At 45.3% G+C, this 115,343-nt stretch carries 108 protein-coding genes (1 of these 108 running past the window's edge); 47 read left to right on the forward strand and 61 right to left on the reverse strand.

The features are described from left to right. The 4 genes from K339_RS0103940 to fusA form a co-directional block, all read right to left on the reverse strand. Window positions 1-260 (reverse strand): transposase (locus K339_RS0103940; RefSeq protein WP_028522454.1); only part of this gene is annotated, 260 nt, incomplete at its 3' end. A 363-nt stretch (window positions 261-623) separates the two neighbouring features. Further along, entirely contained in the window at window positions 624-872 is a 249-nt protein-coding gene (locus K339_RS0103945) for a LuxR C-terminal-related transcriptional regulator (protein WP_028522455.1), read from the reverse strand. 298 nt (window positions 873-1,170) lie between these two features. Next, window positions 1,171-1,476 carry a 30S ribosomal protein S10 gene (gene rpsJ / locus K339_RS0103950; RefSeq protein WP_028522456.1) on the reverse strand — a complete coding sequence of 102 codons (306 nt, stop codon included), beginning with the start codon at window positions 1,474-1,476 and terminating at the stop codon, window positions 1,171-1,173. Between the two features lie 155 nt (window positions 1,477-1,631). After that, complete coding sequence (gene fusA, locus K339_RS0103955; RefSeq protein WP_028522457.1) at window positions 1,632-3,740, reverse strand: elongation factor G; 2,109 nt, start codon at window positions 3,738-3,740, stop codon at window positions 1,632-1,634. Between the two features lie 277 nt (window positions 3,741-4,017). Between fusA and K339_RS0103960 the strand changes: the two genes are divergently transcribed. Beyond that, window positions 4,018-4,758, forward strand: coding sequence for a DUF6089 family protein (locus tag K339_RS0103960; protein WP_157607467.1), 741 nt, complete (start codon window positions 4,018-4,020; stop codon window positions 4,756-4,758). A 56-nt stretch (window positions 4,759-4,814) separates the two neighbouring features. Then, window positions 4,815-5,204: an HIT family protein gene (locus K339_RS0103965; protein ID WP_028522459.1), complete on the forward strand. Its 390-nt coding sequence runs from the start codon at window positions 4,815-4,817 to the stop codon at window positions 5,202-5,204. A 43-nt stretch (window positions 5,205-5,247) separates the two neighbouring features. Here the strand turns inward: K339_RS0103965 and K339_RS0103970 are convergent, their stop codons facing one another. The 5 genes from K339_RS0103970 to K339_RS0103995 all read right to left on the reverse strand — a co-directional run bounded on the left by K339_RS0103970 (window position 5,248) and on the right by K339_RS0103995 (window position 9,936). Continuing rightward, window positions 5,248-5,625, reverse strand: coding sequence for a nuclear transport factor 2 family protein (locus tag K339_RS0103970; RefSeq protein WP_028522460.1), 378 nt, complete (start codon window positions 5,623-5,625; stop codon window positions 5,248-5,250). Between the two features lie 389 nt (window positions 5,626-6,014). Next, on the reverse strand, window positions 6,015-6,821 hold the full coding sequence (locus K339_RS0103975; protein ID WP_037299193.1) for a hypothetical protein: 807 nt from the start codon (window positions 6,819-6,821) through the stop codon (window positions 6,015-6,017). 129 nt (window positions 6,822-6,950) lie between these two features. Continuing rightward, on the reverse strand, window positions 6,951-8,048 hold the full coding sequence (locus K339_RS0103980; protein WP_028522462.1) for a carboxylate-amine ligase: 1,098 nt from the start codon (window positions 8,046-8,048) through the stop codon (window positions 6,951-6,953). 33 nt (window positions 8,049-8,081) lie between these two features. Next, window positions 8,082-9,149 (reverse strand): ATP-grasp domain-containing protein, encoded by a 1,068-nt coding sequence (locus tag K339_RS0103985; RefSeq protein ID WP_028522463.1) that lies wholly within the window; start codon window positions 9,147-9,149, stop codon window positions 8,082-8,084. A gap of 76 nt (window positions 9,150-9,225) precedes the next feature. Beyond that, a complete protein-coding gene (locus K339_RS0103995; protein WP_028522464.1) occupies window positions 9,226-9,936 on the reverse strand; it encodes an esterase family protein in 711 nt (236 codons plus the stop codon). A gap of 146 nt (window positions 9,937-10,082) precedes the next feature. Between K339_RS0103995 and K339_RS0104000 the strand changes: the two genes are divergently transcribed. Both K339_RS0104000 and K339_RS0104005 read left to right on the forward strand, forming a co-directional pair. After that, on the forward strand, window positions 10,083-10,799 hold the full coding sequence (locus K339_RS0104000; protein ID WP_028522465.1) for a pyridoxine 5'-phosphate synthase: 717 nt from the start codon (window positions 10,083-10,085) through the stop codon (window positions 10,797-10,799). Window positions 10,800-10,889: 90 nt separating this feature from the next. Then, entirely contained in the window at window positions 10,890-11,273 is a 384-nt protein-coding gene (locus K339_RS0104005) for a RidA family protein (RefSeq protein WP_028522466.1), read from the forward strand. An 83-nt stretch (window positions 11,274-11,356) separates the two neighbouring features. On the opposite strand, the gene K339_RS0104010 is transcribed toward K339_RS0104005, so the two are convergent. Then, entirely contained in the window at window positions 11,357-12,535 is a 1,179-nt protein-coding gene (locus tag K339_RS0104010; RefSeq protein WP_028522467.1) for an acetyl-CoA C-acyltransferase, read from the reverse strand. A gap of 164 nt (window positions 12,536-12,699) precedes the next feature. On the opposite strand from K339_RS0104010, the gene porU2 reads away from it, so the two are divergent. Next, entirely contained in the window at window positions 12,700-17,664 is a 4,965-nt protein-coding gene (porU2, locus tag K339_RS0104015) for a putative type IX secretion system sortase PorU2 (RefSeq protein ID WP_028522468.1), read from the forward strand. A gap of 3 nt (window positions 17,665-17,667) precedes the next feature. On the opposite strand, the gene K339_RS0104020 is transcribed toward porU2, so the two are convergent. Then, window positions 17,668-18,399 (reverse strand): esterase family protein, encoded by a 732-nt coding sequence (locus K339_RS0104020; protein ID WP_028522469.1) that lies wholly within the window; start codon window positions 18,397-18,399, stop codon window positions 17,668-17,670. Window positions 18,400-18,696: 297 nt separating this feature from the next. On the opposite strand from K339_RS0104020, the gene K339_RS32485 reads away from it, so the two are divergent. Further along, a complete protein-coding gene (locus K339_RS32485; protein ID WP_051397793.1) occupies window positions 18,697-20,112 on the forward strand; it encodes a high affinity choline transporter 1 in 1,416 nt (471 codons plus the stop codon). Here the strand turns inward: K339_RS32485 and K339_RS0104030 are convergent. From K339_RS0104030 to K339_RS0104060, 6 genes are all read right to left on the reverse strand, one after another. Then, a complete protein-coding gene (locus K339_RS0104030) occupies window positions 20,056-20,496 on the reverse strand; it encodes an NUDIX domain-containing protein (RefSeq protein WP_028522470.1) in 441 nt (146 codons plus the stop codon). The two genes, K339_RS32485 and K339_RS0104030, sit on opposite strands and share 57 nt — an antisense overlap. A gap of 106 nt (window positions 20,497-20,602) precedes the next feature. After that, window positions 20,603-21,373 carry a TPM domain-containing protein gene (locus K339_RS0104035; protein WP_028522471.1) on the reverse strand — a complete coding sequence of 257 codons (771 nt, stop codon included), beginning with the start codon at window positions 21,371-21,373 and terminating at the stop codon, window positions 20,603-20,605. Between the two features lie 10 nt (window positions 21,374-21,383). After that, window positions 21,384-21,815, reverse strand: a complete 432-nt coding sequence (locus tag K339_RS0104040) for a TPM domain-containing protein (protein WP_028522472.1) — start codon at window positions 21,813-21,815, stop codon at window positions 21,384-21,386. Between the two features lie 106 nt (window positions 21,816-21,921). Next, the gene (locus K339_RS0104045; RefSeq protein WP_028522473.1) at window positions 21,922-22,503 is read right to left on the reverse strand and encodes a LemA family protein; all 582 of its coding nucleotides are present in this window, start codon (window positions 22,501-22,503) and stop codon (window positions 21,922-21,924) included. Window positions 22,504-22,658: 155 nt separating this feature from the next. Further along, complete coding sequence (locus K339_RS0104055) at window positions 22,659-24,188, reverse strand: GH3 auxin-responsive promoter family protein (RefSeq protein WP_037299196.1); 1,530 nt, start codon at window positions 24,186-24,188, stop codon at window positions 22,659-22,661. Window positions 24,189-24,268: 80 nt separating this feature from the next. Beyond that, window positions 24,269-25,159: a glycerophosphodiester phosphodiesterase family protein gene (locus tag K339_RS0104060; protein WP_374754607.1), complete on the reverse strand. Its 891-nt coding sequence runs from the start codon at window positions 25,157-25,159 to the stop codon at window positions 24,269-24,271. A gap of 357 nt (window positions 25,160-25,516) precedes the next feature. Between K339_RS0104060 and K339_RS32490 the strand changes: the two genes are divergently transcribed. Next, window positions 25,517-26,671, forward strand: coding sequence for a 2-isopropylmalate synthase (locus K339_RS32490; RefSeq protein ID WP_084332104.1), 1,155 nt, complete (start codon window positions 25,517-25,519; stop codon window positions 26,669-26,671). A 131-nt stretch (window positions 26,672-26,802) separates the two neighbouring features. Here K339_RS32490 and K339_RS0104070 read toward each other — a convergent pair whose 3' ends face one another. The 12 genes from K339_RS0104070 to bshA form a co-directional block, all read right to left on the reverse strand. After that, the gene (locus K339_RS0104070) at window positions 26,803-28,425 is read right to left on the reverse strand and encodes a GMC family oxidoreductase (protein ID WP_028522476.1); all 1,623 of its coding nucleotides are present in this window, start codon (window positions 28,423-28,425) and stop codon (window positions 26,803-26,805) included. Between the two features lie 252 nt (window positions 28,426-28,677). Beyond that, complete coding sequence (locus K339_RS0104075) at window positions 28,678-29,340, reverse strand: hypothetical protein (protein WP_028522477.1); 663 nt, start codon at window positions 29,338-29,340, stop codon at window positions 28,678-28,680. Next, on the reverse strand, window positions 29,327-29,689 hold the full coding sequence (locus K339_RS0104080) for a GntR family transcriptional regulator (protein WP_028522478.1): 363 nt from the start codon (window positions 29,687-29,689) through the stop codon (window positions 29,327-29,329). The genes K339_RS0104075 and K339_RS0104080 overlap by 14 nt, the downstream gene beginning before the upstream one ends. A 5-nt stretch (window positions 29,690-29,694) precedes the next feature. Continuing rightward, a complete protein-coding gene (locus K339_RS0104085; RefSeq protein ID WP_028522479.1) occupies window positions 29,695-30,504 on the reverse strand; it encodes a hypothetical protein in 810 nt (269 codons plus the stop codon). A gap of 32 nt (window positions 30,505-30,536) precedes the next feature. Then, window positions 30,537-31,334 (reverse strand): hypothetical protein, encoded by a 798-nt coding sequence (locus K339_RS0104090; RefSeq protein ID WP_028522480.1) that lies wholly within the window; start codon window positions 31,332-31,334, stop codon window positions 30,537-30,539. Between the two features lie 2 nt (window positions 31,335-31,336). Beyond that, the gene (locus K339_RS0104095; protein ID WP_028522481.1) at window positions 31,337-32,041 is read right to left on the reverse strand and encodes an ABC transporter ATP-binding protein; all 705 of its coding nucleotides are present in this window, start codon (window positions 32,039-32,041) and stop codon (window positions 31,337-31,339) included. Window positions 32,042-32,327: 286 nt separating this feature from the next. Further along, the gene (locus K339_RS0104105; RefSeq protein ID WP_028522482.1) at window positions 32,328-33,662 is read right to left on the reverse strand and encodes a DEAD/DEAH box helicase; all 1,335 of its coding nucleotides are present in this window, start codon (window positions 33,660-33,662) and stop codon (window positions 32,328-32,330) included. 37 nt (window positions 33,663-33,699) lie between these two features. Then, entirely contained in the window at window positions 33,700-34,629 is a 930-nt protein-coding gene (gene ctlX, locus K339_RS0104110) for a citrulline utilization hydrolase CtlX (protein WP_028522483.1), read from the reverse strand. A gap of 116 nt (window positions 34,630-34,745) precedes the next feature. Then, window positions 34,746-36,191: an arginine deiminase family protein gene (locus K339_RS0104115; protein ID WP_028522484.1), complete on the reverse strand. Its 1,446-nt coding sequence runs from the start codon at window positions 36,189-36,191 to the stop codon at window positions 34,746-34,748. A 297-nt stretch (window positions 36,192-36,488) separates the two neighbouring features. Then, window positions 36,489-37,409, reverse strand: a complete 921-nt coding sequence (locus tag K339_RS0104120; protein ID WP_028522485.1) for a bifunctional metallophosphatase/5'-nucleotidase — start codon at window positions 37,407-37,409, stop codon at window positions 36,489-36,491. Window positions 37,410-37,448: 39 nt separating this feature from the next. Further along, window positions 37,449-38,210 carry a 5'-nucleotidase C-terminal domain-containing protein gene (locus K339_RS32495; protein WP_051397794.1) on the reverse strand — a complete coding sequence of 254 codons (762 nt, stop codon included), beginning with the start codon at window positions 38,208-38,210 and terminating at the stop codon, window positions 37,449-37,451. Between the two features lie 20 nt (window positions 38,211-38,230). Continuing rightward, window positions 38,231-39,427 (reverse strand): N-acetyl-alpha-D-glucosaminyl L-malate synthase BshA, encoded by a 1,197-nt coding sequence (gene bshA, locus K339_RS32500; protein WP_051397804.1) that lies wholly within the window; start codon window positions 39,425-39,427, stop codon window positions 38,231-38,233. A 167-nt stretch (window positions 39,428-39,594) separates the two neighbouring features. Here bshA and K339_RS0104135 point away from each other — a divergent pair, with 167 nt between their 5' ends. Together K339_RS0104135 and K339_RS0104140 are read left to right on the forward strand one after the other, a co-directional pair. Then, window positions 39,595-40,470 (forward strand): geranylgeranylglycerol-phosphate geranylgeranyltransferase, encoded by an 876-nt coding sequence (locus tag K339_RS0104135; RefSeq protein ID WP_037299199.1) that lies wholly within the window; start codon window positions 39,595-39,597, stop codon window positions 40,468-40,470. Between the two features lie 32 nt (window positions 40,471-40,502). Further along, window positions 40,503-41,198, forward strand: a complete 696-nt coding sequence (locus K339_RS0104140) for a TapB family protein (RefSeq protein WP_028522487.1) — start codon at window positions 40,503-40,505, stop codon at window positions 41,196-41,198. Here K339_RS0104140 and gldD read toward each other — a convergent pair. Further along, a complete protein-coding gene (gene gldD / locus K339_RS0104145; RefSeq protein ID WP_037299220.1) occupies window positions 41,195-41,782 on the reverse strand; it encodes a gliding motility lipoprotein GldD in 588 nt (195 codons plus the stop codon). The two genes, K339_RS0104140 and gldD, sit on opposite strands and share 4 nt — an antisense overlap. A 238-nt stretch (window positions 41,783-42,020) precedes the next feature. Next, entirely contained in the window at window positions 42,021-42,743 is a 723-nt protein-coding gene (locus K339_RS0104155; RefSeq protein ID WP_229598691.1) for a biotin--[acetyl-CoA-carboxylase] ligase, read from the reverse strand. A gap of 80 nt (window positions 42,744-42,823) precedes the next feature. On the opposite strand from K339_RS0104155, the gene rsfS reads away from it, so the two are divergent. The 3 genes from rsfS to K339_RS0104170 all read left to right on the forward strand — a co-directional run bounded on the left by rsfS (window position 42,824) and on the right by K339_RS0104170 (window position 45,709). After that, on the forward strand, window positions 42,824-43,207 hold the full coding sequence (rsfS, locus tag K339_RS0104160) for a ribosome silencing factor (protein WP_028522491.1): 384 nt from the start codon (window positions 42,824-42,826) through the stop codon (window positions 43,205-43,207). A gap of 118 nt (window positions 43,208-43,325) precedes the next feature. Further along, entirely contained in the window at window positions 43,326-45,302 is a 1,977-nt protein-coding gene (ftsH, locus tag K339_RS0104165; protein ID WP_028522492.1) for an ATP-dependent zinc metalloprotease FtsH, read from the forward strand. Between the two features lie 119 nt (window positions 45,303-45,421). Next, entirely contained in the window at window positions 45,422-45,709 is a 288-nt protein-coding gene (locus tag K339_RS0104170) for a YciI family protein (RefSeq protein ID WP_028522493.1), read from the forward strand. 67 nt (window positions 45,710-45,776) lie between these two features. Here the strand turns inward: K339_RS0104170 and rpsU are convergent, their stop codons facing one another. Next, window positions 45,777-45,971: a 30S ribosomal protein S21 gene (gene rpsU / locus K339_RS0104175; protein ID WP_028522494.1), complete on the reverse strand. Its 195-nt coding sequence runs from the start codon at window positions 45,969-45,971 to the stop codon at window positions 45,777-45,779. A gap of 132 nt (window positions 45,972-46,103) precedes the next feature. Here rpsU and K339_RS0104180 point away from each other — a divergent pair, with 132 nt between their 5' ends. Further along, the gene (locus K339_RS0104180; RefSeq protein WP_028522495.1) at window positions 46,104-47,030 is read left to right on the forward strand and encodes a Ppx/GppA phosphatase family protein; all 927 of its coding nucleotides are present in this window, start codon (window positions 46,104-46,106) and stop codon (window positions 47,028-47,030) included. Between the two features lie 124 nt (window positions 47,031-47,154). Here K339_RS0104180 and K339_RS0104185 read toward each other — a convergent pair whose 3' ends face one another. Next, a complete protein-coding gene (locus tag K339_RS0104185) occupies window positions 47,155-48,870 on the reverse strand; it encodes an IlvD/Edd family dehydratase (protein WP_028522496.1) in 1,716 nt (571 codons plus the stop codon). A 158-nt stretch (window positions 48,871-49,028) separates the two neighbouring features. Between K339_RS0104185 and K339_RS36945 the strand changes: the two genes are divergently transcribed. After that, window positions 49,029-49,169 carry a Uma2 family endonuclease gene (locus K339_RS36945; protein WP_229598692.1) on the forward strand — a complete coding sequence of 47 codons (141 nt, stop codon included), beginning with the start codon at window positions 49,029-49,031 and terminating at the stop codon, window positions 49,167-49,169. On the opposite strand, the gene K339_RS0104195 is transcribed toward K339_RS36945, so the two are convergent. Beyond that, window positions 49,166-49,591 carry an ABA4-like family protein gene (locus K339_RS0104195; RefSeq protein WP_028522497.1) on the reverse strand — a complete coding sequence of 142 codons (426 nt, stop codon included), beginning with the start codon at window positions 49,589-49,591 and terminating at the stop codon, window positions 49,166-49,168. The genes K339_RS36945 and K339_RS0104195 overlap by 4 nt on opposite strands. 129 nt (window positions 49,592-49,720) lie before the next feature. Here K339_RS0104195 and K339_RS0104200 point away from each other — a divergent pair, with 129 nt between their 5' ends. The 4 genes from K339_RS0104200 (at window position 49,721) to K339_RS0104215 (ending at window position 52,207) form a co-directional block, all read left to right on the forward strand. Next, window positions 49,721-50,272 carry a cob(I)yrinic acid a,c-diamide adenosyltransferase gene (locus tag K339_RS0104200; RefSeq protein WP_028522498.1) on the forward strand — a complete coding sequence of 184 codons (552 nt, stop codon included), beginning with the start codon at window positions 49,721-49,723 and terminating at the stop codon, window positions 50,270-50,272. 113 nt (window positions 50,273-50,385) lie between these two features. Beyond that, window positions 50,386-51,453 carry a branched-chain amino acid aminotransferase gene (locus tag K339_RS0104205; RefSeq protein ID WP_028522499.1) on the forward strand — a complete coding sequence of 356 codons (1,068 nt, stop codon included), beginning with the start codon at window positions 50,386-50,388 and terminating at the stop codon, window positions 51,451-51,453. Window positions 51,454-51,572: 119 nt separating this feature from the next. After that, window positions 51,573-51,806, forward strand: a complete 234-nt coding sequence (locus K339_RS0104210; RefSeq protein WP_028522500.1) for a hypothetical protein — start codon at window positions 51,573-51,575, stop codon at window positions 51,804-51,806. Next, a complete protein-coding gene (locus tag K339_RS0104215) occupies window positions 51,806-52,207 on the forward strand; it encodes a type II toxin-antitoxin system VapC family toxin (RefSeq protein ID WP_028522501.1) in 402 nt (133 codons plus the stop codon). The genes K339_RS0104210 and K339_RS0104215 overlap by 1 nt, the downstream gene beginning before the upstream one ends. Window positions 52,208-52,217: 10 nt before the next feature. On the opposite strand, the gene K339_RS0104220 is transcribed toward K339_RS0104215, so the two are convergent. From K339_RS0104220 to K339_RS0104240, 5 genes are all read right to left on the reverse strand, one after another. Then, window positions 52,218-52,967, reverse strand: a complete 750-nt coding sequence (locus K339_RS0104220) for a glycosyltransferase family 2 protein (protein ID WP_051397795.1) — start codon at window positions 52,965-52,967, stop codon at window positions 52,218-52,220. A 34-nt stretch (window positions 52,968-53,001) separates the two neighbouring features. After that, entirely contained in the window at window positions 53,002-54,837 is a 1,836-nt protein-coding gene (locus tag K339_RS0104225) for a tetratricopeptide repeat-containing sensor histidine kinase (protein WP_084332105.1), read from the reverse strand. 161 nt (window positions 54,838-54,998) lie between these two features. Next, a complete protein-coding gene (locus K339_RS0104230) occupies window positions 54,999-56,816 on the reverse strand; it encodes a M14 family metallopeptidase (RefSeq protein ID WP_157607468.1) in 1,818 nt (605 codons plus the stop codon). A 33-nt stretch (window positions 56,817-56,849) separates the two neighbouring features. Next, complete coding sequence (locus tag K339_RS0104235) at window positions 56,850-58,649, reverse strand: M14 family metallopeptidase (protein ID WP_028522505.1); 1,800 nt, start codon at window positions 58,647-58,649, stop codon at window positions 56,850-56,852. Window positions 58,650-58,775: 126 nt separating this feature from the next. Then, on the reverse strand, window positions 58,776-59,708 hold the full coding sequence (locus K339_RS0104240) for an SGNH/GDSL hydrolase family protein (protein ID WP_028522506.1): 933 nt from the start codon (window positions 59,706-59,708) through the stop codon (window positions 58,776-58,778). 48 nt (window positions 59,709-59,756) lie between these two features. On the opposite strand from K339_RS0104240, the gene K339_RS32505 reads away from it, so the two are divergent. Both K339_RS32505 and K339_RS0104250 read left to right on the forward strand, forming a co-directional pair. Next, complete coding sequence (locus K339_RS32505) at window positions 59,757-60,746, forward strand: ABC transporter ATP-binding protein (protein ID WP_037299201.1); 990 nt, start codon at window positions 59,757-59,759, stop codon at window positions 60,744-60,746. A gap of 9 nt (window positions 60,747-60,755) precedes the next feature. Then, the gene (locus K339_RS0104250; protein WP_028522507.1) at window positions 60,756-64,058 is read left to right on the forward strand and encodes a S41 family peptidase; all 3,303 of its coding nucleotides are present in this window, start codon (window positions 60,756-60,758) and stop codon (window positions 64,056-64,058) included. 47 nt (window positions 64,059-64,105) lie between these two features. Here the strand turns inward: K339_RS0104250 and K339_RS0104255 are convergent, their stop codons facing one another. The 8 genes from K339_RS0104255 to K339_RS0104290 all read right to left on the reverse strand — a co-directional run bounded on the left by K339_RS0104255 (window position 64,106) and on the right by K339_RS0104290 (window position 71,477). After that, complete coding sequence (locus K339_RS0104255; RefSeq protein WP_028522508.1) at window positions 64,106-64,486, reverse strand: type II toxin-antitoxin system VapC family toxin; 381 nt, start codon at window positions 64,484-64,486, stop codon at window positions 64,106-64,108. Next, window positions 64,468-64,686: a hypothetical protein gene (locus K339_RS0104260; RefSeq protein ID WP_028522509.1), complete on the reverse strand. Its 219-nt coding sequence runs from the start codon at window positions 64,684-64,686 to the stop codon at window positions 64,468-64,470. The genes K339_RS0104255 and K339_RS0104260 overlap by 19 nt, the downstream gene beginning before the upstream one ends. A 153-nt stretch (window positions 64,687-64,839) precedes the next feature. Then, window positions 64,840-65,850, reverse strand: coding sequence for a PDDEXK nuclease domain-containing protein (locus K339_RS0104265; RefSeq protein ID WP_028522510.1), 1,011 nt, complete (start codon window positions 65,848-65,850; stop codon window positions 64,840-64,842). A gap of 16 nt (window positions 65,851-65,866) precedes the next feature. Then, on the reverse strand, window positions 65,867-67,240 hold the full coding sequence (locus K339_RS0104270) for a neutral/alkaline non-lysosomal ceramidase N-terminal domain-containing protein (RefSeq protein WP_028522511.1): 1,374 nt from the start codon (window positions 67,238-67,240) through the stop codon (window positions 65,867-65,869). Window positions 67,241-67,326: 86 nt separating this feature from the next. Then, window positions 67,327-67,905, reverse strand: a complete 579-nt coding sequence (locus K339_RS0104275; RefSeq protein ID WP_028522512.1) for a LutC/YkgG family protein — start codon at window positions 67,903-67,905, stop codon at window positions 67,327-67,329. Between the two features lie 187 nt (window positions 67,906-68,092). Further along, window positions 68,093-69,451 (reverse strand): lactate utilization protein B, encoded by a 1,359-nt coding sequence (locus K339_RS0104280; protein WP_028522513.1) that lies wholly within the window; start codon window positions 69,449-69,451, stop codon window positions 68,093-68,095. Window positions 69,452-69,516: 65 nt separating this feature from the next. Continuing rightward, window positions 69,517-70,254 (reverse strand): (Fe-S)-binding protein, encoded by a 738-nt coding sequence (locus K339_RS0104285; protein ID WP_028522514.1) that lies wholly within the window; start codon window positions 70,252-70,254, stop codon window positions 69,517-69,519. A gap of 56 nt (window positions 70,255-70,310) precedes the next feature. Further along, window positions 70,311-71,477 carry an FG-GAP repeat domain-containing protein gene (locus K339_RS0104290; RefSeq protein ID WP_028522515.1) on the reverse strand — a complete coding sequence of 389 codons (1,167 nt, stop codon included), beginning with the start codon at window positions 71,475-71,477 and terminating at the stop codon, window positions 70,311-70,313. Between the two features lie 214 nt (window positions 71,478-71,691). Here K339_RS0104290 and K339_RS0104295 point away from each other — a divergent pair, with 214 nt between their 5' ends. Beyond that, window positions 71,692-72,762, forward strand: a complete 1,071-nt coding sequence (locus tag K339_RS0104295; protein WP_028522516.1) for a PDDEXK nuclease domain-containing protein — start codon at window positions 71,692-71,694, stop codon at window positions 72,760-72,762. Between the two features lie 228 nt (window positions 72,763-72,990). Further along, a complete protein-coding gene (locus tag K339_RS0104300) occupies window positions 72,991-73,485 on the forward strand; it encodes an SRPBCC family protein (RefSeq protein ID WP_037299203.1) in 495 nt (164 codons plus the stop codon). A 31-nt stretch (window positions 73,486-73,516) separates the two neighbouring features. Here the strand turns inward: K339_RS0104300 and K339_RS0104305 are convergent, their stop codons facing one another. Continuing rightward, on the reverse strand, window positions 73,517-76,582 hold the full coding sequence (locus K339_RS0104305) for a PVC-type heme-binding CxxCH protein (protein WP_051397796.1): 3,066 nt from the start codon (window positions 76,580-76,582) through the stop codon (window positions 73,517-73,519). Window positions 76,583-76,858: 276 nt separating this feature from the next. Here K339_RS0104305 and K339_RS0104310 point away from each other — a divergent pair, with 276 nt between their 5' ends. The 4 genes from K339_RS0104310 (at window position 76,859) to K339_RS0104325 (ending at window position 79,235) form a co-directional block, all read left to right on the forward strand. Beyond that, the gene (locus K339_RS0104310) at window positions 76,859-77,509 is read left to right on the forward strand and encodes a phosphoribosylanthranilate isomerase (protein ID WP_028522519.1); all 651 of its coding nucleotides are present in this window, start codon (window positions 76,859-76,861) and stop codon (window positions 77,507-77,509) included. A gap of 186 nt (window positions 77,510-77,695) precedes the next feature. After that, window positions 77,696-78,538, forward strand: coding sequence for a hypothetical protein (locus K339_RS0104315; RefSeq protein ID WP_028522520.1), 843 nt, complete (start codon window positions 77,696-77,698; stop codon window positions 78,536-78,538). 10 nt (window positions 78,539-78,548) lie between these two features. Further along, window positions 78,549-78,914: a VOC family protein gene (locus tag K339_RS0104320; RefSeq protein ID WP_028522521.1), complete on the forward strand. Its 366-nt coding sequence runs from the start codon at window positions 78,549-78,551 to the stop codon at window positions 78,912-78,914. Between the two features lie 18 nt (window positions 78,915-78,932). Then, complete coding sequence (locus K339_RS0104325; RefSeq protein WP_028522522.1) at window positions 78,933-79,235, forward strand: hypothetical protein; 303 nt, start codon at window positions 78,933-78,935, stop codon at window positions 79,233-79,235. Window positions 79,236-79,237: 2 nt separating this feature from the next. On the opposite strand, the gene K339_RS0104330 is transcribed toward K339_RS0104325, so the two are convergent. Beyond that, window positions 79,238-80,101, reverse strand: coding sequence for an SDR family oxidoreductase (locus K339_RS0104330; protein ID WP_028522523.1), 864 nt, complete (start codon window positions 80,099-80,101; stop codon window positions 79,238-79,240). Window positions 80,102-80,198: 97 nt separating this feature from the next. Between K339_RS0104330 and K339_RS0104335 the strand changes: the two genes are divergently transcribed. From K339_RS0104335 to K339_RS0104380, 10 genes are all read left to right on the forward strand, one after another. Beyond that, window positions 80,199-80,576, forward strand: a complete 378-nt coding sequence (locus K339_RS0104335) for a winged helix-turn-helix transcriptional regulator (RefSeq protein ID WP_211243776.1) — start codon at window positions 80,199-80,201, stop codon at window positions 80,574-80,576. Window positions 80,577-80,697: 121 nt separating this feature from the next. Continuing rightward, the gene (locus tag K339_RS0104340; RefSeq protein ID WP_028522525.1) at window positions 80,698-81,174 is read left to right on the forward strand and encodes a (2Fe-2S)-binding protein; all 477 of its coding nucleotides are present in this window, start codon (window positions 80,698-80,700) and stop codon (window positions 81,172-81,174) included. Beyond that, entirely contained in the window at window positions 81,158-83,329 is a 2,172-nt protein-coding gene (locus tag K339_RS0104345; RefSeq protein WP_028522526.1) for a xanthine dehydrogenase family protein molybdopterin-binding subunit, read from the forward strand. Before K339_RS0104340 ends, K339_RS0104345 begins: the two co-directional genes overlap by 17 nt. A gap of 155 nt (window positions 83,330-83,484) precedes the next feature. Continuing rightward, entirely contained in the window at window positions 83,485-83,976 is a 492-nt protein-coding gene (locus tag K339_RS32510) for an SDR family NAD(P)-dependent oxidoreductase (RefSeq protein WP_084332106.1), read from the forward strand. A gap of 352 nt (window positions 83,977-84,328) precedes the next feature. Further along, window positions 84,329-85,162, forward strand: a complete 834-nt coding sequence (locus K339_RS0104355) for an alpha/beta hydrolase family protein (RefSeq protein ID WP_028522527.1) — start codon at window positions 84,329-84,331, stop codon at window positions 85,160-85,162. Between the two features lie 122 nt (window positions 85,163-85,284). Continuing rightward, window positions 85,285-85,677: a DUF1398 domain-containing protein gene (locus tag K339_RS0104360; protein WP_028522528.1), complete on the forward strand. Its 393-nt coding sequence runs from the start codon at window positions 85,285-85,287 to the stop codon at window positions 85,675-85,677. A gap of 163 nt (window positions 85,678-85,840) precedes the next feature. Beyond that, complete coding sequence (locus K339_RS0104365; protein WP_028522529.1) at window positions 85,841-86,239, forward strand: hypothetical protein; 399 nt, start codon at window positions 85,841-85,843, stop codon at window positions 86,237-86,239. Window positions 86,240-86,321: 82 nt separating this feature from the next. Continuing rightward, window positions 86,322-87,026: an EF-Tu C-terminal domain-related protein gene (locus K339_RS35720; RefSeq protein WP_051397798.1), complete on the forward strand. Its 705-nt coding sequence runs from the start codon at window positions 86,322-86,324 to the stop codon at window positions 87,024-87,026. Between the two features lie 131 nt (window positions 87,027-87,157). After that, entirely contained in the window at window positions 87,158-87,454 is a 297-nt protein-coding gene (locus tag K339_RS0104375; protein WP_028522530.1) for a type II toxin-antitoxin system TacA family antitoxin, read from the forward strand. Further along, entirely contained in the window at window positions 87,447-87,941 is a 495-nt protein-coding gene (locus K339_RS0104380; protein WP_028522531.1) for a GNAT family N-acetyltransferase, read from the forward strand. The genes K339_RS0104375 and K339_RS0104380 overlap by 8 nt, the downstream gene beginning before the upstream one ends. 25 nt (window positions 87,942-87,966) lie before the next feature. Here the strand turns inward: K339_RS0104380 and K339_RS0104385 are convergent, their stop codons facing one another. Beyond that, complete coding sequence (locus K339_RS0104385; protein ID WP_037299206.1) at window positions 87,967-88,665, reverse strand: LytR/AlgR family response regulator transcription factor; 699 nt, start codon at window positions 88,663-88,665, stop codon at window positions 87,967-87,969. Beyond that, entirely contained in the window at window positions 88,662-89,723 is a 1,062-nt protein-coding gene (locus tag K339_RS35725) for a sensor histidine kinase (RefSeq protein WP_051397799.1), read from the reverse strand. Before K339_RS35725 ends, K339_RS0104385 begins: the two co-directional genes overlap by 4 nt. A gap of 231 nt (window positions 89,724-89,954) precedes the next feature. On the opposite strand from K339_RS35725, the gene K339_RS0104400 reads away from it, so the two are divergent. From K339_RS0104400 to K339_RS0104425, 6 genes are all read left to right on the forward strand, one after another. Further along, window positions 89,955-92,339 (forward strand): TonB-dependent receptor, encoded by a 2,385-nt coding sequence (locus K339_RS0104400; RefSeq protein WP_028522533.1) that lies wholly within the window; start codon window positions 89,955-89,957, stop codon window positions 92,337-92,339. A 97-nt stretch (window positions 92,340-92,436) separates the two neighbouring features. After that, complete coding sequence (locus K339_RS0104405) at window positions 92,437-93,582, forward strand: hypothetical protein (protein WP_028522534.1); 1,146 nt, start codon at window positions 92,437-92,439, stop codon at window positions 93,580-93,582. Window positions 93,583-93,797: 215 nt separating this feature from the next. Further along, the gene (gene tyrS, locus K339_RS0104410; protein WP_028522535.1) at window positions 93,798-95,003 is read left to right on the forward strand and encodes a tyrosine--tRNA ligase; all 1,206 of its coding nucleotides are present in this window, start codon (window positions 93,798-93,800) and stop codon (window positions 95,001-95,003) included. 89 nt (window positions 95,004-95,092) lie between these two features. Then, complete coding sequence (locus tag K339_RS0104415) at window positions 95,093-95,803, forward strand: class I SAM-dependent methyltransferase (RefSeq protein WP_028522536.1); 711 nt, start codon at window positions 95,093-95,095, stop codon at window positions 95,801-95,803. Window positions 95,804-95,902: 99 nt separating this feature from the next. Next, window positions 95,903-96,526, forward strand: coding sequence for an HPP family protein (locus K339_RS32525; RefSeq protein ID WP_037299209.1), 624 nt, complete (start codon window positions 95,903-95,905; stop codon window positions 96,524-96,526). Between the two features lie 270 nt (window positions 96,527-96,796). After that, complete coding sequence (locus K339_RS0104425) at window positions 96,797-97,390, forward strand: hypothetical protein (protein WP_157607469.1); 594 nt, start codon at window positions 96,797-96,799, stop codon at window positions 97,388-97,390. A 230-nt stretch (window positions 97,391-97,620) separates the two neighbouring features. Here the strand turns inward: K339_RS0104425 and thrA are convergent, their stop codons facing one another. Further along, a complete protein-coding gene (gene thrA / locus K339_RS0104430; RefSeq protein ID WP_028522538.1) occupies window positions 97,621-100,083 on the reverse strand; it encodes a bifunctional aspartate kinase/homoserine dehydrogenase I in 2,463 nt (820 codons plus the stop codon). Window positions 100,084-100,236: 153 nt separating this feature from the next. Between thrA and K339_RS0104435 the strand changes: the two genes are divergently transcribed. Together K339_RS0104435 and K339_RS0104440 are read left to right on the forward strand one after the other, a co-directional pair. After that, a complete protein-coding gene (locus K339_RS0104435; protein WP_028522539.1) occupies window positions 100,237-100,827 on the forward strand; it encodes a Uma2 family endonuclease in 591 nt (196 codons plus the stop codon). Between the two features lie 122 nt (window positions 100,828-100,949). Next, window positions 100,950-101,183 carry a PspC domain-containing protein gene (locus K339_RS0104440; protein WP_028522540.1) on the forward strand — a complete coding sequence of 78 codons (234 nt, stop codon included), beginning with the start codon at window positions 100,950-100,952 and terminating at the stop codon, window positions 101,181-101,183. Window positions 101,184-101,230: 47 nt separating this feature from the next. On the opposite strand, the gene K339_RS32530 is transcribed toward K339_RS0104440, so the two are convergent. After that, window positions 101,231-102,457 carry an MDR family MFS transporter gene (locus K339_RS32530; protein WP_037299210.1) on the reverse strand — a complete coding sequence of 409 codons (1,227 nt, stop codon included), beginning with the start codon at window positions 102,455-102,457 and terminating at the stop codon, window positions 101,231-101,233. 187 nt (window positions 102,458-102,644) lie between these two features. Then, on the reverse strand, window positions 102,645-104,306 hold the full coding sequence (locus K339_RS0104450) for a UxaA family hydrolase (protein ID WP_028522541.1): 1,662 nt from the start codon (window positions 104,304-104,306) through the stop codon (window positions 102,645-102,647). A 305-nt stretch (window positions 104,307-104,611) separates the two neighbouring features. Between K339_RS0104450 and fumC the strand changes: the two genes are divergently transcribed. Further along, a complete protein-coding gene (gene fumC, locus K339_RS0104455) occupies window positions 104,612-106,033 on the forward strand; it encodes a class II fumarate hydratase (protein WP_028522542.1) in 1,422 nt (473 codons plus the stop codon). A 162-nt stretch (window positions 106,034-106,195) separates the two neighbouring features. On the opposite strand, the gene K339_RS0104460 is transcribed toward fumC, so the two are convergent. The 4 genes from K339_RS0104460 to K339_RS0104475 form a co-directional block, all read right to left on the reverse strand. After that, window positions 106,196-106,615, reverse strand: coding sequence for an Hsp20/alpha crystallin family protein (locus K339_RS0104460; protein WP_037299211.1), 420 nt, complete (start codon window positions 106,613-106,615; stop codon window positions 106,196-106,198). A 15-nt stretch (window positions 106,616-106,630) separates the two neighbouring features. After that, window positions 106,631-106,882, reverse strand: a complete 252-nt coding sequence (locus K339_RS0104465) for a hypothetical protein (protein WP_028522544.1) — start codon at window positions 106,880-106,882, stop codon at window positions 106,631-106,633. Between the two features lie 98 nt (window positions 106,883-106,980). Beyond that, a complete protein-coding gene (locus tag K339_RS0104470; protein ID WP_028522545.1) occupies window positions 106,981-107,310 on the reverse strand; it encodes a hypothetical protein in 330 nt (109 codons plus the stop codon). Between the two features lie 23 nt (window positions 107,311-107,333). Next, complete coding sequence (locus tag K339_RS0104475) at window positions 107,334-107,882, reverse strand: RNA polymerase sigma factor (RefSeq protein ID WP_028522546.1); 549 nt, start codon at window positions 107,880-107,882, stop codon at window positions 107,334-107,336. A 231-nt stretch (window positions 107,883-108,113) separates the two neighbouring features. Here K339_RS0104475 and K339_RS0104480 point away from each other — a divergent pair, with 231 nt between their 5' ends. Together K339_RS0104480 and K339_RS0104485 are read left to right on the forward strand one after the other, a co-directional pair. Next, entirely contained in the window at window positions 108,114-109,826 is a 1,713-nt protein-coding gene (locus K339_RS0104480) for an AMP-binding protein (RefSeq protein WP_028522547.1), read from the forward strand. A gap of 4 nt (window positions 109,827-109,830) precedes the next feature. Then, complete coding sequence (locus K339_RS0104485) at window positions 109,831-111,627, forward strand: acyl-CoA dehydrogenase (RefSeq protein WP_028522548.1); 1,797 nt, start codon at window positions 109,831-109,833, stop codon at window positions 111,625-111,627. 364 nt (window positions 111,628-111,991) lie between these two features. Here the strand turns inward: K339_RS0104485 and K339_RS0104490 are convergent, their stop codons facing one another. From K339_RS0104490 to K339_RS0104500, 3 genes are all read right to left on the reverse strand, one after another. Continuing rightward, window positions 111,992-112,873 carry a serine hydrolase gene (locus K339_RS0104490; protein WP_028522549.1) on the reverse strand — a complete coding sequence of 294 codons (882 nt, stop codon included), beginning with the start codon at window positions 112,871-112,873 and terminating at the stop codon, window positions 111,992-111,994. 111 nt (window positions 112,874-112,984) lie between these two features. Then, on the reverse strand, window positions 112,985-114,484 hold the full coding sequence (locus K339_RS0104495) for a choice-of-anchor I family protein (protein ID WP_028522550.1): 1,500 nt from the start codon (window positions 114,482-114,484) through the stop codon (window positions 112,985-112,987). A gap of 308 nt (window positions 114,485-114,792) precedes the next feature. After that, window positions 114,793-115,343, reverse strand: the final stretch of a protein-coding gene (locus tag K339_RS0104500; protein ID WP_028522551.1) for a Gfo/Idh/MocA family protein. It continues 556 nt past the right edge of the window; the window shows 551 of its 1,107 coding nt (coding positions 557-1,107); its start codon lies beyond the right edge, outside the window — the gene reads right to left on this strand; it ends in the stop codon at window positions 114,793-114,795.

Genomic DNA, 115,343 nt, shown 5'->3' on the forward strand with positions numbered 1-115,343 from the left:
AGTGACAATTCTTTTTCAGCGATTATCTCTTTATAAGCTTGAATCTCTCGCTGAAGGCGAAGAATCTCTTTGTCTTTATCAGAGTTACTAACGCTGGATGGGCTTGAAAAACCTCCTTTTTCGTACTGGGAAACCCAGTTATAAATGTTTGCACTCGAGACGTTAAACTCCTTAGATGTCTTAGCAGCTCCGTGTTCTTTGTAGTAATTCACTATGGTCAGTTTTTCCTCCTGGCTCCATGATTTTTGATGCTTTCCCATTGAATCACAAATTTAAAAGTTATACCCTAATTTGTGTCCAACTTTTTAGCGGGCTAGATTCGTACCTTCAAAAGTATGAGTTTGCCCAAAGAGAGATTGAAGCGAAAATAACGATATTATCATATATTTTATCATTTTTCTGTTATTTTTTTGCAAAATTAAAAGTACAACTTAATTTTATAGTACAATCAAATACTATTTTTTTCTCTGCTATGACTTCTTCGTCGCATGACTCATCTGCTTCTAAATCTGCTCCACGTTATTGATACTAGAGACCTCTAGTTGGATTAGAGTCACCCCATTTATTCTCTAATCTTTCTTCAAGCTCTTCTACTTGAAAAAACGGAAAAAGCGTTTCTGTAGTTACCATTGAACTGTCTTAATTGTACCTAGGCATACATGCATAAGTTGGGCTATTTCGGCATTGCCTTTCCCCTCTATAGCCTCATACAGCACTCTCAATTCTTGGCGGGTAAGTAGTACGTTCTCCTTCAGGAGCAATAATTCTAAGGCATTTAATTTTTCGAGCTGCTCTGGGTGTTGCTTGGCTGTCATATCATTTAGGTTATTGTTTACCGAACATTCTATTCTTACAGCCACCAAATCAAGCATTTATCAGTCCATTTTATCCTTTTCCTAATGGATAGGATATAGTTCTAACAAACAGCTGCTTTTTGGCAAAAGGCTGTCACTATTGTGTATCAGAAAGTAGGGTAAATCGCCGAAGCGGTAGAAAATGATATGCTTACGCATACACTGCGCCAAATATACAGTAAGTCTATGGAGAATTGCAAACAATAACCTAAAAACTTATCAATAGGTTTTAGGGATAAAATACCCTGATTTTATCCCTAAAACAACAAAAGCCGACCCTTTTCAAGGTCGGCTTTTTATTTGAAACCAAATGTCATTAAACTTTAATTTCGACATCAACACCACTTGGCAATTCAAGTTTCATCAACGCATCTACTGTTTTAGCGCTTGACGAGTGAATGTCGATAAGGCGCTTGTAAGTGCAAAGTTGGAACTGCTCGCGTGATTTTTTGTTTACGTGAGGTGAACGCAATACTGTGTAGATTTGCTTCTCTGTAGGCAATGGAATAGGTCCGCTTACCACAGCTCCCGTTGATTTTACCGCTTTCACGATACGATCGGCCGATTTGTCCACCAAGTTGTGGTCAAATGACTTCAATTTGATACGAATCTTCTGGTTCATTATAATTGGTTGGCTCTGATTGATTATTAATTCTCCCATCGAAAGAGCCATTAACTCCGATAGGAAATATCTTTAATGTTTACAGTTTTTAAGTTTCGGGTTTACGGTTTGTATTTGAACTCTAAACCTATAAACCCAAAACAGTAAACTTAAAATTATCCTTTTGACTTAGCAATTACGGTTTCCGCCAAGTTGTTTGGCAAGAATTCGTAGTGCGAGAACGTCAAGTTGGCAGTTGCACGACCTGATGAAATCGTACGAAGGTCAGTTACGTAACCAAACAATTCAGACAATGGCACATTCGCTTTGATAACTTGCGCACCTGCTTTTGAGTCCATCCCTTTCATCATACCACGGCGACGGTTCAAGTCACCTGTGATAGGACCAGTATATTCGTCTGGAGTTACTACATCTACTGACATGATTGGTTCCAACAATTTTGGACCTGCCTGACGAGCCGCTTCTTTGAAGCCCATACGAGCTGCCAATTCAAACGACAATGAGTCAGAGTCAACATCGTGGTATGAACCGTGGAATAGACGAACTTTCATTGAATCGATTGGGTAACCTGCCAATGCACCGTTCTTCATCGAGTCATTGAAACCTTTCTGTACGGCAGGGATAAATTCACGAGGAATAGAACCACCCACGATTTCGTTGACGAACAACAAACCAGTTGGGGCTTCTTCTCCTTCTTTCTGATCATCACGTGGCCCGATTTCGAACACGATGTCAGCAAATTTACCACGACCACCCGACTGCTTCTTATATACTTCGCGGTGTTCAAAGTTTTTAGTAAGTGCTTCTTTGTAAGCTACTTGAGGCGCACCTTGGTTTACTTCTACTTTGAACTCACGACGCATACGGTCGATGATGATTTCTAAGTGAAGCTCACCCATCCCTTTGATGATGGTTTGGCCTGTTTCTTCGTTTGATTCTACTTGAAGCGTTGGATCCTCTTCAATCAACTTACCGATAGCTTTCGAGAAGTTATCTTGGTCAGCTGTTTTCTTAGGCTCGATGGCATACCCGATAACTGGATCAGGGAATACCATTGATTCAAGAACGATTGGGTTTTTCTCATCCGAAAGGGTATCTCCCGTTTTGATGTCTTTAAAACCTACAACCGCACCAATGTCACCTGCCTCTAAGCGCTCGATTGAGTTTTGCTTGTTGGCGTGCATTTGGAAGATACGAGAAATACGCTCTTTGTTACCTGAACGGTTGTTCAAAACGTAAGAACCTGCTTCTAATACTCCTGAATAAGCACGGATAAAACACAAACGACCTACGTAAGGGTCAGTCGCAATTTTAAATCCTAACGCTGCGAAAGGCTCGTCAACACTTGGCTTGCGAGAAATCTCAGCGCCTGTGTCAGGGTTTGTACCTTTGATGCTTTCTTTGTCAAGTGGTGAAGGTAACAATGCCATCACGTAGTCAAGCATTGTTTGTACTCCTTTGTTTTTGAATGAAGAACCGCAAAGCATTGGAACGATTTTCATGTCGATTACCGCTGCACGCAAGGCTGTCAAGATTTCATCTTCAGTGATTGACTCTGGGTCTTCGAAGAATTTCTCCATCAACGTCTCATCATACTCAGCTACTGCTTCGAGGAGTTTCTCACGCCACTCAGCTGCTTCTTCCTTCATATCGTCAGGAATAGGCACAACTTCGTAAGTCATTCCTTTGTCATGCTCGTTCCAAATCATACCACGGTTGTTGATCAAATCAACTACCCCTTTGAATTGGTCTTCTGCACCGATAGGCAACTGCAAAGGTACTGCGTAGCTACCCAACATTTCTTTTACTTGCTTGCACACGTTCAAGAAATCAGCACCCGAACGGTCCATCTTGTTTACGAAGCCCAAACGAGCCACGTTATAGTTGTTGGCCAAACGCCAGTTAGTTTCAGATTGAGGCTCAACACCATCTACTGCACTAAACAAAAACACAAGACCATCTAATACGCGGAGTGAACGGTTTACCTCTACCGTAAAGTCAACGTGACCTGGAGTGTCAATGATGTTGATGTGGTAATTGTTGTCTCTCCATTTCCAATCTACTGTTGTAGCTGCAGACGTAATGGTGATACCGCGCTCTTGCTCTTGCGCCATCCAGTCCATCGTCGCTGCACCGTCGTGTACTTCACCGATTTTGTGGCTTACCCCTGCATAATAAAGAATACGCTCCGTTGTGGTGGTTTTACCCGCGTCAATGTGAGCCGCAATCCCAATGTTTCTTGTGAATTTTAAATCACGTGCCATGGTTTTTGTGATTGTTATTGAATCTGTTAAGTCTGTTTCTTGACCAAAAAAATGTGTCAATTCTGACACACCCCTGAAAATCAGAGCGCAAAATTAGAAGTTTTGTCCTGAAAAACCAAAAGTCGTTTTTTACAAATTTAAAAACTACCCCTTCAAAGCACCCTCTTTTTTATTTTCTCTACTTAATTACTAGACGTTGGTACTATTTTTGCTTACTATTTACCGTTCTCAGAACTTACCCTATTCAATCAATCACATAACCCTCAAAATCCCCATAATGACGCGATTATTGGGTTCATTCGTTATTTCGGCACTATTATTGTTACTGGCCCGTGCAGCATTTTGCCAGTCGATGCACCGCTGGGAAGTAGGTATTGGCACAGGAGCCGTAGGTTATTTAGGCGACCTCAATCGGCACGATTTATGGCCCAGAGAATTTCGTCCCTCCGTCAATCTTTATGCAAGAAAGTACATTGGAGACGTAGTGGCGCTTCGCTACAACGTTCAAGGAGGGCAATTTTGGGGGCGCGATAAGCACTACCCCACTCGGCTTTCTCGCAATTTGACCCTCGAAACTAATTTTGTTGAAAATTCACTTTTGCTCGAATGGGATTTCTACAACATGAACCCGATTTTTTATCGTCAACAAAATGGATTTCAATCATTCTTTTCGCCTTATTTCTTCTCGGGCGTGTCGGTAGTTTATGCCAAACCTCAAATCAACTTCGACGAAAGCCAAACTCCCTACACTTGGATACGTGAAGGCATTGCCATCGACCGAGCGGCTCAGTACAATGCGTTTCATTTGTCTTTTCCCATTGGACTAGGTATTAAATACGATGTGTCTCCCGAGTGGATTGTGGGGCTTGAAGCGTCTTTTAGGCTTTCAACTTCTGATTATTTAGATGGCGTTAGTCATGCAGGCAATGCTAAGAAAAACGACGCGTATCAAGTCGCTACCTTCAACGTCACTCGCCGATTAGGGCTATACAAAATGCGAATTCGCCGCCGATGGTAGGCCCAAAGAAGCCATTTTTGTTTGTATATTGCTCGCCAAATTTAACAGTTACCGCTATGCCTTCTATTTTCACTCGTATCGTTAATGGAGAAATTCCTTGCCACAAAATCGCCGAAACTGACGATTTTTTAGCCTTTCTCGATGTTTTTCCTTGTGCACCTGGACATACGCTCATCATTCCAAAACAAGAAGTCGATTATATTTTTGATTTAGATGACGCTCTTTACGCTGGATTGATGCAATTTTCAAAAACCGTGGCGGCCGCCGTAGAAAAAGCGGTTCCGTGCAAGCGAATTGGCGTTGCAGTAGTTGGACTCGAAGTGCCCCACGCCCACGTACACCTCATCCCGCTCAACAGCATGGCAGACATGAATTTCAATAACAAGCTCAAAATGAGCCAAGAAGAACTAGCAGAGATTGCAAAGAAGATAAGGGAGAAATTGTGATAAGCGAAAAAGCACGAGGAAACCTATCATGTAGCAGCATCAATCACCCTTTTACATAAGCTAGTTTTTCTGCTACTTTTCCGTCTCGGACTTTAAAAACATCTACTCCCCGCAAATGCCAAGGTTTTCCATCTTTTGTTTTGCGATAAATCCACCTGACCACACAACGGTCGCTAGAGGCAAATATGTCCTCTGCCTCAAAAACAGCGTCTGGGTTATTCGTAAAGAATTTTGTCCAATACGCTCTGACCTGCTCCGCCCCTACTAAACGAGCACCATCTGGTGCGGGATTGGTATTCTCAAAGATACAATCCTCGGTCATGGCATTCATCACAGCATCCACATCATGACGATTGAACGCCGCATTAAACCTTTCCACGGCAGCAAGGGTAAGGCTTGTCGTGCTGTTTTCTGTCTTCATACCTAATTGTGTTTTTTTGTTGCTAATACTTGTTTTACAGGAAGTAAAAAAGAAAGCCAATAGAAGAAGAGTTAATAGCTTATTCATTTTGATGGATAGTTAAAGGGTAAATAACTTAACACCGTCCATGGAAACATGGTACAATATCCTGAAAAAAGCATCTACTCAAAAGTAAAAACAATAAGGGAGACTTCCAAACAAAACCCAATATAACTACCTGAAAATCAATACACCACAAAAGATATATAGCGACTACAGAATTTAGTAGCAGGAACGTTTATATACCTACTACTATTTTGTCTTTTTACTTAAATACTTATCGCAGAATTAGACGAAACTTTGCGGTCCGCCGCGGCGGCGGACCGCAAAGTCTATTTCCGCACAAATGTTTATTTACAATCGGTATAAGTAAACGTTTTGCTATACGTCGAAATCCCAGAACCGTCCAAAAATCGCGTAAGGGTTTGTTCTGTCAACGGAAATCCGTCAGTGGTGTAAGTAAAGGTATAAGTGGTTTCTCTCACAGCTTTTCCTGATTCGTATTCAGTCCGTTTGGTGGCATTCCCGCCCGCTTTTGTGGTAAAAAGTGGAAATTTGATATAATCGGCATAATACCCCAAAACGCTAAACTGCCAGCCCTTAAAAGCATCAAACATCGTCTTTTTGCTATCATAACCCGTCAATACAACCCGAAACACCTCCTGATTGGTGCGGGTGTCTTTGGTGATTGTTTCCAGAATATTGCCTTGTGCATCACGCGTGATTGTCGCTTCCATACCCTTTGAGTCCGTCACTTTCGTGATGCGCTGATTGGCATCGGTGGTGAAGTTCAGTACGTAATTGACATAATTCGCTTCGGGGGTTTTTACTACGGTTAATCGAGCAATGGAACCATTGGCGTTGTATTCGAGAGTTTCTTCTACGTCTCCATCCACTACTTTCACCAATCGGTTGTCTGCATAAGTATATACTGCTTTACCAGTAGCTTTCAATTGCCCCGTCGCATTGTCTTTTACCGAAATATTTACTCCTTCAGGCACGCCATTGGGAGCATACACATAGTCGAGTCGGTAGGCATTGTCTCTACCAGTTTCGCTACTAATGTTGCAAGTCGGGGTTGTAACGGGTGTGGGGGTAACTTTCTCGTCACAAGAAATGAAAACGAGCACAGAGAGAAAGAGAATAATTTTCTTCATGAAACGGTTGAATTGTTGTATCGTTTATTGTTAACGATACATACGAGCAAATTCGCTCCTTTTTGTTGCATTTTTTTAATGAATGGAGAATTGCCAATAAGGCAATTCTCTCATTTTTTTAATAAATTATTAGAGACCATACTCAGTCTCTTCCACAATATAATCTACCACTCGGCTCAAATCGTGGGTGGCTTCCCAGACGGCCAATTGTCGGTCGGCGCCTGTGCCCATTTCTAAGATTTTGTGGATGTACTCTACTTCTTTACGACTGCCTAGTTCGTCCAAGACATCATCGACAAACTCAAGGAGTTCTTCCGCCAATTTGAAATAAGGCACTTCTTCTTTGCGTCCAAAATCAATAAGTTTTCCGTGAATACCGTACCGAGCCGCCCGCCATTTGTTTTCGTTGACGAGGATTTTGCGGTAGTGTTGAAAATTGAGATTTTTGCTCATCAATTTATAAATCTTCACCACCAATGCCTGCATCAACGCCGCCAAACAGATAGTTTCGTCGGCGCGCATCGGAATGTCACACACGCGGTATTCAATCGTGTTATAGAAAGGATGCAAACGCAAATCCCACCAAATTTTCTTACCGTTGTCGATACAACCCGTCTTAACGAGCAGGTTCACGTAGTCGTCGTAATCGTGGGCAGTTTCAAAATACTCGGGAATACCCGTGCGCGGAAACTTATCAAACACCTTCGACCGATACGACTTAAAGCCTGTATTGCGCCCGCACCAAAAAGGAGAATTGGTAGAAAGCGCATAAATATGCGGCAAAAAATACGTCAGTGAGTTGAGCAACTTCACTCCTGTATCGCGGTCTGGAATCCCGATATGAACGTGCAAACCGAAAATCAAATTCCCCCGTGCCACGTCGCGCATTTCTTCGATGAGCTTGTCATAGCGTTCGTTGGGCGTAATTAATTCGTCTTGCCAATCCGAAAACGGGTGCGTTCCTGCGGCAGCAATTCGTAAATTTTGCTGCTTTGCGAGGTCAATAATCATCTTGCGCAGGTAAGTTACTTCTTTCCGCGCTTCCTCAATATTGGTACAAATATTGGTCCCCACCTCCACTACTGACTGGTGCATTTCGGCCGTCACACGCTCTTTGAGAATGATTTTTCCGTTCTCAACAATCTTCGACATGTGCGAACGCAACGCGCGGGTTTCGGGGTCGATGGTCTGGAATTCTTCTTCAATACCGATTGTAAACTGGTGCATAGGTCTTGGGTAGTGAATCGTCCGCTGAAAAACTTATTTCTTTTTAGGCGCTTTTTTGGCAGGCTCCTCGGCTTTGGCCTTTGACGCTGCTTTTTTAGGCTTTTCTTCGGTAGGCTCTACATCTCCTTTGGCCAAATGGCTAATCGGTAGGTTCATCGCCGAAGTGCGCACAAACGAGCCCCACGTTAAGTTAGTTTGACCGTCTTTGTGGGCTTGGGCTTTTTCAATCGCCATTTTAGCCGCGTTATCGACAATCCAATCGAAATTTTCTTGTCCCACCGAATGAATATCGGCATCAGGAGCGGGGTTACAAAAGTCAATCGCGTACGGAATGCCGTTGTGTACCGCAAACTCTACCGTATTAAAATCGTACCCTAAAGCTTTGTTCAAACGGAGTACGTAATCGGTAATCGTCGCAATTAGTTTTTTGTGCGCTTCGCCCGTTGTTTTAGGCTGCGTCGCATACCGCAAATGGTGCGGATTACGCGGTTCGTAAGGCATGATGTGGACGTATTTTCCACCAAGGCAGTAGCAACGATAATAATCCTCAAACGTCACTTCGCTCTGGAGAAGCATCACCAATTGCTCCGTTTCGGCGTGTTTGTGCCAAAGGTCGTCCATGTCGTTGATTTTATAAACGCTCTTCCAACCACCACCTGCGTGCGGCTTCATGTAGGCAGGAAAACCGACGTAGTCAAACATTTCGCCCCATGCCATCGGCATTTTAAGGTTGCGGAAAGAAGTCTCGCTGGTGTCGTCTGGACGCTCTTTGGATGGCATTAACACCGTATTTGGTACAGGGACGCCCAATTTTACGGCCAACGCATTGTTAAAAAACTTCTCATCAGCACTCCACCAGAAGGGGTTATTGATAACGGCCGTTCCACAGAGGGCAGCGTTTTTCAAGTAGGCCCGATAAAACGGTACATCTTGAGAAATACGGTCGATGATTACGGCATAGTCAGTAGCTTCGCCCTGCACAACACGGTCGATAAGTACGGGTTCGGCTACGATGTTTTTTCCGTCCAATTGATTGACACGCTCCACAAATGCCTGCGGAAACGTATTTTCCATTCCGTGTAAAATTCCTATTTTTTTCATGATGTTTGAGCCCCCCCACCCCCAATGGGAGAGTTTTATTGTTATTGTTAAGCTACTATTGGGGATAAGCAGCTTTTTATAAACCCATTAATGAGAGATAATGCGGAAACATTTTGTTCCAAAGTGGCCAATCGTGACTCTCCCACCCACGAATGTCAAGCCAATGATTGATGCCTTTTGAGTTCAAGATTTGCGACATCCGCACGTTATCGTTGAGACAGATATCCCATTCGGACGTCCCAAGCACAATTTTCATGTGGTTGTATTTCCAGCCTTCTTCATTTTGCATAAAATCCACGGGATTGTTGTAATAGACCGTTTCGTCGCTGTAGCCTTCCAAGAAACTACGAATATCAAACGCGCCACTCATGCTAAACAGATACGCGACTTTGTCGGGGTGTTTCATCGCAAAATTGAGGGCATGATAGCCACCAAAGCTACAGCCCGCGACCCCGATTTTGTCAACATTACTTTCGTGACGAATCGTAGGCACAAGTTCGTTGGTCAAAAAACTATCGTAAATACTGTGATTGTGTACGCGCACCGAAGGATGAAGGTGTTTGGCATACCAACTGTCACGGTCGATGCTATCAACCGAGTAGAGCTTTACTTTGCCTGATTCAACCAACCATCGCGCCGATTCAATCAGTCCGAAGTCTTTGTTTTGGTGATAACGCCCCATCGACGTCGGAAAGAGCAAAATGGGATACCCCCAATGCCCAAATACCTGCATCTCAATGTCGCGCCCCAAGGTGGGGGAATACCATTTGTGATAGGTTTCTTTCAAGGTTGATAAAGTGTTTGATGAATAAATATTTTGACGAAATATAGATAAAAACTCAGAATATCAAGTTTCTGAACTAAAAATTGTCAAAAAGTCGTTTTCCGAATACCTTTGGGTGTGTCTATTCGACCATTAATTAACTACCGCTTATGACTCGTCTTAGTGTAAACATCAACAAAATTGCTACCCTCCGCAACTCGCGGGGCGGCGATAATCCAAATGTCGTAAGAACTGCGCTTGATTGCGAGCGATTTGGAGCGCAAGGCATCACGGTTCATCCCCGTCCCGACGAGCGTCATATTCGTTATCAAGACGTACTTGACCTCAAAGAAGTCGTCACCACAGAATTTAACATTGAGGGAAATCCTACCGAAAAGAAGTTTGTTGAATTGGTACTTCAAACCCAACCCGCCCAAGTAACGTTGGTTCCTGACGCACTGGGAGCAATTACCTCAAACGCAGGCTGGGACACCATTACTCATCGCGACCGACTGACTGATTTAGTACAGACCTTCAAATCGGCAGGAATTCGAGTTTCGGTGTTCGTTGACCCCATCGAAGCCATGGTTGAAGGTGCCAAAATTTGCGGAGCCGACCGCGTAGAACTTTATACCGAACCTTACGCCGCTGAGTATTTTGACAACCGTGAAGAAGCGGTGGCATCCTACGTACGCGCGGCGAACGTTGCCAAAGAAGTAGGCTTGGGACTGAATGCGGGGCACGATTTGAGTTTGGATAACCTGCGATTTTTAAAGCAACAAATACCGCACTTGGACGAAGTATCCATCGGCCACGCACTCATCTGCGACGCCCTTTACTATGGCCTGGAAAACACCATCCAGATGTATTTACGCGAATTAGAATGAGTTCATAGTTGACCACCCACCGTCAATTGTATTAGTGAGAATTGCAAATCGTAGCCGAAGTGACTAAATTAACCTTATAATTTTATAGTTATGTCGAAGAAAATCATTTTCACCACTGCGGCTCCCTCGCCCATTGGACCTTATTCGCAAGCTGTGATGGTTGGCGATACGTTGTATGTCTCAGGTCAGATTCCCATTGACCCTGACAATGGCGACCTCGTTACGGGAAATATCGAACACGAAGCGCGTCAGGTGATGTTAAACATTGGAGCTATCCTAAAAGAAGCAGGGCTTCACTACCATAACATCATCAAAACGTCTATTTTTTTGAAGGACATGAATAACTTTGGGAAGGTAAATGAAGTGTATGGGCACTTTTTTTCGGGTCACTACCCTGCCCGTGAAACCGTAGAAGTCTCACGCCTCCCGAAAGATGTTAACGTTGAAATTTCGGTCATTGCGGTAAAAGATTAGGTGGCAAAGAGGGGCTGGCAGAGGGCTTTGGGTACGAAAAAACTCCCTTTTCAAACCCTCTGCCCCACTCCCTCTACACAGTATTAGTTCAAAAACTCGTAAATACCTGCTACGCCTTGGCCACCACCGACGCAGGCAGTCACCATTCCGTATTTCTGGTCGCGGCGACGCATTTCATTGAACAATTGCACCGATAAACGCGCGCCCGTTGAGCCAAGGGCGTGTCCAAGTGCAATGGCTCCCCCGTTAGGGTTAAGTTTAGTCGGGTCAATTCCTAATTCTTTTATTACTGCCAATGACTGAGCCGCAAACGCTTCATTCAGTTCGATTTGGTCAATGTCGTTGAGGGTAAGACCCGCTTGTTTTAGCGCAATCGGAATCGCCGCCACGGGGCCGATACCCATAATGCGCGGTTCTACTCCTGCCGATGCGTACGACATCATACGTGCGATTGGCTTGAGGTTTAGTTCATTTACCATTTTTTCAGACATCACCACCACAAAAGCCGCTCCGTCTGACGTCTGAGACGAATTACCTGCTGTCACACTTCCGCCTGCTGCAAATACGGGCTTCAAACGCCCTAATGCTTCGAGGGTAGTGTCAGCGCGTGGGCCTTCGTCTTTGCTTACTACATATTCTTTGGTTTTTTTCTTTCCTGAGTTAGCGTCAAAAAACGTTTCTTTTACCGTAATAGGCACAATTTCTCCGTCAAATTTACCCGCAGCTTGTGCTGCCAATGCCTTTTGGTGCGAAGCCAACGAAAACGCATCTTGCTCGTCGCGGCTGATTTTAAACTGATTGGCTACTTGCTCGGCCGTTAGCCCCATTCCAATGTAATAATCGGCGTGGTCTTTCGCAATTTCGTAGTTGAGGGCCGTTTTCCAGCCCGTTGTAGGCACCATCGACATCGACTCTACTCCTCCTGCCACGATGCAATCCGCAATACCAGCATTGATTTTAGCCGCTGCAATCGCAATCGCCTCCACCCCTGACCCACAGTAACGGTTAATGGTAAAACCAGGGACGCTTTTAGGCAAAGCAAGCAGCGAAATAAAACGCGCAATTTGCATTCCTTGTTCAGCTTCGGGCACGGCATTTCCTACGATGAGGTCATCCACTCGAGCGGGGTCAAGTTGTGGCAATTGCGCCATCATGTGTTTGATTACTTCTGCACCAAGGTCGTCGGGGCGTGTAAAACGAAAAACACCTTTCGGGGCTTTTCCCACGGCGGTGCGGTATCCTGCTACAATGTATGCGTTCATGTTTTAAGGTTGTTTCGTCTTATTGTTTAACGTTTTAGATTCCTTACCACAAAACAACCATTTTTTTTGCAAAAATTACTCTGCAAGCATAACATTTTTTTAAATACTTGGCATTTCTTCGCTCAGTCGTTAACTTGCATCTTCAATATCAGTGAGTAAAAACCATGAAACTTAGATTTGAGGTAGAGGCGATAATTGCTACGTTTTTCTTTTTTATTCTTGCACTCTCAACCAACGCCCAACGTTACGGCAACGAGTGGATTAATTTTCAGCAAACATATTTTAAAATTCCTGTTGCTCAAAAAGGGCTTTATCGTATTTCCGCCAACGAACTTCGCCAAGCGGGGGTTCCTGTTTCGACCCTCAACCCTACCTCCATTCAGTTGTTTTTTCGGGGAAAAGAACAGGCCATTTTTATTCAAGGCGAAACCGACAACCGCTTGGACGAGAGCGACTACCTTGAGTTTTACGGGGAAGGCAACGACGGTACGCAAGATTCTCTCCTGTATCTTCCACACAGTGCGCAACCTCACAAGCTATACAATCTTTATTCCGACACCACTGCTTACTTTTTGACGTGGCGACTCGACGGACAAGCAGGCAAACGCATGGGTTTTTATCAGGAAAATCCGACCCCAACGCTCACTCCTGAGCCTTATCACCGCGAAGATTTATTGGTTTCCAACATTGCAAGTTACAACTACACGGGCATGTCGGAAGGGTTGATGTATCCATTGGGTTCGCCGAGTGGGGCGCAAAACTCTTTTTATGATTATGGCGAAGGATGGACGGGGCCTGAAATTTCCATCAACAAAAGAAACCAACGAAGATTTACCCTCGAAAATCCCGTCCGAACGGGTTTTCAACCTCAGCTTGAGCTGCATTTGATGGGCCGCGACCACCGTGCCCACTTTATCGAAATCAGCGTTGGAAGTGCGGTCAATGCCAATCGGTTAGTGGATACGGTTCGGTTTAGTTACCAAAATGCGTTGTTGGTTCAGTACCCTATTTCATTTTCGGACGTGTCGCTCGACAGCAATCGTATTTCAATTGCCACGATTTCAAGAGGTGGTTTTCCCAACCAAGCCGAAGATGTTTATAGCGTGACTTATTATCGCCTCCGCTATCCCCAACGTTTCGATGTGCTCAATAATCCTCAGAAATACTTTTACCTTTTACCCAATTCTCAAAACAAATCGTACCTCGAAATTGCCAATGCTACCGCTGCCACACGCTTGTTTGACATCAGTGACAAAAACAACGTAGGTCGCGTTGGTTCAACCCTCGAAAACAGCACCTTAAAAGCCGTAGTGCGGGAAACCGCTTCGGGAAAAACGCTTTTTGCCACGCGCCTCCCATTGGCCGTTCCGAGCATACAGCGCGTTTCGTTCCGCAACATCGACCCAACCAAAGCCAATTATCTGGTCGTGACACACCGTAATCTTATCAACGTCGCCAAACAGTTTGGTGGCTACCGAGCGTCTGTCGCAGGAGGGAAATACGACACCCTCACTGTGCAGATGGACTTGCTCGTTAATCAGTTCAACTACGGTGAGTTTAGCCCGTTGGCCGTGCGTCGTTTTGTACAATTTATGGTCGAAAAAGGGAGCCCCAAGTTTTTATTCATTGTAGGACGTACCCAACAAATTGACTTTAACCGTACCAATTCCAACCTTGCGAATGTGGACATGGTGCCAACGTTTGGATGGCCTGGCTCCGACAACCTTTTTTCGCACGGCTTGAAAGGGCAACCCTCGCTCGTACCCGCCCTTCCTACGGGGCGAATTTGGACCGATAATCCACAAGAAGTACTTAACTATTTGGAAAAAGTAAAAGAGCACGAAGCCACGCCCATGAATGCGCTTTGGCGAAAAAACATCCTGCATTTGAGTGGCGGTACCAATTCTTTTGAGCAAGGACAATTTTTGGGTATCATGGAGTCTTTCAGGAAAAAAGCTCAAAAAGAGTTTTTGGGCGCCAAAGTAACGACCATCACAAAAAAAACCGACGAAGCCATTGAATACGTGGGCATTACCAACGAGGTCAATGAAGGCGCAGGGATTATGACGCTGTTTGGGCATTCAGCCCTCAACGTCACCGATATTGACTTGGGTATGGTTTCCAATGATGTGTTTGGTTACCGCAATAAAGGCCGTTATCCGTTGGTATTTGCCAATGGCTGCGTGGTTGGGAACTTTACGTTTGGGTACAGCCGAACCTACGCCCAAGACTGGATTACGACCAAAGACCGCGGCGCTATTTTGTTTTTGGCACACTCCAACGTGGCTTATGTGTATTCGTTGAATGATTATGCCAACACCTTTTATAACGTCATGCTGGGTGATAGCACCAACTTCAATCGACCGTTTGGGGAGATTTACCAGCAAATTATCCGTAAAACGTTGGCGCTTTACCCCGAAGACCCTACTTACCAAGCAGATGCCCAACAGATGACGCTTCAAGGCGACCCTGCCGTGGTTATTTTCCCCACCCAAAAACCTGATTATAGTGTTAATAGCCAAAGTATTTTGGTTCAAAGTAAAAACGGAGCTGCTGTTTCTGCGTTTAGTGACTCGCTCAAAATCAAGGTGGTAGTAGCTAATCTGGGGCTTTATCGCAACGAAAAACTCCCCATTCGCCTTACCCGTACTACCCGCGACGGAGCCGTTTCGGTCTATGACGCTACCTTTTCAGCTGTTGCTTACCTTGATACACTTACCTTCAGCCTTTCCCACGACCGTAGTCAAAGCGGCTTGAATCGTTTTGAGGTTCAAATTGACCCCAATGGCGTTTTGGCCGAAAACAGTCGTACGAATAATTTAGCTTCTGTTGAATTAAGTTTACCCGTAGCGGGGGCTTATCCTTTGTTACCTGCTGAGTATTCCGTGGTTTCTACGACCGAAAATGGCACGCCAACCACGCTGCTGGTGGCCCAACAAATAGACAATAGCAACCGAAATTATACCGTTGAGATTGATACGACTACCCGTTTTGACAGTCCTTTCAAACGTACCCAAGCCATTGCCGCAACGGTGCTACCAACGTGGAAAGTGACGCTTCTCAACCGCGATTCAACCACTTATTATTGGCGCATTCGCTACGCCGACCGCCCCGCAAGCAGCGACAATGTCTGGACTGAAAGTTCGTTTACTTTTGTCAAAAATGGCGGAGAAGGTTGGGCACAGCGTCAGCCTTCTCAGTTTACCAAAGCCACTCCATTAGAGGTAAATTTGTCCGTCAACACCCAACCTACTTGGTCGTATAAGACCGTTTCCACCAACGTCAAAGCCGTAGTCGCAGGAAGTTCCGTCGGGGCTTTCAATGAGGGTTACAAAGTATCACAATTATCCATCAACGACATTTTGCTGGTGGTAGAAGGGAATTGCACGACTTTCGACCAAATCGACAATTGGCGACCTGGTGCCAATCTTGCCGTCACGGCGCTTCACCGCGACAACCTGCAGGCATACTCAGTGATGCCCAGCCGCAATTGCGGAAATCCACCTTACGTTATGAATACCCTCCGCCAACGTGAAATTGTGAACGATAAGCTTTTTAGCAAATGGGTGGACGCAGTTCCTGACGGTGATTGGATTGTGTTGATGACGCTCAACGGTATTCAATTTGATTTGTGGCCTGCCTCAGAGCTTAATAAACTGACTGAACTAGGACTGACGCAAGCGAGTATGGCACGTCTTCAAAGCCCTTATTTGTTGATTGTTCAGAAAGGAGCCAAACAACCTGCCGTTGAGGTTGTCGCAGACCCCAATGACCTTGCCCCGAGCCTTCGGACACTTACATTGGATAATTTTACGGTGAAAAGTAACAGCGGGAAAGGGCAAATTACCTCTTCTTTGGTGGGGCCAGCTAGTCAATGGAAAACGCTGAACTACAAAACAGAGCCCCTCACTTCCAACCAAACACAAGCGACCCTAGAAGTGATTGGGATTTCCCTCAACGGTACTGAAAAGGTGTTAAAAACGGGCCTAGCCATGGGGACAGTTTCTCTTCAAGACGTTGACGTCAATACATATCCTTACCTTCGTTTAAGGCTTCAACTGGCCAATAAAGATGCGCGAGTGAGTACACCTTTGCAATTACGAAATTGGTGGATCAACTACACCCCCGTTCCCGAAGGAAGTGCCACGGCAAGCCTTAATGGCGCTCTTGAACGTCAAGAAGGAGAAGTGGTTTCAGTCAATGTTTCGTTCAAAAACATCTCTCCCGTCGCGTTTCGCGATTCGCTTGTTGTTCAGCAAACAATTTTTAGCCCCACTGGTGCTCCCCAAATGAGTGAGCGAAAATTAGGTCGCCTGCAACCCAATGAAGAAGCCACTTTTACCATTTCAATGCCTACCTTGGGCAAAGGGGGAGATAACCGTTTGCTAGTCAACATTAATCCGCGCCAACAACCCGAGCAGAACTACGACAACAACACCATCAATCTACCGTTTACGGTTATACCCGACCGCTTTGCTCCCACGCTTGATGTGTTTTTTGACGGACAGCGCATCCGCGACGGAGAAGTAGTTTCGGCTACACCAACGATTTTGTTTCAGCTCAAAGACGAGAATCGTTTTCTTTTCAAAAGAGATACCTTGGGCATGGATTTGTTTTTGCAACGCCCCTCGCAAACGACCTTCCAACGGATTGCTTTTTCCAACTCAGTCATTCGATTTGTACCAGCCGATAACCAAAATGTAGCTCGAATCGAATTTCGTCCCGCAACCCTTCCCGACGGGATGTACACCCTTCGTTTTCAGGGTGCCGATGCTACTTTAAACCGAACGGGCGTTTATCAAATCAGTTTCCGAGTGATAAATGAACAAAAACTGGTTTCGGTAGAAGCTACTCCCAACCCAGCTAGTGATCTTATTAGAGTTTCTTTTACGGTTTCGGGCAAAGAAAACCCCAACGAAGCAACAATTACGCTGGTAGATATGACAGGACGAACCTTCAAAACCGCTTCGTTTGTTCCTCGGGTTGGTTTTAACGAATGGATTTGGACAAACACTACCGACCTACCCGCAGGAACGTACGTGTATCGGGTGACTGTCAAGAAGAACGGAGAAGATATTCCTGTTGCCGACGGAGTCAAGACAACAGGAAAAATCGTTGTAATTCGCTAAAAGTTAGAAGCGAGTTTCGAGGTAATAGGGTAACATTTTTCGCCATGAAGGCCAATCGTGCGGAATGTCTTGCCCCCAAACGTCTAACTCATGCGGGATATTTTTGGAGTTCAACACGCTCGAAAGGTAACGTGATGAATCAGGGTCTTCGTAACTGCCCGAGCCTGTGACGATGTGGATGTGGTTACTCGCGCGGTATTTTGCCAAATAAGCTTCGTCCGAAAGGTTGCGAAGGTAATGAACAGGTGAGTTGAAATAGACATTATCGTCGTAATGACCTTTGGTATAAGCCGTTAGATCATAGCACCCACTCATGGCAATCACCCCATTGATTAAATCAGGACGACGAAAGAACATATTGGCCGAGTGCAATGCCCCAAACGATGCCCCTGCTGCAATAATGGGAGTATCGGGACTTGTTTGGCTCTTGATGTAAGGGATTACTTCGTTGAAAATATAGTCGTTGAACTGTTGATGACGCACGGCTTTGTCGCGTCCGCTCATGTGATTGTTTAACCAACTTTCAGTATTGATACTATTGACCGAAAAAACTTTCACTTTCCCTTCGTTGATTGGTTTTGCAATCGTATCAATGAGTTGAAAACGTTCGTATTCGAGGTAATCAGCGGCGGCTGTTGGAATCATCAATAGCGCGAACCCGTAATGACCATACACCGCGATTTCCATGTGCTTATTGAGCGATGGGCTATGCCATCTATCTAAAAAACGTTGCATATTCAGACCTTAGTCGTTTGTTTTAATTTCTGACTTGATTTTGTTCCCTTTTAAGGTTGTCTCATCTAAATTACGTATTCCTGACAAAATTACCAACTGGTATTCATTCTAAAACACATAGAGCACAATAGAATAAGCACCACATAGAAAATAGAGGAATATACCTCTGTGTTCTATGTGAAACAAAACTATGTGAGCTATGTGGTTACCTGCGTTGCATTTTTTGAAAGAAAAATGTTTTGCAAAAACCAGTTTATGTTCCCAAATTGGTACTCTCTTCACTCCATTGCTTAATTTATGCTTATTTTTTCCATTGGTATATATCTTCTCATCAACGTCGCCGTCGGTTTTTGGGCCTCTCGGCGCGTACATAGCACCCAAGATTTTGTATTGGCAGGACGCCGTTTACCAATGGGATTGGCGACTATGGTTACCTTTGCGACCTGGTTTGGCTCAGAAACCATGATGGGTGCCCCCAAAGAATTTATCGAAGGCGGTTTCTTAAATGTCATTGAAGAGCCTTTCGGTGCAGCATTATGTTTGATACTTGTCGGTATATTTTTTGCTCGAACTTTTTATCGTTGGAACATCATTACTTTTTGTGATTTTTTCTTGATGCGTTTTGGCAGGACGTCAGAGTTTGTTTCTGCCGTGATGATTATCCCTTCTTATTTTGGTTGGATTGCTGCTCAGTTTGTCGCCATGGGCATCGTTGGGCAAGTGGTGTTTGGGCTGCCGTTGAGCACTGGCATCTGGGTTGGCGCCATCCTCGTTATGTTCTACACGTTCATGGGCGGGATGTGGTCAGTGTCTATTACCGACTTTTTACACAATATCATCTTGATTTTTGGGCTCATCATTTTGGCCATTATTCTCTTTTCCAAAACTGGAGGAATCACGCCCGTCACCAACCAACAGCCTGCCGATTTTTTCCGCATTACCCCCAAAGAAATGAGTTTGCAAAGCTACGCCGAATACGTTGCGGCTTGGATTACGGTAGGCCTAGGCTCCATTCCCCAACAAGATATTTTTCAGCGCGTTATGGCTTCCAAAGATGCCGATACCGCCGTAAAGTCTTCGATTTTTGCAGGAGGACTTTATTTGACGGTGGCACTTTTACCTTTGTTTATTGCCTTGGCGGCCAAAACGCTTTATCCTGAATTGATGAACGGAGACACTTCCCTCATCATCCCCAATATGGTGCTTCAACACGCGCCGTTGTGGATTCAAATTCTGTTTTTTGGCGCGTTGATTTCGGCTTTATTGAGTACGAGTAGTGGGGCTATTTTGGCTCCTGCGGCAGTATTGGGCGAAAACCTTGTCAAGCCCTATCTTCCTAACCTATCTGACACCCGCCTTTTGCTTGTCATTCGCTTAGGCGTTGTTTTCGTGACGTTTGCTTCTATTTGGATGGCACAAACACGGCAGGATATTTTTGAATTAGTGGGAGAATCGTCGGCCTTTAGTTTGGTCTCTCTTTTTGTACCGCTCACTTTTGGGCTTTATTGGAAACGCGCTAATGCTGTAGGATGTATGGCCTCAATGATACTCGGGTTAGTCGTTTGGGTGGTGTGCGCATTTGTGTGGCATACGACGTTTCCTGCCATTCTCTACGGAACAGCCGCAAGCTTGTTAGGAATGCTTGTTGGGTCCTTGTTAACTAAAAAAAGGCTGGTTGATTTGCCCGATGTAGGGATGCGGGGGACTGCCTAGTAATCCATCTTGAATGTATTGCCCAACGTTGGGGTACAAATTTAATTGGTGTAAAACCTTGAGAGGTTTCCAACAAATTTCCAAGGCCGTCGTCTCGTTGGGGTTGAGTCGCGGGATTCCTCCGATGATTTGAGCCCCAAAAATCACATGAAGCACATCATCTTTTTGGTGTGGTAACAGTACCTCTCCCGAAAAAAGCATTCCCTGAACTTCTACCTCAATGCCCAATTCTTCGCTTAATTCACGTTCAATCGTCTGCGGGAGGGTTTCGCCACGGTCGGGGTTACCACCAGGCAAAGCAAATACGTCGTTGCCGCTGTAGTTATAGCGCAGCAAAAGCAAATGGTTATTTTCAATAATAAGCGCCGCAGGCCGTACTTTCATAAGGACTTTTTTTGGGTATTCTTTCGGTTTTGAGCAACCGAAAACACAGTTATTTTTTTCGATAGACGGTTTTATTCGACATTCTGCACTTCCTCACTCGTCATTCCTAATAATCTCCTCCAGCGCCCCCACCGCCAAAATCTCCCCCGCCAAAACCACCAAAGCTTGAACCTCCGCCACCACCGCCGCTGTTGCCCCAGTTGCCCGACGAGCTCCCCCAGCCCGTGTAGGTTGTGTAGGGATACCAACCGCCGCCGCGTCGGCTCAAACCACCGCCACCGCCACCTTTATTGGCTTTGGAAATGATGATGATAATAATGATAACAATGATGATTAGGAAAATAATAACACCCAAGGGAAACTCTCCATCGCCGCCCTCGGTGCCGTCCGATTTATATTCTCCCACTGTGTATTTGATGATTTCATCCGTTCCTCGGTCAAGGCCACGGTAATACATCTTTTGTTTAAATTCAGGGGATATAACCGTCGAAATAATCCGTTTGGCAATTGCATCGGGTAAAGCACCTTCAATGCCTCGGCCCGTAGCAATAAAAATCTTGCGGTCGTCAGACGCCCACAACAACACTACCCCATTGTCTTTGTCTTTTTGTCCAACTCCCCAGCGTCGTCCCAGCTCAAACGCATAATCGCCTGGCGGATACGGCGACGTTGATTTCACAATCACCACCGTAATTTGGGTCGAAGTGGAATCATTAAAAACCCGCAGTTTTTGTTCGAGGGTTTCACGTTCTGTACCGTTTAACATACCAGCGTAGTCGTTAACCAAACGCCGTGGGTTCATCGGTTCGGGAATATCTTGTGCCCAAACACGAATGGTACACAAGGTTATCAGCAAAAGAGAAAAGAAATGACGCATTGGAAAAAAGTTACCCGAACGAAATATCGTCGGAGAGTTCGTTGATGTCGTTTGCTTGGCGAGGGAAAAACGTTTTCAGTTGCTCACCTGCCAACTGAATCCCTTGACTGAGACCTTCGGCAAATTCATTTTTTTTGAAATGAGCTCGCATTGTATCGCGCACATTGTTCCAGAAGTTATCAGGAACGCGTTCGTTGATGCCTTTGTCACCCAGCACGGCAAACTTTCGGTCGTCTGTTGCCAAATAGAACAGCACCCCGTTTTTCAAATCGGTACGGTGCATTCCAAGATCCGCAAAGACTTGCTTGGCACGTTCGATGACATCACTTTCGAGGCAATTGGTCTCAATATGAACACGTACTTCGCCCGAAGTTACCAGTTCCGCCGAACGAATCGCCGCTACTACTTGCTCTTGTTGGGAAGGAGTCAAAAGAAGAGACATGAACAATGTACGGTTTAGAGTTTACAAGTTTACGGTTGGGAAACATACCTTCCCGAAAGTTTCGGAACTTTCGGGAAGATTGTTAAATCTTTCGGAAGAAACGAAATTAGAACTTCACCGTAGGTGCCGTTTGAGCTGCTTGAGAGGCTTCAAAATAGCCCTTTTGCGCAAAGCCAAACATACCAGCAAAAATGTTGGCAGGGAACGTACGTACCGATTGGTTATAGCCTTTTACAACTTCATTGAAACGGTCACGCTCTACCTTGATACGGTTTTCGGTGCCTTCCAACTGCGCCTGCAATTCCAAGAAGTTTTGGTTGGCTTTTAGTTGTGGATACTGCTCTACCGATACCAAAAGGCGCGAAAGTGACCCGCTCAATTGGTCTTGAGCTGCCTGAAACTTTTGCATATTTTCAGGAGTCAATTCATCAGGCTTCAACTGGATAGAGGTAGCTTTTGAACGCGCTTCAATCACTGCGGTAAGCGTGCTTTTTTCAAAATCAGCGGCTCCTTTGACCGTATTTACTAAGTTAGGAATCAAATCGGCACGGCGTTGGTAGGCGCTTTGTACGTTGGCCCAAGCATTGTTGACAGTTTCGTCTTTGCTCACGAGGCCATTGTAAGTACTACAGCCGTACATTCCAAAAATGGCAAGGACGACAATGACAATTAATGTGGTTTTTGACATGGTTTTGTTAGGTTTTAGTTAACGGTTGCAAAGTTGTGTAATTCTAAAATTTCTGGTGGACTATTTACACCGATGGTTTGTTTTCGTGGCAAAATAGGCTTTTTACGTTTCAAAAAAATGACCAAGCCTAGTTTTTGGATTTACATTCGGTTTATTTACTCCATTTGATACACCATTTGTAAAATTCCTTCTAAGTACTCCCGCGAATTGCTCAAGCGTGGTACTTTATTTTGGCCGCCTAATTTTCCTCTACGTCCCATCCATTCATAAAATGTGCCCGACGGAACATTGTGCATGAGCGGCGCCAACAGTGCAAGGTCTTGATAACGCTTGGCATCGTAGTCTGAGTTCACTTCCCGAAGGCGTTTGTCCAGCAAGTGACAAAACTTCTGCCAGTGAGACGGCGGAGTACTAAACTCAATCACCCATTCGTGGCGACCTTTACTGCCATCGTCCATATAGACGGGCCCTGCGGTGTAGTCATTGATCACGGCTCCCGTGTTTTCACAAGCAAACGTAACGGCTTCGTCGGCGTTTTCGATGATGACTTCCTCTCCAAAAGCGTTGATAAAGTGCTTGGTACGGCCGCTAATTTTTATACGGAAAGGATATTTTGAGGTAAACTTAATGGTATCACCAATCTGATAGCGCCACAAACCACTGTTGGTCGAAATAATGAGCGCGTAGTTTTTATCCAACTCCACTTCATCCAGCGTAACGGCTTTGGGATGCGGTTTGTCCCATTCTTCTACAGGTACAAATTCGTAAAAAATACCATAATCGAGCATCAACAGCATTTCGCCTGGGTGGGCAAGGTCGTCTTGCACCGCAAAAAAGCCTTCCGAAGCATTGTAAGTTTCCATGTAGGTTACTTTGTCGCTCGGAAAATATTTTTTCATAAACAGCTCACGGTAAGGCTGAAAGGCGACAGCTCCGTGGATAAACACCTCAAAATTAGGCCATATATCGAGCATGTGCTGCGCTCCACGTTCTTCCATGATGCGGTCGAGCAGTACAATCGTCCAAGTCGGTACGCCCAATATACTGGTGACGTTTTCGTTACCACAAATTTCAGCCATCTTGACCAACTTCTCTTCCCATTTGTCCATCAAAGCAATTTCGATGGGTGGCGTGCGAATGTAATCGGCCCACGCGGGTAAATTCTTCATAATCACCGCCGATACGTCGCCTACCATTCCGCCCTCGCTGTTGAAGGGGTTATCGTGCAAACTTCCACCAATCGACAACCCTTTTCCTTCAAAAACCAACGTGCCCGGGCGGTTTTGGGCGTACAACGTCATCACGTCGCGGCCACCTCGGTAATGGCATTCTTCCAACGATTCGGGCGTGATGGGCAAATATTTGCTGCGGGCATTGGTCGTTCCCGACGATTTTGAAAACCATTCTACATCCGACGGCCAAAGGACGTTTTGGTCGCCGTGCAACACCCGTTCAATCGACGGATACAAGTCTTCGTAGCTCGAAATCGGTACGCGTTCTTGGTATTGTTTGATGGTTTGAATCGAATCATAGCGGTACTTTCGCCCCCAATCAGTATAGCGAGACGCTTCCAGCAAATCGTGGAATACTTTGTACTGAACCTCGATGGGATTCGCCTTGAAGTGTTCGATACGCTCGGCACGACGCTTCATAAAAAAGACCATTATGTCGTTCAGTAGAGACACAGAAAATCGGGTTTTATTTTGTCAAACATAAATAAAAGCAATGAATCATACACTACCCTCCTAATGGGTTTTGGTAAAAATCAGGATTTAGGGATGCGATTGGGGTAGTCGGTAATGATGCCATCCACGCCCATGGCCTTCACTTTGCGCATTTCTTCGGCAGTATTTACCGTCCAAGGCACCACTTGCATTCCCATCTTGTGGAGCTGTTGTACCCGCTCCGTCGAAAGTAATAAATAGTAAGGGCTGTAAATTTCGGGGGTAAACCCTAAATCTTCGATGTTTTTTTCAATCCCTTTAGCATTGGCTACCAGCGCCGACAAGGCTACTTTTTTGTACTTGCCCGCGTCGATTTGTTTTTTCCAATGTTTTAAAACGTTAAAATCAAAACTTTGGAGAACAACCCGTTCGGGTGGCAATTGAGCCATGATTTCTTGATAGACCAAATCCGAAAACTCCGCAGGTTGTGGCTGCGACTTATCGTATTCTTTTTCTTCACTCTTGATTTCGATGTTGTACAAAAAAAGTGGCAGTTTGTTTTTAACTCGGTACGCCTCCACGGCCTCAATCATCTCGCTTAAAAGCGGCTTATACGTTTTCTGTTTTTGTTGTTCAGGAAAATTCGCATTACCATTACTTCCCACATCGTAGCGTTTGATTTCGTCGTAATTGAGGTCGTACAACACAATTTTGGGACTTTTTGGCACGGGCGTACCATCGGGCTTTATCGAAAAATCAGGATGAAAATAAGGATCGTGCGAAACGACTACTTTCTTATCTTTAGAAATAACGACATCCAATTCTAAGGTATTCACTCCGTAGTCGAGTGCTTTCAGAAACGCAGGAATGGTGTTTTCGGGCATCAATCCACGGCAGCCACGGTGGCCTTGCCAATTGAAAAGTGGCGTTTGGGCAAAGGTAACTTCCATACCAATAGTTAGGAGAAAAATAAACAAAAAGCGGGGTTTCATCTGATTCGGGAACGGATGTCTTTTACAAAACTAGGTATTTCTGCTTTATTTGTAGAAAAATAGGAAAATCTACTACAAGAACAAAATTTATATACCGCTACATTTTTTTTGAAAACTTTTTGCACCAAAAAATTATTCCGCTATTTTTGTAGAAGAAATACGCGTACAGCGAAAATTCGCAACACAATTTATGACATTACAACCTAATAATATGCTCGGTCTTCTCCTCACACACGTCATGTGAGAAAGGAAACCTTTGTAGTAAAAAGGCCCTTTCTCACGTTGAGAAAGGGTTTTTTGTGAATAAAAATCCCAAAAGTCGAAATCTAACCAATTTATAATTTCCCTTTACACACAATGAGCCAAAAAGTCCAAATTTTCGACACCACGTTGCGGGACGGCGAGCAAGTGCCTGGCTGCCAATTGACAACCGATGAAAAGATTGTGGTAGCACAACAACTCGAAAAACTGGGTGTTGATATCATCGAAGCGGGTTTTCCTGTTTCGAGCCCTGGTGATTTTCGTTCGGTGGTAGAAATTTCAAAAGCTGTTCGTCAGCCTGTTATTTGCGCCCTTTCACGCGCCGTAAAAGGGGATATTGATGCCGCTGGAGAAGCCCTCAAGTATGCTCAACGCGGACGGATTCACACGGGACTTGGTTCGTCCGATATTCACATTCAGCACAAATTTAACAGCACGCGTGAGAAAATCGTAGAACAAGCGATTGGTGCCGTAAAACACGCTAAGTCGTACGTGGAGGATGTGGAGTTTTATTGTGAAGATGCGGGACGTGCAGATGTGGCTTTTTTGGCACATTTAGTAGAGTCAGTAATCAAAGCAGGCGCTACGGTAGTAAATATCCCAGATACAACTGGCTATTGTTTGCCTAATGAATACGGCGACAAAATCAAGTATATTTTTGAAAATACCTCAAACGCTCACCTTGCTACCATCTCGATTCACTGCCACAATGACCTTGGTTTGGCAACAGCCAACTCTTTGGCTGGTATCATGAACGGAGCACGTCAGGTGGAAGTAACGATGAACGGAATTGGCGAACGGGCTGGTAATACGTCGTTGGAAGAGGTAGTGATGGCGCTCAACGTACACAAAGAATTGGGGTACGAAACGGGCATCAATACTCAATTGCTTTTCCCTACCAGTCAGTTGGTGTCAAAAATGATGCGGATGCCTATCCAAGCTAACAAGGCGATTGTGGGGCGTAACGCGTTTGCGCACTCTTCGGGTATTCACCAAGATGGTTTCTTGAAACATACCTTGAACTATGAAATCATGAGCCCTAACGACGTAGGCGTAGATAAATCTATGATTGTCTTGACGGCTCGTAGCGGTCGCCACGCGTTGAAGCACCGTTTAGAATTGTTGGGTTATACTTTTGACAAACCAACATTGGACGTTATTTACAAGCAGTTCTTGGACGTAGCTGACATCAAAAAAGAAGTAAACGATAAAGATTTGGTAGAGCTTGCTCGTGAGATAGTAGTGGCGTAAGTACGTTATCTATTTATCTGGCCAACTATTCATAAACCCCCCGCAGAATCTCTTTGCGGGGGTTTGTTTTTTTCTAAAACACATAGAAAACATGAGAGCTATGTACCTATTGTGAAAAATTCTATTGTGAACTATGTGTTTCCCAACAAAACTACATCGTCCAAAATCAAATCAGCGGCTTTTTCGCCAATCATAATGCAGGCGGCATTGGTGTTCCCTGCAATGATTCGGGGCATGATGGAGGCGTCTGCCACTCGAAGCCCTTCAATGCCGTGTACCCGCAATTTACTATCGACTACGGCCATTTCGTCATTGCCCATTTTGCACGTACCAATGGGGTGATATACCGTCTCTAGCAACGTTTTGATGTGTAAAATAAGTGCCTCGTCGGAGCTACGTTGAAGCGGAAGAATTACTTCCTTTCTCACCACATCAAATGCCTTGGCATCCATAATTTCCAGCGCTTTTTTGGTGCCTTTCAACAGCGTTACCACGTCTTCTTCTTCCGATAAGAAACGTGGGTCTATAAGTGGCGCATCCAACGGATTTGACGAATGAAGCCCCACATAACCAACACTTTTGGGCTTGAGGAGCGTCGGTAAAATGGTAAAACCACTGGTATGCGGAAAGGTCTCAATGTTGTAAAAATCGGCTTTCCCGTCGTTGCCCATGTGAACTGGCGCAAAATGAAACTGAAAATCGACAGGGTCAGGGCCCGAATGAATTTTGGTAAAGGCATTGGCTTCCAGCGGACTAATCGTCATCGGCCCTTTTTTCATAAACACGTACTGCGCCAATCCCTTTACTTGACCCCAAACGGATAAATAATCGTTGGCAGTAGGGACATTGGCCAAAGCACTCACCCCCGTAAATAAGTGGTCTTGTAAGTTTTTACCCACCCCTGGCAAGTGCTTTTTAGCTTGGATTCCGTGTTTTTTTAATTCATCCTTGTCGCCAATTCCCGACAACATCAAAATTTGGGGAGAATTAAACGCTCCCGCCGACAGGATGATTTCTTTGTTGGCAAATGCTTTTTCGGTGGTATTTTTTCCCGTCAAAAACTCCACGCCTACCGCACGGTCATTGTCCAAAATGATGTGTGTTGTATGCGCAAAGGTGATGACTTTCAGGTTGGAACGTTGCAAACTAGGTTTCAAAAACGCCGTTGCCGTACTCCATCGTTTTTGGTCTTTGATGGTAAACTGAAACAAACTCGTTCCTGCTTGTTCGGCTCCGTTGTAATCGAGATTTTCGGGAATGCCTTTTTCGGCACAAGCTTTGACAAACGCTTCCGCCACAGGAGTTCGATAGCCCGTCGCATAGGTCACATTGAGCGGGCCGCCCTGCCCGTGGTACTCGTTGTGAATCTGCTCGTTGTGTTCCGATTTTTTAAAATAGGGCAGTACATCTTGGTAGCTCCAGCCTTCGTTGCCCATCGCTGCCCATTGGTCATAGTCGGCGCGGTTGCCTCTCACGTACGCCATGGCGTTGGTAGAGCTACTTCCTCCCAAGGCTTTCCCACGCGGTAAATACATTTTTCGATTGAGTACGTGCGGTTGTGGCTCGGTTTCAAATCCCCAATCGACTTCGGTGCGATTGAGTTTAGAATAGGCCGCAGGAATATGAATTTCCATTTTTTTGTCAGGCCCTCCTGCTTCTAACAACAATACTTGGATTGCTGGATTTGCCGAAAGGCGATGCGCCAACACACAACCCGCCGAGCCTGCCCCGATGATGATGTAATCGAATGTCATTTCCGTGAAAAGGGTTTATTTTTCAGGAAATGTACTGTTTTTTATTGGTTTTTCACAAATCACTTTCTCTCATCTGGTTGTAAGCAACCAGATGCACCTGCGCGTGTGGCTGGTTGCTCACAACCAGCGAATACGTCCTCAAAATACTCGCCGTAAACATCTACATCTGGTTGTGAGCAACCAGATGCACCTGCGCGCTGGTCCCAAATTCCATTTGGGACCCCAACGGCCCAGCGTCTCCGACGCCAACAGCTATTTTTGTAAATTCTTCCAAACTTTACCCGAAAGGGTTACTTCGCTACTGTCTGATTGCGTAGCCAAACGAATTTTTTTCACCACTGTACCTGCGTCCTCTAGCCCAGCTTTGCCCGCCAAACTGACCGTCAAATTATTGATTTCGCTGCCTTCTACCAATCGTAGTTTTGAAATGTCTTCTACCTGAGCGTTTACATTGTTCCACGTTCCTTTTTCTAACGCACACACGCTATTTTTCTTAATCAACAACGATGCCTCCATTGGCTTGGTAGTAACGATGGTCACATTTGAATTATACAACTCAATCGCGGGCATTTCGGAAAAATACAATTCACAAAAATCGACGTTATCATCTCGCCCTGTTCCAGCCAAGATTTCGAGGGTATCTCCTTTTTTACTATAACTAAAACCTATTCGTCGGTAATCGTGGCGGAATCCTTCTTTCTCTCCTCCCAAATGTAATACAAAGCGAATACCTCTGGCTATCAACACTTTAGTTGATGCCTGTTCCTTATTAAAAGTGCGAAAAATTGTATGCGCCTTTTCTTGTTTGGCAGTCAATTGCTCCAGATAGGCACTTTTGTACCCAAATACTAAAAGTGCCTGAACAACCAACGTGATAACGACCGTCGCACTTAGCAATTTATTAGATGTTTTCATGTTCGTAAAATCGTTTTTCGAGTTCTTCAAAACTCATTTTTAATAAGCGAATTTGTTTGAAAAAAATCGGTAATTCGTTCTGGATAAAGGTCTCTTTCCGCCAATTGAGGTAATTTTGTTCGCCGTTGGGGGTCACAAAATAGCCCAATCCACGTTTGGTAAAAATTACCTCCTGCGTTTGTAAAAAATCGTACGTACGCTGCACCGTGTTAGGATTTACCTCCAATTGCACGGCCAATTCTCGAATCGACGGAATCTTGTCATCGGGTTTCCAGCGCTGGGTCAAAATCTGCTCGCCGATGTGCTCGGCGATTTGCAGATAAATCGGGATTTGGTTATGAAAATTCATGGCTGTTAAACTTCTTTTTCTTTGATTTTCAAGTACGTAGCTACCCACAAAATGACAGGCAAACACCCCACCCACCAAATTTTATAAACCGAATCAAAAGTGGAATAAAAAGCAAGATGAAGCTTCGACTCAGTAGTCACATTTAAAAAGGTATAACCCGGATAAGGAATTTTGAGCACAGATTGATTATCTAACAAAGCACTTAATACCCATTCTTCAACAATATAAAGAATCACCACCCCTGCCAATCCAAGACCAAGAATCTTTAAAAAACTATATTGTTTAAACATCATTGCTCCTACCATAAAAATTCCTGAAAAGGCAAAAATCCAAATCACAGTTATCGAATTAAGGACGTTTTGATATATATTGTCATAGTCAATCATCACTTTAGGAAAGACATCTATGATAGTTGGAGTTACTAAAAACCACGTGACTCGCCACACTGTCACTACCACTAAGAAACCCACTGGAATAGTAAGGAGCCACGCAAAACTAAACCTTTCAAAAGTTGAAACAGGCAATGTCAAAGACGATATTGTTTTAGAAGACGACGGGAACAAATGAAAGGCATAGCTCCCCACTATCCAAGCAGTTATTGCAACAGCGTTAAAAAGTGAAGTAAAAGTGTTCATTGTGTAGCTATTTAGTTTGTTATAATAGGATTTATTCCGCAACGGCTCACACATTAAATAAATGAATACCAACTGCATCAATACAATACCTACCGTAAACAGCGCATACACTTTCCAGTTTTCACGAAATTGTTTTCGGGCATACCACCCAAAACGGCGAATGTTAAATATATCATTCATAATCAATGAGATAAACTTGTTTTAAAGAGACCTTACACTTCTCGTTCCTTCATTTTTAGAAACACGATGACGTACAAACAAATCGGCAAACACAGTACCCACCAGCCTTGGTAGATGTTTTCATACAGAGAATGAATCCGCTCTATGGTAATCCCTGCTTCACTTCGTACTGTAATCGTAGGAGCTACCCAAGGAGCTGGTGTAGGTAGCCCTTCGGCAGGAAATAAAGCACGCAGTAAATACCCTTGCCCCCATTTGAGAATGACAAGCCCCGAAAGCAGTAAAATCCCTATTGTTTTCAGGAAATTGAGTTTTCCCAAAGTCATGGCTCCCAGCATAAACACGGCCGAACCCGTCAAAGTAAAAATGGAAAAGTAGGAGCCTCCGTTCCAGTAGGCTAAATCAGTGTTGATTGACAAGTTAGGGATGTCTTGCCGCCATTGCTCGATAACTAGCAACCAGCTGAGTTTCCAAACAACGAAGCAAATAAGCATCGGGATTGGAACCGATACTAACCACGCATATAGCCAACGCTCAAGGTTGGACACGGGCAATAGCAATGTCCTCAACCGCTCATTAGTTTGCGAGAACCCTTTCAGGCTAAATACACTGCTTACCCAGACCAACGGACCCATTGTTATGATCAATGAAGGAAAAATATCTATGGGAATCTCTCGATATTTTTCTGGTATTTTACTACCTTCCGAATAAATAAAATAAGCCATCAAGGCCATCATTCCCACCAAACCCAACGCATAAGCTTTCCAGTTTTCTCGAAACTCCCTTTGGGCATACCACCCAAATCGACGAATATTAAACACATCGCTCATGGTTAGTGAAATTGAATAACTTCTTGGAACAAATTTTCGAGATTAGGCTGTGCGGTGGCCTTATCGGCTAAGGCATTGAGGTCTTCGTTATAAACGATTTTGCCCTGATGAAGAATCAAAACGGCGTCTATCAAGCTATCCAAATCGCGCACTTGGTGGGTCGAAATCACGAGGCAACGTTCATCGGTCATTGCCCCCGCTACCAATTTTCGGAAGGTACTTTTTGAAGGGATGTCTAAACCATTGGTAGGTTCATCCATCAAAACCAAGGGAACGTTGGTCGCCAACGCAAAGCTAATGACGACCTTTTTACGTTGTCCAAACGACAGTTTAGAAAAGACTTGTTCCGCTGGGACGTGAAACTCCTTTAGGTAATCTAGAAACAGCGACTTGTCAAAATTTGGATAAAAAACACCGTAGGTATCTGCATACCGCGCCGCTGTTGTGTGCGGCAAATGAGGCTCATCGGCCACAAAATACAGCTGACTCATAAAGGAAGGCTTGCGGTGACGGGGCTCGTGCTCCAATACGTTACACCTGCCTCCTTTGGGAAAAACCAATCCTGCCAGTATTTTGAGTAAGGTCGTTTTTCCCACACCGTTTGCCCCCAAAAGTCCATAAATATGTCCTGGCTGCAAGTGCATTGTTAACCCCGAAAACAGGGATTTCTTTTCATAGCTGAACGAAATAGCGTCTAAATGTATCATGGAGTGTTTGAGATTTAGTGTACTATTTAACTAATACGCCACAAACATATAAAAACCTCTCCATACATGTCAATAGAGAGGCTTAATTTTTTTTAAATCTTCTGGTTGTGAGCAATTTTAAAAACCTTCTGGTTGTGAGCAACCAGCGAATACGTCCTCAAAATACTCGCCGCAAACATCTGGTTGTGAGCAACCAGAAGCACGTGCGAAGCGTCCAGCGCAGCTGGTGAGCTGGTCCCAAATTCCATTTGGGACTCCAACGGCCCAGCGTCTCCGACGCCCCCAATTACCCGTTGTTAGGGCGTGTTTTTCTGATGGGCTTGCCGTACTTTTTCATCATTTCTTTGGCGTGGTCACGGCGCACGTTCACTTTTTTATTTTTCTCCGATTTGTCATGAAATGCACCACCAAACGATTCGCTCAATGCAATCTTGACTTGCGGAAGTTTCATCATCTGTTTGGGCTTCTCCTCCTCAATCAGTTCATCCGAAATTTCGAGGTGTTTGGGCAATGGCCGCATTGGAATTTCCTGCTGCATTAGCACTTCCACCTCCAACTGTTGTTCTTTCTCGTTTTCCGTAACGAAGCTAATGGCCACGCCTTTTTTGTCCACCCGACCTGTACGACCAATGCGGTGAATGTAGGTTTCGGGAAACTCTGGCATGTCAAAATTAATGACGTGCGACACTTCGGCAATGTCCAAACCACGGGCAATCACGTCGGTAGCGACCAAAATACGTGCTTCGCCTTTTTCAAAGCGATTCACGGCCTCAAAACGCTGATTTTGGGCTTTGTTGGAGTGAATAACGCTTAATTCTTCGCCAAATTCCACCGACAATTCGTTATATACCAACTCGGCCAGTTGCTTTGTCGCCACAAACACCAACACTTTTGTCATGTCAGGATCGTGCCCAAAGAGCAATGTCAACAAATTGATTTTGGTATAAAAATTGGGAACGTCGTAGGCCGTTTGGTAGATATTATCCAAAGGCGTTCCGACAGGAGTGGCCTCTACCCGCACGGGGCTTTCAAAGTAGCTGTTCATCAACGCCTCTACTTCGTCGGTAATGGTAGCCGAAAAAAGCAGGTTTTGGCGGCGTTCGGGCAGCGTATCTAAAATCAATTTTAACTGCGCCCGAAACCCTAAGTTGAGCATTTCGTCGGCTTCGTCGAGCACCAATCGCTTCACGCTTTTGGGTTTCACTACGCCGCTCGACAACAAATCAACCAATCGACCTGGCGTAGCCACCAGAATATCAACGCCGTTGGACACCTCAGCGACTTGGGGTTTAAAATTTACGCCCCCATACACACCCACTACGAGCAGGTTCATGTAGGTCGTCAGTTGTTTTACCGACTCCACGACCTGCACCACCAACTCACGGGTGGGAACTAATATCACTAATTGCGGAGATTTCTCTTTGGAAAACTGAAACAGACGCAAGCATGGTAACAAATACGCGAAGGTTTTTCCCGTACCTGTTTGTGCAATTCCATATACGTCTTTCCCTGACATGACCACTGGAAAAACCTTCGATTGGATGGTTGTGGCCGTCGTAAAACCCAAGTCATCAAGGGATTTCAACAGGGATTTGTTCAGATTTAGTTCGTCAAACTTCATGTGGCTTATTCATCGTAATAAGCCACAAAGGTACGACTTATTTCTCAGTAAGATGCACTTCGGCCATCATGCAGCGGGCAGAACCACCCCCATTTCTTTCGATAATCGACAAATCGGAGTGAAGCAGCACGGCGTAATCATCGAGTTCATCACGCTGTTTGACAGTCAATGACTCAAAAGCTTGCGTGGACATCACGAGGAGTTTTTCGCCCCGTTTGTTATATACCAATAACATATTTCCCGCGAAGCTGTTCATTTGCTCCAGCGTAATTTCTATTACTTGTTTTCCCGTTTTTTCAAGCTCTTCGCGCACGTACAATCGCTCGTCGGGGTCGGTGATGGCTTGCAAGCAAACTACGGCAAACGCATCGCCTATGCACATAACGACGTTGGTATGGTACACAGCTTTTCCGTTGGCATCGGCCGCGTTAAATTTCACGATGCTAAAGCCCGTAGCTTCCGAAAATGCGTCCAAAACTTCGGGATGCGTACGCGGCGAAAGGCAGGCGTACGCCATCTTATAACGGCGGTCGAGCACCATACTTCCAGTTCCTTCCAAGAACTTTCCTTCCTTTTCAAAATGGGTCAAATCAATGATTTCATCCACTTGAAAATGTTCTTTCAGCCCCTCAACAATGTCCATACGACGCTCCAAACGGCGATTTTCGGCTTGCATTGGGTACAAAATCACCTTACCGCTTTGATGGAATGAAATCCAGTTGTTCGGAAAAATGGAGTCGGGCGTATAAGGTTCAGGCGTATCGTCGTACGTAATCACATTCACACCTGCCGCAGTGAGTTGTGCTACCATGTTTTCAAACTCAGCTAGGGCATCTTCTTGCGCACTGTCTTTGGTTTTAGCAGCCAAAGTGGCGTCTTGAAACGCGTTGCTTTCGGCCGTTTCTTCATTAAACCCAAAACGCACAGGCCGAATCATCATAATGTGCGTGGTGGCTTGAGGTTGCATTTTGTACGACATACTACTCATTTCTAGTTGCTGATTTTTAGGAAAATAATTGTATAACGTGCTTGATTTTACCCTAAAGTTAATGATAAAGCCAATGAATTAAAAAGACCAAGTGCTTAAAATCCGTCGCGCAAAATGGGCAAACTCATGCAGTGCGAACCGCCTCTCGCCCGTGAAAGCTCGGCAGAAGGCAGCATAATGAATGTATTCTGGAGGGTTTCGGGCGATGCAATGCCTGCCTCAAATTCTTCCAATAAATCTTTGGCCCGTACCGTTCGGAAGCCTTTGGCACGAAATGCCTCAAGGGTTTTGTCGTTGCGATCGTAACCAATCACTACGCCGTCTTTAAGCGCCAACAAATTGCACGAATCCGTCCACTGTTCGCGGGCACCAAACGGAAATTCATTGTTTCCCGAATAGATAAATTCGACAGGTTCGTTGCAGCCTAAATCGTTTTTACTGATGTCGGTCAACAAATCTTCTAAGTTTTCAATCTCCGTAGGCTTGTTTTCCCAGCCTTTGTTGAATTGCATAATTTGCAAGCGGTCGGGGTCTTCTTTCGGGGCAAAAAAGTGAAGGACATCCCGTTTTTTGGCTTCGTCGCCTTGGCGAGCAATCGAGCCTAATAGCACCCAAACATTGCGTTTTACTTGCGTAAAAACGGTGTCAATGTGCATATAATCCCGTTTTTTGGGGATTTTTACGATGGTGATGGTATCAACTACATTGCGCTCAAAAAGCAATTTCATCACTTGCTGCGCGGCGTAGAGCGTCGTGCGCTCGCTGCATCCAATCAACAAATGCCGTGGCGCTACCATCATTACATCGCCTCCTTCCAGCGTGGAGCGGTGGTAGTCACTTTTAAGCTCGTCTTCGGTCAACAAAAAATGGTGCTCATTGTCGGGGATTTCGATGATATTATTGCGACAACCTTCAAACTGCGGATGGTAAAAAAAGATGTATTGGGTCAACAACGATTCTCGTGTTCGCGCAGCTTTGGCGGGTTTGTTGAGCAATACGTGGTCATTGATGACAATTCCGATGTCACGCGTGAAGATGAAGTTGGGCAACGGTGCAAAAATCATGTAAAGATCAGGCAACGAACCCGAAATCAAGATTTTGGCCAATTCAGTAGGGTCGTACTCCTTGAGTTTATCTTGGATTTTGAATGAACAACGTTCAACGGCACAAATCGAAGCAATGAGTTTTACCCGAATCGCGTCGTCTTCAAGGATTTCTGCCAATAATTTCTGAATATCTACAACCTTATCTGAGTTAAAATAAGCAGTACTTCCTGGTTTATAAAACAAACGCTCAGGGTCGGCATCTATCTCTTTTATTTTTCCTCTAACTTTTTCAGGGTCAAGAAAATAGAGCAAAATTTTAACATAATAATCATACTCTTCGCGGCGCATGGTGTCGAGGTGAACGATGTCTTCAAAAAGCCAGTCCTGCGCTTTAGAAGGAACAACTTTACCCAAACCACGATCGGGGCTGTGAATCAGTAATCTACGAAGCGTCCCTACCTCGGACGATACGCTGAGTTGGTTATCGGATTTCATTAGGAAAAATCGGTTAAGGTCATTGAGAAAGTCAAAGGCGAGCACACCACAATGAGTAAAGAGGCTCAATAACCTGGGGTATTTTTTGTTTTTTCGCAAAATACATTTTTGACCTAAAACAAAAGATTATCAAGGCAAAAAGACGCAAAAATCTAATTTTTGGAGAAATAATTTACTTTATTTCAACTTACTAAGTCATTTTGACTAAACAGCGGGTTGTAAGCAAACAGCGGGTTGTGAGCAACCCGCTGCACTATCATGAGCATCCCGCTGCACGAATGAATACCCGAGACACCGTTATTGAACAGGTACGGCTTGGCTTTCGAAATAGACTTTTTTAGAAACGCGGTCAAATCTAAAATCCAAACGTCCAAGGCTTGCACCGCCCCAGCCCGCTTGGTTGATAATCACCGACTTTCCTGCTTGATTTTTAAGTATTGTAGGTTCGTTTAAGAACGTATGCGTGTGTCCCCCAATAATCACGTCAATGTCTTTGGTTTGCGGCGCCATCAGCAAGTCCGACATTTCGCCGCCATCCATTTTATATCCCAAATGCGAAAGACAAACCACCAAACTACATTTCTTTTCGTTGCGGAGCATCGCGGCGGTTTCGTTGGCGGTTTTTACGGGGTCGAGGTATTTCGTTCCACCAAACAACTTTTGCGGAATCAGGCCATCGGGGCTAATTCCAATCCCAAACACGCCAACTTTTACACCCTGAACGTTAAAAATTTTGTACGGCTGTGCCAAGCCTTCCATTGAAGTCCCCGTAAAATCGTAATTGGCCACCAAGACAGGGAACTTGGCATACGCCTTAATTTGGTTCACGTACAAGTCAAGTCCGCCGTCAAAATCGTGGTTGCCCATTGTCACGGCATCGTAGCCCATTTGGCTCATCAGTTCGATTTCTGGGCGACCTTTGTAGAAGTTAAAATAAGGCGTTCCTTGAAAAATATCGCCCGCATCAAAAAGCAACACGTTCTGTTCTTCCGAACGAATTTTGCTCAAAATTCGCGCCCGATTCACCACGCCACCGCGCCCCGCCATACGGTCGCCCTTGGGAAATGGCTCCAAGCGGCTGTGCTGGTCGTTGGTATGTAAAATAGTGATTTTAACTTCTTTTGCCAACGGCGAAGCCCAAGTTTCAAAGGAAAGTGTACCCAACGCTACAGCTCCTGTAGCCCCAAAAATATGTTGAAGAAATATACGTCTTTGCATGATAATGATAAAGCAACAAGTTGGTTCAAATGTGACTACTTACTCAACGACGGTTGTTCTGCCGTCTTTTTTAGGGTCAATCGCCTGACCTTGTTTTCCTTTGCGCCGCAAATAATCCGCCATCGCATCGCGCATGAGGTAGTTGAGCGCTTTATATCCCTGGTTATTTTTTACGATGGGTGCTAGGTCGCTACTCATTGCCATATAGTCGCTTGTAATCAGTGTATAAGTTTGCTCCGTATTAAGCGGTTTTCCACCAATCAGCACTTCTTTGGGTTTGTTGGTCGCCTTGTCAACAACAAGTTTTAGCCCCGACTGAGGCTCCTTGCGTTGTGCCAAAAAGTCAATTACTTTCTGCATGGTTGCGCCCGAAAGCGTAAGCACCACTAAATCGTTGTCAAACGGCATCACTTCATATACTTTTCCAAGGGTAATATTTCCTTGCGGCAAGTCTGTCCGAATTCCTCCGTTGTTGGTCACGGCCACGTCAATGGGTTTACCAAAACGTTCTTGTCCCATTTCCCGAAAAAGATCTGCCATCAAATTTCCCAGTTCTGATTCAGGTGTTCCTTTGGTCAGCCGACGGGGTGAAGTCGTCAGCACTGCCGTCATTTGGGCATCCAAACTGTCGTGGTAAGGTTTGAGGTACTTATCCACCGTTTGTGACAAAGCCGAAGACGGCGCAGTGACGGTGTCACTGATGGCAATCGGCTGAAGTTTCACGGGTTTTCCTACAAAATAGCGCGTACAAGCTCCTAAAGAAAGGGCAAGCAGCGCCAAAGGCAATACAATTTTTCTCATGGTTTTTGTTTATTGATTCCTCAGTGTTTGCCTACCAATACTTCACGCATTGGGCGGTCGGTTGATGCTACCAATGGTTCGGTCAATGCGTTTAGACTTTCGGCCACTACTTTTTCGTAATAGGCTTCGTACTGTGGCAAAATATTCGCCAACTCAAATTCTTTGGCCCGGGCCAATGCGTTGGCTTTAAAACGAGGCAAATTTTCGTCTTGTAAAATATAAACGGCATTTTTTGCCATGTCTTCAACGTCGCCCACGTTGCTCATAAAACCAGTCACACCCTGCACGTTCAACTCTGGCAATCCACCTGCATTGGATGTAATCAAAGGAACTTCGCAAGCCATCGCCTCCAACGCCGCCAAGCCAAAACTCTCTGTTTCAGAAGGCATTACAAACAAATCTGCCACCGAAAGCACCTCTTCAATCGCATCTAAGTTCCCCAAGAAGCGAACACATTGCATCAAATCCAAGTCACGGCACATATTTTCTATTTTGGCACGTTCTGGACCATCACCCACCAACAGCAATTTGCTGGGTACTTCATGGCGCACTTTTTCAAACATCAACACAATGTCTTCAATCCGTTTTACCTTTCGGAAATTGGAGGTATGCACCAGCAATTTTTCACCGTTGGGGCAAATTGCCAACTTAAAATGGTCTTTTTTCTGTTTCTTAAAACGGTCTAAGTCAATGAAGTTAGGAATCACTTCAATGTCTTTAGTGATGGGGAAATAATCGTAAGTAGCTTGTCTTAAAAACTCCGACACCGACGTAATACCGTCTGACTGGTTGATGCTGAACGTAATCACGGGTTCGTACGAGCGGTCTTTGCCCACGAGCGTGATGTCGGTTCCGTGCAAAGTTGTGATAACGGGGATATGAATGCCTTGCGATTTGAGAATTTGCTTTGCCATGTAAGCCGTTGAAGCGTGCGGAATGGCATAATGCACGTGCAAAACATCTAATTTTTCGGTCTTCACCACGTTCACCATCGCGCTCGACAGCGCCGACTCGTACGGGGCGTACTGAAACAATGGATAGTTGGGAATATGAACTTCGTGGTAAAAAATATTTTCACTGAAAAAATCTAAGCGCGTAGGTTGTGAGTAAGTGATGAAGTGAACCTGATGCCCGACGCCCGCAAGCGCCTTTCCAAGTTCGGTAGCGACCACGCCACTACCACCAAATGTTGGATAACAAACAATTCCGATTTTCATTCGCGGACGGGGAGTTAGTTGAGGTATTATTCGGCACAACAAAAAAAATGCAATTTTTTCTCCACATTCTGTATAAAGATTTTGTGAAGTCCCGAAACGCATCTAACTTATCCGTTGTTTAGCATACAGCTTTGAAAACATCCACAAACCCATAATTCGTCCTATTTGTGAAACGCCGCCTCACCATCAAAGACATTTCGCTTGGGTTTATGCGGCTTATCCGCTGGCCTAACCTACTCATGATTGCCCTGACGCAATACATGACCCGCCTGTTTTTAATTGGCCCCATCAGCGACTGGAAAAGTATTTTATTCGAAAAAGAGATTTTTCTTATCACCCTTTCTACCGTGCTTGTCGCGGCAGCAGGTTATGTCATCAACGACTATTTTGACATCAAAATCGACCTTATCAACAAACCCGACCGCGTCATCATTGGGCGATACCTCAAGCGCCGCGTAGCCATTACTACCCACCAAGTTTTTAATATTTTGGGTTGTGGTTTAGGGCTATTGGTGAACAAGTGGGTATTTCTCCTCAGTGTGTTATCGGTTACGCTTCTTTGGGTCTATGCCTCTTATTTCAAGAAACGACCTTTCATTGGCAATTTTATTGTCGCGCTTCTAACGGCCCTTTCCCTCATTATTTTAGCCGTTTATTACCCCCAAAATCGCTCGTTGGTTATTTTGTATGCCTTGTTTGCCTTTGGTATTTCGCTCATTCGTGAAATCATCAAAGACATGGAAGATGTACGCGGAGACGCCTCTCACGGCTGTCAAACCCTACCCATTCTTTGGGGTATTCGTCGTACGAAGGTTTTTCTTTACGGGCTAATTGCCATTTTTGTTCCCAGTTTGTTCCTAGCGGCGCATTGGCTGCAAAACTCCCAACTTACGTGGATGTTTGTGGCGCTGCTTGGGCTGATTAGCTGGTTGGTATATCGTCTTATCCGCGCCGACACCAAAAAAGAATTTGGTTCGTTAAGTAGTTTGTGTAAACTTGTCATGCTTATCGGAATGCTGAGTATGATTTGGTTAGCGTATTAATCTTTATCCATTTTCACTTCAATTTTTACACTATGAAACGGTTTTTGATTATTTGTTTTACCCTCGTTGGATTAGTCGTGCAGCTTCGTGCTCAGTCTTGCCTTGGCGTTACGATGAAAGCTGGCGCAGGCTTTGAAGTGCTCAGTTATAATGCCAAAGACAAACTTACGGGTCGGCTCCTTTACACGGTGAAAGATGTAGCCAATGACAACGGAACCATGATTATGAAAATGGAAGTGCAGTCGTTTGATGCCAAAGACAAACCTCAGATGACCAACAGCTACCAGTGCCGCTGCAAAGGCAACGAGTTTATGGTGGATATGACCTCCATGATGGCTAGTCAAGAAAATCCCATGATGAAAGACGCCAAAATGACGTTTACCTCCAACGATCTCACCTACAGCGATACCTACACCGTAGGCAGTACCCTCAAAGATGCTTCTCTCACGGGCGATGGCACCATGGGCGGCTCTATGAATGTCACCTACAACTTGACTTTGAAGAATAGAAAGGTCGCAAGCCAAGAGAGCATCACGGTACCCGCCGGCACCTACAACGCCTACAAAGTCACCGCTGACATGAGCGTGGCTACCAAAACAATTGTAAACCTTTCCTTTGATTTCCAGGCGGTTAGCTATCGCGCTCCTGGCGTTTTGTGGGACATCAAAACCGAGACCTACCGCAAAGACAAATTGATGGCTTACAGCGTTTTGTCAAAAGTTTTTTAAGATTTTTTCTTCCACTTCAGGGTATTCAGCAAGTGAACAATGTCCTTGCGAAGGTAGTCGATGGCGGGCTGTAACGAATCTTGCTTATCGGCTACCGAAAAATAAAGCGCTCCGCGAAGGTAGTTAGTGGTGGTATCGGTGGTAAAAAATTGGACGTAGCTTGGCACATCGCCCTCCAAATCAAACATCACGGCCCGCTGCCCCGACTTTGTTTTTACTACTTGTTCCCGAATCCCCGTCGCTTTAATCTGGTGCCGACCAGCCAATTTATACGCATCATTGATAAACCCACCAAGGCGCTGTGGATTGTTTTGAACAGGCTTGTACGTCAGCTGAATACTGGCTTTCAGGGAAGGATAGGCAATAAAAATCCAGTGAGGTTCGGCGTCGCTGAAGGTATCAGGCAATATTACCGCACTTTTTGAATATTCAAACGAGTACGGATGGTCTTCGGTCAGTGGTTGGTAAACTTGGGCAGGCAAATCGAGGCGAGGGAATCCTTTGGGTTTGGGGACATAATCAGATTCAGAAGAAGAACAACTCACGCATACGCTCACACAGAGTGGCATGATTGCCCAAACCATTTTTTTTACCAATCTTTTGCTCACTATTTTACAGACATTTACCATTTTATTCTATCATATATGAGGTTGCTCACAACCGAATTTAACGCCCAAAAGTGTATGAGGTTGCTCACAACCGAATTTAACGCCCAAAAGTGCATGAGGTTGCTCACAACCGAATTTAACACCCAAAAGTGCATGAGGTTGCTCACAACCGAATTCAACGCCCAAAAGTGTATGAGGTTGCTCACAACCGAATTCAACACCCAAACTCGTAACTAATCTCTTTAAAGTCGAAATACGCTAATCGATTATCGATTTGAACTGCCAAGAGTCCTGCATCGGTTACGCCCACAATCATCCCCGTAAATACGTTTTCTGCCTGCCGAAAATTGTGTTGTTCTTGATAACGAAACAAACTTTGTAAATAACGCATCTTCAGAGCATCAAAATGGCCGTTGCGAAGAAGCAGGTAGTTTTTTTCAAGCGAGGCCAATAAATCGGGCAAAAGCTCTTCCCGCACGTATTCTTTTTGAGTGGCTTTACGCAAGGAAGTAGCCCGTGGGTTTTCAAATAAAAGTTGATTGATATTTAACCCCATTCCCACAATCGACGCTTCCAGTCGCCCGCCTTGAATAGAATTTTCTATCAATACTCCACCCAGTTTTTGATCGTCCACATAGACATCATTGGGCCATTTTATTTTAAGAGATTTCCCCAAATAAGGCTTAAAGAACTCATATATCCCCACTGAAATGGCGACGTTGAGACGAAACTGCTGAGATGGACTCAAAAAGTGAGGACGTAGGATTAGAGACAGCATAAAGTTTTCACCAGCCTGCGCCAACCATTGATTTCCGCGCTGCCCACGGCCTGCCGTTTGGAAGTCAGTTATGACAACAGTGCCTTCCCAACCCTGCCCAAGGCGCACCAAATCCGCCGCTTCATCGTTTGTTGACTGACAAGTTGGCAGATAAATCAAATTTTTTCCAATAAAAAGCGTTTTGGACTTAATTTTGTACAATATTTCTTATTTTTAGGGATGCAATTTAAGACTAACGCATGAAACAACGCAAATCAGATAGTATATCTTCAGAACAACTGTGCCATCTTGTAGTAAAAGGAATGCAGGAAAAAAAGGCAGTGGACGTAGTAGTGATGGACCTGCGCGACATTAAAAACGCCATTACGGACTTCTTTGTAATTTGTACTGGTAACTCCGACACCCAAGTCGATGCCATCGCCGATTCTATTGAGACAGAGGTATATAAAATTATCTCAGAACACCCTTGGCAACGCGAAGGCAAAGAAGCCAAAGAGTGGATACTCATTGACTATGTGGACGTAGTTGCTCACGTTTTCAAGAAAGAACGGCGCGAATTTTATGGGCTCGAACAACTTTGGGGTGACGCCAAAATCACACTGGTGGAGGAAGAGTTCGCCTAATTGAACATTACCCTTAAAAATAGTGTTGGTCTGATAATACGTTTGTAGTTACCTACCACTCCAAACGTATTCAGGCGAATACACCACAAAACCCGTTAATTTAATTTAAGAAATAATCATGTCCGAAAACAATGGCAACCCGCTAAACCCCAACAACCGCAATCCACGCCGTACGGGCTATCAGGGATGGATTATTGCGGCCTTGGTGTTAGCGATTTTGGGAATCACCTTTTTCAGTCGCAATACGGCCATTCGCCCCATTACGCAAAAGAAATTTGAGAAGATGGTGCAAGCACACGAAGTGCAAAGCATTGTTATCGTTAATAGTGAATACGTAGAAGTAACCCTTAACGCCAAAGCCCTCGAAGATCCAAAATACCGCGCTCTTTTTGATAACAAGGCTTACTTCAACAACGGCGGGCCTCACTTTCAGTTTGAAGTGACATCGGCTGATAAATTTTTGGACGATTTTCAAAAACTTAAACCTGACAGCGACTCCATTGATTACGATTTCGACCGTCGGAGTGACTGGACAGGTTTCTTGGGTACTTGGGGTTTCCTTATCATTATGATTTTGGCCATGTACTTCTTGCTAGGTCGTATGACAGGTGGAGGTGGTCCTGGTGGTCAAATCTTTAACATTGGACGCTCAAAAGCAACGCTCTTTGACGCTGAAAACAAAGTTAAGATTACCTTCAACGACGTGGCTGGTTTGGAAGAAGCCAAAGAGGAAATCATGGAAATCGTGGATTACCTCAAAAGCCCAACCAAATTCACAAAGCTTGGTGCTAAAATTCCAAAAGGCGCTCTTCTAGTAGGCCCTCCAGGTACAGGGAAAACCCTTATTGCCAAAGCGGTAGCAGGTGAAGCAGGCGTGCCTTTCTTTTCGCTTTCTGGTTCAGATTTCGTTGAAATGTTTGTGGGGGTAGGTGCCGCTCGTGTGCGTGACCTTTTCAAACAAGCCAAAGAAAAAGCCCCTTGTATTATCTTTATTGACGAAATCGACGCCGTAGGTCGCTCACGTGGCCGTGGTGGTATGCCAGGCGCAAACGACGAACGCGAAAACACACTCAACTCGCTGTTGGTTGAAATGGACGGTTTTGCTACCGACTCTGGTATCATCATTATGGCGGCCACCAACCGTCCTGATGTACTCGATTCTGCGCTTCTTCGCCCAGGCCGTTTTGACCGCCAGATTTCGGTGGACAAACCCGATATTGTAGGTCGTGAGGCCATCTTTAAGGTGCATTTGAAACCTATTAAATTGGCTCCAGACGTTGATCCTAAAAAATTGGCTACCCAAACGCCAGGTTTTGCAGGGGCAGAAATTGCCAACGTTTGTAACGAAGCTGCCCTTATTGCCGCTCGCCGCGACCGTGAAGAAGTAACGATGCAAGACTTCCAAGATGCGATGGATCGCGTTATTGGTGGTTTGGAAAAGAAAAACAAAATTATCTCGCCCGACGAGAAAAAAATTGTGGCTTACCACGAAGCAGGTCACGCCGTAGCGGGTTGGTTCTTGGAACATGCTGATCCATTGGTCAAAGTGACGATTGTACCACGCGGTATGACGGCTTTGGGATATGCCCAGTATTTGCCTCGCGAACAGTATTTGTACCGTTCGGAGCAGCTTTTAGACGAAATGTGTATGACCCTTGGTGGACGTGCTGCCGAAGATGTAGTGTTCGGAAAAGTATCGACGGGTGCCCTTAGCGACCTTGAGCGTGTTACAAAACTTGCCCACAGCATGGTTACTGTATATGGCTTAAACGACAAAATCGGTAACATGTCGTACTACGACTCTAAACAGTCGGAATACTCATTCAACAAACCTTATTCGGAAGAAACAGCGCGTATGATTGACGAAGAAGTTCGCAAAATCATTGACGAAGCCTACAACCGTAGTAAGGCACTTCTTACCCAGCACCTTGCTGCTCTTGAAATCATTGCGCAAGAGCTTTTGGAAAAAGAAATTTTGTTCCAAAGTGACCTAGAGCGCTTGATTGGTAAACGTCCTTTTGAAAGAGAAACGGTTTACCAAGAGTTCATGAATAGCAAAGCTAAAGAAGAAAATTCGACCGAAAATAACGTCTAAAACGTAATTCGTTAACTTCTTAAAAGGTTAGAGTAACAGAATTCTGTTCTCTAACCTTTTTTTATTACACTTCTTTTTCCCAACATGCGTATCTTTCACATCTATTAAACTTAACCAATATGCTTTACGTAATACATGCTTATGATTATACCGACGAGCAGGCCCTTGAGCGCCGCATGTCGGTTCGGGAGCGTCATTTAGAAGGCGCTAAAATTCTAAAGGCAGGCGGCCATTTTGTAATGGGAGGCGCTTTGCTTAATCCAGAAGGAAAAATGATGGGGTCGATGATGGTCGTTGATTTTGACACCGAAAGCCAAATGAACGAATGGCTACAAAATGACCCTTATGTAACGGGCAAAGTCTGGGAGAAGATAGACGTCAAGCCGTTTCGGAAAGCAGATGTATAGAAGCAACAAAAGGCACTGCGCCGTAGCGTAGTGCCTTAAAGTATATTTTCTAAGGAAGAATATCGACTTAGATTACTTCGTTTTCGCGCATTTTCTGCACGTAAGTTGCGTGAATTACTTCTTTACGACGTTGTACTGATTTTTTCGTAAAAGCCGAACGTGAACGTAACTCTTTCAAAACACCAGTTTTTTCAAATTTCTTTTTGAAACGCTTAAGTGCCTTGTCAATTGATTCGTTTTCTTTAACTTGTATAAGCAACATATTTGTTAGTGTTTTTTTCTCTTTTTATAAAACGGAGTGCAAAAATAAGTGTCTCCTTTTAAAAAATCAATTTTCTTTGTATTTTTTCTTTCAACTTATTTATAACACTCCCCTGAGTACATTCTTGCAGGCATGAAATACGCCATTATTGACCTCGGAAGCAACACATTCCACCTATTGATTGTTGAAAAACAAGGAGATACCCTTCATCAATGCTTCAAAGAGCAACTACCCACCAAAATCGCGAAAGCTGGAATCAATCAAGGCCAAATTACCGAAGAGGCGATTGAACGGGCGTTGACGGTGCTACGATTGTTTCGCCAACACATCGACGCGCACGGCGTTTTACTTCAAAACGTAAAAGCAGTGGGAACGAGTGCCATTCGTAATGCTAGAAACGGAGAAGAGTTTTGTCAGATTGTCGCCCGCGAAACGGGGATTCTTATCGAAGTCATCAGCGGCGCTCGCGAAGCTGAACTCATTTATGAAGGCGTTCGGCTAGGCATTGACCTTGGCGAAGCTCCATCACTACTGATGGACATTGGCGGCGGCAGTGTTGAATTTATTATTGGGAATGCTTCGCGCATTTTTTGGAAACAAAGTTTTGAAATCGGTGGTCAGCGTTTGCTGGAGAAATTTGTTCTAACTGACCCCATTTCCCCATCCGCGATTCAACGAATGCACAGTTATTTTCAAGAACAACTGTTGCCTCTTGTCAACGCCGCCCATCAATATGCTCCCCAAACATTGGTAGGCTCATCGGGTTCGTTTGACACACTCGTTGACATGGATTTTATGCACCGATTAGGACAACTCCCCTCCCCTACGCAAACGAGTTTTGAATTGCCACTGGCCGAATTTTACCGCGCCTACGACTTACTTACCACCCTACCTCGCGAAGAACGCATGGCGATTCCAGGCATGATTGAATTGCGCGTAGAAATGATTGTACCAGGAGTAGTATTGATTGCGCACGTGCTACGTAGCTTGCAAATCAAGCAAATACGCAGTACGACTTACGCCCTCAAGGAAGGGATGATGCAGTGGGCGTTGGGGTAGCTTGATGTCATTTTTCACCCACAGATTTGCACAGATTTAAAATCACAGATGCACACAAATGCGCTGCAATATCAGGTATTTTTTCTGCGCAAATCTGCGGGTCAATTTTGCAAGATTGACGCGATTAATGCGATTCGCGGCTTACTTCGCTGCCCGATTTACCCACGAGAAAGTCAAAATCACAGCCTTCGTGCGATTGCGTCACGTGTTCAATGTATAATTTGTTATGACCACGATTGTACCCCAAATCAATCGGCTTCCATTCGGCGCGACGACGGGCGATTTCCTCGTCAGATACGTGCCAATGAATGTAGCGCTCGTGGATGTCGATTTCAATCAAATCACCATTTTGTACCAACGCTAAGTTGCCGCCAATGGCACTTTCGGGCGACGCGTGCAACAATACCGTCCCGTAGGCCGTTCCACTCATCCGCGCATCCGAAATCCGTACCATGTCCGAAACTCCTTTGTCCAAAATCTTTTTCGGCAAGGCCATATTACCTACTTCTGGCATTCCAGGATACCCTTTAGGGCCTACGTTTTTGAGCACCATCACGCAGGTTTCATCAATGTCCAGCTCAGGGTCGTCGATGCGGGCGTGGTAGTCTTCAATCGTTTCAAATACCACCGCACGCCCTGTGTGTTTCATCAAGTGAGCCGATGCCGCCGAAGGCTTAATCACGGCTCCATTTTCACACAAGTTACCTTTGATAACTGCGATTCCACCTTCTTCCAAAATCGGTTCTGCCCCAGAGGCAATCACGTCGGGGTTCCAGTTTTTGGCATTGATTGAATTTTCAACCAACGATTTGCCATTGACCGTAATAACGTCTTTGTGTAAATGTTCTTTGATTTCATTAATAACTACCTGCAAACCACCCGCGTAGAAATAATCTTCCATCAAGTATTTACCCGAAGGCATCACATTGAGCAAGAACGGCATTCGTGAGCCTACACGATCAAAATCATCAAGCGTAAGATCAACGCCCATTCGTCCTGCAATGGCCAACAAGTGCAATACAAAGTTGGTGGAACCTCCTACGGCGGCATTGGCCATAATGGCATTTTCAAAGGCTTCGCGGGTCAATATTTTTGAGAGTGTCAGGTTCTCTTTCGCCATTTCGACGATACGCATCCCCGTCAAGTGAGCGTTCATTTTTTTGCGAGAATCGGCCGCAGGAATCGCTGATAATCCTGGCAGCGTCAATCCGAGTGCTTCAGCCATGGTTGCCATCGTAGAAGCTGTTCCCATCGTGGAACAGTGACCAATACTACGGCTCATGCAACTTTCGGCCTCTTCAAACTCTTCGGGCGTCATTTTACCCGTTTTTACGTCGTCGGCAAAACGCCACACGTCCGTTCCCGAACCAATGGCTTTGCCTTGAAAACGACCTGCCAACATCGGCCCGCCTGGGAGTACAATCGTTGGTAAATCGACGCTCGCAGCTCCCATGATAAGCGAAGGGGTGGTTTTGTCGCAACCTGTCAACAACACAATGGCGTCAAACGGGTTAGCACGGATACTTTCTTCGACACTCATACTTGCCAAATTGCGATAAAGCATGGCAGTAGGACGAATCAACGTTTCTCCCAACGACATGACAGGAAACTCCAACGGAAACCCTCCTGCTTCATAGACTCCGTTTTTGACACTTTGCGCCAAATCACGGAAGTGGCCATTACAAGGCGTTACTTCTGACCACGTATTACAAATCCCAATGACAGGCTTCCCTTTAAATTGATGCGGCGCGTGGCCTTGGTTTTTCATCCAACTACGGTAAATAAAACCGTCTTTACCCTCTTTGCCAAACCAGTCTTGGCTGCGTAGTTTCTGTTCCATTTAATTCTGAAAAGTGCGATTGCACCGTTTGTAGTGACACTGATAAGTAGCCAGGTAACAAGCCCTGTGTTCTTTTTTAAAAGGCAAAAAGGTGTGAAATCTAATAGTTGTAGTTTTGAGACAGAAGATGTATTTTTGAACAAATCAACTTACTAGCTATGCAAGCGGTAGCCGAAAAACTATATACAACTGAAGAGTATTTCGCTTTCTGCGAAAAAAATGAAGGTCGTTTTGAATACGTAAACGGAGAAATTATTGAAATGTCAGGCGAATCAGTAGCAGCAAATCAGGTTCGTTAACCTGCTATTTGTTTGGTTTTAAACAAACGAACCAACCAATACATCAGCAGTCCCACAGGTCCCAACATAAAACATAATACAAGGGGAAGAATTATCCAAAAATGGGCAATATTCTTACGTTGGGCATCCTGCAACACTACACTTCCCGCTACCAAATCAAACGCCAAATAGTGTATCCAACCCGCTAACAAAGCCGTATCTCCCCCTTTGGCAAATAGGTTTTTGATTCCTGCAAGCGTGCTAAAATCGTTAAAATCGAGCGGAGCCCCGCTGAAAATGTAATACGCATACAGGCAAGCCAGTAAAGCGGGCACAAGATAACTCTTTACAAGCCCCTGTGTTCCTTTCCATTGGGGGGCAAAAATCATGAGCATCCACTGCGGGAATACTAGCATATTGGCGACTTGAAAGGCGGTTTCCATTGTTGAACTGAGCTTTAGCGTTTGTACCTAAAACCCTTTTGTGGCTAAGTTTGTTGCTACTAATGAATTTATTAATCGTTTGAGGAGCACGTTATTACTTAATTGACGGGTGAGACGCCCGTAGCACTTATGAAAATTTACACAAAAACTGGAGATAAAGGGACGACTTCGCTCGTGGGCGGAACGCGGGTGAGCAAAGCTGATTTACGCATTGATACGTACGGAACTGTCGATGAGCTTAATTCGTACATCGGTTTGGTACGCGACCAAGAAGTCAACGCTGCTCGGCGCGATTTTTTGAAATACATCCAAGACCGCTTGTTTACGATTGGTTCTATTTTGGCTTCGGAACCCGACAACAAAAAGCACTTTATTCCAGATTTGCACGAAGAAGACATTACCGCCCTCGAACTTGCCATGGACGAGATGAATACCGAACTAGAGCCGATGCGGGCATTTATTTTGCCAGGCGGACATCCGTCGGTATCGTTTACGCACGTGGCCCGTACAGTTTGCCGCCGAGCGGAGCGCTTGGTGATTGCCCTCAACGAAGCCGAAACGGTAGAATCGGAGGTAATTCGGTACTTAAATCGCCTTTCTGACTATTTGTTTGTGCTTTCGCGCAAAATGGCACAAGAATTGGGGGTAGAAGAAATTAAATGGGCTGGGCGGAAGAAGTAAAGCTGATATTTTATAAGTAAATGAATATTTACTTGGGTTTTCGAGGAAAAATAAAAATATTTGCATTGACAACTAATTTCAGTCAATCTATATACAGTAAACCACCAATTACAATGACAACGGACACATTGGCCATGGAAATTCAACGCGTAGAAGCTTCGCGTATCCATGAAGTAGATTTCGACAATTTGGTATTTGGTCGCCATTATTCCGACCACATGTTTGTCGCCGATTACGTCAACGGCGAATGGACTAACCTTCAAATTGTACCCTACGCCAACCTCAGCCTCAGCCCTGCTACCGCTTCCCTCCACTACGGACAAGCGATTTTTGAAGGTATGAAAGCCTACAAAAACGACGCGGGTGAAGTGCTCATGTTCCGTCCATTGGACAACTGGGCACGTTTCAACAAATCAGCAGCTCGTATGTGTATGCCCGAAATCCCCGAGGAGATTTTTATGGGTGGCCTTACAGAATTGCTCCGTTTGGATTCGGCTTGGGTACCTACTGCCCCTGATACTTCGCTTTACATCCGCCCGTATATGTTTTCGACGGACGCGTACATCGGCGTGAAGGCATCTGATACCTATAAGTTTATCATTTTCACTAGCCCCGTAGGTAAGTACTACTCAAAACCACCACGCGTGAAAGTAGAGCAACACTACATCCGCGCGGCAGAAGGTGGAGTGGGTTTCGCAAAATGTGCTGGCAACTACGCGGGTTCGTTGTACCCTGCGCGTTTGGCCCAGCAACAAGGCTACGACCAAATCATCTGGACCGACGCCCGTGATCACGAGTACGTAGAAGAATCAGGAACAATGAACGTGATGTTTTTCATGGACGGAAAACTGATTACCCCTGCAACTTCTGACACTATCCTCAACGGCGTGACCCGCAAGAGCATTGTGGACATTGCGCGTCACTGGGGGATTCCAGTAGAAGAGCGTAAAGTGGCAGTCAAAGAAATAATTGACGCCCTCAAAGAAGGTCGTTTGGAAGCTGCTTTCGGCGCAGGAACGGCCGTTGTCGTGTCGCCGTTTGGCGTTATCGGCTACGAAGGCGTAGATTATGAACTCCCTACTCCAACGGATGAGTCATTTACAACGAAAGTAAAAGTATTTTTGAGCGACCTCCGCACGGGCAAAGCAGAAGACCCGTTTGGCTGGATTGTGAAGGCGTAATTTCTTGTTGATATACACTCAAAGCGCCAGCTGATTCGGAATCAGCTGGCGCTTTTTTATTTGCATTTGTTTTTTTATCTTTAATCACGTTTTAAATTTCATTGTATAAACCTACTAATATGTACACAGCAATTAAAGGTGTTTATGAAAATGGCTCATTAACATTTCTAGAGCCTGTACCCAATGTAGAAAAGTCAGAAGTTATCGTGATGTTTCTAAATGAAGACCCAATAAAACAGGTACGTCCAAGAGTGCCTGGCAGTTTAAAACGAATCGGTATGCTTGAAGGGAAAAAATACAGTATTCCTGACGATTTTAATGAGCCATTAGATGATCTAAATGACTATATGTGATGGTTTATCTTGTAGATACTCAAATTGTTATCTGGTTTCTGTTATTCGATAATAACTTGACCCCTCCAATTTACGATCTCCTCATTGATACCAATAACTCTATTCTTGTAAGCCAAGTCAGTTTATTTGAAATAGCAATAAAACAAACCATTGGCAAGCTACCTGAGTTAGATAAATCAATTAGTGAACTAACTACAATTATTACCAACGATGGTTTTGACATTCTCCCTTTGCAGAATGAACACCTCGCCGAGTATAGTACTGTTCCATTATTACCTAATCACAAAGACCCTTTCGATAGACTTATTATTGCTACTGCCATTTCAGAAGGATTACCAATCATCTCCGCCGATGAGAAATTTAGTCTTTATCAAAACCTTGTCACGCTGATAAAAGCATAAACATACTATATTACCCCTCCCCCAATTTCTTATACTTCAAATACGTATAACGGGCGTTTTCTTTGGCAATAAATAAGCCGTAATAGCCGTCTAAAAAGCCCAATTTGAACACGTACTCCACCAAAAACCGAAAGGCTGGACTCAAGTATATTTTGACAAAATTTGCTCTTTTTCCCGCTTTTATTCCTTTTTCGGCAAATAACGTACTATATCGGTTGGTTTTTTGGGCAAACTGCTCAGGCGTATCTACCGTGTAATGATACACATAGCCCGCGAGTTTTTGAACCGAATTCTCAGGGCGGATGGTGAGTCCCTCGTGTACGGCGTCGGTATTCCAATGGATTTTTTTCTTATTGAAAATTCGGATGTGGCTTTCGGGGTTCCAGCCTCCAAAACGAATGAGTTTTCCCGCAAAAACGGTTCGGAAAGGCAAGTTATACGCGTCGGCCTTGGGTTGAGGCGTAAACGCTGCTTGGATGCTTTGCGCAAGTTCGTTACTCACAACTTCGTCATCGTCCACCGACAAAACCCAATCGTACTTGGCTTGCTCACTCCCGAAGTTTTTTTGTTCCGAATACCCTGGCCACGGTCGCTCAAACACGCGCGCGCCCAAGGCCGCGGCCACGGTGCGGGTGGCATCTTTACTGCCTGAGTCCACCACCACGATGTCGTCAGTAAGGGCTTTGAGGGCTTCAATCGTTTTAGCGATTTTTTTCTCTTGGTTTACGGTGATAATCACCGCCGAAAGGGGAAGTAACACAGGCACGTTTGTTTGAAATAGTTATGGGAGAGCACTACGCTGCGAGCGGCAACGTAAGGGCAATCACCGTTCCTTCATCAATGACCGAACGCACCAGTAAGTTCCCGTCCAGTTCTTCTACTCGCTTTTCCATGTTAAACAAGCCGTTGCCACTGCCTCGTACGGCCTCTTTATCAAAGCCTACGCCATCGTCTTTGATGCGTAGATGCAGGCGGTCGTTTTCTTTGAACACTTGCACCCAAACATGTCGGGCTTGGGCGTATTTGGCAACGTTGTTGATGGCTTCTTTAAAAATCAAATAGAAATTGTACTGTTGGTTCGACGGGAGTTTGTACTCTTCTAGGTCGTTCGCGACACAAAATTCGTATTTTATCCCTTTAGGGTCGAGCATTTCGGACGCAAAAATTTTCATTTTGTTCAACATACTCTCCAAACTGTCGTTCATCGGGCGAGTCGTCCAAATAATATCGCGAATCGTTGCAACCGTCCGTTGGGAATTAACGCTTATCAAATCCAGCAGCTCCCGCAGTTGGCTATCGGTTTCTCTTACTTGACGTTTGGCAGCCTGACTCAGCATCGCGACCCCACTCAAGGTCGCGCCTAAATCATCGTGCAAATCGCGGGCAATTTGGGTTCGAATCTTGTCCGATAATTGCATTTGACGTATCGTTTCGGCCTGAATTTTTTGGGCATCACGGATTTGTTTCAGTCGATTTTGGTAAAAAGCGAAGCCAATAAAGCCCATCAACAACACCACTATCAGCGCCAAAGCCACAATTAATGCCGTTTTTTGGTGTAATTCAGCCTCTTGTGCGGCCTTAATTTGTTTCAAACGTTGGTTTTCTTTGTCTTTTTCAAACGCATTATATTTCAATTCCACCAACTCCGCCCGCACGACGTTTTTCTTTTGTTCAATTGAATCGTTGAGGACTTTATATTTCTGAAAATAAGTCAGCGCGTCGCGGTAATTGCCCTGCAACTCTTCCAAATCGGCTAATTCTTTGTTCAGCTTGGCCGTTTCAACCAGCGACCCAAATTCCTGCGCCGTCTCAAACGCCTTTTGTAAGTATTCTTTGGCTTCTTCAAAATTTTGTTGCAGTCGGTAGGTTTGGGCTATTTCTTGATAACACTGAATTTGGAGCAATTTTTCGCCGTGAATTTGGCTTCGTTCAATGGCTTGATTGAGGTAGTCAAGTGCCGTACTAAACTCTCGGCGGTGGTTGTAATTACGGCCAATACCTAGCAAAATTTGGGGCAAAATTTGGTAATTTTGGTCGGCATCTTTGGCCAAAACCAGCCCTTTTTGTAGATATTTCAACGATTCTTCGTAGCGCCCCATTCGTCGGTACAAGTCACCGATTTGTTCATGGTTGACGGCCATTCCTCTTTTTTCGGGTTGTTCCTGCTTTTGGTTCAATTCCAGTGCCTTAAAGGTATATTCCAAGGCTTTGGGAAGCTGATTCATCGACTTATAATTTTCAGCGATGTTATTCAAACAAATCGCTTGCCCCCGCTCCCAACCCGATTGTTCAAACAGTCGAAGGGCTTTTAAATAGTACTCTTGGCCTTTGGCATAATTCCCTTCCAACGACTCCAAAATGGCGTAATTGATAAAGCTTTGACCCAAATTCACCTGATTATTAAGCTGTTTGGCCAACTGATTGGCCTCGTTGGCATAACGCCAAGCAGCAGCTTGGTCGATTTCTGACAACCGATACGAAAGGCGGTGCAAGGTTACTACCCGCGCACTATCGAGTGCAGGATGCGTATCCAGCCAATGCCGTAAGCTATCGACCATTTTATTCTGAGCGTACACCACCGTTCCCAACGCCCAGAGCACTATTCCAATATATCGCCTACATCTTCTCATACAAGAATTTTCTCTTCTGATTTTATTAGGCGAATTTCCTAATTTTCTGGCATCAACACTAACACAATTTAGTTAGTGGTCAACTTGATACAAAAAAAGCGGTTGACATCACGCCAACCGCTTTTAAAGTTATTGTTCGTCCACTAAAATTAGGACATTATTTATTGGGTTTTTGAAACGATACCTCCTTTGCGGCTATCGACTTCTACTGTCCATTTGTCAGCTTTTCCTTTCACAATCCAGCGAACTTTCACGGCATTACCGCCAGCACCGCCACCGAAAGGCCCACCGCCGCCGCCAAAGCCACCACCAACTGTACCAGGAAGGTTCGGAACTTCAATCGTTTGTGGGTTGTATTTCTGCTCACGCGTAAGACCCAAATCTTCATTTTCCACAACCATACCCGCTACTACTTGCGCGTTTTTCAAGGTAATGTAGTCAGGACGCTCGATTTTGAAACGAAGGTCATGCGCTGAGTGCGTCGGGATAGCCCGTTGGTTTTGAATCGTAGCCGTTACTTCGCTAAGTCCATTGGCTAAAGCGCGAGATTTAATGTCCACAATCTCGATTTTAGGCATGTGGTAGGCGTGCAACATCGTGAAGGCCATGTTACGGTGTCCTTCTTCTTCCAACAAGAAACCTGGGGTGTTACGGATGTAGTTCTTTTTCGTTCCACCAATCTCAATATCACCGTATTGTGGGTGCTTAAACGGCTTCCATTTTACGTAGCTATCGCCCAACAACAAATACTTATCAAACTCCTCAAATTCAACGTTTTGGTTTCTATTTTCGGTTGAATTTTTGTTAAACAAACGATACGACGTATTGATTTCGTTTGAGAACATAAACACCCCACGTCCAAGGCCAATCCAGTCGATTTCACCACCATAAACGGTGTATAAATCTTTCCAAAGTACAAAATAGCGGTACCCTGGAATCATCTTTTCTCCCGTTTTTCCGATGACGTCATACACAGCGATGTCCGACTGCGGTACGTACATGGCATCTTCTTCCGCACCAGGAGGACGCAAGAACATTCCCCCAAAGTTGTGGTAACTTTGTGCGCCAGCGATGTTTGAGTGGCTATAGAAAAACTTCTTCACGTTCTGCGTTTCGGGCAAACTTCCAGGGTAGAACAATGCGCCACCTTGGATATAGTCTGGCTGCCAGCCCCAGCCCCAGTCGCGGTTCGGGTCGTATGCGCCAGGGTTATCTTCGTTGACACGTCCGTCACCGTCGTTATCAATCCCCTCAAAACCAAGCAGTTCGTATTCGCCTTTTTCGTCAGGCTTTGCCAAAATCATGCGTTCAGGAAACTCAGGGTCAATTTTATAACGTCCCGTTGGCGACTTGCGGCGCATGTTCACAATGTGCCCATCACCGTCCAAATCATCGTAAGAATCTTCGTCCACCAAACCGTCACCATCGTCATCCAAAGGCATCATACCCGAACGTGATGAGCTTGTCGTGTTGGCTTTGTGAATAAAATTCTCGTGGGCATCAGGGTTCAATGATGGCAAAATGTAGAACGTACGGCCTTTGAGCATGTCCGTTACAAAGTCCATTTTACCAAAGCTTTCGGCCAAATACCAAGCCGTGTACATCGCAAACTGCGTTCCTTGAAGCTCGTTGGCGTGGATGTTTCCATCAATCCAGAAAGCTGGTTTTGACTCAGGACGACCGCTTTTGAAGTCCGTAATGGTAATGACGTACATTTCGCGGCCTTGGTACGACTTTCCGATAGATTCGTATTTGACCAAGTCAGGGTACGCTTTGGCCAACTCTTGGGTGAGTTTGTTGAAACCAGCGTAATCCATGTAATAATTCCACGCCCATTTTACCTTCGGATTGGCAGGCGAACCAATCGCCCGCATTCCCGTCAGGTCAGCGTCGATATTTGGAGCTGTTTGCGCCATTACTCCCATGTACATAGGAGCGCAAAGCGTAGCAGTTATGATTGATTTTATATATTTTTTCATTGGAAATTTCGATTAACGATTTGCGGAACAAATTTACTTCAACGTCACCTCAGTCGATTGTACGCCTGCCGTTGGGCATCCAGCTTCAATCGTAAGTTTGCCAGTACCCGACACAAGCCACGTATATTCTTCTGACTCATCTACGCCCAAAGCGCCTCTAAGGTTGAGACGTTTTCCTGAAACAATCGCTTGGCCACTGCCCAATTTAAGTTCCGTTTTTACTTTTTGAACAAAGCGAACGCGGTCACCAATTTCGGCATACGTTGGCAATAAACCTTTGTTGATAACCGTCGCAGTAACGCGCGTCAAGTTATTTCCAAGTGATTCGGTTTTTACATTTACCAACTGAATTTCTGGCATTTGAGCACCCAATCCCGACAAAAATTTGAGGTGTTTGTCAGCAACAGGCTCTAAATAAGAAAGTGGTGGGTTCAATTTTACAAATGGAGCTACGCCACCAACTTCTACTTTTTGGTTAGGGAAATCAGGATGTTGAATGGCTTTCCAATCCACAAAAACACCCGTCAACTTTTCTTTGTCCGCCCATTTCAAGAAACGAGTATCGTCTTCGCTTGCATTGGCAGCACTTGCCGAAGCCGCTGCGGCTGCCGCTGCGGCCGCACCACCACCGCCCATCATGCCACCCATTCGGCCACCGCCGCCACCACCTGCTGCGGGAGCTGCGGCACCTGATGGAGCCCCTGCGCCCGAAGGAGCAGCAGCACCTGCACCAGTACCACGACGTGTAGAGTCGCGTGGGGCTTCTACTTTTGGCACCCACCAACCTGGGGTAGTAAAGCTGTAACGACCCGCATGGAAATAAGCCGTTTGCGAGAAGTTTCCACGGGTTTGTGGCATCGCTGGCGCATCTTTCATAGCCGTACGACTGTTGTACAACTTCGATACTTGCTCCATGGCTTTGGCATCTTTAGAAAGTGGCCCCGTGATGATACGACGAGCTACTTTAGACGCATCAAAACGCGGCGCTTCGCTGAGGTTGTTGTTAGGACCAAAAGTCAATACCGCAAAAATATTTGGCGCACGGTACAAGAAGTCAAGTAAGGCGCGTACTTCGGGTTCAGAAGCAGCGTACTCACCTGAGCCTGTTACGAAAATTTGGTAGTCAAATGTAAAGTTACGCTCTGGGTTGATACCTCCTTGACCGTCTTCGTTATATACGCGGTCTTTGTCGTTGTCAATACCTTCACTGTGCAACAAATACTTACCCACTTCTCCCTTGGTAGGATCGGCTTTCACCATGATACGTGGGTCTTCTTTGCTCGCAACAAACGACCCTGTTGGGTCTTCTACGCGCATCCAAGTAACCACTCCGTCGCCGTTGAGGTCTTCAAACGGGTCTTCGTCGATGCGGCCATCCCGGTCGTCATCGGCTTTGGTATCATTTCCAGTACGTTCAAATTTTAGCTTTGCCGCAAACTGCTCCTGTGCATCAGGGTTCATGCTTGGCAAAAAATAAAACGTTTTGGTATTCAATAATTTAGCAATACTATCAGCATTGGCCGACGCAAGCATTTTTTCAGCCGTTTGAATGGCCAACTCAGTTCCAGCTAAGTGCGTACCGTTTAAACCTGCAACGACCAAGATGGCAGGTTTTTTGGTCGCATCTCCTTTGCCAAGCGTAAGCAACCACAGGTCGCGCCCACCCGCGCTCTTGCCAATCGAGCTAACGGTAGCTTGGGCAGCGTATTTTGTGGAGAGAGTTTTGAGACGAGTGGAAAGTTGGGCGTGATTGTTGTAGGACGTTTGCGCCTGACTGACGGACGCGATTCCTACCAACGCCACCACTCCTCCGTAGAGTAATTGACGAATCATTTGGGTTTGGTTTTTAGTTTGACACGGCAATTTACTACAAGAAATGTGACACTTCTACCCAATCAGGCAAAGAGAGCGATAAAAACCAAATTTGTATAGAGATAAGGCGAAGTTTTGGCTCCTTTTTTATTTCAACAATGCCCTAATTTGCTGCTCAATCTCAGCCGCTTTCTTTTGGGCTTCTTCCAAGGGCAGGCCTACTTTCATTTCGGGGCGCTTGTGTCCAGTTGCAGTTAGCCACGCGTCTTTCATCAGCGCTTGGCGTTGTTGTACCAACTTAAAAACCGCCTCCGACGAGGGGCGGTCGGGCAAGGCGCTCTTGGGTGTTCCCGCTTTAGCGACCTGTTTCTCACCCAAATACAAAAGCACTTGTTTGGCCATAATCCAATGCCCAACCTCGCCAGGATGAACGCCATCTTCAGCCAAGGCAAAGCCCGAAAGTCCAAATTGTTCGTCAATTTTTCGGTGGGCATCAAGATACGTTTTCATGGGGTAATGAATGTCAATAACTTCCCATTTTTTGGTTTTACGCAAACTCAACAACCAGTCAGAATATCGATCAAGGACAGTGGCGTAACCTGCTGTTTTTCCGCGTAATTCATCAAAAATGGGAGGAGTAAGGTGAACAATTTTTACGCCCGTTTTTGCTACTTCTTCGTGCAGCCATTCGATTCCTTCCCGAAACTTTTGAAAACGGTCTTCCCCAAACGGCAGGTAAATCCCGTCATTCATGCCGTAGCAGGCAAAGACTAAGTCAGGTTTGGTCGCTTTTAGGATGCGGTCGAGGCGTTCGTGTAAATCAGGACGGGGAAAACGCCCACCCGCGTGCCCTTCTTCTGAAAGCCCCGAAACGGTTTCACTTGGCAATCCTACATTGATAAATTCAATCGAACGCTGCGGATAATTCGTCACAAAATACGCTTCAATGTCGGTTACGTAACTTCCCGCATAGGTAATGCTATTTCCCAAAAACAACACCCGACGTACCTGCGGCGGGATGCCTTGAGAGAAACTCAGTTGAGCAACCAACAAAAAGAGAAGAATTCGTAGAAATGGCATTTTATCAACTTGTTTTGTGTTCACCAACAAAAGCAACTAAACGTCGGAATGTACTCTTTGTTAGAATTACGTCATCTTTCTAAAAACTACCCCCCTCAATCGGTTTTATCCGACATTCAGTTGGAACTTCAAACGGGTGAAATTCTTGGCCTGTTGGGCGAAAGTGGTTCGGGAAAAAGTACGTTGTTGCGTTTGGCGGCGGGGCTGATTGACCCCGATGAAGGTGAGATTTGGCTCAACGGCGAAAAATTGCGCCTTGCCAGCGACCAGCTCATTCCTGGGCATCCTGACATTAAAATTGTTCACCAAGACTACAATCTGTCGTTGCCCATCAGTGTTCGGGAAAACATTGCTTACGCGCTTCGGTATTACCAAAAAGCCTATCGCGACGAGCGGGTGGACGAGCTCATCGAGCTTTGTCACTTAGAAACAGTCGCCGACAAACCTGCCAAATCGCTATCGGGTGGGGAGAAACAGCGCACGGCCATTGCCCGCGCGCTGGCCGAAGAAGCCAAAGTGTTGCTCCTCGACGAACCATTTGCGCATTTGGATTTTGCCAACCGCCGTCGCCTCACCCAAACCATCCGTACACTGGCCGAAGAAACGGGCACTGCCTGCATTTTTGTCACCCACGACGCCCCCGATGCCCTGAGTCTTTCGGATCGAATGGGGATTTTATACCAAGGGAAACTATTACAAGTGGGCATACCCCAAGAAGTATATCAACAACCCGTCAGCGAGTACGTAGCGGAGTTGACGGGAGAAATCAATGTTGTGCATCGTAGTACGTTTGAGCAGTTTTTTGGAACTCCTCCCCAACCGTCTGACACCTTGCTGATTCGCCCCGAGCAACTGACCATCACCGAAACCAAAGGCACGCATGGCACTTGGGCAACGGTACAGCGCAGTATTTTTGAAGGTAGTCGTTACCGAATTGAGTTAATCGCTGACCAACAATCCTTTATCGTGTATGCTCCGATTGTATTTCCCAAAGAGAAAAGCGTATTTTTGAGGTATATTTTTCCAACAACCTACTAACCACTTTCTATGAAACTCACCTCTTTACTCTCTCTTGCGGCGGGGGTTTTGTGCAGCGTGTCGGCCATCGGCCAAGGCACGCGGCTTTTGCGCCAGCCTACCGTCAGCGACCGCTCGGTGGTATTTGTCTATGCCGATGATTTGTGGATGGCCGACCGCGACGGAGGTTCTGCCCGCCGTCTTACTACCCACGAAGGCACCGAGTCGCTCCCGCATTTTTCGCCCGATGGCAGCATGATTGCCTTTTCAGCCCAGTATGCAGGCAACACCGACGTGTATGTGATACCTGCCACAGGCGGTGAGCCCAAGCGCCTTACGTGGCACCCAGGCGAAGATGCCGTGCAAGGTTGGACACCCGACGGCGCCAGTATTGTCTTTCGTTCGGGACGCAGTGGCCACCCTACTGCCCTGACCAAATTATTAAAAGTAAGCTTTAAAGGAGGCGTCCAAGAAGAACTTCCCATGCCACAAGCCTACGCGGGGGAAGTCTCGCCCGATGGCCAAATGGCGGCTTACCAAACTATTGGTTTTTGGGATCCCGAGTGGCGGAACTACCGAGGTGGACAAGCGCAGCCGATTTGGATTGTCGATTTAAAAACGCTCTCACTTAAAACTCCCCCCCAAACCGACCGCGAGCGCCATACTGACCCAGTTTGGTACAAAAACGTCGTTTATTTCTTATCGGAACGTGATTATGCCAACAACGTATGGTCGTTTAATCCCAAAACCAACGAACTCAAACAGGTAACGTTTCACAAAGATTTTGATGTAAAAAGCTTAGACGCCTCCAACGACCGTATTGTGTATGAACAAGGCGGCTACTTGCATTTGCTCGACCCCCAAACGGGACAAGCCAAACAGCTCGTTATCAACGTCCAAGGAGATTTTACGTGGGCGACTCCACGTTGGCAGGACGTTCGTTCGGGAGGTTTATTCAATGCTTCCCTTTCTCCTTCGGGCAAACGGGCGTTGTTTGAATACCGTGGCGATATTTTTACCGTACCCAAAGAAAACGGCGATTGGCGCAACATCAGCCACAGTTCAGGCGTGGCCGACCGCTACCCAACGTGGTCGCCCGACGGGCAGAAAATTGCGTGGTTTTCGGATGCAAGCGGCGAATATCAATTGATGGTTTCAGACCAAGAAGGGCTTCAAAAACCGAAAGCGATTTCGTTGCCTTCGCCTACGTTTTACTTCCGCCCCGCGTGGTCGTCGGATAACAAACACCTTGCTTACACCGATACTGATTATAATTTATGGGTGATAAATACCGAAACGGGACAACCCAAAAAAATAGACACCGAACGCTACGCCCACCCCAACCGCAGCCTTAACCCTGTGTGGTCGCCCGATGGAAAATGGATTGCCTACGCCCGCCTTTTGGACAATCAATACAAGGCCATAAAGGTGTATAACATCGAGACAGGCGCTAGCCACCAATTGACCGACGGGATGTCGGATGCGATGTCTCCCGTGTGGGATGCCAGCGGAAAGTATTTGTATTTTTTGGCCAGTACCAACTTTGCCCTCAATACGGGTTGGCTCGACATGAGCTCGTACGAACGTCCCGTTACGCGCGGGGTGTATATGGTTATTCTTTCCAAAGGTGAACCTTCACCTTTTTTGCCCAAAAGCGACGAAGAAGAAGCCCCTAAAGTAGAAAAGAAAGAAGCTGCCCCCGCTAAAACAGACGAGAAGGCCAAAACCGAGCCTAAAAAAGACGAAAAACCTGCTGACGCCAAAAAAGAAGTTTTGGTAAAAATTGACCTAGAAAGCATCGACCAGCGGATTTTGGCACTTCCCAAAGTAGCACTGAAAGAATACGACGAAATCATTGCGGGGCCCGAAGGTAGCTTATTTTTTACCGAAAATGTCGCTGACCAATCGGGCGTTACGCTGCACAAATACACGTTGAAAGACCAAAAACGGGAAGAGTTTTTGAAAGGGATTCAAGGGGCAATCACCTCACACGACCGCAAAAACTTACTCTACCGCAGTGGTGGCACGTGGGGAATTGCCAATGCAACCACAGCCACGGCCAAAATCGGCGACGGACGCCTAAATACCAGTGAAATGAAAATACTGGTTGACCCCAAAGCTGAATACAAACAGATTTTCCGCGAAGGATGGCGTTATCAACGTGATTTCTTGTACGTCAGCAATGTACACGGAGCGCCTTGGAACGACATCTACAAGTGGTACTCACCTTGGGTAGAGCACGTACGCCACCGCACCGACCTCAATTACGTGGTGGATATTTTGGGCGGCGAAGTGGCCGTGGGACACTCCTACACCTCAGGAGGTGATTTTCCAACCCTCGACAACAATAATCCTGCGGGGCTTTTGGGGGCTGATTTTACGATAGTGAACGGCTTTTACCGCATCAAGCGCATTCTGACGGGCGAAAACTGGAACCCAGATTTGCGAGCGCCTTTGTCTAGCCCTGGCATCGACGTAAAAGAAGGCGATTATTTATTGGAAATCAACGGTATTCCTCTGACGGCCGACGTGGATATTTACAGTTTACTGGAAGGTACGGCCAACCGACAAATTAAAATTAAGGTCAATGCTACGCCTGATTTGGCCACGGCCAAGTCGGTTACGGTGGTGCCCGTCGCCAACGAAACCCAGCTTCGCACGCGCGCTTGGGTGGAAGGTAATCGCCGTAAAGTGGATGAACTTTCAAAAGGACAGTTGGCCTACGTTTGGATTCCGAACACAGGCAACGGTGGCTATGAATATTTTAACCGTTATTATTTTGCCCAACAAGATAAAAAAGGGGCAGTAATCGACGAACGCAACAACGGCGGTGGTTCGGCCGCTGACTACATTGTGGACGTATTGGCCCGAAAACTACAAGGTTATTTCAACAGCCGCGCCAACGATCACAAACCTTTCACGACGCCGATGGCTGGCTTGTGGGGGCCTAAAGTAATGATTGTCAACGAGCGTGCAGGGTCGGGCGGTGATTTGATGCCGTTTTTGTTCCGACAAGCCAAAGTCGGGCCGCTTGTAGGAACCCGCACTTGGGGCGGATTGGTCGGTACGTGGGACACGCCACCATTTATCGACGGTGGGCGCATGGTGGCTCCGCGCGGTGGTTTTTATGACGTGGACGGAAAATGGGCGGTAGAAGGCGAAGGCATTGCCCCCGACATTGAGGTACACCAAGACCCCGCCAAAGTAGCCAAAGGCGAAGACCCGCAGCTTGAAAAATCAGTACAGGTGGCGTTGGACTTGCTAAAAACCCAAGGGGTAACGCTCAAACCCGAGCCCCCTGCTCCTATTCGCTACCGCCGACCTGAGAAGTAATATCGAACCTTGGAAAGGTTTTTCAACCTTTCCAAGGTATTTTTTGCTTAAAGCAAGTGGGCATCTATTATTTTTAAACCTGAAATTCCCTCAAAATCAGATAGGTTGTGCGTGATTAAGGTTAAATCATAGACTAACGCCGTAGCAGCTATAATAGCGTCAGGGATTTTGATTCGGCGAGATTTACGAATAGCAATTACCTTTAGGATTACACTTTCTGTCAATTCTACAACAATGCAGGAAGCTACTAAAATTTTGAATTTTTCAATTCCTGCCTGATTATGTCCAAGTAATTCAATACGGTTTATTATGGAAATAATAGGAGCATCGTTAACTATTGTATCCATAAACTGAAGCCCGCCTACTGGTAGCCTTCCTCCTAAATAGTCTGAGGCAGCATTGGTATCTATTAGAAATTTCTCTCCCATTCCTTCCTTGATTCTTGTATGTACTCGTTAAATTTTTCGGCTTCTTCGGCAGAGATACTTCCTCTCAAAAGCTCAGAAAGTTTCTGAGGGGGTTTAGGGGCTTCTTCTTGTTTCAATATTTTTATAATATCCATTTCCTCAAGGTCTCGAAGCAAATTTATCCCTTTCGGATTACGGATTTCAATAAGTAATGTTTCCATGTCAGTTGATTTTTAACAAATATAGCAAAAACAGATACTTTCTCCTTGCTGAGGGTTGCTCACACCCCGAATACCTTCTCGATATTTTCAGAGGGCGTCGAAGACGCTGTGCCTTTGTTGCCTAAATCACAGTTTGGGGCAAGTTGCTTTACTTCATTCCAATAACCTGCGATTTTCGATTCTTTCTTTGGCTTCCAACAATGCTTGATGAAGTTTGGCCTCCAATTCATGTTTAGGCGGAAGTTCTGTCCAGTATTCAGCTACTATAATCCCATCTTTGTGCATTTCGAGCAGTTCAATCTGTTCGTGACTGGCTTCGGCGCATAGAATAAGACCAATAGGAGCTTCTTCACCTTCTTGTCGCTCGTAGCGGTTGAGCCATTTCAGATACAACTCCATTTGCCCTTTAAACTTTGCCTGAAATTTCCCGATTTTGAGCTCAATGGCGACTAATCGTTTGAGTTTACGATGATAAAAAAGTAAATCTAAATAAAAATCCTCGCCATCAATAATCATTCTTTTTTGGCGCTCTACAAACGCAAAACCCCGCCCTAACTCTAAGATAAACTGTTCGAGTTCTCTGAGTATAGCATTTTCAAGGTCGTTTTCGAGGTAGTCATTTTTCAGTCCCAAAAATTCCAGAAAATAGGGGTCTTTGAAAATATTGGGCGCAATCAACGTCTCTGTAATCGGCAGTTGGCTATTAGCAATGGTAGTGCGTTCAAAAACCTTTTGATTGATTTGACTTCGCAGTTCTCTTTTGCCCCATGCTTCCTGTACAGCTTTTTGAGAATAAAACAGTTGAGCTTCTCGGTTTTTGAGAGGTAACAAAATAAGGAAGTGCGACCAACTTAATTGTCGTGCCAGCGGCACGACAATTTTATAATCACCAAATTGCTCGGCAAATTGTGACATTCTTCGTAAGTTTTTTTCCTCGAAGTTTCGCCCGTACTTTTCCTGCAATTTTGTTGAGAGTGTAGGAAAAATACGCTTACCATAATCGGCTCTTTGATTTTGAAGAATGTATTCATTGATATGTTTTCCTACTTGCCAAAATAGCAATGTCAATTCACTATTTACCTGAATAGCTACTTGTTTTTTGCTATGCTCAATTAGGTTTAAAAGCTGTTCAAGCAGCTTTTGTTCATGAATTTCAATGGCCATCTCTATAATTCCTCTTTTACGACATCTTATCCACCAAATCCCGCACAATTTCCTGAAAATACGCGCCGTTGTACGGACCAAACCAGTTCATGGTAAGGGTTTCGTAGGTATCTCGGCCGTAGTATTTGTCGGGAGTAATGTAGCCAATATATCCTCCGTTAAAGCTTGTTACCATCAATTTAAGCCCCTTTTTTTCGGCGTAGGCACTCATCTCTGCCACCAATTCCCCCGAAAAATCGCAGGGAAAACCGACCATCAGGACATTGCCAATACGTAGGGCTTTGACGTAATTGGGGAAATCGCCAAACGCCCAATGAAATACCCAGGGCCGCAAACGCCACCCCAACGTAACGCGGGGATTAGGCTCGCGGAGCGGGATGGTGAGCGTTTCGATGCGCAAAGCAGGGTTTTCGATAGGCTTTAGTTGTGCCAATTGTTTTTGCACATCCGATTCCAAACTGTCGGCTTCTGTCGCGACTTTTACCCAATCAGAATCCGACTCTACACCCACTTTAGGCCCCATACTTCCAACTGCCCCCGAAAGAAATATCGCAAAGTTGGCTTCTCCTTTTTCCAGCGAATCGACCAGTACGCCTGGGTAGTCGCGCGATAAAACGATATTGTCCGAACTGGTAATCGTGGAGTGTGCCGCGTACGAGCAAATCAAAGCTTTTTGCCCATCGTTGCGGACAAGCTGGATGGTACGTACAAACGGATCAATCGTTCCTTCGTCAAACGCCCGATTGCGTACTTTCGCCGTATCGGCCAACTGATGATATGCCACAGTAGCAGGTTGTACATCTTTTTGGGCCGAAGTCACGGCTTTTACGATGGCATCAGCAACCCATGTCACATTGTCGGGATTAAATTTCCCGCCAAATAGTTCGCCCACAATGCCACCACTCCAGCCTCCCATGCTGTTATGGGTGTGGGTTGCCCCAAAATACACTTGTTCAAATGGAATCCCCGTCGCCGCAAGTTTTGTTTTGACTTGTTCGGTAACTGCGGGGGGCAATATCAATAAGTCGGCTACGACTATCACCGCCTTGGTATTTCCGTTGTCAAACACCACCGCCCGAACGTAAATAGAATCATGCACCGATTTATACAAAGCACCTCTACGGACGCCGTAACCCGCCGTGGGGGTAGGCGATTGGGGCGTAAAGTTTACTTTGGCCCAACCAACCTTTAATGAATTAGGAGTGACGAGTGAGGACTGACGAGTGGTGTCGGTGGCAGCCAAGCCACTTACCGATTTTTTCCAGTCTTGGTAGTATTCAGTTTGTTGGTAGGGCGTATCATCGACGGGGGCAAGCATACAGGCCAACAAGGCGACAATGAGGAGCAAAATAACGCCAAGTACTTTGAGAAGAATCTTTAGAAATCGCATAAGGGTGAGAAATTGCTTGTATAAAAAACATCCCGAAAGTTAATGCACTTTCGGGATGCCACTTTTAGCAAAGTTTCACCTTTTTTTCAATCTATCAAAAAGGCGACCATCGACTTGGGGCCGTGGGCACCTAAAACAAGAGATTGCTCAATGTCGGCGGTTTTAGAAGGCCCCGCGATGAAAGCCCCAAAACCATATTCAGCCGCCCCGATTTGGGCATAAGCGTGGTGCATTTTGGGTAAAATCGCCGATTTTTTAATTACTAACGCTAAGGTTTCGGCAATAAAAGGCGTCACTCGCTGCCCCATTTCGGCTTCTGTGACCCACACCGCCGAATTTTCCGCCACAGCAAATTGTCCTTGTAAAATAGCCAACCCTACGTCATCCAGTGAGTGCGGATCGGAGGTTAGCCAACTTTGCTGCGCCATGTCTGCCAATGGTGCAAGGTTAGTGACCATACGCCGCCCCGCAAAATGCGATTGAACGTATTGCTGGATTTCTTCCCAACTGCTTACTTCAACGGCCGTACCACCGATGGTCATCAGCACCGAAGTAAACTGCGCCACCAAATCGGCATAGGGATTACCAAAGTCTTCTATTTCGGGTAGCGGTGTCAGCGTGGGTTTGTTCTTGGCCACGGCCGCTAATATTTTCTCACGACTCATTTTTTACTTGTTTTGGGTTGCCCATTTCGGGTTGCCTCTTTAGATAAAGTGGGGTTTTGCTTCTGAACTCGTCGGGTTGTGAGCAACCCTCGGCACAGCGGATTACAGTTTTGGGGTACCAGTTGATGGTCGGGTTGTGAACAACCCTCCACACGCGGTGAGCAACCCTCGGCACCCGCATGGATACCTACTTCCGATTTTTCTTATACCATTCACCAAACGACTCTTTGGGAGGTTCGGGCATTTCGCGTTGTTTGTACCACGGATTCAAAGAGTTATTGACTACAAACGGCGTGTTTGATAACGTCAAACGGCCTATTTTCCCCGAAAAACGATACACCGATGGGCTCGACAATACCGCCGCCATGGCTTTCATTCCTATCGTTTTGGCAGTAGGTGAATGTCCACTTTTGGTAAGTACTTGTCGCCAACTGTAAAGTTGTTCGTGGATGTTGATTTTGACGGGACAAACGTTTGAGCAACTTCCACACAACGTACTTGCAAACGGCAAATCGGCGTTTTTGGTCATGTCCAAATTGGGTGCTAAAATCGACCCAATAGGGCCCGCCACAGCATTGTGGTAACTGTGTCCACCGCTGCGACGATAAACTGGGCAGGTATTCATACACGCTCCGCAACGAATGCACTTGAGCGAGTTACGAAACTCCTCGCGCCCTAGCTGCCTCGAACGACCGTTGTCCACCAAAATGATGTGCATTTGCTGCCCTTCGCGAGGCTTGGCAAAATGGCTAGAATAGGTCGTAATGGGTTGCCCCGTCGCCGAGCGAGCCAACAAGCGAAGAAATACGCCTAGGTGCTTGCGCTTGGGAACAATTTTTTCGATGCCCATGCAGGCAATGTGTACGTCGGCCAAGTGCGTTCCCATATCGGCATTGCCTTCGTTGGTACACACCACAAACTCACCCGTTTCGGCCACGGCAAAGTTTACCCCCGTCAGCGCTACCCGACGCGTCAGGAACTTTTCCCGTAGGTGCTCACGAGCCGCCAACGTCAAGGTAGAAGGGTCGGCGCAGCCTTCGGGCGTGCCTAAATGTTTATGAAACAACACCCCAATTTCCTCTTTTTTCCAGTGGATACAGGGCATTACAATGTGACTCGGTGGTTCGTCGGCCAACTGAACGATGCGTTCGCCCAAGTCGGTATCAATCACTTCCACCCCATTTTCAGCCAAAAAAGGATTCAAATGACACTCTTCGGTGAGCATCGACTTACTTTTTACGATTTGCTGAATGCCTTGCTCTCTCAAAATCGAGAGGACGATTTCATTATGCTCATGCGCATCGGCTGCCCAGTGTACGGTGACACCGTTGGCCTTGGCATTTTTTTCAAACTCCATCAAGTACGTATCTAAGTTAGACAGTACGTTGTGTTTAATCTGCGACGCCGTGTTGCGTAAGTCTTCCCATTCGGGGATTGCAAACGCTGCGCGGTCGCGTTTTTGACGCACCCACCAGAGCGTCTCGTCGTGCCATGAAGTGCGGTCAAAATCTTTGTTAAATTTATCTGCGGCCTGAGAATGGTTCATATCCGACTATTTTCTAGGAGAATGTAAAAGCCCTTCCCCTGTCAGGAGAGGGAGGTAAGATGAGGTTAATTCGCAGTTAAAATTTCGGCGATGTGCATCACTTTGATGGGCAGCTCACGGCGGCGAATGATGCCTTCTAAGTGCATCAAACACGACATATCGCCTCCCGTCAGGACTTGGGTGCCGTTCTTGACGTGGTCATCAATGCGGTCAACCCCCATGCGCGCCGAAACTGCTTCTTCAGCAACGCAAAACGTTCCACCAAATCCACAGCATTCGTCTCTACGTGTGAGTTCCACCAATTCAATCCCATCGACCATTCTCAAGAGTTTTTCAGGTTTTGAGAACGCAGGCGCTACCAACTCCGACATCTGCGAAAGGTGCAGCCCGCGCTGCCCGTGGCAGCTTTGGTGCAACCCCACCCGATACGGAAAATGCGCCGATAGGTTTTCAACTTTGAGCACATCGGTCAAAAACTCCGTCAATTCATACACTCGTTGGCGGATGTGCGTCGCTTTCGCTTCCTCCTCACCTTCGGTATGCAAGTGTTCTTTGATATGCAAGACACAGCTACCAGACGGCCCAACGATGTAGTCAAAATCAGCGAAATTTTGTACAAAAAGGCGGTTGCAATCATGCGTCAGGTGTTCATAACCAGAATTGGCCATGGGCTGACCACAGCAGGTTTGGTTGGCGGGATAACCCACCTCACAACCAAATCTCTCTAACAATTGGAGTGTAGCAATACCCACTTTGGGGTAAAACTGATCTACATAACACGGGATGAATAAACCAACTTTCATACGACAAACATACGACGCCTTTTTTCAAAATTCTGTCCTGTACGCACCTGTTTTATTTATTTCTGTTGAAGAAACACGTGAGCGCCTTTTTTGTTTGCGGTGATGATGTCCAGCAGCCCGTCGCGGTTCATATCTTCGACCACCAAATGCAGCCCTACGCCTGAGTTATCGTCAATTTGGTGAGGAATCCACGTGGGAGTAGCACCTGGTTTAAATTCAAACCAATACAACACCGCAGGCTCAAACTCTCCTGGATCTTTGCCATTATGAGCAAAAAAGCGTTTGCCCGTCACCAAATCGGGGTTTCCATCTTTGTTAATGTCGGCCAGCGCCAAGCCGTGGGTTTGTGAAAATAGCTTGCTAATTTCGTGTTTTTCCCAAGTCGGATTTCCTTGGGCATCCTTGCCTTGCTGATGCCACCACATGCCGTATTTGTGGGCCGACATACTAATCACGTCTTTCAAGCCGTCTTTATTGACATCGAGTAAGTACATCTGCGAGCATTCTTCCCCCAAATCAGCGCGGTGAAACTTCCAATCGGGTTGTGTACGGTCGAGTGGAGCTTCCCACCAACCTTCGCGCATCAGTACATCCAGACGCCCGTCGCCGTTCATATCCACCACGCCCAAGCCGTGGGTGTATTTGTGAAGCCCGATGTTTTCGGTACTAATCACGTAGCGTTTCCATTCGATATCGCCTTTTTTGGAAGGCGCTTTTAACCAAATCATTTGTTTCGCTACGGGGTCGTTTCCCACAATATCAGGGCGACCATCTGCATCCAAATCTACCAGATACGGAGATTCATTTCCCAACGATTTTTGAATGGTGTAAGCTTTCCAATGTCCCGCTTTGTTCTTAGGGTTTTCGTACCAAACCACCGATTCACCTGGGGTATCGACACGGATAAAATCTATCCAACCGTCTTGGTTGACGTCCATGCTAAAGTTCAAAAACGAGTTGCTGTAGCCACCGTTGACCGTAAACGTATCGCCTTTGGCAATTTCGTGCTGTTTCCAGTTGGGTGCTTCGTACCAAAACGCGCCCGACAGCACATCTTTTTTTCCATCGCGGTTGACGTCGCCCACGGCTACGCCTTCCGAAAAGAACATGTTGGTAAGCATCTCTTTTTTAAATTTAATGGGGCGGTTGGTTTGTGCAGAAGCAGGCAAGCCCATCCACGCGATAAGCAGCCCAAGGGCTAGAGGCAAAGAATACGTTTTCATTTTTGGGGAGAAAAAGGAGTTTAGAAAAGGGGTGAGAATTTTTAATTAAAGTGCCCCTCCCCTCCTTTTTTACCCACAGTTGGTTTGTTTTTTCGGGGAAGTGGGTGAACTTACAAGCTGCCTTCCTATCTTTGGCCTTTCAAAAATTCATTAGGCTCCTACGAAACGGCAAGAACTCTGAACGGTAACGCAAAAGGTTTATTAAAAAAGAGGGATGAGCAAAGAAATTGAAATCGTAAAATACCAATCGTTGCTTGGCGAAATAAAAACTGCCATACAACACGCACGCCTACGCGCCACACTTACCGCAAATGCCGAAATGATTTTACTTTATTGGCAAACAGGTAAATTGATAGCCGAACGCCAACAGCAAGAAGGTTGGTCAGCAAAAGTTATTCCACGTTTAGCGGCAGATTTACAACATGAATTTGCCAACCTTAAAGGTTTTTCGGAAAGAAACTTGGGCTATATGTTGCGTTTTGCCTTAGAATATCCCGAAATTCCAATTTTGCAACAGGCTGTTGCAAAATTACAAGATACTGATAACGAGCCAAGTACAGTCTTGCCACAGCCTGTGGCAAAAATACCTTGGGGGCATCATATTTTGTTGATGGAAAAGGTGAAAGACAAAGCTGTACGCCATTGGTATATGCAGCAAACCATTGAAAAAGGTTGGAGTCGAGATTGGCTACTCAACGCCATAAAAATGGACAGCTATGCCTACGCACAGAAGCAAATTAAATCGCACAATTTTAGCGAAACACTTCCCTCGATTCATTCCGATTACGCAACCGAAGTGTTTAAAGATGCTTACCATCTTGGCTTTTTAGGAATTACCGAAAAGGTAAAAGAATCAGAACTAGAAAAACGATTGGTAGAAAAGATAAAATCGTTTGTATTGGAATTAGGCAAAGGCTTTACGTTTATCGGTAATCAGTATCGTCTGGAATACAACAACAAAGAGTATTTTGTAGATATGCTCTTTTTTCATCGCGGTTTGCGTTCGTTGGTGGCTATCGAATTGAAAATAGGCAGCTTTAAAGCAGAATACGTCGGCAAAATGAATTTGTACCTCTCCTTGCTCGATAAACTTGAAAAAGGAGAACATGAAAATCAGTCCATTGGAATTATCCTTTGTGCCGATAAAGATCACTTGGATGTGGAAATTGCGCTGCAAGACATTAACAAACCTATTGGCGTGGCTGAATATCAACTCTTACTGCCCAAAGATGAACTACAGACCTTAGTATTGAACGAAATGAGTACAATTGAAAAAGAACAATAAAAATTCAAACTGTACACTTCCCGCAGAACGCTTTGACTAACACCACCAGTTGATAGACAACTGTCAGGCACCTCTCATCTGTCAACCCTACTCGTTCGTAAGCTTCCTCTAAATTTTTTCAAGATAAACTTTGCGAAACCGAAAAGTTGCATATAAATTTGCAATCATTTGGTTTCTTAATTTAAAGCAACCAGAGAACCTATTATCAACCATTTAAACAGACAACACATGAATCATTTATTGTTTGACTTTACCGTTGACAAAGCCGCTAAAACGGTTTTTGTAACCCGCGAATTTGCCGCTGACCTTTCGCTGGTTTGGGATGCCTTCACAAAACAAGAAATTCTTGACCAATGGTGGGCTCCCAAACCTTGGGCATCTAAAACCAAAGTAATGGACTTTACCGTAGGTGGTAGAAGGTTTTATGCCATGGTAAGTCCCGAAGGACACATGACGTGGTCGGTTCAGAAATATACTTCCATCACGCCAAAAACCAATTTTAAGTACTTGAGCGCATTTGCAGATGCCGACGAAAACCCCGAACTACCAGGTTCTGATTGGGATTACAGTTTCGGGCAAGAAAACGGCAAGACAAAAGTTAGCATTGTCATCTACAACGACTCGCTCGAACGGATGGAGAAAATGATTGAAATGGGCTTCAAAGAAGGATTTACAGCGATCTTGGATGAACTCGATCACCTATTGCCATCCCTGAAAAAATAACCTATGCCTATGTTCAACCAAGTACCACCACCTACTTCGTTTTCAACAAGAAACTCAGAAGCGCGTAGAAATCCTTTTCGGGAATGGTATTTCTGAATTGGTCGGGCATGAGTGTATATTTTGAGGCTTTGTAGTCTTTGATGTCATTTTTCGCCACCGAAAACTCTTGTCCTGCGTTGTTGGCAAAAATCATCGTTTGCCCTTCCGTGCGGCGATACAGTCCCGTCATGGTTTGGCCATTGTTGAGGGTAATGTTATAATTCCGAAACGCCTCCGAGATATTGCGATTGGGGTCTAGTATCTTTTCCGAAAGTGCTTTTTTACCCCAATTCCCAATCCCGTCCAACTGCGGGCCAATCAACCCACCCGTACTTTTGATTTGGTGACACGAACTGCAATTTTGTACAAACACGCTTCTACCCGCCTCTGCCGTTGCCTTCGACGACTCAAAACCTGTCAAACGCGCTTGAATCAGCTGTTGTCGCTCTTCAAATTCATTGGCACTCCCCGCCATCAATTCGTTGAGCAACGCTTGTTGCTTCGGCGTCATCTTAGCAGCCAAGCGTTCTTTTACCGCACCTTCCCTCACCACATCCACGTTGATTTCTTCTTCTTTTAAAGCATTGAGCAACTGGCCAATACCCGCCTCTGAATTGGCCAACGCGGCCGCAATCACCCCTTGTAAACTACGGGCGCTGCCGTTGAGTCCTTTGCGTAACAACCCGTACATGTCAGGCGTAGCGGCGCGGGTTAGCACGCCTACCAGTTTTTCGCGCAGGGCTACCTTTTCCGAACGTTCCAAAAACACCCCGCCAATCAGCGGCGTGTGCGCGGCAGCATCGGTGCTCATGAGCGCACTGGCAGCCGCTACCCGCACTCGGTCGTCGGCTTGGGTATTTTTGAACAAACGAAGCACCAACGGCTCCAACGATTTGCTCTTAAACTCACCCGCCACCTCGGCCGCTTGCACCCGACGCGCCCATTGCTGCGCCGTTTCTTTTTCCACCAACGGTTGTTCCAAATACTGCTTTGCCAATGTTGTCCCCCACTCCTGCATACGGCTAGTCACCGTTTTTCCTCCCTGCGCCAGACCTCTTCGCAGTGCGTTGTAAAACGCAAATTGCCCTTCGTGGTTGTCTGCGTAACGTTTTTCCAAAGAGCCAATGGTTTCGTTGAGCGCAGGGGCATCCGTGTAACGAGCGGTGTATTCCAGGTACTTGGCCAACTCGTCGGTAGGCAATGAGCGTTGGGTAGCATATTCCAACACAAAGTATGCCACTTCGGGCGAGGGAATGTCCACCGCAGCTTTGCTTAAAATAGTCCGTTGGGCCTCGCTCCAAGTGGCACTTGCCACCTGACGAATCATGCCTTTTGCGGCCAAATTTGTACGTATAGCTAGTAGGGTTGTATATTTCAAATGCGAATCTTCGTCGCTGGTTTGTTGGTACAAGTCCGCCAAAGGAGCGATATTTTTCAACGCAGGAAAACGAGTCAAAACCTCGGCCGCTACTCGGCGCACAAAAGGATCTTTATCGGCCAATGCCCCCACTGCCAACGCCTGATGGGCATCGCTAATGACCACCGACTCCGCCAACACGCGGTACCCGTGTACTTGCACCAGCGGGTCGGGGTGATGCAGGGCTTTTTCCAAGGCCGAAGCGGGCAGGGCGTTCAAGCGATGAAGTATCCAAAGTCCCTGCACAAACACCTTCGCATCGGTCGTGGCCGAAAGCAACTGCGCCACAGGCGGGATAGCTTTTTCTTTCCAGCCATCCACCAAACGATCCGCTATTTTTAGACGGACGTTCAGTTGGGGATGACTCAATCCCGCCACCAACTCGTCGATAGAGGCTTTTGACCAATCTTTAAAAGGGGTTTGGACGGAGCCGCCTTTGTAAGTAATCCGCCAAATACGTCCACTGGTGCGGTCGCGGCCTGGGTGATTGAGCGGTACTTCGTAGTGCCCAATGATTCGATTGTAGAAATCGGCAATATAAAGCGCACCGTCAGGCCCGACTTTCACATCCACAGGGCGAAACCATGGGTCGTCGCTAATTAGAAAATCGGCTTCTTTGTGGGCAACTGGGGTAGAGCCATTGTAGGTAATGGTGTTGCGGTTGATGCGACACGTAACCACATCGCCGTTGTAAAAGCTGTTACGGTATTCGGCAGGAAACTGCTCGCCAATGTAATACGCCAAACCCGAAAGTGCCGTTGAGCCTAGTTCGTAGCTCATCATTTCGGGGCCAAAACCAATCCCCGTTGGCTTCTTGCCAAAATGCGGATAATCAGCACCTTTGATGAGTTGGTAAATGGGTTTGGAGTGGCAATCGACAGAAAACAGAAAACCGCGTTCATCGTAGGCGTACCCAAACGGATTGACACGCCCGTAGGTCGTTTGTTCGACGCGACTGCCGTCGGTTCTAAAACGGAAGGTATTTCCCGACACCATCGTCACCGAATCGCCGTCGGTGCCCGCAATTTTGGACGTATTCGTAAAACCGTGGCACGAGTGCATCCAACCGTCAAACCCGCGCACAAAATTGCTCACCATGCCGTGGGTATCTTTGTAGCCAAACTCCCCCAAAACCACTTGACGGCGGTCGGCTTTGCCATCGTTGTTGGTATCCGTAAAATGATACACGTTAGGAATGCTGTACGCAATGGCACCGTCGGCTACGGGCATGATGCCAATAGGAATGTTGAGCCCATCCTGAAAATCAGTGAATGTATCGGCTTTGCCATCGCCGTTGGTGTCTTCCAAAATGGTGATTTTATCTTTCCCTCCACCCGCAACCGCAGGCATGGGATAATCGATCGAGTGCGAAACCCACAGCCTCCCTCGGTCGTCGAACTCCATATTGATGGGCTTGGCAATCTGTGGCTCGGAGGCAAAAAGCGTTATTTCAAAACCTGCTGGCAATGTAAAGCCTCGGCGTTCTTGCTCGGGCGTACGAAACTCGGTGGTACGTACGTGGTCGGCAAATTTGTCTTTAGAGACTACTTGTTTCTGGGGAACGTTGCACCCTTGGGCGTACAACAACAGCGCGGTGCAGACCAAGAAGGAGCTACGCTGAAACGAAACCGTGTTTTTCATTTGGTAGGAAGAAGGGCTTTAGAACAGGGTGGAGCAGATTTGCTATTAAAATGAAAAACCTGCTCTTTTTTACCCAAAATCCTTTTACTTTTTCAGGGAATAGTTAAAATTCTTGGAATAAAGATGTTAAGGAGTAACTAGGAGATTTTTTGTACATTTGGAGTTTGATTATCTTACCTTGGGCAAGTTGAACGCATTAAAATATAGAGTGGCTATTGATTGCTCCAGAGAGGCTACTTTTTTAATGCGTTTAACCTATATTAACCTGACCATTGTATGAAAAGACCAAGAGTAAAAATTTGCTGTATAAGCAGCGCAGAAGAGGCAAAAATTGCGATTGAATACGGAGCGGCGGCGTTGGGTTTGGTCGGGCACATGCCAAGTGGCCCAGGCATCATTGGCGATGACCTGATTCATCAAATCGCTAAATCTGTCCCCCCGCCTATTGCTACTTTCTTACTCACCAGCGAGACCAAACCACAAGATATTATTGCGCATTATAAGCGAGTAAACACAACGACTATCCAAATCGTAGATGAGTTGGAAGAACGGGCGTATGAATTGCTACGAAAAGAACTCCCCCACGTAAAATTGGTACAAGTAATCCACGTGATTGACGACAATTCTGTGCAAGAAGCCATTGAGATTTCGGAATTTGTGGACGCCATTTTGTTGGACAGCGGAAATCCAAACTTATCCGTGAAGGAACTCGGCGGAACGGGACGGACGCACAATTGGGAGTTGAGTAAACAAATACGAGAACGGATAGCGATTCCTTTATTTCTTGCGGGAGGCCTTAATAAAGACAATATAAAACAGGCCGTAGACATTGTCCAACCTTTTGGCGTTGACCTTTGCAGTAGCGTGAGAACCAACGGAAAACTCGACAAACAAAAACTTGAAGATTTTTTTAACGCCATCGGGTAAAAAATTAGTATTCGTAAGGCGCTTTTAAAGTCCCGTAGCCTCAATAACATCTGTTAAAAAGAATCAGCTCGTGTTGAACTTTTGGGAAACTCGAAGGAAAACATGTAATTACAAACTTATCAAAGGGATAGGCGTTTATTTACCAGCAATGGATAAGGTCACTATAGAGAATAACTTTCGAGTATTATGATAAAAAAGCTATTTTTCATTTTATCAGTAGGAATTTGGGGCTTACCTGCCAACGGGCAAGACTTTGCTAGCTACATAAGAAACAACGCAGTGAGAACAGATTCACTAGCTACATCCAACAATCAAGTATATAACCTTTTGAGTGGTTTTAAGCTTATCATGATTGGTGAAATGCACGGCACAAACGAACCTGCAAAGTTGGTCACTCAATTAGCCGATATTTTTACAAGCCATAATGATAGTGTTCAAATTGGGCTTGAAATTCCAGCCCAATTAATGAATCAATACCTTAATAATCAAACGGATGAAAATATTTACACCTCTGATTTTTTTGCAAAAAGTTCTCAAGATGGTAGAGCATCCCACGCTTGGGCGGAGATAATTTCTAAGCTGAATCAAGATTCAAAAGTTAAAATCTTCTTCTACGACATAGACTCCAATGAAAGTGTAGTATCAAGGGACAGCTTAATGTATTTGAAAATCAAGAAGCAAATCAAGTTATTTCCTCATTGGAAAACCATCACGTTAAGCGGCAATATCCATAATATGATTTTACCCTATAGAGATACTCCTAGGATGGCTCTGTATCTTATGAAAGACGAAGAATTGAATATTTCTAAAAAAACATGTTCGCTAAACCATTTTTACCAGAGCGGTACAATGCTAAACAACACAGGTAATGGACTAAAAATGAGGGAGATAAATAATGGACCATCCATTTATTCACAATCATTAGACTTTTATAGCTATTTGTTACTATTTCCAGAAAACCATACAGAAAGATACAATGGAATTTACTTCACACGGACAGTATCTGCGGCTAAAATGGTGAGTCATTGATTCTAATGTCATGAAAATAAGACTTCAAGAAATTGAGCTGGGCACTAACGACCCCAGCAAAAGTAAATCATTTTATCGCTCCATTTTGGGACTTGAGACATCAGTAGAACAAGCAAAGCTCACCGTTTTTAACTCGGGAGTGGCAGGAATCGACTTTAATACATCAACACATTTCTCTGCCCAAACTACCGTAACGAGTTTTTTGACTGATAATTTACAAGAGGTGATGGAAAGGCTCTCTAGTCATAAAATTGTTTTTAGCGGGCCAAAAAAATCGCATTTGGGGATGCTTTCGATTGAATTTAATGACCCAGACGGCTATTTAATTCGAGTGAATCAGCCGACCACGGCGTCCCCTGATTGGTTAAAAGTTTAACAACAAATAAACTAAGAAATGATACACATCACTCAACTTATTTACGTCATTGAAGGCCAAGAGGCTGTTTTTGATGAGTTCGAAAGCGTGGCCATCCCTACCATTGCCAAGTACAATGGTCGCCTTTTGTTTAGGGTACGCCCTCCCAAAGAAAGCTTTATTGAGGTGCAAATCGACCCTCCTTACGAAATCCATTTGGTGGAGTTTGACGCCCACGAAGACTTCCAAAATTTCATAAAAGACGAAGACCGTAAAAAGATTTTGCACCTCAAAGAGCAATCTATCAAAGCATCTGTGCTGTATTTGGGACAAAAATTGTAGCGTTAGTTCAACAATGAACCCATGCCAAATGCGGTAATCGTTTTTTCGTATTCTACCTGTACCGCTTCATTGGCCGTTTCTACGATGTGTCCCGTTGATGGGTCAACGACCGTTCTGAGGGGGCGTTCGCCTTTGGGTAAGTTTATTAGCGTTACTACGGCATCGGCTACTTCTTGCGGATTTGGTTTAGTTGTTTCAAACAATTGTGCCAGTCCGCTCCCCATCTGGTTCGGAATTTCGGCCAATGTGCCATATCCTGCCACGACCGACTCATCCGAACCCGTTCTGACTTTGTGCAAAATGTCCGTCGGGAAGGCACCTGGTTGAATAATCGCCACATCAACCCCCAACTGTTTTACTTCGTAATGTAGTCCTTCGCTCAACCCTTCTAAGCCAAATTTGGCAGCACTATAGACCGTCATAAACGGAAAGGCAAACCTTCCTGCTCCACTCGAAATATTGACGATTAAACCATCTGCTTGTTTACGCATAACGGGTAAAACGGCTTTCATCAATCGCCAGTATGCTACCACATGCAAGCCAAACATCTCTTCTACATCGGTCGTCGTGAAGCTTTCAGCCACGCCCGCAGCTCCAAAACCCGCATTATTGACCAACACATCAATTCGCCCTTCGGCAGCGATGATTGAATCTACGGCATTCTTTACACTGACATCGTCCGTCAGGGTTACATCCAACACCGTAATGTTTTCAACCTGTGCAAGTGCCTTGGCCTTTTCGGCATTCTTTGATGCGGTATCTCGCATGGTAGCATATACCTTGTGACCTAATTCCGCTAATGTGTTGGCTGTCAACCAACCAAATCCACTGTTTGTGCCAGTGATTAATACAACTTTGTTGCTCATTTGAAGTAATAATTTTAAAAAGTACGATGCAAATGTGGTGACATTTTGTAACTTTGTGTCATAAGGTAATAGTTTATTTTAAGCTACCAATTTTCAAATGAGTCAGCTAGTGACAATAAAGAAACCAACTTCGTGTGTGTCGGAAAACGACACTTGCACCGCCTCTATGAGGGCTATTCAAGACATTATGGACGTGCTGGGCGGCAAATGGAAAATATCCATCGTTACCTGCCTTTGTTTTAGTCCAAGAAGGTTTAGCGAACTGTTAAAAATGGTAGATGGTATTTCGGGCAAAGTGCTGAGTCGTGAACTCAAAGACCTAGAAATGAACAAATTGATTTCGAGAACAGTCAAAGACACCCAGCCCATTTCGGTAGAATACGCCATTACTGAATACGGCAATTCCTTCAAAGAACTCATTCAGATTATGTCTGAATGGGGCGTAAAACACCGAAAAGAAATTATCGGGAAATAAAAATCGCCCCTCTTTCCCTTTTGGCTACAACATAGCGCCTTTTGACTACATTATTGCTTTGATTTTTTTTGTAACTTACAGTGATAAAAAGCAGAAACAATGACAGCTCAATTGAATCACTATGCAACTTTCACTAACCATCAATAACAAGCCTACGGTTTTGGATGTCGAGCCCGAAATGCCTTTACTTTGGCTCATTCGCGATGAAGCCCAGCTTAAAGGCACAAAGTTTGGCTGTGGCAAAGCCCTGTGCGGCGCTTGCTCTCTGTACGTTGACGGCGACCTAATTCGCTCCTGTTCGTATCCTGCCCAACTGGCCAATGGCAAAAAAATAACCACCATTGAGGGGCTTTCAGAAAACGAAACCCATTTGCATCCCGTGCAGCAAGCGTGGCTGGAAGTGCAGGTTCCCCAATGCGGCTACTGCCAATCGGGTTTTATGATGGCAGCAGCCAAACTTTTGGAAGAAAACCCCAACCCCACGGCCGATGACATCAAAAACGGTATCTCCAACATTTGTCGGTGTGGTACTCATCCTCGCATTATTAAAGCAATTCTTTTGGCGGCAAAATTGAAAAACGATGGAAAACGCGGATAAAAAACCTAAAAAAGGATTTTCGAGAAGAAAATTTTTGGCCATCTCTGGCTCTGGCGTGGCAGGGACGTTGGCCTTACTCTATTTCGGACGAGGAGCCATTAGAAGAAAAATAAGTGACGTCACTTCAGAAATGGACATTCCAGCGGACGTCTCGAACTTTGACCATAAACTGTGGTTTGAAGTAAATGCCGACAATACCATTACCCTAAAATCGCCCAAAGCCGAGATGGGGCAAGGGATTTTTACGGGTTTTGCCATGCTCGCTGCCGAAGAACTGGACATGGCGGTGGAGAAAATTAAGGTTGTTCACGCCAACTCCTTAAACGGTCTTCTCTCCAATACGGCGGCAAGCAACAGCACCTCTTCTTTTTATGTCACCATCCGAGAAGTGGCTGCTACCCTGCGAGAAACCCTCAAACTTCAGGCATCGAAATTGTGGAATATTCCCGTTGCTTCCATTTCGACCAAAGACGGAATGCTGACAGCGGGTGATAAACAATTATCGTATGCCGACCTAGCCAAACAAATTACCAAATGGGAAACGACCGAAACACCCGCGTTACGACCGTCTTCCCAGTTCAAATACGTTGGGAAACAACAAAAACGAATTGATTTACCCGATAAAGTCCTTGCCAAACCGATTTACGGCATTGATACTACCTTGCCCAATATGGTGTACGGCGCGGTGCTTTATTCTCCCTATGTTAAAGGAACGCTAAAAAGTGCCGATACTAGTGGTGCAAAAAATTCGACGGGCGTACTAAAGATCGTAGAAGAAACAAACTGGATTGGCGTGGTGGCCACGTCTCGCTACGCCGCACAAACGGCGGTGGAGAAAATCAAGGCGGAGTGGGACTACAACCCCAACGTTTCTACCAAAGACCTGGAAAAATTGATAACAGTTGGGAACGGCAAAGAGGTCAATATCCAAAACGATGGCGACACAGACAGCGTACCCGATGAGGTGCTAACGGGCGAATTTCGTACGCCAATTGGTTTTCACGGCAATTTAGAGCCTTCCATTGTCGTCGCTGATTATAAAGACAACAAAATAACGCTTTACGCCTCTTTTCAAAATCCAGCCTATTTACAAACTTCCGTTGCGGAGGCATTAGACCTTAAAACCGAGGACGTTGCCATTGTGCCAACGTACATGGGGGGAGGATTTGGCCGAAAGGCGTTTAAGAGCAACGCCGTAGAAGCAGCCAAACTATCAAAAGCCGTCGGGAAGCCCGTTCACTTGCTTGCGACCCGTCAGCAAGAGTTTCAAAACGGGTACGTAAGGCCCAATACCCACCACGTTTTAAAAGGGAAAGTAGGTAAAGACGGCAAAATTTTGGCCTTTGAACACCACCTTGCCACGGGCCCGATGATATTTAACTCCGTCCCTGCTATAGCCGAAACAATCTTGGGCGCTGACTTTATCCTAGCAGGACACGGCGCGCGGTGTGCGTACCATGTTCCCAACGTCAAAACCACAATATGGCACAACAACCTTCCCTTTGAAACCAGTATATGGCGAGGAGTGGGGATGTTTGCCAACACGTTTGCTATCGAAAGTTTTATGGATGAATTGGCGCATAAAGCGGGAGTTAATCCTCTGAAGTTGAGAATCGACCACTGCGACGACACACCGCAATTGGTTCGTCGGAAAAAGTTGCTCGAAATCATTGGCGAAAAATCAGGCTGGCACTTACCCAAGTCGGAAGGGGTTGGCCGTGGCTTGGCAGTATGCGACGACCGCAAAACGGTGTCGGCAGCGGTGGTAGAAGTAAAAATAGTCGATGGAGCCATTAAGATTGTGAAAGTGATACAAGCCATTGACCCTGGCAAAATCATTAACCCCGACGGCATCAGGCAGCAAGTAGAAGGTGCTACCATGATGGCCATCAGTGCCAGCCTCTACGAACAAGGCACGGTAGAAAATGGGCAATTTGTGCAAACCAATTTCCACAATTACCAAGTAGTCAGGCTCAGCGATACGCCCGAAATAGAGGTTATTTTACACGAAGGTTCTGAGGTACCTTCTGGGGTTGGAGAGCCTCCTCTTTCTCCCATTGCCCCCGCCATTGCCAATGCGATTTTTGACTTGACAGGTAAGCGTTTAAGGTCACTGCCCTTGCAATTGGTGCTCCAAAACGCATCCAATCAATAAAGTTTTTCATTTTTCTAAAGCTATAAGGTTTCTAAAACCTTATAGCTTTTTTTTAGTAATAATCTCTCTTCTCTTTTGACTACAACATTGCGCCTTTTGGCTACACCCATTTGTTGATTAGTGCTGACCTTTGCATTAACAAAACACGCAAACAAATGGACTTAAAAAACAGCACAATCCTTATCACAGGAGGCACAAGTGGAATCGGTTTAGAATTTGTAAAACAATTGACTAAGCTAGGGTCAACTATCATTGTTACAGGCAGAAAACTGGATGCTCTTAACGAAACAAAAAAGCAATTCCCCAACGTACATACGTTTCAAAGTGACGTGAGTAATCCGAGGGATATTGAGAAACTACACAAAGAAATTACGCTACAATTTCCCGACCTCAACATCCTCATTAATAACGCAGGTTTGATGCGTTTAATCGACGTACAAGACCAGTCATTAGACTTGGAAAATATCAATCGAGAAATCGCTACTAACCTTTCAGGAACGGTTCAGATGGTGCATCAATTTTTACCCCATTTATTGAAACAAAAATCTGCTGCGATTGTCAACGTTTCATCGGGGATAGCCTTTATTAGTGAGATGAAAATAAAAACCTTTCGTATCTTAGCAATAAGGAAGAAGCATCAATACTGAACTACTAACAGCCATAACTTTTGAATCTATCCAAACAAGTATTAAAAAATCAAATACGAATGATTCAGTGGCAATTAATGGATTGGGGGTATCGCTAGGAATCAACTCTTGGATAAATAAATTCAATAATCACAACGTTGGCATAAGAGCTGTCTATACTTACGCAACATTTGATGCAAGCAAATACCTAGCAAGCAGTATCGGTAGGCATTCATTTACTTTTTCATTAATTTACAGGTTTCCGAAACGAAACCAAAGAAATAAAAGCCCGAATCAATCTAGCACATGAACTAGCTATTTTATAAATAAAGTTACTCAATCCACCCAAACCATCTTTCACCTTACATCTTCCATGAAGTCACGCCAGAAAACCACGTTCCAACGCTACTTTCTACTATTGTTCCTTCTCAATCTTGCTTTTGTAAGCTATGCAGGAAGCAATCAAGCCTCCACTCGCACGACCTGGAACGGCTTCGAAATGCTGGAGTTTCAATTTGAAGGTGTCGAAGCTAAAGTGGTTTTCCCCCATCAACCCAACCAAAACAAAAACTGGATTTGGCGTACTCAGTTTTGGGCGCATGAGCCACAAGTGGATATTGCGTTGTTACAAAAAGGGTTTCATGTGGTGTATGTCGATGTGGTTGACTTATACGGCGGGCCAAAATCCATCCGCCGATTCGATGGTTTTTACAGTCATCTGATTCAACGCTTCGGGCTAAACCGTAAAACAGTCTTGGAAGGATTGAGTCGAGGCGGTTTGGATGCCTACAATTGGGCTTCGCGGAACGTGGACAAGGTATATTGTATTTACGCCGATGCCCCCGTGTGCGACATAAAAAGTTGGCCAGGCGGCTTAGGCAAGGGAAAAGGCTCAAAAAACGATTGGGAAAAATGCCTCAACGCCTACGGCTTGACAGAAGCGACGGTCAATGAGTTGAAAGACAGCCCTATCAACAATTGTGTACAACTTGCGGCGGCAAAAATCCCGCTCTTACACGTCTGCGGAGACGCAGATGATGTCGTCCCCATTGAAGAAAATACGTATCGACTAGCCGAAGCGTACCGAAACGCGGGAGGAACGATTGAACTCATCGTAAAAAAAGGCGTGGGCCATCACCCACACAGCTTAAAAGACCCCCAACCGATTGTTGATTTTATTTTAAAAAGCACTGGAAATCAAGAATAAAAACCAACATTTTCGAAGATTTTAAGCGTTTTTTGTAGAAAAACGATTTTTTACAATTTCGGGCGAGTGCGGTAGTGCAACTTTGCATCGTTATTTATTTCATCCTTTAAACGTACGAAACAATGTTTACCGCAGAGCAAATCAAAGCAGCCCACAGCAAAGTAAAATCAGGTGCCGACTTTCCCGCTTACATCAAAGAAATTAAGGCATTGGGCGTGACCCACTATGAAGCCTACGTCAGCGATGGGCACATTGATTACCACGGCGCCAACAACCACACCGCCAAAGTTCCTGAGAAATACGCCCCATTGGCCATTGCCGATACCGCAAAAGTGGAGACGTTCAAAGCAGAACTGCTTGCGCACCAACAAGGCAAAACCGATTACCTCACTTTCATTGCGATGTGCGCCGAAACAGGGATTGAGAAATGGGAAATCTGCCTTGACAAAATGACCTGTACTTATTTTGACAAAGCAGGTACCGAAGTTTTGGTCGAGCAGATACCGCAGCTTTAGTTTCTGGAAAAAACAATTTGATAACGCGAGGCAGGGCTTCGCGTTATGTGTTCTAAGCGTTCTAGCTTGACTTTAGGTGGTTTACTGCCACAACATCGGGCTTAGAAATACAAAACGATAGCTATCCCTACTCAGTCACTTAACTTCCAAACACCAATAATTCATGAAATTAATCGACTTTATTAAACAGAAATTAGGTTTATCACCTGAGTCAGTTGAGAACAACACTCCGATTATTGATAGAATTGGTTGGACTGGACAAGATTTTGAATTTCTGATTGTAGGTGAAATCAATGTATTATCTGATTTTGACCAGTTGATGACACCAAATTCATTTGAGTGGACAAAAACTCATAAAAACGGCTGGGATTATTACCAAGTTGGGCAAGATGAGTTTAGGTACTCTTTTGAAGAACCAGGCATACAAATGACGTTCAATGAAGAAATTAGCTTTGATAAAGCCAAGAAAATTGGGGATGAAGTAATTCTAAATATCAATTCAACGGGGCAAAATGCTGAACTACTTATTCTGGACAAGAGAAAAGTACATAGATTTAATTGACCGCTGAATACTAGGTCGTAACTCACTCTCGCAGTTGTTGCACATTCAATTAAAACAGCTTCATAGCGCCCACATTCAGAAAATGACAGAAGCTACCCCTCAACTCTCTCAACCCGAACTTGAAGGAGAAATTTACTACTTATCAGAACAAGAAGGGGGTCGAAGAAACCCCGTAGCATCAGGGTATCGGGGGCAGTTTTACTATAATGGCAGAGATTGGGACGCCCCCCAAACATTAATCAATAAAGAGCTCTGCTATCCAGGTGAAAATGTGAAGGTTAGACTTCAAACGTTAAGTCCCAACTTTCACGTTGGGCAATTTTACGTAGGGCAAGGCTTTGAAATAAGAGAAGGCACAAAAACCGTCGGCCGTGGTAAAATCACGCAGGTTTTAAGGACAGATTTCAATTATTGGGACTTTGATACTTTTTTCAAGGAACTAAAGCCAGAACATAAACCAGTTGATTTTCAGAATATTAAAAGTTTCTCTACAAGAGTTCGTCACGCATTAGGCGCTATTAAGCAGATTAGTAACCTAAGGCTCTCAAAATCCTTGTCGAATCACTCCCAAATGTTGACTATCGAATGCAACCTAAGAGAAGTGGGTAATCAAGCTCTTCCGTTGATGGACGAAATCTGTGACCGTTGGAGACAGGAAATCCAACTAGCTAACTCCCATTATAAAACCGAGCTAAAACCTCTCACAAAAGGGGTTCAATTTGAACTCACTTTTGCCACTTGGCACAGTAGCTTCGTAACAGGAAAAATTATTGTAAACGCCATTTGATAGCATGAGGCAGATGCTCTCTAAAGAAGAGTATTTTGTAATACCAAAACAAACTATTGTACGTAAAATATCTGTACACAAGAAGTAATTTGTACAGGTATTTTACGTACATTTACAAAAAGATTTTATTTATGAACACAACAACCAAAGAACAGGCACGATTTGACGCAAGGCTTTCAAAAGAACAAAAACATTTTTTTGAGAAAGCCGCTTATTTAGGTGGTTTTAGAAGTCTGACAGATTTTGTTATTCTGACAGTACAAGAAAAAGCGAAGGAAATCATAAAGGAAAAGGAGCAAATAATCGCTTCTGAAAAGGACAGTCAACTCTTTTTTGATGCAATCACCAACCCAAAGCCCCCCTCAAAAACCCTGAAAAGCGCTTATGAGGATTATAACACCTTCATATCAAACTCAAAAAATGATTGAGCTTTTAGACACAAAACATAATCGAGAAGGTTTTGACTGTGGGAAGGAGCTTCTAAATAATTACTTAAAAACCCAAGCTGGTCAAGACATTAAAAGGAAACTATCGGCTTGCTTTGTGCTATCAAATAGAGAAACAAACGATATCCAAGGATATTATACACTTTCAAACAATAGTATTCCCCTAAGTAGTTTTCCCGAGCAAATTCGGAAGAAACTCCCAAAAGCCTACACCTCTATCCCAACTACTTTACTCGGAAGATTGGCTATTGACAGCAAATATCAAGGAAAGGGAATTGGAAAAATCTTGTTGATTGATGCGTTGAAAAGAAGTTACCAAATTTCACAAGAAATAGGTTCATTCGCGGTTATTGTTGACCCAATAGATGAAGAAGCCGAAAACTTTTACACGAAATATGACTTCATAAAGCTTCCTGACAGCCAAAAAATGTTCATCGCTGTTAAAACATTAGAACAACTGTTTACTTAGAAAGTTTATCACAAAGAAACTCCTATCACTCCCCTCCCTTACTCACTACCATTTTCAAAAAATCTTCTCGAAAATTACTTCCGAGCGGCACTTCGCCTTTTTGGAGCAACAGCACTCGGTATGACTCTATAATGCTGATTTTCTGGACATTGACCGCAAATGAACGGTGTACTCGCACAAACTGCGACGCAGGTAGCAGTTCCAACACCGAGCTAAACGTCTGCGTAATGTTGAACGTGCTGTGCTCGGTTACAAATTTCACCTGATTACCCTGGGCCTCCACGTAATACAGTTCATCAAAAAACAGTTTAATCAACTTACTGTCCGACTTTAGAAAAACAAAATTTTCGGTCGTGTTGGGTTGCTGTTTCAGGGCTGCTTTTGCCTTTTCAATGGCTTGGAGAAAACGTTCCATTGAAAATGGCTTCAGCAGGTAGTCGGTGGCGGCGAGGTCAAAAGCCTCGTAAGCGTGCTCTTTGTACGCAGTCGTAAAAATCGTGATCGGCTTGGTATGTAGGCTTTTTAAGAAACTAATCCCACTCATCACGGGCATATTGATGTCCAGAAACAGCACATCCACCCTACCCGTCTCCAAAATCGGCCTTGCCATAAACACATCCACCACCGAACCAACCACCTCTATGTCAGGCAGATGCTTACAATACCCTTCAATCAATTGGCGCGCCAGCGGTTCATCATCTACTATGAGTGCTTTCAGTATCATGTCAGCCTTAGTTTAACCATAAACGTATTGTTTTTCTGCTCAATACTTAAATCGTGACGGTTGGGGTATGCCAGCTCCAGCCGTTTTTTTACATTTTCCAAACCTAAGCCACTGTGTTGTTCCAACGCATTGGTGGTCACGTTGGGGTCAAAACTATTTTGTACCGAAAAAAGGATCGTTTTCCCCCAAATCTGCACATCTATGGCAATTTTTATCACTGGATTTTGGGTATTTTTTGAATGTTTGAACGCATTTTCTACAAATACAATCAAGAGCATAGGGGCAATGGGCGGCGCTTCGGCGAGAGATTCGGGCCAATTTGCAGTCAGTTCCAGGCGTTCTCCAAGGCGTATTTTTTCAAAGTCAATGTAATTTTTGAGGTAGTTAATTTCGTCGTCGAGGGCTACCATCGCGGCTTTGGTGTCGTACACCGTATAGCGCAGCAAGTCCGACAATTTGAGCAGCAGCGGGGGTAGCTTAGTCGCATCGTGTATCGAAAGTGCATACAGGTTATTGAGCGTATTGAACAAAAAATGAGGGCTCAACTGGCTTTGTAGCAACTTCAACTCCGCATCGCTTACGTTGGCTTTGGTTTCGGCGGTGGTAATCTTTCGTTCTATTTGGTGTTTGATAATGGTAACGCCCATCGTGGTCACAAACCCGAGCCCCATCAAGGCCAAATTGACATACAACAATACCACAAAGCTCGCACTGAACCTCAAATAATTGATTGCCAACCCAAAGCCCAGCAAAAAGCCTACAAACAATATCCCCAAAATCGTCACGGCGCGGTCTTCATTACGAGCGCTTTTACTCAAATAATACTCCGCAATAAAACGGCCTGCCGCCGCGCAGCCTATCGTCAACAAACTACCTATCAAGGCGTGGTTCTTTTCACCGTCTAAATCAATGATGTGAAATGTAAAAAGCACCGCAAAAAATAGTCCTACCGCGCACAAAGCCCAGAGAATAAGGGTGATAACAATCTGTTTTGGCTTACCAAACATCAACCAAAGTATAACCACCGAAAGGGTAAAAAAGATAATCTGTCCAGCCATTTTGTTTCAAATTTTTTGCTCAAAAATGGGGATTCTGTTTCATTTCATTTTTACACGGCTGACAGAAAGCCTTTTTTGACTGACGAAAACTGTAAAATACGAATTTATACTTTTCATATCTCTCCTCGTCAGTCGATTTTCCCTTTTTATCACAGCAGTTGCCCTTTCTGTCCGTCCCCTTCTCTAAAAGACAGCCCCTTTCCGAGTTTTGTCCAAAAACCACAAAACACCATGAAAAAATACCTCCTTTTCTTTCTATTGATTACTTCAACGACTTGGGCTCAAAACTCCCTCCGAGGTGAAATCAAAGACCACCACAACGAGGCTGCCGTAGGAGCCAACGTCCTGCTGATTGCCTTGCCCGATAGTCAACAAGTGGCAGGTAACTCGGCAAATGCGCAAGGTAAATTTGAGTTTTCCAACCTCAAACAAGGCAGTTATTTTCTAAAAATCAGCTACCTAGGTTCAAAAAAATTCCAAAGCCCCACGATTCGGTTGGGAACAGCGCCTATTACGCTTCCCACCATTTTTTTACTTCCTGACAAAACGCAACAGCTTGCCGAGGTCGTTGTCAAAACAACTCGTCCGCTGGTGGTACAAGAGGAGGACAAAACCGTGATTAATGTGGAAGCAATGAACGGCGCTGCCACGCTTTCGGCCCAAGAGGTGTTGGAAAGAACGCCCAACGTGCTGGTAGATCAAAACGGAAATGTCCAACTCAACGGGCGCGGCAACGTGCTGGTGCTCATCGACGGGCGGCCTACCTACATGAGTGGCAACGACTTATCGACGTACCTTAAATCACTCCCCGCCCAAATGCTGGATAAGCTGGAACTCATGGATTCGCCTCCTGCCAAATACGATGCCGCTGGTTCGGCTATTGTGAATATTGTGCTGAAAAAAAATAAACTGTACGGCCTGACGGGCAATGTAAGTACCAGCCAAAGCGTAGGGCACACGTGGCGAAGTTATAACAACCTAAACCTCAACTATCGATTGGGGAAACTGAACTTGTTTGGGGGCGTTGGTTTGCCTCGCGATGCCAATCGTACAGTTACGACTTCTACACGTACTACCACCGAAAACACTAACAGTCAACAATATAGCAGCGAAAACATCGGAACCAATCAGAGTTTGGGGGGATCGCTTCGGCTTGGTTTTGATTACGATAAAAGCAAAAATACGGTCATCGGTGGTCAGTTATTTGTACAAAAGAGCCATCGAAACGACGGGGCGGTGTTTACTAATTTAATCAACAACGAGCCGTATTTCGGCATCAATCGTGGACAATTTGACTGGAATAGCCTAAGTGCCAGCCTCAATTTTACCCACAAGCCCCAAAAGCCAGGCAGCGAATGGAGCGGCGATGTCAGTTATCAGCGGTTTGGGTCGGAAGGAATGCGAAACTTTCAGAGCATCCATGACGACAAAACCCAGATTTTTAACAATATTTTCTTTACCCCCGCCACTATTTTCACCTTTAAAACGGATTATCGACTCCCTATCTCTAAAAAGACCACGGTGGAAACGGGGTTAAAAACTGGTTTTGTCCAAAATACCAACGAAGCTGACGTGGAAAATAAGCTAGAGCAAAGTTTTGTGATAGACCCCACCAAAAGCAACCATTTTGTTTATAACGAAAACATCAACGCCGCTTACTTGAGCCTGCGCCATACCCTCAGCCCTAAAGCAAGTTTCCAACTAGGACTACGTGCCGAAAACACCAATATTGAAGGTAATCTGCTGCCCAATATCGCTACGACGGGCGAGCGGTTTTCGCAGCATTTTACGAATCTCTTCCCTACCTTCTTTTTTCGACGGACGTTGGACAGTTTGGGAAAACATAACCTAAGTTTCAACTACGGCCGCCGCATCAATCGCCCTAGTTACCAACAGTTTAACCCTTTCCTAAACTACATCGACGACTATACCTTCACCAGCGGCAATCCTTCCTTGAAGCCTTTTTACCTGCACAATCTCCAGCTTCGTTACCAAAACAGCAGCGGCATTAGTGTAGGTCTAGCCGTGGATTTTGCGGATGGGTTGAATGGTGATTTAAACATTCGGGAGGGTGATGTATTTGTGCGTAAACCGTTCAATTTGGGCAAGGGCTATCGGTTTGGAATTGTGAGTAACTACAACAAAAAAATCAACAAGTATTGGACTACCAACGTGAGTTTTCAGGGGTTTCGGTTCAATATCCAAGGCACCGTCAATGGCGACCTAGCCGTGACCCGCTACGTCTCGTTTCGCTTCAATACGAGCCAGCAGTTTAGTTTTGGCAAAGGGTGGTCGGCCGAATTGTACACCCAAATCTCAGCCCGAGACCAGGTATTTACTATGACTATGAGTAGTTTTTATTCTATTTATGTGAGCGTCGGCAAGAAAATCTTGAAAGACAAAGGCAGTATTCGTTTGATGATAGAAGACCCGACTTTTGCCAACTACCGCACCGAAACCATGACCAATTACCAAAATACGACCCAATACCATCAAAGTAAAAGCGATACTCGCCGCATTGGACTGAATTTTAGCTATCGTTTTGGCAACGAAAAGTACACCCGTCGCCGCCAAACCGAAGACTCCGCCGAAGAAGAACGCCGAAGAGTCCAGTAGAGAATTAAAAATTCTGTTCTTTGGGTATTGTTTACGAACTTTGCGGCTGTTATCTCTGTTGGTAGTCAACTTTATCTAAGAAAACAGTACTAAGCAAATGACTTTTAAGTTGTTAAGCCGTTGGACTCACATTGGGTTGCTTTTTTTCGTCACCACCTCGTTTGCCCAGCAAGCCCCCATCGACGTCACCGAACAAACCATCAAACTTGGCCCCATGCAGGAGCAAGAGTTACAGTTTGGGTTTGCGGCGGGCGATAAAATTTTATTTCAGTTCAAAGAAATCAACGACAAAGAACTCAAAGAAATTGAGGTCATTGAATACCCCAACACGCCAAAGTTCTCGGACTACAAAACTACCCAAATAGACACCAAAACCATTCAGGTGGTGAAGCAGGGCGTGTATTTATTTAAGTTTAAAAACGGGGCCATTTTGGGGCGTATTTGTAAAATAAAAATCCAGCGAGTACCCGCGAGTGAAGTCACGATTAACTTCAACACAGCGGTGTCGTGGGAAGATAAACAAGAAACGACCTACAATACCTACACCAAAGAGGTATTGGCAGGTTACGACACCACTTACACCCGCAAAACCCAAAAAGTGGTGGTAAAATCGGAACAGCGGGAGGAATTGGTTTTTGACAAACCACAGCGGGTACATTCGTCGGCCAACACCAACGGCAACAAGGCATCGCTGTCGTTTACCCTTCCCAAAAACGTCATTACCCCTTACAAAACGACCAAAGTGGTATCGTGGGCGTACTGGGTAGGTGTGGGCAATGAAGCGAACGAAGCGTGGAAGCAAAATTCAAAAATCATCGTAAGTATCGCCAAAGGGGCAGCGGCGTATTTTACCACACCGCTCGGGGCGTTAGCAGCGGGGGTTGTGACCGATTTGGCCATTCCTAAAATGGGGGAAGACGTATATTATGCCATCGCCGACAAAACCAACCGTGACTTGTTTATAGCGGGCCAGCCCAACCGAGTCATTGATCAAGGGAAGGGTGTTGCAGGTTTTAGGAAATTTTCTGACCCTGCCCTGTGCCAAGGTGCGTACTATATTTTACTTTCCAACGACAACCTAGTTCAGGGCGTAGATGCGTCGGTAAAAGTGATTGCCATCGTAGAAACCACCACCTACGAAGACAAAGTCATCACCGAAACAAACCTCACGCCTCGCTACGAAAAAAAGACATTCTCCGAGCCTGTGATTAAAACAGTGCGAATGCCTGTAACGGGGAAATGATGGAAGGATAGAAAAATACTCTTATCTTTGCAGTCACAATGAAGCACCTGAACAACATACTACGTCTTCCATTTTTTAGCACTTATTATCGTACAATATTTGCTCGGGAAGGCTATGTTCATACTTCAACACCGCAACTATTGTAAGTAACTGGTACACAACATAACCTCAAAGCCCGGGCAGCAATGTCCGGGCTTTTTTTATTTTCAAAAACAATGGAAACAATCAAACACCTCCAAGAAAACGTTGAAATTACCCTCCCCGAAAATGGGCTGGAGGAAAAACTAGCTCATACTCAACGACAAAACCGTAAACTCATCATCAAACTAGGATTTGATCCCACTGCACCCGATTTGCACCTAGGCCATGCCGTCGTACTCAAGAAAATAAAACAATTTCAAGAGCTTGAGCACAAGATTGTAATCGTTGTCGGAAGTTTTACAGCTCAAATCGGTGATCCTACTGGCAAAAATAAAAGTCGAAAGCCCTTGAATGCCGCTGAAGTCCAGCACAATGCCCAAACATACATTAATCAACTTTCCAAAGTAATTGATGTCTCTCAAGCACAAATTGTATTCAACTCCAATTGGCTTGACCAATTGCCATTCTCCGCAATCATTCAATTGTTGTCAAAAGTCACGGTAGCTCAATTATTACAACGTAACGATTTTAACAAACGGCTCAAAGAAAATACGCCCATCGCCATACACGAGCTAGTCTATCCTATTTTGCAGGGTTTTGACTCGGTTCAAATCAACTGCGACATCGAAATGGGTGGCACTGACCAACTTTTCAACTGCGCCATGGGGCGACACCTAATGGAAGCGCATGATCTTTCTCCCCAAATTGTTATGTGTATGCCTTTGTTAAAAGGGTTGGACGGAAAAGAAAAGATGAGTAAATCTCTAAATAATACTATAGGGTTGACAGATACTCCCAATGACATGTTTGGCAAAACAATGTCGATTCCTGATGACCTCATTCTTGAATTTTTGGAGCTCACAACCGATTTCTCTTCTACCCAAAAAAAGGAATTCAAAAGCTGTTTGGAGAAGGGAGAAAACCCTATGAATCTCAAAAAAGTGATTGCTAAAAACATTATTACCCAATATCATTCTGCCGAAGAAGCCGAACAAGCAGAATCATTTTTTAAGAACCAATTTCAAAGCCAACGATTTGAGGACAAAAGTTTTGTTTCCGTCAATATTTCTTCATTACAAACAGAGGGGGAAACACTTTCTTTACTCCAACTTTGTCATCAACTCAGAGGAAAAGTAACAAAGTCAGAAATCAGACGCTTAATTGAAAGTGGAGCAGTCCGCATTAATAATATCAAAACCACTGATCCTTACCTCTTACTTTTCCCTACAAACCACACAAAAATTCAAATTGGTAAACGTGACTGCTACGAGCTAGTATAGAATATTTTTTCGATTGCCAGAGGTAAAATCACCTCTGGTAACCTATTTTGCAAACTTTTCCATTTCTTCGATAATTTTTACAACAGCCCATGAAAGACCTCATCTTACAAGCCTACGAGCAGCTGGCTTTCAAATACAGCGAACTCATTGAATACAAACCTCATAACGCACACTATGACCGCCCTAATACGCTTAGTTTACTGCCTGATGTAGCAGGGAAGAAAATTTTAGATGCCGCTTGTGGGCCAGGCAAATACGCCCAAATCTTACTATCGCAAGGAGCGCAGGTAACAGGCTTTGACCTAAGCCCCACGATGGTTTCATTGGCCAAAGAGCGAAACCCTGAGCACCAAAACAACTTCTACGTTCATGACCTTTCCGCCCCGTTCGAACAACACTCGGATAGTACCTTCGACTTGGTGCTGTGCGCCCTCGCCCTACATTACCTACCCGACTGGACATTGACAATACAGGAGTTTTGTCGGGTTTTAAAACCTAACGGTACCCTCATCGTGTCGATGGAGCACCCGTTTTTTGAGTACAATTATTTCCAGTCAACGAAGTATTTTGAGGTCGAACACGTCAAATGTGTTTGGAAAGGATTTGGCTCGCCCGTTGAAATCAACAGTTTCCGAAGGCCGCTGAGTGAGTGCATCGCTCCGCTCACCGACAATGGTTTTTACATTGATAAACTCGTAGAACCTAAACCCACACCTGAATTTGAGGCCCTTGACCCCAAACACTTCAAGGAACTCAATGCCTTTCCTGCGTTTATGTGCATTCGGGCCGTAAAAAAATAGCCCGCTGAAATTTGGGACAACTTTTAGATATTTGCAGTAAAATCAGATTCGCTACCATTTCCGCACGTCGTAGCGCCCCCTTTAAGTAGTATTCCAAAGATGGTCAAGTCAAAAATCAGAAGAGGCTATCGCATAGCCAAGTACATCGTGTACAAAGAAACGCTCGTCGATTCCGTTGAAAATTTCTGGTCGTTTACGGGTGCTTTTTTAGGCATTGGGCTAATCGCCTTTTTGCAAACTACTCTCTCCGAAGTTGACAATTTGTTTTTAATCGGTTCATTTGGGGCGTCTTCCGTATTGATTTTTGGAGCGATTCAAAGTCCGCTGGCTCAACCGCGAAACTTGGTCGGCGGGCACCTCATTTCAGCCGTTTTGGGAGTAACTATCTACCAAGTCTTTCCCAATATCATCTGGTTTACAGCCCCTTTGGCAGTGTCTTTGTCCATTTTGTGTATGCAAATCACCAAGACGTTGCACCCACCTGGAGGTGCGACGGCGTTGATTGCCGTCATAGGTTCAGAAAAAATCAAACACTTGGGCTATTGGTTTGTGCTTTCACCCGTTGCCACTGGCGTGTTTATTTTGCTGATTGTAGCACTTATTTTTAACAACCTTACCCCTAACCGCAAGTACCCCACCAACAGTCGTTTTTCGAGAACGTTCCAATGGGCAACCCGTCCCACAAAAAGATTTCTAAAGCGAATGAAGAAAAAACACTATTAGCGAGCTGGTTTTGAGAAACCAGCGGCACACTACCACGTGCTTGCGGTTTCTCAAAACCGCAAAAAGGGTTTCTTAAAACCCAATTCGATTGTAAATTTGTTACCAACAGGCTGGTTTTGAGAAACCAGCAACACACTGCCACGTGCTTGCGGTTTCTCAAAACCGCAAAAAGGGTTTCTTAAAACCCAATTCTTTAATCAATTTGTTACCAAAAAGCTGGTTTTGACAAACCAGCAACACACCGCTACAAAACCTCAAATTCAACACGTTATGAAAACCTTTTTTCTTCTTTTAGTCGTGAGCCTTATGCTACAAAGTTGTTTTAGCAACTCCAACTCACCTGTCAATACACTAGGAGGCTGGTACACACTTACGTCTATTTCCTCCGACACTCCTGTAGATTTAAACAATGATGGAGTGCGCTCGGTTGATTTTTTGGGTGAATTAACAGCCCGCTATTATGACCATACGCAACAGGCTACTATTCCTATGTTTGCTTCAACGGGTTCTGTATATAACGCCGAAATAAGACCACACGCCAGTAATCAAAATAAGACTCCAAGCATTGATTTTAACTTTCCGCATCAAGCCATTGATTCAACTTCTTTGTCGAACCGAAACTATTTTCTACACTGGTACCAACCTGCTTTTGAAGGATTTACGTACGAAATACAAAAAGACCAGCAAATCAAACTCATTGATAAACTGACAATTAGCAACAAAAAAATCGGCACAGTTACGCATTTAGAACGGATTAATGCTAACTCTTTTGAGTTGATGATGGACAAAAACGTCTTTGACTTTGTCGATAAGAAATGGAAAATAGTCCAATTAAAAGCAATCTATTTGCGCGCAGATTTCTAGGTATTGTAATGCACTGGTTTTGAGAAACCAGCGGCACGGCATGTGCCTGAGGTTTCTCAAAACCGAAGTAAGGGTTTCTCAAAACCCAATACCGCACCAACTTCGCTACCAATACGCTGGTTTTGAGAAACCAGCGACACAGCCACACTACCAACAAGCTTGATTTTGAGAAACCAGCGACACGCACTGTGCCTGAAGTTTCTCAAAACCGAAGTAAGGAAGATGTACGGCTATGCCAAGTAGCTACTAATACTCATGACGTCGGCAAATACTCCCGAGGCCGTCACTTCTGCGCCTGCCCCTGGACCTTTGACCACCAACGGACGGCTGTTGTAACGCTCCGTTGTAAACGAAACAATATTGTCGGCACCCGAAAGCGAATAGAAAGGATGATCAGCATCGACCGTACGAAGCTGGAGCGTGGCTTTGCCGTTTTCAAGGGTAGCGATGTAGCGAAGTTTTTCGCCTTTGGCTACGGCCTCGTTGAGCAAATTTGCAAAATACGCATCAGAACCTTCTACTTCCTTAAAAAACGCATCAACTGTCGGTGCTTGAAGACAGTTTTCGGGCAAAATTGGTGCAATTTGAATATCACTCATTTCGAGTGCAATGCCTGTTTCACGCGCTAAAATCAAAATTTTACGCGCCACGTCTAGCCCGCTCAAATCGTCGCGTGGATCTGGCTCGGTGTAACCTTTTTCTTTGGCCTCACCAACGATATCCACAAAACGAGTACCTTCCACAAAGCTGTTGAAGATAAACGACAACGTTCCTGATAAAATCGCCTCAATTTTGACGAACTTATCTCCACTCGACATCAACCCTTGAATCGTGTTAATGATGGGCAAACCCGCGCCTACGTTAGTTTCATACAAAAACTTAACACCCTTCCGAACGGCCGTTTGTTGCAAACGACGGTACTCGGCGTAGCTACTTGAGTTAGCTACTTTGTTGGGCGTCACCACCGAAACACTCGCGTCGAGCAACGGGAAATAATATTGAATGATATCTTTATCGGACGTGCAGTCGATAAAGACACTATTAGGCAAGTTGAACTCCCGAATACGCTGTACAAACGCCGAAAGACTGGTCGTTTTTCCGTTTTCATCGAGTTCTTCTGTCCAATTTTGTAAACTTATCCCTTCTGGATTGAGCCACATTTTTTTACTACGTGCCAATCCTACCACGTTGATTTTCAACAATTTTTCTTGAGCCAAATAGTCAGCCTGCGCCGCAAGTTGTTTCAAAAATGTACTTCCAATCAAGCCCGTACCTACCACAAACAAGTTGAGTGTCCGTACTTCTGATTGGAAAAATACCCCGTGAATGGCGTTGAGTGCTTTCGAAAGGTCGTTTTTCTGAATCACTACCGAAATATTCAACTCCGAAGAGCCTTGTGCCGTCGCAATCACGTTGATACCATTTTTGCCCAGTGCTGTAAACAGTTTTCCAGACACCCCCGTACTACGGCGCATTCCTTCACCCACAATCGCGATGATAGAAACGTTGCGCTGAATCTGAATACCGTCGCGGTCGATGTCGCCTGCCGCAATCTCAACCGAAAACTCTTGGTCGAGCACATCTTTAGCCCGTTCGGCATTTTTAGGGTCAATCGCAAAGCAAATCGAGTGCTCCGACGAGGCTTGCGAAATCAAAATCACGCTGATTTTATTGCGCGACATGGCCGAAAACAAACGAGCCGATACCCCTGCCACGCCAATCATCCCACTTCCTTGGACGTTGACCAACGCAATGTCATCAATCGAGCTAATCCCTGTGATGGCGTAAGGGGTTTCGAGGGCCGTATTGTGCACGGTTGTTCCTTCCGAAGCCGTGTTGAAGGTATTAAGTACTTTGATAGGAATATTTTTGGCAAAAGCAGGTTGCAAGCTCGGCGGGTAAATCACCTTTGCTCCAAAATGGCTTAACTCCATCGCTTCGGCGTAGGTAATGGTCGGAATGGTAAAAGCATTCGACACCTTACGCGGATCGGCAGTCATCATTCCGTCCACGTCTGTCCAAATTTCAATTACTTCCGCGTCCAATGCTGCGCCAAAAATCGAGCCTGTATAATCCGAGCCTCCGCGGCCAAGCGTCGTTGTGATGCCGTCTTCGGTAGAACCAATAAAGCCCGTGATGCACAACAAGGCGTCAGTTTTGGCAAAATGTGCGTTGATTTGCGCGTTTGTTACCTCAAAATCTACTTCGGCGTAGCTGAAATGATTATTGGTGCGAATGAGCGTGCGCGCGTCACAAAACTCCGCATTGACGCCGCGTGCTTTGAGGGCTTCGGTGATGATGGTCGTTGAAAGGCGTTCGCCAAACGACATCAACAAGTCGAGCGTACGAGTCGATAATTCACGAATCAGCGAAATCCCTTTTAGTAAATCTTCGAGTTCATTGACGAGGCCACGTACTTTGGCAATCGAACTACTCTGGCTTTTAATATCAATCAACCCGCGCACGGCCGTAAAGTGGCGTTCTTCGAGGGCTTTGAGCGCATCGTAGTAGTCGGTGTTACCCGTAGAAGCCATGCGGCCAATCTCAATCAGTTTATTGGTGACGCCCCCCATCGCCGAGTACACCACGGCAATGCGTTCGCCTTTTGCAATATTATCTTGTAAAATCTGGATGACTTGCTGGATACTTTCGACTGTGCCGCACGATGTGCCGCCAAACTTGAGGACTTTCATTCTAACTATAGCGTATCGTTAAACTGGAGCGGCGAACCGCCTCGGTGAGTGAATAATCGGGTGACTAGCACCGCTTTTACTTGTATAGCTGCAAATATAGTGCGGTGATAGGGGAATTATCGTATTTTTGTTGTAAACAATGCCTTAAAAGTTATGTCTGCCGTTGAAAAAACACTCTCGCCCGATGATTATTTGCAATGGGAACGCGCTGCTGAATCCAAAAGTGAGTACCATCGAGGTACAGTCACGTTGATGGCTGGTGCATCGCGCAATCACAATCGCGTGACCGCAAATTTAAGCGGAGAGATAGGAGTTCGCCTCAAAAGCTCTCGTTGCCAGCATTTTTCTCAAGACTTTCGTCTTTGGATTCCTACCGAAGAATTTTACACCTACCCCGATTTAACGATTGTTTGTGGAAAGCTTGAGCTGCTCGATGACCAGTTTGACACCATGCTCAATCCAACGACCATTATTGAGGTCTTATCTAAAAGTACAGCCCCCTACGACCGTGGCGAAAAATTTGAATACTACCGCAGCATTCCTTCTTTCAAAGAATACGTCCTCATTGATTCAGAGCGAGTTAAAATAGAAGTATGGCAAAAACTAGAATCACCTAATGTATGGGCATTGGTACACGAAACCAGTCGTTTGGACGATTCTATTCAATTAATGATGCTTCCATCAGCCATTTCGCTCCAAGATATTTATGCCCAAACGGTGGGGTTATTGCACATCAACGACTGAGATTCGTCCCTAAAAATCTCCCTTTGTCCCGCTTTTTTTCCATTGGTGTGGGTGTTGTTGCAACTATTGTGTATTACATAGTACCTTTGATTCAACAATAACACAAAAACTATTTAACAGCCATGGAAACTAACAGATTGTATCGCATAAAAAATCAAGCCGCCATTGGTGGGGTAGCCGCAGGTTTAGCACATTATTTCGACATCGACCGTTCGATTGTTCGTATTTTGTTTGTTATCGCATTTTTCTTTGCCGCGGGCGTTCCTGTCGTCTTCATTTATGTGCTTTTATGGGCGTTTTTGCCCAAAGCCATTATGGAAGAAAAGCCTATCCACGTGATTAGGTTGCAGAATTAACGGCGGTTTTAATAACCCGAAAGTTAAAAACTTTCGGGTTGTTTTTTTTAAGAAAAAGCGCGGCTTCGCTCTTCTACCAACGACTCTACCCACCGAAAACCAACATAACTTACCACTGATACAGCCACCAATACGCCCCAAAGCGTATAAAACCCAAAGCGAGTGGCGATTTGTCCTCCCAAGACGGGCGCCGTAACTTGCGCTATCGAATAACACATCGAATACAAGGCCGAATACTGACCTCGGTTTTGGGGTGTCGAACGTTCGATGGTGAGGGAGTTTAGAAACGGCATGGCCAGCATTTCGCTAAATGTAATGGTAATTACCGCAATGGGTAAAATCCAGACCATTCCTTGGAAGATAACAAAAAACAAATAGGCCAAGCCGCACAGCAGTACGCCCCATCCAATAAACGTTAGCTTGGAACGCAGGTGCTCAATGCGATAAATGAGGAGCATTTCTATCGCCGCCACCATCACTCCGTTCATCCCTAGCAGCAGTCCAATATAGACTTCTTTGATTTTCAGTTCGGAACGCCAAAAGACGGGCACAATGCTGAAAAATGTCATAAAACATATCGCAAAAAGTACCGTAAAGACCAACATTCGCATAAAAATACCATCTCGAAAGGCGGATTGAGTCACTGGCACTGTCTCCTCCGTTGACGAATGGTCGGCTTTTTTGGCATTTCGATTTTTCACCAATAGCAACAAAAATACCGCCGCAGCAATGTTGGTGATGCCGTCGGCGATGAAAAGGTATTTGTAACCAATCGTAGCAAAAATTCCGCCCAAAGCAGGCCCTATCGCCCATCCAACATTGATGGCAAGGCGGTTGAGGGCATACGCACGCGTACGGTTTTCGGGAGTGCTATAATAGGCAATAGAGGTCGAATTGGCAGGCCGAAATCCTTCTCCTACAAAATTGAGAAAAAAGGCCGTTATGCACAGCGTCGGTAGGGTTCGCATTTGCATTAACACAAAAAACGTCATTCCTCCCAAGGCCAAACTGCACAATTGTACGTAGTAATGGCCGAGTTTATCGGTTAGTTTTCCGCCCAAATAAACTCCAAGTATTCCTCCCGCTCCCGCACAACTTACCACTAAACCCGCGTCGGAGAGGGTAAAATGGAGTGATTGGGTCAGGTAAACGCTCATAAACGGAATGACCATGGTTCCCGAGCGGTTGATGAGCATCACGGCGGCAAGCAACCATATTTCGCGTGACATCCCGCCGTACGCATTTCGATAAAGTGTGGCTGTTTTTTGTATCATTGTTTTAGCTGTGATGATGGGCGTCGGAGACGCTGAACCGTATGTGTCCCGAAATGGAATTCGGGACAAGCTTGTGACGCTGAACCGTATGTGTCCCGAAACGGAGTTCGGGACAAGTGTAAAATGAAAAGGGCCAGTCGGTATAGTTCCGACTGACCCTTTTGAATCTATCGTACTGTTTACCTGACTAGAGCGAAACTCCGCGTTTCCACGGGATGAAGTCATCTTGGCCAAGGCGCTGTGCGTGAGTTAATTTACCACTTGCTACGGCGATGATTTCTTCAAGTAAGGCATCGGCATTTTCGGCAATGGTCTCCTCTCCTGTTACGACCGTACCGCAATTAAAGTCAATCACATCTGCCATTTTATCGGCTAATTTCGAGTTGGTTGACACTTTCATCACGGGGCAAATGGGGTTTCCTGTGGGCGTTCCTAAGCCCGTCGTAAACAGAATCACGGTTGCACCTGCGGCGGTTTTTCCCGTGGTTGCTTCTACGTCGTTGCCTGGAGTACATACCAACTGCAAGCCTTTCTCGTGGGAAATTTCCGTGTAGTTGGTCACGTCCTGAATTGGTGCCGAGCCTCCTTTTTTCGCTGCTCCCGCCGACTTGATAGCGTCCGTAATCAAGCCATCCTTGATGTTTCCAGGCGAAGGATTAAACGCAAAGGCCGAACCTACGGCATCGGCTTTGCCCGAATAATCACGCATGAGTTTTTCAAACTTGGCCGCTTTTTCTTCCGTCACACAACGGTTGAGCAATTCTTGTTCAACCCCATGTAATTCAGGAAATTCAGCCAACAAAGTTTTTCCACCCAATGTCACTAAAATATCTGATACTTGTCCCAAAACGGGGTTTGCCGAAATACCAGAGAAACCATCCGAACCACCACATTTCAACCCAACTACCAGTTCGGTAATAGGCACGTCTTCGCGCTCGCATTCGTTGGCTTTAATCAACCCCAAGAACGTTTGCTTAATCGCCGCCGACATCATCGCCGACTCCGTTCCTTGCTGTTGTTCAAAAATATACAACGGTTTATCAAACTTAGGACTACGCTTGTGGATTTCGTCCATCAAGATTTTTTCTTCCGAGTTCTGACAACCCAAACTCAACACCGTCACACCTGCCACGTTGGGGTGAACGGCATAAGCCGCAAACAATGAGCAAAGCGTGTGGGCGTCTTGGCGTGTACCTCCGCAGCCACCTTCGTGGGTCAAAAACTTAATCCCGTCAACGTTTTTGAAAGGGCGATTTAAGTCATTCGACCACGGGCGAGGCGTTGAAGAATCGGTGAAAGGCGCTAATTTTTGAACCGTTTCTAACTGACCATTTTGGTACAAATGCAGCATTTCGCGCACTTGGTCGCGGTACAGTTCAGGTTGTGCGTAGCCCAATTCACGCTCAAAAGCAGTTTTCAGGGTCAATACGTTGCGGTTTTCGCAAAATACCAACGGAATTACCAACCAGTAGTTGTAAGTTCCAACTTTTCCGTCTGAACGGCGGTAGCCTTTAAACGTGCGTCCCACCCACTTACTTACATCGGGCGGGGTCCAGCTATACGGCTGACGCTTGGCTGTGCTGTACGGCTCAGAGTCGTGCTTGAGGTTATAAGTGGTAATGGGTTCGCCGCGTTTGATGGGCTGTGAAGCACGGCCTACCAATACGCCATACATGGTCACGGCGTCGCCCGTTTCCAAATCGTGGGTTACAAACTTATGCTTGGCATAAACGGTGTGGGGCAAGAGATAAGATTCTCCTTCAAACTCAACAACTTCACCCGCTGGTAGGTCGCGCAAAGCTACGATTACGTTATCGTTGGGGTTTACTTTTAATACTTTGTGAAGCATTTTAACAAATTGAGATGAGTGGCGTGGCCACAGTTATTAATTATTGGTTAATCTTGTAGGTTCTACAAAGGTTGTGTCTCTCCGAGACTTTTAATGCTTGATTTGCGCTAACAATCTTTTATCGCGGTTTTCAGCGCTATGCTTATTTTTTTGGTAAAATTAGAGAGATTATGATTTCTATCAAAAGCGGGTAAGCGATTTGTGTTTACTTTTGCAGGATGGCTGAACAATTGTCCCAATTAGCTCATCCATCGACTCAATCATTCATTCAAATTCACCGCGCGGGCGGCCCCGTCATTCATCCAATGGAATTCCGTATAGAAAAAGACACGATGGGAAAGGTAGAAGTACCTGCACACGTGTATTGGGGAGCACAAACACAACGCTCCATCATGAACTTCCCGATTGCCCAAGACATTAACAAAATGCCGAAGGAAATCATTCGGGCGTTTGCTTACTTGAAAAAAGCGGCTGCTATCACCAACTTTGAGGCAGGTATCCTTCCAGAAGACAAAAAGAATTTGATTGCACAAGTGTGCGACGAAATTTTGGCAGGTCAGCTCGATGACCAGTTTCCGTTGGTCGTTTGGCAAACGGGTTCAGGCACGCAGTCAAACATGAACTGCAACGAGGTGATTGCTTACCGCGCCCACGTAATCAACGGTGGTTCGTTGTTGGACGAGAAAAAATTCTTGAACCCCAACGACGACGTCAATAAATCGCAGTCTTCCAACGATACGTTCCCGACGGCGATGCACATTGCGGCTTATAAAATTTTGATCGAAGTTACTATTCCTGGCATCCAAAAACTCCGCGATACGCTCAAAGCTAAATCAGAAGCATTTAAAGATGTGGTGAAAATTGGTCGTACGCACTTCATGGACGCTACGCCATTGACCCTCGGGCAAGAGTTTTCGGGCTATGTGTCTCAGCTTGACCACGGTTTGCGCGCCATCAACAATACGTTGGCACACTTGTCAGAGTTGGCGTTGGGTGGAACAGCCGTAGGAACAGGTATCAATACACCGAAAGGATATTCTGAAAACGTAGCGGGTCACATCGCGGCGTTGACAGGTCTTCCATTCATCACGGCCGAAAACAAGTTTGAAGCCTTAGCCGCGCACGATGCCATCGTAGAAGCGCACGGCGCCCTAAAAACGGTAGCCGTTAGCTTGATGAAAATCGCCAACGACATCCGTATGCTTTCGTCGGGACCACGCGCGGGTATCGGTGAAATCTTTATTCCAGACAATGAGCCAGGAAGCTCTATCATGCCTGGTAAAGTAAACCCAACGCAGTGCGAGGCCATGACCATGGTTGCTTGCCAAGTATTGGGCAACGACGTGGCAATCAACATCGGTGGCTCAAACGGTCACTTTGAGTTGAACGTATTTAAGCCCGTAATGATTTACAACTTCTTACACTCGGCTCGTTTGATTGGTGACGTTTGCGTGGCGTTCAACGATAAGTGTGCCGTGGGTATCGAGCCGTTAACAGAAAATATCCGTAAGCACGTCAACAATTCGTTGATGTTGGTAACGGCTTTGAACCCTAAAATTGGTTATTACAACGCCGCCGCCATCGCCCAAGATGCCCACAAGCGTGGTATTACCCTCAAACAAGCCGCGCTTGAGTTTGAACTCAAAGGCTTGGATTTCACTAAAATGACTTCCGAGGAATTTGATGAGTGGGTACGCCCCGAAGACATGGTGGGTGGATTGAAATAAGTTTGTGGTTTTCAGTTTGCCCGTTGACAGGTTTATAAAAAAAATAGTCGGCTGCCAAGGTAGCCGACTATTTTTTTTATGCGCTTGGGGCGGGTTGTGAGCAACCCTCCCCACATCAGGTTTTGTCACCTCGACGTTAGGAGAGGTCTAAAACCACCTTCCTTACGCCACTGCAATCTCCTGTGCGGGTTTTGCTGACCCAGGCACAAAAGGCAATGTCACTTGCAATACGCCGTTTTTGTACTCGGCTTTGATGCCCTCCGACTCAATGGTTTCGTCAATTACAAAGGTACGCTCAAACGAAGCCTTGGTAAATTCGTTGCGAATCCACTGTTGGTTTTCTTTGATGTCTTCTTTGGCCTGATACGCAATCGTCAACTCGTTGCCTTTGAGACTGATTTTAAAGTCTTCCTTGGCGCGGTCGGGAGCGATGACGAAGATTTCGTAACTACTTTCGGTTTTTAGTACATTGACTGGTACTCGGTATTGATTACCTGCAAAGGCACGACCGAACTGTTTTCCAAACGGGCCGAACCCCATTCCAGGGTGTCCGTGCCCACATTTTCTGTGATGATGATACATGGCTATTAAAATTGGTTAAATTTTCGTGATAGGGTGTTGAAACGAATCGTTCAAGTTTTCTTTACGGTACTGCGCTGTTACGTCCTCATAAGGTGTGTAATACGCCTGATAGCGTTTCCATTGGCGACGGCGACGACCCATCATAAGTCGAAATGCCAAACCAAAAAACAAGAAAAAGAAAAATGCTTTCAATAATAAGAAAGGCAATATGAACAGAAATAATGCGCCAAAAAATACGGCTCCGATAACTCTCAAAATAGTAAACATAGCTGTTAAATGGTTATATGGTGATGTGTACAAACCCTGTACAAATAGGATGACGATTGAAATCAAAAATTACTTTAACGAATTTCGATTTTTTTGAATTAATTTTTGCCGCAACGTTTGCGCCATTCTTCGCGCAAGCGAGTGCGTTCTTCGTCGTTCATGTGTAGCCATTTTTCCCGAAAAGCCGCTTTCTTTTGCGCGTGCTGAGCCCAAGGTGCGCCCTTGCCACGGCTAAAGTTCCCAAATAACAAACGGCACAAAATCAATAACCCCACGGCTTGCCAGTAGGAAATAAAAGCCACACCCACTAACGCAGGCAAAATAGCGTTCCAAAGCCACATGACGGCAGCGCCAAGTACCAAAACGGCCACCGCCGCAAAAAGCGGAAATAAGAAAAAATAGGCCCGACGATTGTGTTTAGTAGTCATGGTTGCGTTGGTCAAAAAAATGGTTAATCTATCAATAAATCTTGGTACAAACCCGCCAACCGTTTTCGCAAATGCTGCACAACGTAGCGTTTGCGCGAAATCAGCGTTTTGATGTTCTCACCCGTGCGGTCAGCAATCTCCTGAAACGTCTCGTCTTCGAGTTCGTTCCACACAAATACCTGACGCTGGTTTTCGGGAAGTTCGTCGAGGGCTTCCATGAGTTGTTGCCAAAACAACTCGCGGAGATAGTCACTTTCGGGCGTTCCGTCGTCGGCGAGCAATAAATCTTTGAACACGATTTCGCCGTCTTCGTCCTCGTAGCCGTAATCTTCGAGGGTTTCGGGGCGCTGCTTGCGGTAGGTGTCCACAATGCGGTTCCGCGCCACCCGATACAGCCAACTTCCCACTTGTTCAATGGCTTCTACTTCGGGCTGACTGCTCAGTTGGTACCAAACGTCCTGCAAAATATCCTCAGCATCTTCGTCGCTGCTTACGCGCTGACGAATGAAGCCAAAAAGTTGCTTGCTGTACTTTTTGATGGTTTGAACAATAGGTAGTCGTGCGGTTGCCAATGTTAATTTTAAGTGGTTAATTGGTTAGACGAACAACTTTGAAAATTACTTTAAACCGTGTAAAGTTTTTTTGCAATAGACGTTTTTGCTCGTTCTGTCGTACTGAATATAGTGGAAAAGACCTTAAAATCATTTTTTGTCATGAAAAGTCAGGGGTAAAACTTCTTCCCTCTAACTTCGTTTATATCTTTGTAGTGTACAATTTTTTCTAAACATCAACCTAAAATCTGAATGGCTGTAACTAGAGATACCTTTCCGTGGCTAAAATTTTACCCAGCGGGAATGCCCTTTGAAATTAATCCAGATGTCTATTCGTCGTTGTTAGAAATGATTGACGAAGGCTTTACCAAATATGCTTCGCGTAAAGCTTACTCCTGCATGGGCAAAGAAATTACGTATGCTGAGTTAGATAAACAATCGCGCAATTTTGCGGCCTATCTGCAAAGCATCGGCCTCCAAAAAGGCGACCGTCTTGCGATTCAAATGCCCAACGTGCTGCAATACCCCATTGCGATGTTTGGCGCATTGCGGGCAGGACTCACGGTGGTCAATACCAATCCGCTTTATACGCCCCGCGAAATGGAACACCAGTTCAAAGATTCGGGAGCAAAAGCCATTGTGATTTTGGCCAACTTTGCTTCTAACCTAGAAAAAGTACTTCCCCATACCAACATCGAGCACGTACTAGTCACCGAGATTGGTGATTTGTTGGGTTTTGGCAAAAAACAACTTGTCAATTTTGTGGTAAAGAATGTCAAGAAAATGGTGCCTGACTATGACCTTCCTACGGCAAAGTCGTTTACAGATGCATTGAGCAAAGGTGCCGCCGCCGACTACCAAAAACCTGATTTGAGAAATTCAGACTTGGCATTTATTCAATATACGGGTGGGACAACGGGGGTGTCGAAAGGTGCCATGCTAACCCACCGCAACATCATTGCTAACGTAGAAGCCAACTGCGTTTATCTGAGCCCGATGCTCAATACGATTCCCGAAGGGCAAACCAACGTGATTGTGGCAGCTTTGCCGCTGTACCACGTGTACGCGCTTACCTGCAACGCCCTTTCTGCCCTTAAAAACGGCGGAATGAACCTGTTGATTACAAATCCACGCGACATGGAGGCGTTTATCAAAGACCTAAAAAAATACAAAGTAACCACCTTTACGGGGGTGAATACGCTGTACAACGGCTTGATGAACAACCCTAAAATTGGCGAAGTTGATTTTAGCGGCCTCAAAATAACCTCGGCGGGAGGAATGGCACTACAAAAAGTGGTGGCCGAACGATGGTACAAACTCACGGGCAATTTACCAACCGAGGGCTACGGCTTGTCTGAGACATCGCCCGTACTTTGCGCCAACCCACTGAAAACCACCGACAACTGCGTTGGTACCATCGGAATCCCCTTCCCTAGTACCGAAATGCGCATCATGCGCGACGATAGCACCTGGGCAGATGTGGGCGAAGCGGGTGAAATCTGTGCATTAGGGCCACAGGTAATGCCAGGATACTACAACCGCCCCGACGAAACGGCCAAAGTGATGTTTACCGACCCTGCCGATGGCCGTCAGTGGTTCAAAACGGGTGATGTCGGGGTGATGGATGCCGATGGCTTTTTCAAAATCGTTGACCGTAAGAAAGACATGGTACTTGTGTCAGGTTTCAACGTGTATCCCAACGAAATAGAAGATGTCGTGGCGCAATGTCAGGGTGTTTTGGAGGTCGCGTGTATTGGCGTACCCGACGAAAAAACAACCGAAGCGGTGAAGATTTTTGTGGTAAAAAAAGACGAAAGCCTTACAAAAGAGCAAATTATGGCCTATTGCCGCGAAAATTTGACGGCCTACAAATGCCCTAAGCACATTGAATTCCGTACCGAATTGCCCAAGACCAACGTAGGTAAAATTCTACGGAAGGCTTTGCGGGATGAGGTAAAAAAATAATTGTATGTTTTTTTCAAAACGCGACCTTCAATTTAACCTGTACCAACTGCTTGACGTGGAGCAGTTGGTGCAGTACCCGTACTTCCAAGACCACAATCGGGAATCGTTTGACATGGTACTGGACGCTGCCGAGCAAATAGCCGACAAAATGCTGCGTCCTTTACTCACCGAAATGGACCGTAATGAGCCCCAGCTTGTCGATGGCAAAATCCGCGTCCACGAAGGTATGAAAGCCATCACGCGGCGCTTTGGGGAAGATGGCTGGATAAATGCTACTTTCAGCTACGAAGAAGGCGGGCAACAACTCCCCGCCACCGTTCACAATGCGGCAGCGTTTATTTTTCAAGCCGCCAATTATTCGGCCAGTGTGTATCCATTTTTGACCACAGGGGCCGCCAATTTGATTCGGAGTTTTGGTTCTTCTGAACTGATTGATACCTACACGCCCAACATGTACAACGGCCGTTGGCAAGGAACCATGGCCCTGACAGAACCCAACGCAGGAAGCTCATTATCAGATATTTCTACTAGCGCCGAACTTACCGAAACCGCAGGCGTTTACAAAATTCAAGGACAAAAAATCTTTATTTCTTGCGGCGATCACGACGCTTGCGAAAACGTAGTTCATTTGTTGTTGGCCAAAATCAAAGGCGGTCCCGTTGGCACCAAAGGGATTTCTTTGTTTGTAGTACCCCAGCAACGCGTTACCCCTAAAGGTTTGGTGCCAAACGGCGTCACCACGGCAGGAGTGTATCATAAAATGGGCTACAAAGGCGCGCCCATTGCGCACTTGATGTTTGGTTCTGATACCGACTGTTTGGGCTATTTGGTGGGAGAAGAACACAGAGGCTTGAGTTATATGTTCCAGATGATGAACGAAGCTCGGGTTGGAGTCGGCACCAACGCGGCGGCCATCGGTACGGCGGCTTACCACGCTTCGTTGGCCTACGCCAAAGAGCGCCCGCAAGGCCGACCCATCGCGGCCAAAGACCCCACCCAGCCTCAGACGTTGATTATCCACCACGCGGATGTCAAACGAATGTTATTATTTCAAAAGTCGGTGGTCGAAGGTTCGCTGTCGTTGTTGTTACAATGCGGACTTTGGGCCGATATTGCCCACGTAGCCCAAGGCACCGATAAAGAAAGAGCCGAACTTTTACTTGATTTACTTACGCCCATTGCCAAATCATATCCGTCCGAAATGTGCTGCCAAACGACCAGTGCAGCCGTGCAGATTTTGGGAGGCGCAGGCTATACAACAGATTTCCCACTTGAACAATATTACCGCGAAGCCCGCATTCACCCGATTCACGAAGGTACAACGGGGATTCATGGGCTCGATTTGTTGGGCCGAAAAATTACCCTCAAAGGTGGAAAAGCGGTACAATTGCTGGCCGAAGAAATGCGTCTAGCCATTGCGCAGGCCAAAGCCGCCGCCAACGAACCAAAGCTCCCTATTTGGGCCGAGCAGTTAGAAAAGGGATTGCTCAAAGTTCAACAAGTAACGGCGCATCTGTTGGCGATAGCTCCGCAAAATGTGGAGGCATTTTTGGCCGACGCCACCCTGTACTTAGAAATGTTTGGAATTACGACTATCGCTTGGCAGTGGCTCAAACAAGCAACCGAAGCAAACAAAAAACTGGCAGATGCCAACGCTGATTCAGAACGCCATTTTTATCAAGGAAAAATAGCTACTGCTCATTATTTCTTTGAGTATGAACTGGTAAAAACTACGGCACTGGCGAAGCGTCTTCTTAGTCAGAGTCGAGCAACGGTGGAGATGCAACCCGAGTGGTTCTAATTTTACAAATCGTATAAAAACAAAAAAGCCGTGCAGAAGATCCGCTCGGCTTTTTGACTTTACTCAACGTTATGAAAAACTCTTTATTTTGACTCTTCTTATAATAAGAAGTAACATCATTAGTAAATGTAGTAGCTTCTAGTTTACTTAAAGACAGCCTATTTTGGCGGCAGTCGTTTAAATAACTCTACAAAGTTAGTGACTTATTCTGGTAGAAAGAAATACATTTTGCTGAAAAAAAGATAAAAATCAACAAATAGCCTACGAAAAGGCTAAAAAGGCTATGTTCTACCGTATTTTTAGTACAAATTTTTCCACTAAACTTACGATTAGCCCGCCTAAACCTACCAAAAGTAGCCTGAACTTATTTTACTGAATCGTAAATCAGTCTTGAAATATCGGCGAGTGCTTTTACTCCTTCTTTGGGGTTGGTTAGTTTCTTTGACAATAAAACTAGCACATATTTTCGCCCATCGGGAAGAAATACGATGCCCGAGTCGTGCTGAACTCCCGTAATGGAACCTGTTTTGTGCGCCACGTTGACATTGGTGGGAAGTTGGGCAGGAATAATTTCGTTGAATTTTTGGTCAAGTAAAATGCGAATCATGGCATCACAGGCTTTTTTGTTGACCGCTTTTTTCAACGCAATTTTTTCAAAAATAAGCATCAAATCATAAGCCGTGACGGAGTTGTTCAGCCCTTTCTGAAACGCTTTGGTGTCTTCCACACCGCGCAACACCTGAATATCCTGCGCCCCAAGTTGACGCATGGTCGCATTGGCATTTTTGGCGTCCACGAGGTCAATCAAAATATTCGTGGCAAGGTTGCTACTCACAATAATCATTTGGTAGGTGAGGTCATAAATCGTCATTTTTTTTCCAATTTGGCGATACATATCATCGGCGCTGTCGTCGCTAATGTCAAGCTTAAACGGGCTACCATCGACAATACTCTTGAATTCATTTTTGACCAGAATCGAATCCGTAAGGTTAAATTTCTTGGCTTTGGCTTGTTTAAAGACCTCAATCATCACGGGCGTTTTCATGGTACTAGCCGCGTGGAAGTTTTCGTGACCGTTAATGAAAAGGGTTTCTTGCGTTTGCAGGTCTTTGAAGGCTACCCCAAACTCTCCTTCCACGGTTTTGAGACGTGCCTGAATCGTCTCTTTAAGGCTAGAGATAGCGGGTTTCTGGGCAAAAACGCAAAGGGATAAACAAGAAAAAAAGGTAAGGTAGAGAAGTTTCATGTTGATGATGTTTGAACACGAAACTTACCGATTTTTTCGGAATTTAGCACCAAAAACAACAACGGCGCTGCCTAAATTAGACAACGCCGTTGGCAGATTCGTTAGGTATCGTTACTGAGGACGGTAAATTTTGATAACCCCGTCGTTTTCACTGCTGACAATCAATAAGCTTTTCTTGAGCGGGCTTTGATTGGCAGGGACAAACAAAACACCTTCGGGTGCATCGCCCGTCTTGAGAAGTTGTAAAAAAACAGGAGCAGTAGGGTTGGTAACGTCGTAAACAGCCACTGCATCGGCACGTTCCATTCCTACAAAAGCTACTTTACGCGTCCCTACTTGGCCGATGGCAATGCCTTCAGGTTCGACGCCTTTATCGTCGCTACGGGCATCGTCGTAAACTCCCGCAGCAATGCTACGTACTTCAAGCTCATTTTTGCTGTCAAACACTTGGCTTCCTGTATTTCCGTTCCAAACGCTAAACGAGCGAGCTCCCAACGAATAAATTGCCTCATATTCACTATCGCCATCGGTATTGCCGAGCGTAGTTGTGATGTTGAGACGCCCCATTTGAGTATTCGTTTTGAGGGCTGCTGCATTGGGAAAAATCGCTGGATCAAGAACGACTGAACTGTGATTTACACGACGGATTTCAGAAAAACCAGTGTATTCGCGGGCGTCACCTTCGTTGGCTGTGAAAAGATAGGGTACACCACCCGACTCAAGAACAGCAATGGCATCGGGCTGATACATCCCAAAAGCAGGCCATTTTTTCAACGCAATGGCATTGTCTTGGTCGCTGACGTCGATGGCGTTTTCGTCGAGGTTATAATTTTTGAAACCTAATGGAAAAATGGTAGTAATCGTTTTTGACGTAAGGTCAATTTTGGCAATGGCATTGTTTTCTTGCAACGTCACCCAAGCTGTTTTTGAATCATCCGAGACGGTAATATATTCGGGTTCAATGTCTTGGGCAAAGCTGGCGTTTAGTCCAAAAATACGCAATCCTTTGGCCATAAGCGCCGCTTGTTGGGGAGCAAAACCTGCAAAATCAAGGGTTTTTACCGAATAGTTGTCATCGACAGAAATAATAGAAACGCTTCCGACGGGGTCGATGGTGTAGGCGTCGTTGGGTTCTCCTTCGTTGGCAGTAAGGATATAACGACCATCAGGAGAAAATGTAACCATGTCAGGCAAAGCACCTACAGGAATTACTTTGATTTCTTTTTGGTCAATCGTGTTGAATACGACAACTTTGCCAGGGTCGGTTTTGGTTGCGGACTCAATGGCGGCAGCTAGTTTACCGTTGAAAATACTCAAGCTATTCACCGCTCCGCCGTAGGGAGCCATGCTGATGTTGCCAATGACTTTGAGTTGGCTATTGCTGGCCACCTCAATAATATCAATTTTATTGACATTGCTATTGTTGACCACAAAAAGGCGGCCTGTAATAGGGTCAAAAGCGCTGATTTCGGCCGCACCTGTGTCACCGATGTCGATGCTGGCAATTTCGGTAAAAGTAGCGGGGTTTTCATTGGGTGCAGGGTCGAGACGGTGGTCGGCACAAGCATATACAAACAACAATAGCGTGAGGGGTAAAAGTATCTTTTGCATAGACGAAATGGATTAAGCTGCAAAAGTACTTTCGCGATATTACCCTTATTTCACGCAATTGTTAAGGCCAAATGAAGTTTTGAATCGATTTATGGGTGTTTTTTTACAATTCGTTTATAACCAGAGGCAAAATGCTAGGTTTCGGTCTGACTGTCGTCTGACCTAGGTGTGGCAGTGGGTCGGGGTGTGTTACTCGCGATAGGTCGGGGTGTGAGCACCCCGACACACCCGTGCAGAGGGATGCTCACATCCCGACGATCAAGTGCAGAGGGGTGCTCACACCCCGACGTGTATGCACAACCCAAAGGCTAGACCAGTGAAACTTTTTTGCCCCCCGCTGCGATAGATTTGTAAACGGCTTCAATCACTTTCATGTCTTTAAGCCCTTCTTCGCCCGTCATATTTGGATCAGGTTTTCCATTTAAAATACAATCAGCCAGGCCGTCCATTTGCCACGTTTGGTGCATTTTGGTGGTGTCCCAGCTCATTGCGCCTTGGTGGGTACGCCCTTTGATGGGACCATAGCCAAACGCTGGACTGAGTTCAACGTAGCCTTTTTCCCCGATAACATACAACCGTTCTAGGTTATTGAAGTTATAGGTTGTCACGCACGACGCAATCGCTCCACTTGGGAAGCCCATTTGCCAAGTGATGGTTTCGTCCACCTCCTTGAATTTAACAGGGTCGGTTTTGGTTTCTTCCGCCGATACCCAAATCGGTTCTTCTCCCGTGGCATAACGCGCGCCGTTGATGCAGTAAATGCCCACGTCCATCATAGCTCCACCACCCGCTAAGGCTTTTTTGAGGCGCCACTGTTTTGGGTCACCAATTTTAAAACCGTCGTAGGTATTTACGTGTA

It is taken from the genome of Runella limosa DSM 17973 (genome assembly GCF_000482465.1).
Classification (GTDB): domain Bacteria; phylum Bacteroidota; class Bacteroidia; order Cytophagales; family Spirosomataceae; genus Runella; species Runella limosa.

Coding starts and splice junctions, on each gene's coding strand:
- K339_RS0104335 (WP_211243776.1), top strand. CDS start 80,199: ATGAGTCAGCTAGTGACAATAAAGAAACCAACTTCGTGTGTGTCGGAA.
- K339_RS0104365 (WP_028522529.1), top strand. CDS start 85,841: ATGAAATTAATCGACTTTATTAAACAGAAATTAGGTTTATCACCTGAG.
- K339_RS0104380 (WP_028522531.1), top strand. CDS start 87,447: ATGATTGAGCTTTTAGACACAAAACATAATCGAGAAGGTTTTGACTGT.
- tyrS (WP_028522535.1), top strand. CDS start 93,798: ATGGAAACAATCAAACACCTCCAAGAAAACGTTGAAATTACCCTCCCC.
- K339_RS0103960 (WP_157607467.1), top strand. CDS start 4,018: ATGACGCGATTATTGGGTTCATTCGTTATTTCGGCACTATTATTGTTA.
- K339_RS0104305 (WP_051397796.1), bottom strand. CDS start 76,582: ATGAAAAACACGGTTTCGTTTCAGCGTAGCTCCTTCTTGGTCTGCACC.
- K339_RS32495 (WP_051397794.1), bottom strand. CDS start 38,210: ATGAGAAAAATTGTATTGCCTTTGGCGCTGCTTGCCCTTTCTTTAGGA.
- K339_RS32505 (WP_037299201.1), top strand. CDS start 59,757: ATGTACTCTTTGTTAGAATTACGTCATCTTTCTAAAAACTACCCCCCT.
- K339_RS0104070 (WP_028522476.1), bottom strand. CDS start 28,425: ATGACATTCGATTACATCATCATCGGGGCAGGCTCGGCGGGTTGTGTG.
- K339_RS0104275 (WP_028522512.1), bottom strand. CDS start 67,905: ATGAGTCGTGAGAAAATATTAGCGGCCGTGGCCAAGAACAAACCCACG.
- K339_RS0104230 (WP_157607468.1), bottom strand. CDS start 56,816: ATGAAAAAATATATAAAATCAATCATAACTGCTACGCTTTGCGCTCCT.
- K339_RS0104200 (WP_028522498.1), top strand. CDS start 49,721: ATGAAAATTTACACAAAAACTGGAGATAAAGGGACGACTTCGCTCGTG.
- rpsU (WP_028522494.1), bottom strand. CDS start 45,971: ATGTTGCTTATACAAGTTAAAGAAAACGAATCAATTGACAAGGCACTT.
- K339_RS0104295 (WP_028522516.1), top strand. CDS start 71,692: ATGAGCAAAGAAATTGAAATCGTAAAATACCAATCGTTGCTTGGCGAA.
- K339_RS32530 (WP_037299210.1), bottom strand. CDS start 102,457: ATGATACAAAAAACAGCCACACTTTATCGAAATGCGTACGGCGGGATG.
- K339_RS0104010 (WP_028522467.1), bottom strand. CDS start 12,535: ATGAACGCATACATTGTAGCAGGATACCGCACCGCCGTGGGAAAAGCC.
- K339_RS0104215 (WP_028522501.1), top strand. CDS start 51,806: ATGGTTTATCTTGTAGATACTCAAATTGTTATCTGGTTTCTGTTATTC.
- bshA (WP_051397804.1), bottom strand. CDS start 39,427: ATGAAAATCGGAATTGTTTGTTATCCAACATTTGGTGGTAGTGGCGTG.
- K339_RS0104115 (WP_028522484.1), bottom strand. CDS start 36,191: ATGAAATCCGATAACCAACTCAGCGTATCGTCCGAGGTAGGGACGCTT.
- K339_RS0104325 (WP_028522522.1), top strand. CDS start 78,933: ATGATACACATCACTCAACTTATTTACGTCATTGAAGGCCAAGAGGCT.
- K339_RS0103970 (WP_028522460.1), bottom strand. CDS start 5,625: ATGAAGACAGAAAACAGCACGACAAGCCTTACCCTTGCTGCCGTGGAA.
- ftsH (WP_028522492.1), top strand. CDS start 43,326: ATGTCCGAAAACAATGGCAACCCGCTAAACCCCAACAACCGCAATCCA.
- K339_RS0103965 (WP_028522459.1), top strand. CDS start 4,815: ATGCCTTCTATTTTCACTCGTATCGTTAATGGAGAAATTCCTTGCCAC.
- K339_RS0104480 (WP_028522547.1), top strand. CDS start 108,114: ATGGCTGTAACTAGAGATACCTTTCCGTGGCTAAAATTTTACCCAGCG.
- K339_RS0104435 (WP_028522539.1), top strand. CDS start 100,237: ATGTCTGCCGTTGAAAAAACACTCTCGCCCGATGATTATTTGCAATGG.
- K339_RS0104060 (WP_374754607.1), bottom strand. CDS start 25,159: ATGAAACCCCGCTTTTTGTTTATTTTTCTCCTAACTATTGGTATGGAA.
- K339_RS0104095 (WP_028522481.1), bottom strand. CDS start 32,041: ATGATACATTTAGACGCTATTTCGTTCAGCTATGAAAAGAAATCCCTG.
- K339_RS0104090 (WP_028522480.1), bottom strand. CDS start 31,334: ATGAGCGATGTGTTTAATATTCGTCGATTTGGGTGGTATGCCCAAAGG.
- K339_RS0104270 (WP_028522511.1), bottom strand. CDS start 67,240: ATGCGATTTCTAAAGATTCTTCTCAAAGTACTTGGCGTTATTTTGCTC.
- K339_RS0104320 (WP_028522521.1), top strand. CDS start 78,549: ATGAAAATAAGACTTCAAGAAATTGAGCTGGGCACTAACGACCCCAGC.
- K339_RS0104210 (WP_028522500.1), top strand. CDS start 51,573: ATGTACACAGCAATTAAAGGTGTTTATGAAAATGGCTCATTAACATTT.
- K339_RS0104360 (WP_028522528.1), top strand. CDS start 85,285: ATGTTTACCGCAGAGCAAATCAAAGCAGCCCACAGCAAAGTAAAATCA.
- K339_RS0104415 (WP_028522536.1), top strand. CDS start 95,093: ATGAAAGACCTCATCTTACAAGCCTACGAGCAGCTGGCTTTCAAATAC.
- K339_RS0104340 (WP_028522525.1), top strand. CDS start 80,698: ATGCAACTTTCACTAACCATCAATAACAAGCCTACGGTTTTGGATGTC.
- K339_RS0104485 (WP_028522548.1), top strand. CDS start 109,831: ATGTTTTTTTCAAAACGCGACCTTCAATTTAACCTGTACCAACTGCTT.
- K339_RS0104285 (WP_028522514.1), bottom strand. CDS start 70,254: ATGAAAGTTGGTTTATTCATCCCGTGTTATGTAGATCAGTTTTACCCC.
- K339_RS0104375 (WP_028522530.1), top strand. CDS start 87,158: ATGAACACAACAACCAAAGAACAGGCACGATTTGACGCAAGGCTTTCA.
- K339_RS0104180 (WP_028522495.1), top strand. CDS start 46,104: ATGAAATACGCCATTATTGACCTCGGAAGCAACACATTCCACCTATTG.
- K339_RS0104425 (WP_157607469.1), top strand. CDS start 96,797: ATGAAAACCTTTTTTCTTCTTTTAGTCGTGAGCCTTATGCTACAAAGT.
- K339_RS0104020 (WP_028522469.1), bottom strand. CDS start 18,399: ATGCAACGTTTTTTAGATAGATGGCATAGCCCATCGCTCAATAAGCAC.
- rsfS (WP_028522491.1), top strand. CDS start 42,824: ATGAAACAACGCAAATCAGATAGTATATCTTCAGAACAACTGTGCCAT.
- K339_RS0104265 (WP_028522510.1), bottom strand. CDS start 65,850: ATGGCCATTGAAATTCATGAACAAAAGCTGCTTGAACAGCTTTTAAAC.
- K339_RS0103985 (WP_028522463.1), bottom strand. CDS start 9,149: ATGAAAAAAATAGGAATTTTACACGGAATGGAAAATACGTTTCCGCAG.
- K339_RS0104235 (WP_028522505.1), bottom strand. CDS start 58,649: ATGATTCGTCAATTACTCTACGGAGGAGTGGTGGCGTTGGTAGGAATC.
- K339_RS32525 (WP_037299209.1), top strand. CDS start 95,903: ATGGTCAAGTCAAAAATCAGAAGAGGCTATCGCATAGCCAAGTACATC.
- K339_RS0104405 (WP_028522534.1), top strand. CDS start 92,437: ATGACTTTTAAGTTGTTAAGCCGTTGGACTCACATTGGGTTGCTTTTT.
- K339_RS0104040 (WP_028522472.1), bottom strand. CDS start 21,815: ATGTCTCTTCTTTTGACTCCTTCCCAACAAGAGCAAGTAGTAGCGGCG.
- K339_RS32510 (WP_084332106.1), top strand. CDS start 83,485: ATGGACTTAAAAAACAGCACAATCCTTATCACAGGAGGCACAAGTGGA.
- K339_RS0104170 (WP_028522493.1), top strand. CDS start 45,422: ATGCTTTACGTAATACATGCTTATGATTATACCGACGAGCAGGCCCTT.
- K339_RS0104185 (WP_028522496.1), bottom strand. CDS start 48,870: ATGGAACAGAAACTACGCAGCCAAGACTGGTTTGGCAAAGAGGGTAAA.
- K339_RS0103945 (WP_028522455.1), bottom strand. CDS start 872: ATGCTTGATTTGGTGGCTGTAAGAATAGAATGTTCGGTAAACAATAAC.
- K339_RS35720 (WP_051397798.1), top strand. CDS start 86,322: ATGACAGAAGCTACCCCTCAACTCTCTCAACCCGAACTTGAAGGAGAA.
- K339_RS0104385 (WP_037299206.1), bottom strand. CDS start 88,665: ATGATACTGAAAGCACTCATAGTAGATGATGAACCGCTGGCGCGCCAA.
- K339_RS0104290 (WP_028522515.1), bottom strand. CDS start 71,477: ATGAAAACGTATTCTTTGCCTCTAGCCCTTGGGCTGCTTATCGCGTGG.
- K339_RS0104470 (WP_028522545.1), bottom strand. CDS start 107,310: ATGACTACTAAACACAATCGTCGGGCCTATTTTTTCTTATTTCCGCTT.
- K339_RS0104030 (WP_028522470.1), bottom strand. CDS start 20,496: ATGAAAGTACGGCCTGCGGCGCTTATTATTGAAAATAACCATTTGCTT.
- K339_RS0104490 (WP_028522549.1), bottom strand. CDS start 112,873: ATGAAACTTCTCTACCTTACCTTTTTTTCTTGTTTATCCCTTTGCGTT.
- K339_RS0104085 (WP_028522479.1), bottom strand. CDS start 30,504: ATGAATGATATATTTAACATTCGCCGTTTTGGGTGGTATGCCCGAAAA.
- ctlX (WP_028522483.1), bottom strand. CDS start 34,629: ATGCAACCTCAAGCCACCACGCACATTATGATGATTCGGCCTGTGCGT.
- gldD (WP_037299220.1), bottom strand. CDS start 41,782: ATGGTTTGGGCAATCATGCCACTCTGTGTGAGCGTATGCGTGAGTTGT.
- K339_RS0103975 (WP_037299193.1), bottom strand. CDS start 6,821: ATGAAGAAAATTATTCTCTTTCTCTCTGTGCTCGTTTTCATTTCTTGT.
- K339_RS0104105 (WP_028522482.1), bottom strand. CDS start 33,662: ATGAAGTTTGACGAACTAAATCTGAACAAATCCCTGTTGAAATCCCTT.
- K339_RS32490 (WP_084332104.1), top strand. CDS start 25,517: ATGAGCCAAAAAGTCCAAATTTTCGACACCACGTTGCGGGACGGCGAG.
- K339_RS0104250 (WP_028522507.1), top strand. CDS start 60,756: ATGAAACTCACCTCTTTACTCTCTCTTGCGGCGGGGGTTTTGTGCAGC.
- K339_RS0104080 (WP_028522478.1), bottom strand. CDS start 29,689: ATGAATTTTCATAACCAAATCCCGATTTATCTGCAAATCGCCGAGCAC.
- K339_RS32485 (WP_051397793.1), top strand. CDS start 18,697: ATGCTTATTTTTTCCATTGGTATATATCTTCTCATCAACGTCGCCGTC.
- K339_RS0104140 (WP_028522487.1), top strand. CDS start 40,503: ATGAAACGGTTTTTGATTATTTGTTTTACCCTCGTTGGATTAGTCGTG.
- K339_RS0104280 (WP_028522513.1), bottom strand. CDS start 69,451: ATGAACCATTCTCAGGCCGCAGATAAATTTAACAAAGATTTTGACCGC.
- K339_RS0104310 (WP_028522519.1), top strand. CDS start 76,859: ATGAAAAGACCAAGAGTAAAAATTTGCTGTATAAGCAGCGCAGAAGAG.
- K339_RS0103980 (WP_028522462.1), bottom strand. CDS start 8,048: ATGCACCAGTTTACAATCGGTATTGAAGAAGAATTCCAGACCATCGAC.
- K339_RS0104400 (WP_028522533.1), top strand. CDS start 89,955: ATGAAAAAATACCTCCTTTTCTTTCTATTGATTACTTCAACGACTTGG.
- K339_RS0104315 (WP_028522520.1), top strand. CDS start 77,696: ATGATAAAAAAGCTATTTTTCATTTTATCAGTAGGAATTTGGGGCTTA.
- K339_RS35725 (WP_051397799.1), bottom strand. CDS start 89,723: ATGGCTGGACAGATTATCTTTTTTACCCTTTCGGTGGTTATACTTTGG.
- thrA (WP_028522538.1), bottom strand. CDS start 100,083: ATGAAAGTCCTCAAGTTTGGCGGCACATCGTGCGGCACAGTCGAAAGT.
- rpsJ (WP_028522456.1), bottom strand. CDS start 1,476: ATGAACCAGAAGATTCGTATCAAATTGAAGTCATTTGACCACAACTTG.
- K339_RS0104005 (WP_028522466.1), top strand. CDS start 10,890: ATGTCGAAGAAAATCATTTTCACCACTGCGGCTCCCTCGCCCATTGGA.
- K339_RS0104205 (WP_028522499.1), top strand. CDS start 50,386: ATGACAACGGACACATTGGCCATGGAAATTCAACGCGTAGAAGCTTCG.
- K339_RS0104460 (WP_037299211.1), bottom strand. CDS start 106,615: ATGTATCATCATCACAGAAAATGTGGGCACGGACACCCTGGAATGGGG.
- K339_RS0104120 (WP_028522485.1), bottom strand. CDS start 37,409: ATGCAAAGACGTATATTTCTTCAACATATTTTTGGGGCTACAGGAGCT.
- K339_RS0104495 (WP_028522550.1), bottom strand. CDS start 114,484: ATGCAAAAGATACTTTTACCCCTCACGCTATTGTTGTTTGTATATGCT.
- K339_RS0104195 (WP_028522497.1), bottom strand. CDS start 49,591: ATGGAAACCGCCTTTCAAGTCGCCAATATGCTAGTATTCCCGCAGTGG.
- K339_RS0104255 (WP_028522508.1), bottom strand. CDS start 64,486: ATGGGAGAGAAATTTCTAATAGATACCAATGCTGCCTCAGACTATTTA.
- fusA (WP_028522457.1), bottom strand. CDS start 3,740: ATGGCACGTGATTTAAAATTCACAAGAAACATTGGGATTGCGGCTCAC.
- K339_RS0104345 (WP_028522526.1), top strand. CDS start 81,158: ATGGAAAACGCGGATAAAAAACCTAAAAAAGGATTTTCGAGAAGAAAA.
- K339_RS0104035 (WP_028522471.1), bottom strand. CDS start 21,373: ATGCGTCATTTCTTTTCTCTTTTGCTGATAACCTTGTGTACCATTCGT.
- K339_RS0104465 (WP_028522544.1), bottom strand. CDS start 106,882: ATGTTTACTATTTTGAGAGTTATCGGAGCCGTATTTTTTGGCGCATTA.
- K339_RS0104260 (WP_028522509.1), bottom strand. CDS start 64,686: ATGGAAACATTACTTATTGAAATCCGTAATCCGAAAGGGATAAATTTG.
- K339_RS36945 (WP_229598692.1), top strand. CDS start 49,029: ATGCAAGCGGTAGCCGAAAAACTATATACAACTGAAGAGTATTTCGCT.
- K339_RS0104045 (WP_028522473.1), bottom strand. CDS start 22,503: ATGTCAAAAACCACATTAATTGTCATTGTCGTCCTTGCCATTTTTGGA.
- K339_RS0104330 (WP_028522523.1), bottom strand. CDS start 80,101: ATGAGCAACAAAGTTGTATTAATCACTGGCACAAACAGTGGATTTGGT.
- fumC (WP_028522542.1), top strand. CDS start 104,612: ATGGAATTCCGTATAGAAAAAGACACGATGGGAAAGGTAGAAGTACCT.
- porU2 (WP_028522468.1), top strand. CDS start 12,700: ATGAAACTTAGATTTGAGGTAGAGGCGATAATTGCTACGTTTTTCTTT.
- K339_RS0104355 (WP_028522527.1), top strand. CDS start 84,329: ATGAAGTCACGCCAGAAAACCACGTTCCAACGCTACTTTCTACTATTG.
- K339_RS0104240 (WP_028522506.1), bottom strand. CDS start 59,708: ATGCCATTTCTACGAATTCTTCTCTTTTTGTTGGTTGCTCAACTGAGT.
- K339_RS0104075 (WP_028522477.1), bottom strand. CDS start 29,340: ATGAAAACATCTAATAAATTGCTAAGTGCGACGGTCGTTATCACGTTG.
- K339_RS0104450 (WP_028522541.1), bottom strand. CDS start 104,306: ATGCTTCACAAAGTATTAAAAGTAAACCCCAACGATAACGTAATCGTA.
- K339_RS0104440 (WP_028522540.1), top strand. CDS start 100,950: ATGGAAACTAACAGATTGTATCGCATAAAAAATCAAGCCGCCATTGGT.
- K339_RS0104225 (WP_084332105.1), bottom strand. CDS start 54,837: ATGAGAAGATGTAGGCGATATATTGGAATAGTGCTCTGGGCGTTGGGA.
- K339_RS0104000 (WP_028522465.1), top strand. CDS start 10,083: ATGACTCGTCTTAGTGTAAACATCAACAAAATTGCTACCCTCCGCAAC.
- K339_RS0104300 (WP_037299203.1), top strand. CDS start 72,991: ATGAATCATTTATTGTTTGACTTTACCGTTGACAAAGCCGCTAAAACG.